85 protein-coding genes (2 of these 85 cut by a window edge) are annotated in these 115,343 nt (G+C 59.8%); 27 read left to right on the top strand and 58 right to left on the bottom strand.

The window, feature by feature from the left end; genetic code table 11:
* The 3 genes from FJD34_RS01995 to FJD34_RS01985 all read left to right on the top strand — a co-directional run.
* Positions 1 to 502, top strand: the end of a protein-coding gene (locus FJD34_RS01995; RefSeq protein WP_032860430.1) for a hypothetical protein. It extends 746 nt beyond the left edge of the window; the window shows 502 of its 1,248 coding nt (coding positions 747-1,248); its start codon lies beyond the left edge, outside the window; it ends in the stop codon at positions 500 to 502.
* Between the two features lie 225 nt (positions 503 to 727).
* Positions 728 to 2,731: a hypothetical protein gene (locus FJD34_RS01990; protein ID WP_090291106.1), complete on the top strand. Its 2,004-nt coding sequence runs from the start codon at positions 728 to 730 to the stop codon at positions 2,729 to 2,731.
* 253 nt (positions 2,732 to 2,984) lie between these two features.
* Complete coding sequence (locus tag FJD34_RS01985) at positions 2,985 to 5,249, top strand: autotransporter outer membrane beta-barrel domain-containing protein (RefSeq protein WP_090291107.1); 2,265 nt, start codon at positions 2,985 to 2,987, stop codon at positions 5,247 to 5,249.
* Between the two features lie 65 nt (positions 5,250 to 5,314).
* Here FJD34_RS01985 and FJD34_RS01980 read toward each other — a convergent pair whose 3' ends face one another.
* The 4 genes from FJD34_RS01980 to FJD34_RS01965 form a co-directional block, all read right to left on the bottom strand.
* Positions 5,315 to 5,776, bottom strand: a complete 462-nt coding sequence (locus tag FJD34_RS01980) for a hypothetical protein (RefSeq protein ID WP_090291108.1) — start codon at positions 5,774 to 5,776, stop codon at positions 5,315 to 5,317.
* Between the two features lie 248 nt (positions 5,777 to 6,024).
* Positions 6,025 to 6,666: a DUF1345 domain-containing protein gene (locus FJD34_RS01975; protein WP_032860709.1), complete on the bottom strand. Its 642-nt coding sequence runs from the start codon at positions 6,664 to 6,666 to the stop codon at positions 6,025 to 6,027.
* A gap of 155 nt (positions 6,667 to 6,821) precedes the next feature.
* Positions 6,822 to 9,914, bottom strand: a complete 3,093-nt coding sequence (locus tag FJD34_RS01970; RefSeq protein ID WP_032860423.1) for an efflux RND transporter permease subunit — start codon at positions 9,912 to 9,914, stop codon at positions 6,822 to 6,824.
* A gap of 18 nt (positions 9,915 to 9,932) precedes the next feature.
* Positions 9,933 to 11,090 carry an efflux RND transporter periplasmic adaptor subunit gene (locus FJD34_RS01965; RefSeq protein WP_090291109.1) on the bottom strand — a complete coding sequence of 386 codons (1,158 nt, stop codon included), beginning with the start codon at positions 11,088 to 11,090 and terminating at the stop codon, positions 9,933 to 9,935.
* 238 nt (positions 11,091 to 11,328) lie between these two features.
* Here FJD34_RS01965 and FJD34_RS01960 point away from each other — a divergent pair, with 238 nt between their 5' ends.
* The 4 genes from FJD34_RS01960 to nudC all read left to right on the top strand — a co-directional run bounded on the left by FJD34_RS01960 (position 11,329) and on the right by nudC (position 15,249).
* A complete protein-coding gene (locus FJD34_RS01960) occupies positions 11,329 to 12,030 on the top strand; it encodes a response regulator (protein ID WP_032860419.1) in 702 nt (233 codons plus the stop codon).
* A 4-nt stretch (positions 12,031 to 12,034) separates the two neighbouring features.
* Positions 12,035 to 13,330 carry an ATP-binding protein gene (locus FJD34_RS01955; RefSeq protein WP_032860417.1) on the top strand — a complete coding sequence of 432 codons (1,296 nt, stop codon included), beginning with the start codon at positions 12,035 to 12,037 and terminating at the stop codon, positions 13,328 to 13,330.
* 266 nt (positions 13,331 to 13,596) lie between these two features.
* Entirely contained in the window at positions 13,597 to 14,409 is an 813-nt protein-coding gene (locus tag FJD34_RS01950; RefSeq protein WP_032860416.1) for a crotonase/enoyl-CoA hydratase family protein, read from the top strand.
* Between the two features lie 6 nt (positions 14,410 to 14,415).
* A complete protein-coding gene (gene nudC, locus FJD34_RS01945) occupies positions 14,416 to 15,249 on the top strand; it encodes an NAD(+) diphosphatase (RefSeq protein WP_090291110.1) in 834 nt (277 codons plus the stop codon).
* Here the strand turns inward: nudC and FJD34_RS01940 are convergent.
* Positions 15,217 to 15,996, bottom strand: coding sequence for a TSUP family transporter (locus FJD34_RS01940; RefSeq protein WP_032860412.1), 780 nt, complete (start codon positions 15,994 to 15,996; stop codon positions 15,217 to 15,219). The genes nudC and FJD34_RS01940 overlap by 33 nt on opposite strands.
* A gap of 242 nt (positions 15,997 to 16,238) precedes the next feature.
* Here FJD34_RS01940 and sfnG point away from each other — a divergent pair, with 242 nt between their 5' ends.
* Positions 16,239 to 17,351 (top strand): dimethylsulfone monooxygenase SfnG, encoded by a 1,113-nt coding sequence (sfnG, locus tag FJD34_RS01935; protein ID WP_032860410.1) that lies wholly within the window; start codon positions 16,239 to 16,241, stop codon positions 17,349 to 17,351.
* Here the strand turns inward: sfnG and FJD34_RS01930 are convergent.
* Positions 17,340 to 18,431: a GNAT family N-acetyltransferase/peptidase C39 family protein gene (locus tag FJD34_RS01930; RefSeq protein WP_032860408.1), complete on the bottom strand. Its 1,092-nt coding sequence runs from the start codon at positions 18,429 to 18,431 to the stop codon at positions 17,340 to 17,342. The two genes, sfnG and FJD34_RS01930, sit on opposite strands and share 12 nt — an antisense overlap.
* A 92-nt stretch (positions 18,432 to 18,523) precedes the next feature.
* Between FJD34_RS01930 and FJD34_RS01925 the strand changes: the two genes are divergently transcribed.
* Together FJD34_RS01925 and FJD34_RS01920 are read left to right on the top strand one after the other, a co-directional pair.
* A complete protein-coding gene (locus FJD34_RS01925) occupies positions 18,524 to 20,110 on the top strand; it encodes a RimK family protein (protein WP_090291111.1) in 1,587 nt (528 codons plus the stop codon).
* Positions 20,107 to 21,045 (top strand): magnesium transporter CorA family protein, encoded by a 939-nt coding sequence (locus FJD34_RS01920; protein WP_373290008.1) that lies wholly within the window; start codon positions 20,107 to 20,109, stop codon positions 21,043 to 21,045. Before FJD34_RS01925 ends, FJD34_RS01920 begins: the two co-directional genes overlap by 4 nt.
* 26 nt (positions 21,046 to 21,071) lie before the next feature.
* Here FJD34_RS01920 and map read toward each other — a convergent pair whose 3' ends face one another.
* Together map and FJD34_RS01910 are read right to left on the bottom strand one after the other, a co-directional pair.
* Positions 21,072 to 21,827 (bottom strand): type I methionyl aminopeptidase, encoded by a 756-nt coding sequence (map, locus tag FJD34_RS01915; RefSeq protein WP_065942994.1) that lies wholly within the window; start codon positions 21,825 to 21,827, stop codon positions 21,072 to 21,074.
* A complete protein-coding gene (locus tag FJD34_RS01910) occupies positions 21,827 to 22,027 on the bottom strand; it encodes a ParD-like family protein (protein WP_032860404.1) in 201 nt (66 codons plus the stop codon). The genes map and FJD34_RS01910 overlap by 1 nt, the downstream gene beginning before the upstream one ends.
* Positions 22,028 to 22,278: 251 nt before the next feature.
* On the opposite strand from FJD34_RS01910, the gene ilvA reads away from it, so the two are divergent.
* Complete coding sequence (gene ilvA, locus FJD34_RS01905) at positions 22,279 to 23,292, top strand: threonine ammonia-lyase, biosynthetic (RefSeq protein ID WP_082445590.1); 1,014 nt, start codon at positions 22,279 to 22,281, stop codon at positions 23,290 to 23,292.
* Positions 23,293 to 23,443: 151 nt separating this feature from the next.
* Here ilvA and eco read toward each other — a convergent pair whose 3' ends face one another.
* On the bottom strand, positions 23,444 to 23,926 hold the full coding sequence (gene eco / locus FJD34_RS01900) for a serine protease inhibitor ecotin (RefSeq protein ID WP_032860402.1): 483 nt from the start codon (positions 23,924 to 23,926) through the stop codon (positions 23,444 to 23,446).
* Between the two features lie 198 nt (positions 23,927 to 24,124).
* Between eco and FJD34_RS01895 the strand changes: the two genes are divergently transcribed.
* Positions 24,125 to 24,382, top strand: a complete 258-nt coding sequence (locus FJD34_RS01895; RefSeq protein ID WP_032860400.1) for a DUF1652 domain-containing protein — start codon at positions 24,125 to 24,127, stop codon at positions 24,380 to 24,382.
* Between the two features lie 165 nt (positions 24,383 to 24,547).
* Entirely contained in the window at positions 24,548 to 25,234 is a 687-nt protein-coding gene (gene aqpZ, locus FJD34_RS01890) for an aquaporin Z (RefSeq protein ID WP_090291112.1), read from the top strand.
* Positions 25,235 to 25,240: 6 nt separating this feature from the next.
* Here the strand turns inward: aqpZ and FJD34_RS01885 are convergent, their stop codons facing one another.
* From FJD34_RS01885 to FJD34_RS01850, 8 genes are all read right to left on the bottom strand, one after another.
* Positions 25,241 to 27,895, bottom strand: a complete 2,655-nt coding sequence (locus FJD34_RS01885) for an autotransporter family protein (protein ID WP_090291113.1) — start codon at positions 27,893 to 27,895, stop codon at positions 25,241 to 25,243.
* Positions 27,896 to 28,033: 138 nt separating this feature from the next.
* Complete coding sequence (locus FJD34_RS01880; RefSeq protein ID WP_032860396.1) at positions 28,034 to 28,975, bottom strand: carbohydrate kinase family protein; 942 nt, start codon at positions 28,973 to 28,975, stop codon at positions 28,034 to 28,036.
* A 12-nt stretch (positions 28,976 to 28,987) separates the two neighbouring features.
* Positions 28,988 to 30,469 (bottom strand): xylulokinase, encoded by a 1,482-nt coding sequence (xylB, locus tag FJD34_RS01875; RefSeq protein WP_032860395.1) that lies wholly within the window; start codon positions 30,467 to 30,469, stop codon positions 28,988 to 28,990.
* An 18-nt stretch (positions 30,470 to 30,487) separates the two neighbouring features.
* Positions 30,488 to 31,969, bottom strand: coding sequence for a mannitol dehydrogenase family protein (locus tag FJD34_RS01870; protein WP_090291114.1), 1,482 nt, complete (start codon positions 31,967 to 31,969; stop codon positions 30,488 to 30,490).
* A 17-nt stretch (positions 31,970 to 31,986) separates the two neighbouring features.
* Complete coding sequence (locus FJD34_RS01865; RefSeq protein ID WP_065942998.1) at positions 31,987 to 33,090, bottom strand: ABC transporter ATP-binding protein; 1,104 nt, start codon at positions 33,088 to 33,090, stop codon at positions 31,987 to 31,989.
* Positions 33,091 to 33,118: 28 nt separating this feature from the next.
* Complete coding sequence (locus FJD34_RS01860; RefSeq protein ID WP_032860392.1) at positions 33,119 to 33,949, bottom strand: carbohydrate ABC transporter permease; 831 nt, start codon at positions 33,947 to 33,949, stop codon at positions 33,119 to 33,121.
* Between the two features lie 10 nt (positions 33,950 to 33,959).
* Positions 33,960 to 34,871 (bottom strand): carbohydrate ABC transporter permease, encoded by a 912-nt coding sequence (locus FJD34_RS01855; protein WP_032860390.1) that lies wholly within the window; start codon positions 34,869 to 34,871, stop codon positions 33,960 to 33,962.
* Positions 34,872 to 34,959: 88 nt separating this feature from the next.
* Positions 34,960 to 36,270 (bottom strand): ABC transporter substrate-binding protein, encoded by a 1,311-nt coding sequence (locus FJD34_RS01850; RefSeq protein ID WP_032860389.1) that lies wholly within the window; start codon positions 36,268 to 36,270, stop codon positions 34,960 to 34,962.
* A 262-nt stretch (positions 36,271 to 36,532) separates the two neighbouring features.
* Between FJD34_RS01850 and FJD34_RS28765 the strand changes: the two genes are divergently transcribed.
* Complete coding sequence (locus FJD34_RS28765) at positions 36,533 to 36,814, top strand: chitin binding peritrophin-A domain-containing protein (RefSeq protein WP_373290014.1); 282 nt, start codon at positions 36,533 to 36,535, stop codon at positions 36,812 to 36,814.
* 88 nt (positions 36,815 to 36,902) lie between these two features.
* On the opposite strand, the gene FJD34_RS01840 is transcribed toward FJD34_RS28765, so the two are convergent.
* From FJD34_RS01840 to FJD34_RS01830, 3 genes are all read right to left on the bottom strand, one after another.
* The gene (locus FJD34_RS01840; protein WP_146552172.1) at positions 36,903 to 40,643 is read right to left on the bottom strand and encodes a hypothetical protein; all 3,741 of its coding nucleotides are present in this window, start codon (positions 40,641 to 40,643) and stop codon (positions 36,903 to 36,905) included.
* 124 nt (positions 40,644 to 40,767) lie between these two features.
* Positions 40,768 to 41,673, bottom strand: a complete 906-nt coding sequence (locus FJD34_RS01835) for an AraC family transcriptional regulator (RefSeq protein WP_032860388.1) — start codon at positions 41,671 to 41,673, stop codon at positions 40,768 to 40,770.
* A gap of 72 nt (positions 41,674 to 41,745) precedes the next feature.
* Positions 41,746 to 43,038 (bottom strand): glycosyltransferase, encoded by a 1,293-nt coding sequence (locus tag FJD34_RS01830; RefSeq protein ID WP_065943000.1) that lies wholly within the window; start codon positions 43,036 to 43,038, stop codon positions 41,746 to 41,748.
* Positions 43,039 to 43,206: 168 nt separating this feature from the next.
* Between FJD34_RS01830 and tpx the strand changes: the two genes are divergently transcribed.
* From tpx to FJD34_RS01795, 7 genes are all read left to right on the top strand, one after another.
* Positions 43,207 to 43,707, top strand: coding sequence for a thiol peroxidase (gene tpx / locus FJD34_RS01825; RefSeq protein WP_032860386.1), 501 nt, complete (start codon positions 43,207 to 43,209; stop codon positions 43,705 to 43,707).
* 233 nt (positions 43,708 to 43,940) lie between these two features.
* Entirely contained in the window at positions 43,941 to 45,245 is a 1,305-nt protein-coding gene (locus FJD34_RS01820) for an MdtA/MuxA family multidrug efflux RND transporter periplasmic adaptor subunit (protein ID WP_090291116.1), read from the top strand.
* Positions 45,242 to 48,343, top strand: a complete 3,102-nt coding sequence (locus FJD34_RS01815; RefSeq protein WP_032860383.1) for an MdtB/MuxB family multidrug efflux RND transporter permease subunit — start codon at positions 45,242 to 45,244, stop codon at positions 48,341 to 48,343. Before FJD34_RS01820 ends, FJD34_RS01815 begins: the two co-directional genes overlap by 4 nt.
* Positions 48,340 to 51,447, top strand: a complete 3,108-nt coding sequence (locus FJD34_RS01810; RefSeq protein ID WP_065943004.1) for an efflux RND transporter permease subunit — start codon at positions 48,340 to 48,342, stop codon at positions 51,445 to 51,447. The genes FJD34_RS01815 and FJD34_RS01810 overlap by 4 nt, the downstream gene beginning before the upstream one ends.
* Positions 51,444 to 52,991, top strand: coding sequence for an efflux transporter outer membrane subunit (locus tag FJD34_RS01805; protein ID WP_082445589.1), 1,548 nt, complete (start codon positions 51,444 to 51,446; stop codon positions 52,989 to 52,991). The genes FJD34_RS01810 and FJD34_RS01805 overlap by 4 nt, the downstream gene beginning before the upstream one ends.
* Positions 52,992 to 53,271: 280 nt before the next feature.
* Positions 53,272 to 55,362, top strand: coding sequence for a putative bifunctional diguanylate cyclase/phosphodiesterase (locus FJD34_RS01800; protein WP_090291117.1), 2,091 nt, complete (start codon positions 53,272 to 53,274; stop codon positions 55,360 to 55,362).
* A gap of 77 nt (positions 55,363 to 55,439) precedes the next feature.
* Positions 55,440 to 56,186, top strand: a complete 747-nt coding sequence (locus FJD34_RS01795) for an SDR family oxidoreductase (RefSeq protein WP_090291118.1) — start codon at positions 55,440 to 55,442, stop codon at positions 56,184 to 56,186.
* Positions 56,187 to 56,219: 33 nt separating this feature from the next.
* Here the strand turns inward: FJD34_RS01795 and FJD34_RS01790 are convergent, their stop codons facing one another.
* The 3 genes from FJD34_RS01790 to FJD34_RS01780 form a co-directional block, all read right to left on the bottom strand.
* Positions 56,220 to 57,473 carry an OprD family porin gene (locus FJD34_RS01790; protein WP_090291119.1) on the bottom strand — a complete coding sequence of 418 codons (1,254 nt, stop codon included), beginning with the start codon at positions 57,471 to 57,473 and terminating at the stop codon, positions 56,220 to 56,222.
* 91 nt (positions 57,474 to 57,564) lie between these two features.
* On the bottom strand, positions 57,565 to 58,869 hold the full coding sequence (locus tag FJD34_RS01785) for a CitMHS family transporter (RefSeq protein WP_032860377.1): 1,305 nt from the start codon (positions 58,867 to 58,869) through the stop codon (positions 57,565 to 57,567).
* A 154-nt stretch (positions 58,870 to 59,023) separates the two neighbouring features.
* A complete protein-coding gene (locus tag FJD34_RS01780) occupies positions 59,024 to 60,106 on the bottom strand; it encodes a 4-oxalomesaconate tautomerase (RefSeq protein ID WP_032860376.1) in 1,083 nt (360 codons plus the stop codon).
* A 166-nt stretch (positions 60,107 to 60,272) separates the two neighbouring features.
* On the opposite strand from FJD34_RS01780, the gene FJD34_RS01775 reads away from it, so the two are divergent.
* On the top strand, positions 60,273 to 61,163 hold the full coding sequence (locus FJD34_RS01775) for a LysR family transcriptional regulator (RefSeq protein ID WP_032860375.1): 891 nt from the start codon (positions 60,273 to 60,275) through the stop codon (positions 61,161 to 61,163).
* Positions 61,164 to 61,400: 237 nt separating this feature from the next.
* Here the strand turns inward: FJD34_RS01775 and mapR are convergent, their stop codons facing one another.
* The 4 genes from mapR to FJD34_RS28020 form a co-directional block, all read right to left on the bottom strand.
* Positions 61,401 to 62,810 (bottom strand): GntR family transcriptional regulator MpaR, encoded by a 1,410-nt coding sequence (mapR, locus tag FJD34_RS01770; protein ID WP_032860373.1) that lies wholly within the window; start codon positions 62,808 to 62,810, stop codon positions 61,401 to 61,403.
* An 85-nt stretch (positions 62,811 to 62,895) separates the two neighbouring features.
* Positions 62,896 to 64,311 (bottom strand): cytochrome c oxidase accessory protein CcoG, encoded by a 1,416-nt coding sequence (gene ccoG, locus FJD34_RS01765; RefSeq protein ID WP_090291120.1) that lies wholly within the window; start codon positions 64,309 to 64,311, stop codon positions 62,896 to 62,898.
* Between the two features lie 275 nt (positions 64,312 to 64,586).
* On the bottom strand, positions 64,587 to 65,144 hold the full coding sequence (locus FJD34_RS01760) for a hypothetical protein (protein ID WP_090291121.1): 558 nt from the start codon (positions 65,142 to 65,144) through the stop codon (positions 64,587 to 64,589).
* A 142-nt stretch (positions 65,145 to 65,286) separates the two neighbouring features.
* On the bottom strand, positions 65,287 to 65,445 hold the full coding sequence (locus tag FJD34_RS28020; RefSeq protein WP_167360821.1) for a hypothetical protein: 159 nt from the start codon (positions 65,443 to 65,445) through the stop codon (positions 65,287 to 65,289).
* A gap of 200 nt (positions 65,446 to 65,645) precedes the next feature.
* Between FJD34_RS28020 and FJD34_RS01755 the strand changes: the two genes are divergently transcribed.
* From FJD34_RS01755 to FJD34_RS01740, 4 genes are all read left to right on the top strand, one after another.
* Positions 65,646 to 67,619, top strand: a complete 1,974-nt coding sequence (locus tag FJD34_RS01755; protein ID WP_090291122.1) for an alpha-1,4-glucan--maltose-1-phosphate maltosyltransferase — start codon at positions 65,646 to 65,648, stop codon at positions 67,617 to 67,619.
* 170 nt (positions 67,620 to 67,789) lie between these two features.
* Complete coding sequence (gene treS / locus FJD34_RS01750) at positions 67,790 to 71,095, top strand: maltose alpha-D-glucosyltransferase (protein ID WP_032860366.1); 3,306 nt, start codon at positions 67,790 to 67,792, stop codon at positions 71,093 to 71,095.
* A gap of 142 nt (positions 71,096 to 71,237) precedes the next feature.
* Positions 71,238 to 73,466 carry a 1,4-alpha-glucan branching protein GlgB gene (gene glgB, locus FJD34_RS01745; RefSeq protein ID WP_090291123.1) on the top strand — a complete coding sequence of 743 codons (2,229 nt, stop codon included), beginning with the start codon at positions 71,238 to 71,240 and terminating at the stop codon, positions 73,464 to 73,466.
* A 164-nt stretch (positions 73,467 to 73,630) separates the two neighbouring features.
* Complete coding sequence (locus FJD34_RS01740; protein WP_090291124.1) at positions 73,631 to 77,803, top strand: hypothetical protein; 4,173 nt, start codon at positions 73,631 to 73,633, stop codon at positions 77,801 to 77,803.
* Positions 77,804 to 77,923: 120 nt separating this feature from the next.
* On the opposite strand, the gene FJD34_RS01735 is transcribed toward FJD34_RS01740, so the two are convergent.
* The 24 genes from FJD34_RS01735 to arnC form a co-directional block, all read right to left on the bottom strand.
* Entirely contained in the window at positions 77,924 to 78,685 is a 762-nt protein-coding gene (locus FJD34_RS01735) for a PIG-L deacetylase family protein (RefSeq protein ID WP_032860704.1), read from the bottom strand.
* A gap of 184 nt (positions 78,686 to 78,869) precedes the next feature.
* Entirely contained in the window at positions 78,870 to 81,005 is a 2,136-nt protein-coding gene (gene glgX / locus FJD34_RS01730; protein ID WP_065943011.1) for a glycogen debranching protein GlgX, read from the bottom strand.
* Positions 81,006 to 81,118: 113 nt separating this feature from the next.
* Positions 81,119 to 81,349: a DUF2934 domain-containing protein gene (locus tag FJD34_RS01725; protein ID WP_090291125.1), complete on the bottom strand. Its 231-nt coding sequence runs from the start codon at positions 81,347 to 81,349 to the stop codon at positions 81,119 to 81,121.
* A gap of 23 nt (positions 81,350 to 81,372) precedes the next feature.
* Entirely contained in the window at positions 81,373 to 84,120 is a 2,748-nt protein-coding gene (locus FJD34_RS01720) for a malto-oligosyltrehalose synthase (RefSeq protein WP_090291126.1), read from the bottom strand.
* Entirely contained in the window at positions 84,117 to 86,201 is a 2,085-nt protein-coding gene (gene malQ / locus FJD34_RS01715; RefSeq protein ID WP_090291127.1) for a 4-alpha-glucanotransferase, read from the bottom strand. Before malQ ends, FJD34_RS01720 begins: the two co-directional genes overlap by 4 nt.
* Positions 86,198 to 87,955 carry a malto-oligosyltrehalose trehalohydrolase gene (treZ, locus tag FJD34_RS01710; protein WP_090291128.1) on the bottom strand — a complete coding sequence of 586 codons (1,758 nt, stop codon included), beginning with the start codon at positions 87,953 to 87,955 and terminating at the stop codon, positions 86,198 to 86,200. Before treZ ends, malQ begins: the two co-directional genes overlap by 4 nt.
* Positions 87,956 to 87,970: 15 nt before the next feature.
* Positions 87,971 to 89,530, bottom strand: a complete 1,560-nt coding sequence (gene glgA, locus FJD34_RS01705; protein WP_032860353.1) for a glycogen synthase GlgA — start codon at positions 89,528 to 89,530, stop codon at positions 87,971 to 87,973.
* 550 nt (positions 89,531 to 90,080) lie between these two features.
* On the bottom strand, positions 90,081 to 91,034 hold the full coding sequence (locus FJD34_RS01700; RefSeq protein ID WP_090291129.1) for a D-2-hydroxyacid dehydrogenase family protein: 954 nt from the start codon (positions 91,032 to 91,034) through the stop codon (positions 90,081 to 90,083).
* Positions 91,035 to 91,060: 26 nt separating this feature from the next.
* On the bottom strand, positions 91,061 to 92,074 hold the full coding sequence (locus FJD34_RS01695; protein ID WP_090291130.1) for an alpha/beta fold hydrolase: 1,014 nt from the start codon (positions 92,072 to 92,074) through the stop codon (positions 91,061 to 91,063).
* Between the two features lie 64 nt (positions 92,075 to 92,138).
* Positions 92,139 to 92,570, bottom strand: a complete 432-nt coding sequence (locus tag FJD34_RS01690) for a YqaA family protein (RefSeq protein WP_032860348.1) — start codon at positions 92,568 to 92,570, stop codon at positions 92,139 to 92,141.
* Between the two features lie 3 nt (positions 92,571 to 92,573).
* On the bottom strand, positions 92,574 to 93,020 hold the full coding sequence (locus tag FJD34_RS01685) for a DUF411 domain-containing protein (protein ID WP_032860347.1): 447 nt from the start codon (positions 93,018 to 93,020) through the stop codon (positions 92,574 to 92,576).
* Between the two features lie 166 nt (positions 93,021 to 93,186).
* On the bottom strand, positions 93,187 to 93,636 hold the full coding sequence (locus FJD34_RS01680; protein ID WP_032860346.1) for an SRPBCC family protein: 450 nt from the start codon (positions 93,634 to 93,636) through the stop codon (positions 93,187 to 93,189).
* A 98-nt stretch (positions 93,637 to 93,734) separates the two neighbouring features.
* Positions 93,735 to 94,886, bottom strand: a complete 1,152-nt coding sequence (locus tag FJD34_RS01675; RefSeq protein ID WP_032860344.1) for an acyl-CoA dehydrogenase family protein — start codon at positions 94,884 to 94,886, stop codon at positions 93,735 to 93,737.
* Positions 94,887 to 94,889: 3 nt separating this feature from the next.
* Positions 94,890 to 95,993: an enoyl-CoA hydratase/isomerase family protein gene (locus FJD34_RS01670; protein ID WP_090291131.1), complete on the bottom strand. Its 1,104-nt coding sequence runs from the start codon at positions 95,991 to 95,993 to the stop codon at positions 94,890 to 94,892.
* 158 nt (positions 95,994 to 96,151) lie between these two features.
* Entirely contained in the window at positions 96,152 to 96,856 is a 705-nt protein-coding gene (locus FJD34_RS01665) for an HPP family protein (protein ID WP_090291132.1), read from the bottom strand.
* 170 nt (positions 96,857 to 97,026) lie between these two features.
* The gene (locus tag FJD34_RS28015; RefSeq protein ID WP_223232684.1) at positions 97,027 to 97,194 is read right to left on the bottom strand and encodes a type VI secretion system contractile sheath small subunit; all 168 of its coding nucleotides are present in this window, start codon (positions 97,192 to 97,194) and stop codon (positions 97,027 to 97,029) included.
* 202 nt (positions 97,195 to 97,396) lie between these two features.
* The gene (locus tag FJD34_RS01655; RefSeq protein WP_090291133.1) at positions 97,397 to 98,995 is read right to left on the bottom strand and encodes an ArnT family glycosyltransferase; all 1,599 of its coding nucleotides are present in this window, start codon (positions 98,993 to 98,995) and stop codon (positions 97,397 to 97,399) included.
* 3 nt (positions 98,996 to 98,998) lie between these two features.
* Positions 98,999 to 100,372: a UDP-glucose dehydrogenase family protein gene (locus FJD34_RS01650; protein WP_032860339.1), complete on the bottom strand. Its 1,374-nt coding sequence runs from the start codon at positions 100,370 to 100,372 to the stop codon at positions 98,999 to 99,001.
* Positions 100,369 to 100,782, bottom strand: coding sequence for a 4-amino-4-deoxy-L-arabinose-phosphoundecaprenol flippase subunit ArnF (gene arnF / locus FJD34_RS01645; RefSeq protein WP_032860338.1), 414 nt, complete (start codon positions 100,780 to 100,782; stop codon positions 100,369 to 100,371). Before arnF ends, FJD34_RS01650 begins: the two co-directional genes overlap by 4 nt.
* Positions 100,779 to 101,126 (bottom strand): 4-amino-4-deoxy-L-arabinose-phosphoundecaprenol flippase subunit ArnE, encoded by a 348-nt coding sequence (gene arnE, locus FJD34_RS01640; RefSeq protein ID WP_032860337.1) that lies wholly within the window; start codon positions 101,124 to 101,126, stop codon positions 100,779 to 100,781. Before arnE ends, arnF begins: the two co-directional genes overlap by 4 nt.
* Positions 101,123 to 102,778, bottom strand: a complete 1,656-nt coding sequence (gene arnT, locus FJD34_RS01635; RefSeq protein ID WP_090291134.1) for a lipid IV(A) 4-amino-4-deoxy-L-arabinosyltransferase — start codon at positions 102,776 to 102,778, stop codon at positions 101,123 to 101,125. Before arnT ends, arnE begins: the two co-directional genes overlap by 4 nt.
* Positions 102,775 to 103,659 (bottom strand): 4-deoxy-4-formamido-L-arabinose-phosphoundecaprenol deformylase, encoded by an 885-nt coding sequence (gene arnD / locus FJD34_RS01630; RefSeq protein WP_090291135.1) that lies wholly within the window; start codon positions 103,657 to 103,659, stop codon positions 102,775 to 102,777. Before arnD ends, arnT begins: the two co-directional genes overlap by 4 nt.
* A complete protein-coding gene (gene arnA / locus FJD34_RS01625; protein ID WP_065943025.1) occupies positions 103,659 to 105,662 on the bottom strand; it encodes a bifunctional UDP-4-amino-4-deoxy-L-arabinose formyltransferase/UDP-glucuronic acid oxidase ArnA in 2,004 nt (667 codons plus the stop codon). Before arnA ends, arnD begins: the two co-directional genes overlap by 1 nt.
* Entirely contained in the window at positions 105,659 to 106,693 is a 1,035-nt protein-coding gene (arnC, locus tag FJD34_RS01620) for an undecaprenyl-phosphate 4-deoxy-4-formamido-L-arabinose transferase (RefSeq protein ID WP_065943026.1), read from the bottom strand. The genes arnA and arnC overlap by 4 nt, the downstream gene beginning before the upstream one ends.
* A 536-nt stretch (positions 106,694 to 107,229) precedes the next feature.
* On the opposite strand from arnC, the gene FJD34_RS01615 reads away from it, so the two are divergent.
* Entirely contained in the window at positions 107,230 to 108,144 is a 915-nt protein-coding gene (locus FJD34_RS01615) for a site-specific integrase (protein WP_032860329.1), read from the top strand.
* A gap of 9 nt (positions 108,145 to 108,153) precedes the next feature.
* On the opposite strand, the gene FJD34_RS01610 is transcribed toward FJD34_RS01615, so the two are convergent.
* The 7 genes from FJD34_RS01610 to FJD34_RS01580 form a co-directional block, all read right to left on the bottom strand.
* A complete protein-coding gene (locus FJD34_RS01610; RefSeq protein ID WP_090291136.1) occupies positions 108,154 to 108,408 on the bottom strand; it encodes a DUF2790 domain-containing protein in 255 nt (84 codons plus the stop codon).
* 214 nt (positions 108,409 to 108,622) lie between these two features.
* Entirely contained in the window at positions 108,623 to 109,111 is a 489-nt protein-coding gene (locus tag FJD34_RS01605; RefSeq protein ID WP_090291137.1) for a DUF4019 domain-containing protein, read from the bottom strand.
* A gap of 307 nt (positions 109,112 to 109,418) precedes the next feature.
* Positions 109,419 to 110,423: a fimbrial protein gene (locus FJD34_RS01600; protein ID WP_157695980.1), complete on the bottom strand. Its 1,005-nt coding sequence runs from the start codon at positions 110,421 to 110,423 to the stop codon at positions 109,419 to 109,421.
* A 56-nt stretch (positions 110,424 to 110,479) separates the two neighbouring features.
* Positions 110,480 to 113,023, bottom strand: a complete 2,544-nt coding sequence (locus FJD34_RS01595) for a fimbria/pilus outer membrane usher protein (RefSeq protein ID WP_090291139.1) — start codon at positions 113,021 to 113,023, stop codon at positions 110,480 to 110,482.
* 30 nt (positions 113,024 to 113,053) lie between these two features.
* Positions 113,054 to 113,797 carry a fimbrial biogenesis chaperone gene (locus FJD34_RS01590; RefSeq protein ID WP_223232674.1) on the bottom strand — a complete coding sequence of 248 codons (744 nt, stop codon included), beginning with the start codon at positions 113,795 to 113,797 and terminating at the stop codon, positions 113,054 to 113,056.
* A gap of 65 nt (positions 113,798 to 113,862) precedes the next feature.
* Complete coding sequence (locus tag FJD34_RS01585) at positions 113,863 to 114,417, bottom strand: fimbrial protein (protein WP_032860325.1); 555 nt, start codon at positions 114,415 to 114,417, stop codon at positions 113,863 to 113,865.
* A 147-nt stretch (positions 114,418 to 114,564) separates the two neighbouring features.
* Positions 114,565 to 115,343: the 3' portion of an ATP-binding protein gene (locus FJD34_RS01580; RefSeq protein ID WP_090291141.1), read on the bottom strand. Its footprint extends 595 nt past the window's final position; 779 of the gene's 1,374 nt are visible here — the last part of the coding sequence; its start codon lies off the right edge, out of view; its stop codon occupies positions 114,565 to 114,567.

Below are 115,343 nucleotides of genomic sequence, written 5' to 3'. Positions count from 1 at the left end.
GTTTTCACAGGTGGCGCGAGCGCGGTTGCAAGCCGACCTGCCACCGGCCCGCTACCCTCGGCCTACGTTCCCGCAGTCGGAGTCGCACCCCAACCGGTACATGACGTGCAGCACCCAGCCACCGATCTGGTTCGGGGTCGAGGTGTTCATCGCCCCTCACGCGGACATACATGATGGAGACCTGATTACCCTGCGGTTCCAGGGCTATGGCCTGTACCCGGATGTCAATCCAGATCCCAATATCGTGGAAACCCTCACTCATTATTGGAATGGTGTCGCCGATGCGACGGGCTACGCTTTTTGGATCCTTGATGTCGAGCGCTTGATCCGGCCCTTGAAAAACAACGCAGGAGGGGAGGCGAGCTACACGGTGTCCAGGGGCGGCGTGATCATCGGTCGATCTTCTTCCCGGTATGTGCCGTTCGATCGCGTGGTACCGACCTCGCCACCACCGCCCAACCCCATTTATTGCTGGACTGATGGTAATGGCCCTGAGCCCTGATTCAGAGGGCTTCGTGTCATGAGTGTTGGAACACCCCGTACGTTTCATTGAACGTCTGACGAGTAATACCACCGTTGTTTTGTTTGGCCGCACGTCATACGGCTGGAGAGAGTGTTGCTGCGATTTCAGTCATCCGGCAATCACTCAAGCAATTGGGCGATGGCGGCTTGGCCACTTTATGAGTGTTTGTGCGACGCCTACATTAAGTACTAAGGAGAGACTGAAATGAGTAGCAACCCAAACGTCACGACTACGCCAACACCTCTGATTATCGATGCTCCCACGATTGCAGAGGCGCTGGATGATGCAACAGGCCTGATCCCGGCGGTCGTTGCACCTGTAGGCATCACGCTCGAATGCAGATCAGGGGGGATCTCCCGACCAACCGACTGGATGAGTATCGAGATTCGCGATACCTCCGTGAGCCCACCGACCTGGACCCGCTTGGTAGAGCCCTTTCAAATCAACCAGACCCCGGTACCGGCCATCATCAACCGGTTTATACCTGCGCCACCGCCCGAGTTCCAACATGGCTTCTATGAACTCATGAATACGCAGTATCGAAATGCTGCCGGTAACGTGCCAGGCGCTGCCTTTGACAGCTCCAACCCTTGCGCATTCCGGGTCGATACCATTGCGCCCTATGCCGTAGCGTCGTCACGCGAGCAGCCATCCGTTGCAAGTTTCATCAATGCGCCACCGGGCACAATTATCAACAATGCGTTTCTGGTGAATCAGGGCGGCCTGGAGTTCGGCTTTCCTGCCAACACCTTTGGCCCGCAGACAGGGCGTTTTGAAGCCGGGGACAGGATTAACGTTTACTTCAGCCCGGTAATGGACCCGCGCCCAGAGTATCTGGTGAGTGGTTCAGGGGGGCCGATGCTGCCACCACCCGCGATAAGTACGTTCTTCCTGCCTGCTACGCAGATAATCTTGAGCGGGTTGTATTACCTTTTCTACACCATTACGGACCGAGCGGGTAATGTCAGCCGCCCATCGTTCAATGAATTTCGCACGGTTGCGTTACTGGAAGATCCCATGCCATTGCCGATCTTCCTGCCATTGGCCCCGGCTCCAGGTGGCGGTAGCACGGATGACTTGCTCGACATCAAGGATTTTGTTCAAGGAATCGACGGCCACATTGAAACCTATCCAGAGCATGCCATCGGGCTGGACAAGTTCGAAGTGCGGTGGGAGGCCGAGCCTTATGGTCCGCAAACCACAGAACTTACTGGTTTCCCGGTGGTTTTCAACAATATGAGGGCTGCAATCAAGGCGGCCTATACGGCGTTGCTGGGGCCGCAGACGGTAACCGTGGACTACCGGATCGATCGCAACGGAATACTCTTCAATTCTCCCGTTAAAACGGTGCGGCTTGACTTGTCGGTCGAAGGGCCTGTTCTGCCGGGCACCCTTGAGCCAGGTGATGTGAACCCTGCGTTGAATCTGGCACAGGTGTTTGGTGAAGATTCAATGGAATTGAACACTCTGCGCATTGGCGACGCGAACAGGCCTGTCACTATCGTGATTCCCCTCTGGACCATCGCTGCGCTGCCCCATATTGGGAATGAGTTTTTCCTGTTCTGGGGGGCTTCCAAAGAGCGCGTCGGGCCTTTTCCCCTCAGTACGATAGTGCCTGGAGCCAATGCAACGTTCACCATCCCTTGGGAGGTCGTTGCCCGACATGGCAACGGCCTGCAGCCCGTCGAGTATTCGGTCATTGGTCCCGGTACCACCAACGAAAACCCCTCGGGCGTGACCATGGTCAACGTGATCGATGCGGTAACGGTGATGCTGGATCCAGCAGTGTATTTGCGCCTTGACGGCTTGGGCGAGTGGTCTTGCGAATCGTTGCTTACGCGCATGCCGGGATCTCCACCGGTTCTGTTTGGGCAGCTTCGCATTCCGGGCGACCCAAGGTTGCTGGTGGGCAATACCGTGACGGTAACGGTTACGATCAGCAACGATTTCCCCGGTCTTCCACCTGGACCATTTGTGCTGACGATTACAACCCCGCCGTTGACGCTTGATGATGTGCAAAATGGCTTCACCGTTGATGTCACTTACCGTCCATTCCTGGCCCAGGTGCCGTTTGGGCCTTGCGAGGTCAGCTACACAACGACCTTGGTGGGCGGGGTGACGGGACGCGGTGCATTGGCCGCGGTGTACACCGGATTCTCGAACCCAGACTCCTTCTGCGATCGAGTGCCGTTTGTACCAACACCTTGAGATCAATCAAAACCTGAAATGACAAAAGGGAAGCATGGCTTCCCTTTTGTATGTCTGGTAATTACCGCCTTTTTCTTGTTTGCAACGTGCAGTTTTCGTCACGTCTTAACTGATTATTACCAATTTGCGTTCAGATTTATCCTACAGCCGCCGGTATCTTCACTCCGTACTCTCTGCGCCGTACAGGTAAGGCTTCATTCCGAGGAACGAGCCAAGCCGTTTTCAGAGGCTCTATCCCAGAGAGTGAACCACCATGTCAGCACCTACTAACTTCGAGCTCAAGCCTTTGAGCAAGATGATGAAATTTCCGGCTATTACGTTTCTTATGTTTGCAGCTGTGCAAACCCATGCCCAGGCGGCTCACCTGATTGGCGAGTCTAAAGTCATTGACGCCAGAGAGCTGAAAAATGACTGGCAGCTCGATCACAAGTCCGACCTGACCGTCAACGGCGCGCGGACAGGAAATATCCTGGTCAACGATTCGACACTGAGTGTCAATACAGGCAGCCTGGTCGATGACATTCGCGCGACCCAGGGCTCCAACGTCAGCCTTGACGGTGCCACGGTTGAATCGAACAACACGACGTTCGGCGCAGTGCGTCTGGATGACAGCACGGCCGTTATCAAAGGCAGCAGCATCAGCAGCAATACCACCGTAGGTCTGCAAGCGTTTCAGAATTTCGATTCGCCAAAGGGCGGGCTTGCTCAGGTGTACAACAGCACTATTCGCGGCGTGATGGGCGGTGCGATGGCCTATGGCAACAGCGAACTGCAGTTCCACCAGAACACCTTGGTTGAAGGTACCGGTGCCGGCAGCTATGGCGTATTGCTCGATGGTGCAACCGCGACAGCCAGCCAAAGTCGGATTATCGGCGACAAAAATGGCGTGCTGTTCACCAATGACCTGGGCAGTGAGAGCCCTGGCAAATTGGTGCTGGACAACTCCAGCGTCGAAGGTCGCAGCGGTTCGGCCATTGTCGTCGAAGGTTACCCAGGCGAAGAAATGGAAGTTGAAGTCGACGTGCGCAACGGCTCGACCCTGACCGGTGGCAATGGCACCTTGCTGGAAGTCAATGGGGGGGCCAAGGCGAGCATGAATGTCGACAATAGCCGCTTGAAAGGCGACGTGATTGTAGAAAACGGCAGCACCGCACATTTGAACCTGGAAAACAGCGCTGGGCTGACGGGGCAACTGCAGAATGTCACCAGCCTGAACGTTGGTGACGCCTCATACTGGGAACTGACCGGTGATAGCCAGGTGGGCGCCTTGAACCTGACGGACGGTACGGTGATATTCGGTCATGCCGACGCGTTCTATCAACTGGACCTGGACAGCCTTGACGGCAACGGGACCTTCGTCATGGGCACCGACTTTGCCAATGGCATCACGGACTTCCTGAATATCACGGGCGAAGCCAATGGTAATCACAGCCTGTTGCTCGCTGCCAGCGGCGCGGAGCCGGTCAACCCCGAAGAGATTCGCGTCGTACATACTGGCGGAGGGGACGCGCAGTTCTCCCTGAAGGGTGATGTGGTCGATGTAGGTGCCTACTCCTACGGCCTGAAAAAGGACGGCACCGATTGGTTCCTCGACCCGAACAACCGTGTAATCAGCCCAGCCACCCGCTCGGTGATGGCGCTGTTCAATACGGCACCCACTGTGTGGTACGGCGAGGCGACTTCATTGCGTACGCGCATGGGCGAGTTGCGTTTCGAGCCTGGCCAGGCGGGTGTGTGGATGCGCGGTTATGGCAACAAGTACAAGGTGGCCGAGAGCACCGGCGTGGGCTACAACCAGAACCAGCAGGGCTTCACCCTGGGTGTCGACACGCCGTTGGCCGACAGCCAGTGGCTGGTGGGTGTGATGGCCGGTCACAGTACCTCTGACCTCAATCTCAAACGCGGTACTTCAGGCACGGTAAAGAGCTACTACGTAGGTGCTTATGCAACGTGGCTGGATGAGGAAAGTGGCCTGTATTTCGATGCAGTGGCCAAGCTCAACCGCTTCCAGAACGAGTCCAAAGTCGGCTTGAGTGACGGTACCAAGGCCAAGGGCAAGTACACCAATACCGGTGGCGGCCTGTCGGCAGAGTTCGGTCGCAACATCAAGCTGGACGACGGCTACTTTGTCGAGCCATATGCACAGCTGTCCACCGTGGTGATCCAGGGCGCCAATTACAACCTGGACAATGACCTGCACGCCGATGGCGAGCGTACCCGTTCAATCCTGGCCAAGGCTGGTGCGACCGTTGGGCGCGATATCCAGCTCGACAGTGGCAGCGTAGTCCAGCCCTACTTGCGGGCGGCGATGGTGCATGAGTTTGCCAACAACAATAAGGTCAAGGTGAACAACAATGTGTTCAATAACGACCTGTCTGGCTCGCGCGCTGAGTTCGGTGCGGGTATGGCGCTGAAACTGTCGCAAAACCTGCAACTGCATGCGGACCTTGAACACAGCAGCGGCGGTAGGGTCGAGCAGCCTTGGGGTGCGAACCTAGGGATTCGCTACTCCTGGTAAATACCTGAAGCCCATTAGCGCCCGTATCGAAAGATACGGGCGTTTTTTTGCTCCTGCATAAGCAATCAACTGGTCAGGTCGAATTCGACTTTCAGGGTGTGAGTGTTCCCGTTGATATCTTTATCGGTGGTGCCATCCAGCGTGCCGCTGATTTTGATGACGCCAGCTTGCAAGCTACCAAGGATCAGAGTCCCTGTGGAACACCTTACTATGTAATGAGTTGTCGGGGACTTCACTGCATACCAGGCGTTGACTTCGTTAGACATCCACTGGTCCAGCTGTATTACCTGTCCCGGGCGAAGGTTGTTGGGTAGTTCAATCGTGATTTTCGTGACGGTGACTGAGTTGTCAGCGTGTCGAGCTATAAGGCGATAGATAGCCTGCTCGCGGTCATGCACCAGGGTCAAGGTCTGAAAGTCGACCTGTACCGTATCGATAAGTGCGTTGAATGTGCCTGTTGCATTGAGTGCTTTGGGGCGCAGTAATTTTTGTTGCTCGGGGGATAACTGTTGTGCGTTTGCGGTCATGATCGCTTCTCCATCGCTGATGATTGTGCGAGTAGCAGAGTTGTCGACGGCTCTGTCCGAGTCATGAAATAGCAGTGTGTCCAGACTGTATACTGTCAAAAATGACAGTATACGAAGGCATCGGCTTCTGAGTGATTCGGAACCTGACTTGAAGGCTATTAGACGCCTTTCCAAACTTTTTTCTACTGTGAGGAATGACAGTCTAATAATCGATTTTTAATACTGTCTGGAACTAAGGACGTCAAACCTCATCCGAAAAGCCCCGCCGCAATATTGATCGAGAATCCCAGGATCGCCGTATTGAACAAAAAGCCGATCAACGACTGCCCCAGCACCACTTTGCGCATGGCTCGGGTAGCCACACCCACATCCGAGGTCTGCACGGCGACGCCGATGGTGAAAGAGAAATACAGGAAGTCCCAGTAGTTGGGCGTCAGCAGCCCCTCGGCAAAGCGCAGCGCCGGCTCCTTGCCGTCCCAGGTGTAATAAAGCCTGGCGTAGTGCACGCTGAATATCACCCCGATCAACAACCACGACCCCATCACCGTCACCCCGGTAAAGCCGTAATGCAACAGGCGCTCGGCGGTGCCCAGGTCCTTGCTGCCGGCAAGGCCAAAAGCGATGGTTGCCAGGCTGGCAATTGCGGCAATAGACACCATGAACAACACCAGGGCGGCGTTTTCATCTTCGACTTCGGCGATGCGTTTGACGTCCTCGGCCTTGGCGCGGATGGTCAGGCGTACCATCAGTATCAGGTAGGTCCAGACCCCGGCGTTCCAGCCGATCAGGACTTTGGTGAGGATTGAGTCGAAGGGCGCCAGAATGCCGATTGCCAGTCCCAGGACGGCGGCAGCGGATAGGCGAGGGTGGGTACGGGCGAGGTAGGACATGGTGCTCACAAATGCAGGTTTGGTGAGCAACCATAGCCTATTCCTGTAGGAGCCGGCTTGCCGGCGAAAATCGTCAACGCTAACGCGGGAATCCTGATGCCCCGCAGCGTTCTCAGGTTTTTCGCCGGCAAGCCGGCTCCTACAGGGTAGAGCTATCAATCGTGGCGTTTGCGCACCAGTTTCATGACGACCACGAAGAACACCGGCACAAACACCACCGCCAATGTCGCGGTGATCATCCCGCCAATCACACCCGTACCAATCGCCTGCTGGCTCGCCGAACTGGCACCGGTGGCAATCGCCAATGGCACCACGCCGAGGATAAACGCCAGGGACGTCATGATGATCGGTCGCAGGCGCAGGCGTGCGGCTTTCAGCGTGGCCTCGACCAGGTCTTCGCCCTGGTCATACAGGTCTTTGGCAAACTCAATGATCAGGATCGCGTTTTTTGCCGATAGCCCGATAATCGTGATCAAGCCGACCTTGAAGAACACGTCATTGGGCATGCCGCGCAGCGACACTGCCATGACCGCGCCCAACACCCCCAGCGGCACGACTAGCAACACTGAGGTGGGGATCGACCAGCTTTCATACAGCGCGGCCAGGCACAGGAACACCACCAGCAGCGACAGCATCAATAGCAGTGGCGCCTGGGCGCCCGACAAACGCTCCTGCAACGATAACCCGGTCCATTCCTGGCCCAGGCCCGCCGGCAGTTGCGACACCAGCCGCTGGATCTCCTCCATCGCCTCGCCGGTGCTATGCCCAGGTGTCGCTTCACCGGAAATGGCGATGGCCGGGTAGCCGTTGTAACGGGTCAACTGCGTCGGGCCCTGGACCCAACGTGCCTCGACAAAGGCCGACAACGGCACCATCTTCCCGGCGTTGTTGCGCACATGGATCTTCATCAGGTCTTCGACCTGGCTGCGTTGGTCGCCTTCGGCTTGCACCACCACGCGCTGCATGCGGCCCTGGTTGGGGAAGTCGTTGATATACGCCGAACCAATGGCCGAGGAGAGGATATTGCCGACATCGGCAAACGACACGCCCAGGGCGTTGGCACGCTTGCGGTCTACCTCAAGCTGCACCTGCGGTGCTTCAGCCAGGGCGCTTTCACGCACGTTGGCCAGGATCGGGCTTTTTTCCGCCGCCGCCAGCAACTCGGTGCGGGCCGCCATCAACGCGGCATGGCCCACGCCACCCCGGTCCTGCAAGCGGAACTCAAAGCCACTGGAGGTGCCCAGGCCATCCACCGGCGGCGGCAGCACGGCATAGGCCATCGCATCCTTGAGCTCGGTAAACGCCATGTTGGCACGATCGGCAATCGAGGCGGCGGAGTCGTCGCTGCTGCGCTGCGACCAATCCTTGAGCGTGGTAAACGCCAGCGCCGCATTCTGCCCGGAGCCGGAGAAACTGAAGCCCATGATCATCGTCGTATCACCGACGCCCGGCTCGGTCGCGTTATGCGCCTCGATCTGCTCGGCCACCAGTACCGTCCGGTTCTTGCTCGCACCCGGTGGCAGTTGGATATCGGTGATGGTGTAACCCTGGTCTTCCACCGGCAGGAACGAGGCGGGCAGGCGGCTGAACAAAAAGCCCAGGCCCACCAGCAATACCAGGTAGATCAGCAGGTAGCGGCCGCTGCGCTTGAGGGCATAGGCGACCCAGCCTTCGTAGCGATCGGTCAGTTGTTCAAAGCGGCGGTTGAACCAGCCGAAGAACCCGCCCTTGGCATGGTGCTCACCTTTGGCAATCGGTTTGAGCAACGTAGCGCACAGGGCCGGGGTCAAGGACAGGGCGAGAAACGCCGAGAACAGGATAGAGGTGGCCATCGACAGCGAGAACTGCTGGTAGATCACCCCCACCGAGCCCGCCATAAAGGCCATCGGCAGGAACACCGCCACCAGCACCAGGGTAATGCCGATGATCGCCCCGGTAATCTGGCCCATGGCCTTGCGCGTGGCTTCCTTGGGCGACAGGCCCTCGGTGACCATGATCCGCTCGACGTTCTCCACCACCACAATCGCATCGTCCACCAGGATGCCGATGGCCAGCACCATGCCGAACATGGTCAGCACGTTGATCGAGAAGCCCAGCAACAGCATGGTGGCAAAGGTCCCCATCAATGCAATCGGCACCACCAGCGTGGGAATCAAGGTGTAGCGCACGTTCTGTAGGAACAGGAACATCACCGCAAACACCAGCGCCATGGCCTCCAGCAAGGTGTAGACCACCTTGGTGATCGAGATCTTGACGAACGGCGAGGTGTCGTAAGGAATTTTGTATTCCACATTGGCCGGGAAGTAGCGTGACAGCTCATCCATTTTCGCCCGAACCAGGGTCGCGGTGTTCAGGGCGTTGGCGCCTGGCGAAAGTTGCACGCCGATAGCGGTGGACGGTTTGCCGTTCAGGCGTGTGGAGAACTGGTATTCCTGGCTGCCGATCTCGACGCGCGCCACATCACCAATGCGCACAGTGGAGCCGTCCGGGTTGGCCTTGAGCACAATGTCGGCAAATTCGGCCGGGGTTGAGAGCTGGCCCTTGACCAGGATCGACGCGGTGATTTCCTGGGTGTTGGTGCCCGGCAAGTCACCAATGCTGCCGGCCGAGACCTGGGCGTTCTGCGCGCTGATCGCGGCATTTACGTCGGCCGGGGTCAGGTTGAAACCGATCAGCTTCTGCGGGTCGATCCAGATCCGCATCGCCCGCTCGGCGCCATACAGCTGGGCTTTACCCACACCGTCCAGGCGCTTGAGCTCGTTCATCACGTTGCGCGCCAGGTAATCGCTGAGCGCCACGTCATCGAGCTTGCCGTCGTTGGATGTCAGCGTGACCAGCAGCAGGAAGCCGGCGGAGACTTTTTCCACCTGCAAGCCCTGCTGGGTCACCGCTTGCGGTAGGCGCGGCTCGACGACCTTGAGTCGGTTCTGCACATCCACCTGGGCCATTTCCGGGTTGGTGCCCGGCTGGAATGTCGCGGTAATGGTCGCCGAGCCCAGGCTGCTCTGGGATTCGAAATACAGCAGGTGGTCGACACCATTGAGCTCCTGCTCGATCAGGCTGACCACGCTTTCATCCAGGGTCTGGGCCGAGGCACCGGGGTACACCGCATAGATTTCCACTTGCGGCGGCGCGACGTTGGGGTACTGGGCCACCGGCAACTGCGGGATGGCGAGGGCACCGGCCAGCAGGATAAACAAGGCAACCACCCAGGCGAAGATCGGGCGGTCAATAAAGAACTGCGGCATTGTCTCTGATCCCTTTGATTACTGGCCGGCTGCCTGGGCGACAGGTTCGGAGCTGGCATCGACGTCGACTTTTTCACCGGGGCGTGCATGCTGCAGGCCTTCGACGATAATCCGGTCACCGGCCTTCAGGCCGCTGTTGACCACCCAGCGATCATTGATCGCCGCGCCCAATTCCACGGGTTGCTGGCTGACGTTCTGCTCGGCGTCCACCAGCAACACCATCGGGATACCGGCGCTGTCGCGGGTGATGGCGCGTTGCGGCACACTCAGGCCTTGCTGGTCGACTGCCTGTTCCAGGCGCACACGGATAAAACTGCCGGGCAACAGGTCGAGGTCCGGGTTGGGGAACTCGCTGCGCAGGATGATTTGCCCGGTGCCGGGGTCGACGGAAATTTCCGCAAACAGCAGCTTGCCCGGCAATGGGTAAAGGCTGCCATCATCCTGGATCAGCGTGGCCTTGGCCTGGTCCTGGCCTACTTGCTTCAAGTGCCCGGCGCGAAAAGCACGGCGCAGGTCACTGAGTTCGCGGGTGGACTGGGTGAGGTCGGCGTGAATCGGGTCCAGTTGCTGGATCACGGCCATGGGCGTGGCTTCGTTCTGGCCCACCAGGGCGCCTTCGGTCACCAGCGCACGGCCGATGCGCCCGGAGATCGGCGCGGTCACCGTGGCATAGCCGAGGTTGAGCTTGGCGCGTTGTACCGCCGCCTGATTGGCCGCAACATCGGCGGCAGTTTGCCGGGCAGCGGCGCGGGCGTTGTCGTAGTCCTGGGCGCTGATGGCATTGCCTTCCACCAACTGGCTGTAGCGCTGCTCCTGCAGGCGCGCCTGGAAGGCATTGGCTTCGGCCTTGCGCAGGCTCGCCTGGGCGCTGTCGAGGTCAGCCTTGAACGGCGCCGGGTCGATACGGAACAGCACGTCGCCCTGTTTGACGTCGTGGCCTTCCTTGAATACCCGCTGCAACACCACGCCTGCGACCCGTGCGCGCACTTCGGCAATACGCGGCGCGGCGATGCGTCCGCTCAACTCGCTGCTGATTGACAGCGGCTTGGCTGCGAGGGTTTCGACGCGCACCTTGGCCAGGGGCATTTCGGGGGCGTCGCCTGCGGAGTTGCCACACGCGCTCAGGGCCAATGTCAGTGCGAGAAGGCAAAACGGCGCAAACAGATTCTTTGACATGCTTTTATCCCAATATTGACTGGCGCATCCTACGGGCGCCCCCGTCACTGTGCTGTGAAGCTCTGTAGGTGGTGTGTGAAGAAATGTAAGGTACGGCGCACGCCGAGGCACGTGCGTATATCCTTCACCGCCGTGGATCCTAACAAGCTCTTGTGAGCAATGACGATTTAATGTGGGAGCAAGCCCGTTCCCACATTGGATTTGTGTACGACAAAAAACCGTATTAATTGGAAGCACCATGCCCAACATCCTCCTGGTCGAAGACGACGCCGCGCTGTCCGAGCTGATTGCCAGTTACCTTGAGCGCAATGGCTATCACGTCAATGTGCTCAGCCGTGGCGACCATGTGCGCGAGCGGGCCAGGCTCAATCCGCCGGACCTGGTGATCCTCGACCTGATGCTGCCCGGCCTCGACGGCCTGCAAGTCTGCCGCCTGTTACGCGCCGATTCGGCCGGCCTGCCGATCCTGATGCTCACCGCCCGCGATGACAGCCACGACCAGGTACTGGGCCTGGAAATGGGCGCCGATGACTACGTGACCAAGCCCTGCGAGCCACGGGTGCTGCTGGCGCGGGTGCGTACCTTGTTGCGCCGCAGCAGCCTCAGCGAACCCCAGGCGGCTAACGACCAGATATTGATGGGCAACCTGTGCATCGACCTGTCGGAACGTTCGGTGACCTGGCGCGACCAGGCGGTGGAGTTGTCCAGCGGCGAATACAACCTGCTGGTGGTGCTGGCCCGGCATGCCGGTGAAGTGCTCAGCCGCGACCAGATCCTGCAGCGTCTGCGCGGCATCGAGTTCAACGGCACCGACCGCTCGGTGGATGTGGCCATTTCCAAGCTGCGCCGCAAGTTCGACGACCATGCCGGCGAAGCGCGCAAGATCAAGACGGTGTGGGGCAAGGGTTACCTGTTCAGCCGTTCCGAGTGGGAATGCTGAGACCATGTTTCGCGTCCTGATCCGTCTTTACCTGCTGACCATCGTGACTTACAGCGCGGCGATCTACCTGATCCCCATGGGCATCATCGAGGTCTTTCACACTCGCTACATGAACTACAGCATCGAGCAGTCCCGGGGTTTGCAGAGCCTGATCGTGCGCCAGTACCACAGCCGGCCGGTGGAGCGCTGGTCCGAGGTCACCGACCAGTTGGCCCGGGACTTTGCCCCCTTGAAAGTGCAATTGATGCATCGCCAGGACGCCCGCTATACACCGGCCGAAGAGCAATTGCTGGAGCAGGGCAAGCCGGTGATTCGCCTGGGGGAGTGGGGCTGGATGGAAGAAATCAGCTCGCCGCTCAATGGGCAATTGGCGGTCAAGCTGACCATCCCGCCCGACCCGCTGGACATGAACCTGCTGTACTGGACCATGAACGTGCTGATCGGTGCGGCGTTGCTGGGCGGGCTGTTGATATGGCTGCGACCGCACTGGCGTGATCTGGAGCGCCTCAAGGCGACAGCGGCGCAACTGGGCCGGGGGCATCTGGAAGAACGCACGCACATTCCCCCCAGCTCCAACATCGGCAGCCTGGCAGCGGTGTTCGACACCATGGCCAACGACATCGAGCACCTGCTCAACCAGCAGCGCGACTTGCTCAACGCGGTTTCCCACGAACTGCGCACCCCGCTGACGCGCCTGGACTTCGGCCTGGCCCTGGCGCTGTCCGAAGACCAGCCGGCGGCCAGCCGCGAACGCCTGCAAGGCCTGGTGGCGCACATCCGCGAGCTGGATGAGCTGGTGCTGGAGCTGTTGTCCTACAGCCGCCTGCAAAACCCGGCGCAACTGCCCGAGCGGGTGGACGTGGTGCTGGATGAATTCATCGACAGTATCCTGGGCAGCATCGACGACGAACTGGAAAACCCCGAGATCGTGATTGATGTGGTGCTCGACTGCGCCGTCGAGCGTTTTGCCCTCGACCCGCGCCTTACCGCCCGCGCCCTGCAAAACCTGCTGCGCAATGCCATGCGCTACTGCGAAAGGCGGATCCAGATTGGCGTCAAGGTGTGCGCCAAGGGCTGCGAGATCTGGGTTGATGACGATGGCATTGGCATCCCCGAGGAACAGCGCGCACGGATTTTCGAACCGTTCTACCGCCTGGACCGCAGCCGTGACCGCGCCACCGGCGGCTTCGGCCTGGGCCTGGCGATCAGCCGCCGGGCGGTAGAAGCACAAGGCGGCACACTCACCGCCCAGGCCTCGCCCTTGGGCGGTGCACGCATGCGCCTGTGGCTGCCCACCTGACCCTGCGGTGGGGCGGGGCTTGTGTTATTAAGGCTTTTTTGTAGGAGCGAGCTTGCTCGCGAAGGACGTCAACGATAACGCGTGTTTGCTAGGTAAACGCGGCGCTCTCAAGTTCTTCGCGAGCAAGCTCGCTCCTACAGAAAGCAGAATCCGCTTAACTGACTGGCATTAAGAGTCCTGTTTTTGGCACATGCACAGCCTTACCGCCCCTGACGCTCCCTTGCTATAGTTCGGCCTTTATCAGTCGCCAGCCAAGGATCACTGCCATGTCCGAATACCAAGCCTTTGTCGTCGAACTCCACGACAACGTCGCCCATGTGCAGATCAATCGCCCAGAAAAGATCAACGCCATGAACGCGGCGTTCTGGAGCGAGATCATCGAGATTTTCCAATGGGTCGAAGACACCGATGCGGTACGCGCCGTGGTCCTGAGTGGCGCCGGCAAGCATTTTTCCTCGGGCATCGACCTGATGATGCTGGCCTCGGTAGCCAATGAGTTTGGCAAGGACGTGGGCCGTAATGCGCGCTTGCTGCGGCGCAAGATCCTGCAACTGCAAGCCTCCTTCAATGCCGTGGACAACTGCCGCAAGCCGGTCCTCGCGGCGATCCAGGGCTATTGCATTGGCGGCGCGATCGACCTGATCAGCGCCTGTGACATGCGTTATGCCGCTGACGACGCGCAATTCTCGATCAAGGAAATCGACATCGGCATGGCCGCCGACGTTGGCACCTTGCAGCGTCTGCCACGCATCATTGGCGACGGCATGCTGCGCGAGCTGGCCTACACCGGCCGTACCTTTGGGGCAGAAGAAGCGCGCAGCATCGGCCTGGTCAACCGCACCTTTGCCGATCATGAAAGCCTGCTGGCCGGGGTGATGGAGCTTGCAACGCAAATTGCCGCCAAATCGCCGATCGCCGTGACCGGTACCAAGGCCATGATCAGCTACATGCGTGACCACACCATCAACGATGGCCTGGAATACGTTGCCACCTGGAACGCTGCTATGTTGCAATCCAACGACCTGCGCGTGGCCATCGCGGCCCATATGAGCAAGCAGAAACCCGAATTCGTGGATTGACTGAACATGACCCCAGGCTGGATGACCACAACGCTGCTGGACAATGACGCCCCCGGCGGCTGGGCCGTGGCCCGCAGTCGTGAAGGCTTTTTGCTGGACGACAACGGGCCGCTGTTTCCCAGGGAATGGCTCAAGCGCCAGGACTTGTCGGTATTGGCCGAGCATGGCATCGGCCACCTGGATGGCGAGCCGGTGTACCTGCTGGAGCTGAACAGCCCTGGCGATGTGCAAGGTTGCCGCTGGCAGGGCCTGCGGGCCTTTATGCTGCAAGGCGACCACCGCCTGTACAAAGTCCTGGGCTATGCCGCGCAAATCGGCACCTGGGCCCGCGAGCACCGTTTTTGTGGCAGCTGCGGCCAGGCGATGGTGCAGGTACCCCGGGAGCGCGCACTGTTCTGCCAGGCGTGCGACCTGCGCAGCTACCCGCGTATTTCCCCCAGCATGATTGTGTTGATCACCCGTGGTGATGAGATTCTGCTCGCACGCTCACCGCGTTTCGTCACTGGGGTCTACAGCACCCTGGCCGGGTTTGCCGAGCCAGGGGAGTCTGCCGAAGACTGCCTGATCCGCGAAGTGCGCGAGGAAGTGCAGGTCGAGGTGCAGAACATCCAGTACGTGGGCAGCCAGTGCTGGCCGTTTCCGCACTCAATGATGCTGGGCTTTCATGCCGAGTATGCCGGTGGCGAGATCGTGCCCCAGGCCGACGAGATCGAGGATGCGCAGTGGTTCAACATCCACCAGTTGCCACCATTGCCGGCGTCGCGCTCGATTGCCCGCTACCTGATCGACCTGTATGTGGCGCGCCGCTTAGGCCACGCTGAACCAGTGCTGCCAGGCTAGGCGCACAGTCAGGCCGAGGACCACGGTGATAAACACCGGGCGAATGAATTTGGCGCCGCCGCTGATGGCACTGCGTGCGCCAAAGAACGCACCCACCATCACCGACAGGCCCATGCTCAGGCCGACAATCCAGTCCACCGAACCATTGAAGATAAACACCGACAGCGCCGCCGCGTTGCTGACGAAGTTCATGCTGCGCGCCACGCCGCTGGCCTTGACCAGGTCGACGGGGTACATCAGCAAGGTGCTGACGGTCCAGAACGCGCCGGTGCCGGGACCTGCCACGCCATCATAGAAGCCCAGGCCAAAACCCTGGGTCGACTGCCATTTCTTCTTGATCGGCGCATCCGCGTCCAGCGGCGCCTTGGGCGTGCCACCAAATAGCAGGTAGATACCACAGGCGAAGACAATCACCGGCAGCATCTTGTTCAACCATTCGGCGGGCAGGTAATGGGCGACGATGGCACCGAGCAGCGCGCCGACCAGCGTACCGACGATGGCATGCACCCACTGGCGCGGGTGGAACAGCTTGCGCCGGTAGAAGGTGAAACTGGCGGTGGCCGAGCCGAAGGTCGAACTCAGTTTGTTGGTACCCAATACCAGATGGGGCGGCATGCCGGCAGTGAGCAAGGCGGGTGTGGTGAGCAAACCGCCACCGCCGGCAATGGCATCGATAAAACCGGCAACAAAGGCAACCACAGCCAGAATGGCCAGGGTGGTGAGGTCAACGCTGAGTTCAAAAGGCATGGAGGCGACTTATTTTCGGCGAGGCGCAGAACGGGGCTGCGCGAAAGTCCGATAGCTTACCTATAACCGATTGTTACGGCGACTGTTGCAGCAGCAACAGTGATTCAACAATTCACCCACCTGGGCAACATTGCCCTGCCCAGGTCCGCAACAGCCGAGCGCCCCTAGCATGGGGCTTTGCGCACACTGGCACGCTTGCTGCTCCACAACCTGCACATCCCCTGTGTGCGAGGTACCGAACAATGACTCAGCAAGCCGTGAAATTTGCCTATTGGGTGCCCAATGTCAGTGGTGGCCTGGTGGTCAGCAAGGTCGAACAACGCACCGACTGGGGCATCGACTACAACCGCAAGCTGGCCCAGTTGGCCGAGGCGGCGGGGTTTGAATACGCCTTGACGCAAATCCGCTTCACCGCTGGTTACGGCGCCGAGTACCAGCATGAATCCGTGGCCTTCAGCCACGCGTTACTGGCGGCTACCACCAAGCTCAAGGTGATCGCGGCGATCCTGCCAGGTCCCTGGCAGCCGGCGCTGGCGGCCAAGCAACTGGCGACCATTGATCAACTGACCAATGGCCGGGTGGCGGTGAATATCGTCAGCGGCTGGTTCAAGGGCGAGTTCCAGGCCATTGGCGAGCACTGGCTGGAGCATGACGAGCGTTATCGGCGCTCCGAAGAATTCATCCGCGCGTTGAAAGGTATCTGGACCCAGGACGAGTTCACCTTCAAGGGCGATTTCTATCGTTTCAACAATTACAGCCTCAAGCCCAAGCCCCTGGGACAGCCGCACCCGGAGATTTTCCAGGGCGGCAGCTCCCGTGCGGCGCGGGATATGGCGGCGCGGGTGTCGGATTGGTATTTCACTAACGGTAATACGCCAGAAGGTATCAAGGCTCAGGTGGATGACATCCGTGCCAAGGCCACCGCCAATAATCATTCGGTAAAAGTCGGGGTCAACGCCTTCGTGATCGCCCGCGACACCGAGGAAGAGGCCCAGGCGGTACTGGCCGAGATCATCGACAAGGCCGACCCGCAAGCGGTGAATGCCTTTGGTGATGCGGCCAAGCAGGCGGGCAGGGCTTCGCCGGAAGGAGAGGGCAATTGGGCCAAGTCCAGCTTTGCCGACCTGGTGCAGTACAACGACGGTTTCAAGACTAACCTGATCGGCACGCCCCGGCAGATCGCCGAGCGCATCGTCGCGCTCAAGGCGGTGGGGGTGGACCTGGTACTGGCGGGCTTCCTGCATTTCCAGGAGGAGGTGGAATATTTTGGTCAGCGCGTGTTGCCCCTGGTGCGCGAACTGGAAGCCAAGGCCGCTGCGACCGGCAGCGCCAGGGCGGTCGCGTTACCGGTATAGCACCACCGCCGCGCGTAGCTGGTTGTTGCCAAAGCGGCACATCCGTTCGAATTCCCCGTGGCTGACCGGCAAATGCTGGCAGTCCATGGGCTGGCGGTGCTGGCTATGGTCCACGTCAGGATCATGCAGGTAGACAAACTCCTGATCACAGTCAGTCACAATCACCCAGTGCGGTGACTTGGAACGTGTCAGTCGGTAGCTGCTGATCAGCACCAGCGGCTGGCCGCCGTCGTCCAAGACCTGTGTCAGGTCCAATGCACCGCCGTGTATTTGCTGCACATCACTGCCCGCCAATTCTTCCTCGAATCCCTCATGCACCAGGCGTATGACCTCCTTTTTATGCGGGTCACGCACCCCGTCGAGAAACAGCGGCCCATACACGTTGACCTGCATGCGCACGCGAAACCCTCGGCGCCAGGCGGCCAGGGCCAGGCCCTGTGGGCTGCAACCACCGTGGCCGGCAGTCATGAAGACGGTGGTCGCCTCGCGCCAGATCTGCAGCTCTTCACGGCGCTGGGCCTCACGCCCTGGCGTCAGGGCACCCATGGCCATCAGCAGGCAGGCAGCGCCGCAGGTGAAGTCGGTGGTCTGCTGGTAATAGGGGACACTCAAGGCCCGGCCGTCAGTATGCTGGAGGATACGTTTTTCCAGGCGCAGGGCGTCGGTATGGTCGGCGTAATAGTCGTTGATCAGGGCAAAGCGCCGGTACCCACTGCGCTCATACAGGGCGATGGCGCCAGGGTTATCGGTGCGCACCTCAAGGCGTAGGTAAGCACAGTCGTGCGCCACGGCGCAGGCTTCGATGCGTGCCAGCAGTTGCTTGCCCAAGCCCAGGCCCCGGGCAGGCGTAGCGATGGCCAGGGAATACAGGCGCGCCAACGAGGTGCCGCGATGGAACAGCACCAGGGCATAACCGAGCAAATGCCCGCTTTTCTCGGCCACCAGCAGTTGTGCGTGAGCACGGCTGATCATCCACTGGAAACTGCGAGGGGACAGTCGATCTGTGGTGAAGCAGTGCTGTTCCAATGCCACCAATTCTGGCAAATCATCGAGCGTTGCAACGCGAAAGGAAAGAGTCATGTAACCGCCGTAAAAGTTGCGTAACTAAACGAGACTTCTCTGAAAGATCGTGCTTAATAGAAAAGGTCAAGTTCTCTAGCGGATCAATCAATATGTCAGCGGTACAAAGTCATTGGCGAGAAGTATCCGAGCAAACTGTCGCGACTACAATAACTTCCAGCGGATATTTTTCTACACCGCCCAAGAGTACAAGTCAGGTCGTGATTATTGTTGAACGCAGGGAAGACTGGGCTTCCTATTTTCCCAGCGAAGATATTGTCACCGCCCAGGAATACCTCGAACACCCCAGGGAAAACGAGGCTGGCAAGCGGGTGCAGGTGATCAACCTGTGCCGCAGCTACAAGTACCTGGGCCATGGCTACTACTGCTCGCTGCTTGCGGAGGCGCGGGGGCACAAGGTAATTCCGTCAGTGCGTACCATCAGCGAGCTGACGAAGAAATCCCTGTATGGCCTGGCCCTGGATGACCTGGATAAAACCCTCGACAAAGCATTGAGTCATCACCTCTACAGCAATACTGAAGGTTTTACCCTGACTCTTTATTTTGGCCGAACCAATATTGAGCCTTTGCAGGATTTGGCCCGTCAGTTGTTTGAAGTCTTTCCAAGTCCGATCCTGTTAGTTGAGTTTCGCAAGAGTAATGGCTGGCATATCGAAGGCATTAAATTCGGGGCATTACATAAGTTGCGTGATGATCAAGAAGACCAATTTGCCCACGCGCTAGACAACTTCAGCCGCAGGATCTGGCGCCAGCCGCGTTCGCGGCGTCTGGCCCGTTATGACCTGGCGATCCTGCATGATCCCCAGGAACAGTTGCCACCGTCCAATGCCAAGGCCCTGGATAATTTCGTACGGGTGGGCAAGGGGCTGGGGATCGATGTCGAGTTGATCGAACGCAAGGACTACGCACGGCTGGCCGAGTACGACGCCTTGTTGATCCGCGAAACCACCAGCGTCGATAACCACACTTATCGTTTCGCCAAGAAAGCCGAGAGTGAAGGGTTGGTGGTGATGGATGATCCTGCTTCGATCCTGCGCTGTACGAATAAGGTCTACCTCACGGACCTGCTCAAGAGCCATCAATTGGGCATGCCCGCCACCGAAATCCTCTACAAGGAACGACCGGAAGATTTCGAGCGGGTTGGCGAGCGCCTGGGCTTTCCCCTGGTGCTGAAAATCCCCGACGGTTGTTTTTCCCGTGGGGTGATCAAGGTCGAAAGCCAGGAGGCGCTGCTGGCCGCCACGGCGGAGCTGTTCGAACATTCGGTGTTGCTGCTGGCCCAGGAGTTTTTCTATACCGAGTACGACTGGCGCATTGGTGTGCTCAACCGCAAGCCGATCTTTGCCTGTCAATACTTCATGTCCAAGGGCCATTGGCAGATCTACAACCACAAGGCCATCGGCCAGGATATCAACGGTGAGTGTCGCACCCTGGCGGTTCACGAGGCACCGAAGGCGGTGGTGGAACTGGCGGTCAAGACCGCAAACCTGATCGGCGACGGGTTGTACGGCGTGGATTTAAAGCAGTCTGGTGACAAGGTGGTGGTGATTGAGGTCAACGACAACCCGAATATGGACGCGGGGATCGAAGACGCCTATTTGCAGGACGACCTGTATTCCCTGGTGCTGGAGGAGTTCGTGCGACGCCTGGAGCTCAAACGCCAGGGTCAGGTCTGGTGATCTGCCTTGAACTCAGCGAGGGCGCATTGCGCCGCACCGAGCGCGAAAGTGCCGAGATCCTGCTGTTCAGCAACCCCGATAGCGATGAACGTGAATTGCTGCGCGAGCGCTATAAAGTCGATGAGCACGCGCTGGCGTCGGCGCTGGACCCGGACGAGGTGTCGCGTATTGAATTCCATCCCGACAACCTGTTCCTGATCTGGAAGCGCCCGCAAAACTATTCCGGGGGCAGTAACCTAGTGTTTGAAGTGTCATCCTGTGGCTTGCTGTTTTCACCGGACCGCCTGCTGGTGATTGCCACCGATGACAGCCAACTATCCGGCCTGGGTGCGCGCCGGCCACTGCATACACCGCTGGATGTGCTGCTGGATCTGCTGCTCAACAACATCCATCACTATCTGGGCCATCTCAAGGTGATCAAGCTAGTCGCCCGGGAATTGCAGCAGCAGTTCAACGCCTCGATGAGTAATCGCCACCTGATGCAGATGTTCAGCCTCAGCGAGAGCCTGATCTATTACATCAATGCGCTGCACAGCAACGGCGCCGTCTTGACGCGCTTGCGCAACCACGGCGAGAAGGAACATTTCAGTTCGCAGACTCTGGGTTTGATCGACGACCTGATCATCGAGAATAACCAGTGCTACAAGCAGGCGGAGATCTACTCCAATGTGTTCTCCGGGCTGATCGATGCCCGGGGCAACCTGATGAACAACAGCATGAATAACCTGCTGCGCAAGCTGACGCTGATCAACGTAGTGTTCCTGCCGTTGAACCTGATCGCCAGTATTGGAGGGATGTCCGAGTTCAGCATGATGACGGCAGGGACGCCGTGGTGGGTGGCGTATCCATTGTTTCTGCTGGCGATGGCGCTGGGTGCAGTGGGGATGGTGCTGGGGCTCAGGCGGATTGCCAGGGGCGGTGGGAAAGCGGGGTGATTGAAGCCCGCTTCCCACTTGGGTGCCTAGGCACCCTCCTGCAGTGTCAGCACTTCAAAGCCATCAGCGGTGACAGCCACCGTGTGCTCCCATTGCGCCGACAGGCTGTTATCGCGGGTGACCACGGTCCAGCCATCCTTGAGGCTGCGTACCTTGGCGCTGCCCTGGTTCAGCATCGGCTCGATGGTGAACACCATGCCTTCGCGCAGGGTCAAGCCGGTACCCGGCCGGCCGAAGTGGAGGATCTGCGGTTCTTCGTGCATTTCGCGGCCAATTCCGTGGCCGCAGTACTCGCGTACTACGCTGTAGCCGTTGGCTTGCGCGTGGCTCTGGATTGCATGGCCAATATCGCCCAACCGTGCGCCGGGCTTGACCTGGCGGATACCGGCCCACATGGCCTCGAACGTCATCTCGACCAGGCGCCGGGCCTTGGGGGCGACCGCGCCGATCATGTACATCTTGCTGGAGTCGGCGATAAACCCGCCTTTCTCCAGGGTGATGTCGATATTGACGATATCGCCGTCCTTCAACACGGCCTTGGCATCCGGCATGCCGTGGCACACCACTTCGTTGATGGACGTGTTGATGCAGAAGGGGTAGTCATATTGCCCAAGGCTGGCGGGGCGCGCCTGCAGGTCGTGGCGGATAAACGCTTCGACGGCGGCGTCCAGTTCCAGGGTTGACTGGCCGGCGCAGACCCGGCTGTCGAGCATGCTGAATACTTGGCCCAGCAGGCGGCCCGCTTCGCGCATCACGGCGAGCTGTGGGGCAGTCTTGATCATCAGGTGCGCCCCCGGATCAGATCGGGCTTGTCGAGCAATAGTTTGTTGATCAGATCGTTGTAGGCCAGGTGCGGATTTAGCTCGGCCAGCAGGCCGATCTTGATCCAGAACTCGGCCTGGGCGTTGATGGAACGGTCCATGGCGGCGCTGGCGAGACGGATTTGTTCATGCAGTTGGTCGGTAATCTTGACGATGCCCATGAGCTTCACTGTGCGGGATTGATGTACAAAGCGTATACGTTTCGTATATCGCTCGTAAACCCCGGCAGTTGACTTGCCACAGGCCGCCAGTTAGTTTTGCTTCATGACCTTTCAAACCTATCGTTCCCAGCCAAGCATTATTACCGCCATTCCTCATTTGGCGGGATAGCGCTCGGCTGTACCCAAACCCGCCTTAGAGGCGGGTTTTGTTTTTCCGTCTCCTGGGCTCTGCTAAACGTCAGGAGACCCCCATGAGTAGCCCACTGCCGCAGTCCAACGCCGACGATGGATTGCTTGAGCATTACGTAAAGAAAATCCTCGCCGCACCGGTCTACGACCTGGCCGTGCGCACTCCCTTGCAGCCCGCGCCTGCGCTATCGGCGTTGCTCGGCAATCAGATCCTGCTTAAGCGCGAAGACTTGCAGCCGACGTTTTCCTTCAAGATCCGCGGCGCCTACAACAAGCTGGTGCAACTCACCGACGCGCAAAAAGCCTGCGGGGTGATCACGGCGTCGGCGGGCAACCATGCCCAGGGTGTGGCACTGGCGGCGCGTGAACTGGGGATCAAGGCGACCATCGTGATGCCTTGCACCACGCCCGAATTGAAAGTGCTGGGCGTGCGCTCGCGAGGCGCCGACGCGGTGCTGCATGGGGCCAGTTTCCCGTTTGCCTTGGCCCATGCGTTGCAGTTGGCCGAACAGTCGGGCGCTACCTTTGTTTCGCCGTTCGACGATCCGGATGTGATCGCCGGCCAAGGCACGGTCGCGATGGAAATCCTGCGCCAGCAACAAGGTGCGCTGGACGTGATCTTTGTGCCAGTGGGGGGTGGCGGGTTGATCGCCGGGATCGCTGCCTACATCAAGTATTTGCGCCCAGAGGTGCGCATCATTGGCGTGGAGCCTGAAGGCTCCAGTTGCCTGCTGGCAGCCCTGCGCGCGGGCGAGCGGGTGGTATTGCCCAGCGTGGACAGCTTCGCCGATGGCACCGCTGTCGCACAGATCGGCGCCTACGGTTTTGAAATCTGCCGCCACTATGTTGATGAAGTCATCACCGTCAGCAACGATGAACTGTGCAGTGCGATCAAGCTGATCTACGACGATACCCGTTCCATCACCGAGCCATCAGGCGCGCTGGCAGTTGCCGGGATCCGCCGCTACGTGGCACGTACTGGGGCCCTGGGGCAGACGCTGGTGGCGATCAACTCCGGGGCCAATATCAACTTTGACAGTTTGCGTCACGTTGCCGAACGGGTGGCGGCGCAATAGCACAGATTGAATGTGAGAGTTGTCGAGCTTTAGCGAGGCTACGATGGCGCCAGCAAAAACACCTCGGGGTGTCAGATGGCCAACGTCATCGTTAACGACCATCGCTGGCAAGCCAGCTCCCACATTTGATCTGCGGCGTTAACTGGCTGCGTTATTGCACGCTGGCCTTCTCGACGGTGGCCGATGCCGACCAGATGCGGTAACGCACTTCGACATCTTTTGGAACATATACAACGATGGGCAGCTTGCTGTTGTAACGCAGCACAAAGCCGTCACCGACCACCGGCACAAAGTCCTCGCGGGTCTTGCCATCGGGGCAGGCCATCAGCGTGCTCATGGGGCCGCTGACCTTCTCCAGCCGGTAGAACGGATAGCCCCAGCCTTCGAGGTTCTTTTCTTCCAGCACACCGCCCAGGCGTTGTTGGTTGCAATCGACGGTCAAGGTCTTGCCGGCCAGGATCTCGACCTTGAAGTCCTGCTCCTGCGGCTGTGCGGCCAGGTGGATGACTTGGCGCACATAACCGGCATCAGCCTTGGGGTAAGGTGCAATGTCTTCAAGTTTTGCCGCATTGGCCTGGGCACAACAGGCTGCGAGGCCAAGGAGGGAGAGGGTATTGAGCAGAGGGAAGTTCATGGGGCGTCCTTGTCTGGAAGGATGAAAAACCCGAACACGATGCCAGCCTACGGCCCAGGCTGCAAATTGCCCTACAACTTATATAGGCATCGTCGCTGCTTATGAGAAAAGGATCCAACGCGCTCCGGCCCGGGGAGTAGGCTAGTGGGTTGAAGGCGTTTGCCAGCAGGTGAATATTGATAAGAAGGAGAGGTCGCCATGCTTTCGGAACTGGAACTGCGCAGCATTATTGAAGGAAGTTTTCTGCCTAAACGTTGTGAATGCATCAAGGCCGAGGATGCGTCGCTTACGGTCAAAGTCTACGACGATGACGGTACAGACCTGACCGTCACCGGCATCCAGGCCGACAAGCTCGACAGTAGTCGGGCCATCTGCAACCTGATCACTGAGTTACGTGAAGATCTCAAGCACGCCCACGCACCCGCCCCACGCAGGGCCGGCGCGAGATTCTACTGATCATCACGCTCTAGGCGACGGTGTCATGGCAGTTTGCGGGCCCGGATAACCCAGGCCCAGCATTATCTCCGTGCCCACTGCCAGCCTCAGATAATTCCGATACGGTTCTTTCACTCCTCCTTGCTACTGTTTCCCCACATCTGTCGCCAGTGGGTGAGGTAGTGCGTGCAACAGAAAATCGCAGCAGAGTTTCTCGGTACCTTCTGGTTGACCTTCGGTGGTTGTGGCAGCGCCATCCTGTCGGCGGCGTTTCCCGGTCTGGGGATCGGTTTTGCCGGTGTGGCATTGGCGTTTGGCTTGAGTGTGCTGACCATGTCTTACGCGGTGGGCAGCATCAGCGGTGCACATTTCAACCCGGCGGTGACCGTCGGCCTGTGGGTGGGCGGGCGACTGCCAGGGCTGGATGTGCTGCCCTACATCATCGCCCAGGTAGCCGGTGCGACAGTCGCAGCGGCGATACTGGCGCTGGTTGCCAGCGGCCGGCCGGGGTTTGAAATAGGCGAGTTCGCCGCCAATGGCTATGGTCACTTGAGCCCGGGGCAGTACAGCCTGTTGGCTGCGGTGGTGGTGGAAACGGTGTCGACGTTCTTCCTGGTGTTCATCGTCATGCGGACCACGGCGCCTGGAGTGACGCCGGGGTTTGCACCGATTGCCATCGGTCTGACGCTGACCCTGATTCACCTGGTGTCGATACCCGTGACCAACACCTCGGTCAACCCGGCGCGTAGCACCGGGGCGGCTTTGTTTGCCGGCAGTGATTACCTGATGCAGCTCTGGCTGTTCTGGCTGGCGCCCCTGGCGGGTGGCATTCTCGGCGCCGTGGTAGCCAGGGCCATACGGGAACGGCCGTGACCCGGGCTACCAACTCATCCGGATGCCAGCATTGCCGCTGATACCTTCCTGTGTGTTGGTGTCCAGTTGGGTGCTGTAGTCGGCGGCCACGTACACGCTGACGCTGGAGGACAGTTTGGCGACCACGCCGACGCCAAGATCAGCATAGGCCGATTTGTGGTCACTTTTGATCCGGTCAACGTCATCGTAAGTCACCGTGTCGCTGCCGCCGAAGGTGCGCCAGGCGTTGACCCGCAGATAAGGTTCGACAGGGGTGTCTTGCAGCAAGTAGCGGCCTTTCAAGCGGGCACCCACGCGTCCTGTCCAGTAATCCTGGGAGTCGAAGGACACACTGGAGATCCCGTCGTTCTGGCGGTCCAAGTCAATCTGTTGGTGGATCACCTGGGCCTGCGGCTCCACCACCCAGTTCGCGGAAACGGCAAACGGGTAACCCGCTTCGGCAGACAAGGCCAGCGCATGGCCTTTGGTATCCATTTTTATCCCGCGCTCGGATTTATTATCACCGTCCAGGCGCGTGCCCATGGCTACCAGGTCCACGTACCAGCCCTTTGGATCCGTCAGTGTCCAGTAAGCACCATAGTTGTCGCCGGTGAGTTTGACCTGCCCGGAACGCTGGCCCTCAAAACCCAAGGCAAAGCCTTTGACATCGCCTTGCAAACGGCTTTGACCGATAAACAGCCCCAGGCGCTGGAGTTGCCCGCCATCGGTTACCGAGGCGTACAGGTCATGGCCCACCTGATAGCCCTTGAGGCTGCCGTCGAAACTCGGCGACACCGTGCCCGACCAACTCTGCCGGAAGTCACTGCCATAGGCCCGGCCCCAGCCAGCAGGAACCGTACCGGTTTCGCCCAACAGGCTTTGCTCGCCCTGGCGATCATGGAAGGTGCCAAGTGCTTGCAAGGTCATGCGTTGGGCCGCCGGCACCACCACTGAGTACACCGGTACCTCGACGCGATACAGCGGGATCGGCTCGGCGCCGGCCACGGCGGTGGGCAAGGGTGGCGTGGTGTCGGCAGGCGTGGGCGAGACCTCAGCCGGGATCTGGGTCGGTGGCGGAGCCGGAGGCTCGACCGGTGCCACAGGCTGGTCGGTGGGTGGCTCAACCGGTGGCTCGTCAGGATCGACCACCGGCGGCACGGCCGGGATCGGTGGTTCCGGAACGATCACCGGTGGTACCACCGGCGGCGTTGGCACGGCGGGCGGCTGGACGGCGACCACGGAGGAGCGCAGGTACCAGTTGTTCTCTGAACCGGCCGTTACGCCACCTTTGAACAGGAAATATTCATAGGCCCCGGCAGACACCGCGCTTTTGAGGGCAAACGCATCGGTAGTGCTGGTTGCGCCGTTAAGCGCCTGCACCACTTCAATCCCGTTGTTGCGGGTCAGCCCACCCAGGCCACCAAGGTTGCTCACCGCCAGTTGGGTGTTGCCGCTGATCGCACCTTGGGACACCACCAGCTTGTCACTGGCCGAGGTCTCATCACCCAGCACTGTTTGCAGCCACAGTTGGCCATTGTTGCCGACATAATTACCGTACACCGTCAGCGAGTCCGTGGCGCTGTTGCTGGCGCTGGTCATATCGATGGTCCCGGCGTTATTGACTGTCGCCAGTTGGCCGGCGGTATAGGGCCGGATACTGCCTTGGGTCACCGCCAGCACGCTGCTGTTGTCGATGGAGAACACCCCGGTGCCGCTGGCGCTATCGCCCAGGAACAGATCCCCCGCCAGGTCCAGGCGCGAGCCATTGTTGAGGTCGAAGGTTTCCCAGCCGATATAGCGGCCGGCGTTACTCGAAGTGGTGTTGTCGAAGGTCAATCGATCATTGCCCAGGCCGCCATCTATCGAAGGCGTGGCCGCCAGTTGGCTGGCACCCAGGCCAGCCAGCAGCGCAGTGTCATCACCGTCGCCCATCAAGATGGCAGATTTGATCTGGCCACCCGTGCGCCATTCCAAGGTGTCGTTGCCCACGCTGGCGCGTATCTCGCCATTGATTACGCCGCCGCTGACGAGAATGGTGTCATTGCCGCCGCTGACGCTGACGTTGCCGCCAATACTGCCACCGGTCACGCGGATCCAGTCAGTACCAAAGCCGGTCACCAGGTTGCCAAGGATGGCACCACCGGACATGTCATAGATATTGTTGTCCAGTTTCATATCTACCCGGCCGATAGTCCCGGCGGTTTGACTGGCGACATCGCCGTCTTCAAACGCGCCGACGATGGTGCCACCCGTCATGCTGAACGTATCCCGACCATCGCCCTGGGCCAGGGCCTGGATCTGCCCGCCACTCATCACGAAGTCGTCGATGCCGTTGCCTTGGGAGACCGTCCCGGTGACAGTGCCGCCACTGATCTGGAAGCGATCGGCACCGTCACCCTGAGTCACCGAACCGACGATACGCCCGGAATTGATCGCGACCCCATCGTCGCCCGCGCCAAACACCACGCTGCCATTGACGGTGCCCGAACCGCCTACAGGCAAGTTCAAGGTGTTTTTACCGAACAAGTCGGTCAGGCCACCGGCAGAGGTGCCGCTGTCGCAGGTATAGCTGTCGTCACCAGGGCCCGGGGTGAAGACGCAAGCGGCCTGAGCCGGGGTTTGCAGTGAAAGGATGCCAGCCACGAAAACGGCGGGTTTGATACAGGAGCGGTCATTGCCCATTGGTCGTCCCTGTCTTTGTAGGAAAATTCTACGTTGTAAGGGTCTAGTACAGTTTGCGGCGACTGGCAATATTTAGAAGCAGCTAAAAGCCACGCAATCCGTGGCCTGCAGTGATGGCATAGTGAAACTGCCTGGGGGTTATCCGTTTAATTGCTGGCGATAGGGCAGGTCCGGGCCGGTCTTGCCACACGTCAACGCCGCCGCACGAATGGCGAACTTGAGCATTGCATCGATTTGATCCCTGGCAAGGCTGCGCAAACCCTCGATCGAATCCAGTTGCTGCTCGGTCAACCAGGCAATCAAGGCCGCCTGGAAGGTATCGCCGGCGCCCACTGTGTCGGCCATCACCACCTTGACGGCGGGAGCCGACCAACTGCCATGTTGGCGACTGAACACGCTGGCACCATCGCCGCCACGGGTAAGGAAAATCAACTGGCAACGGTGCTGTAACCAGCCTTGCAGCACGCTTTCCGGCGCCTGGCCGGGGTAGAGCAGGTGCAGGTCTTCGTCGCTGACCTTGATCAGGTCGGCATGTTGCACCAACTCTGCAACCCGCTGGCGCCACAACTCGATGTTGGGTTCGGGATTGAGGCGTACATTCGGATCGAGGCTGATCAGGCGTTTGCCGCTTTCCCGCTGGACGAGGGTCAGCAGGCTGTCGGCCACCGGCTGCACCACCAGGGAAAACGAGCCGAAATGCAGGCCTCGTACCTGCGCATCGAGAACAGGTAGATGCTCGATCTGCAATTGCCGATCCGCACAGCCTTCGCCACGGAAGCTGTATTGCGGTGATCCATTGGCCCCCAGGGCAACCATCGCCAGGGTGGTCGGTGCGGCAAACTCGACCAGGTAATCGTCGCGCACACCTTCGGCCCTGAGGACCTGGCGCAGGCGCTGGCCCAGGTAGTCGCTGGACAAACCGGCGAACAGGCCCGCGTCGATCCCCAGGCGACGCAAGCCGACGGCGACGTTAAACGGCGAGCCGCCGGCAATGGCCTTGAAATTGACTTTGGAGGCCTGTCCGCTGGCATCCTCTTCGCTGAAAAAATCAAACAGCGCTTCGCCACACACCAGATACATAGTTATTCACTCTTAAAGGGTTGCCACGTGCTGTTGATAGCGCTCATAGGCCTGCTGATAAGCCGCGACGCTGGCGGCGACGGGTTGGGTGCGGCTTGCCGGGTCGACGCTGACGCAACGTGCGCACAAGGCCTCAAGGCTTTCGCCGGACTGGCACCACGCCGCCTGTATCGCCGCGCCCAGGGCCGCTGCTTCGCTTTGTTCGGTACAGACCACTTCGGTGTCCATGATATCGGCGACCATTTGCCGCCACACCGGGCTTTTTGAACCACCGCCGATCAGGCGGATACTCTGGCTGTGCAGGCCGGTCTCGCGCAACAGGTCCAGGCCTTGGCGCAAGCCAAAAGTGGTGCCCTCGACCACCGCACGGCACAGGTTGCCACGGGTCAGGTTGGTCATGGTCAGGCCGTGCAGGCTGCCGGTGGCGTGGGGCAGGGCAGGCACGCGCTCGCCATTGAGGAACGGCAGCATGCTGACGCCCTCGGCGCCGATCGGAGCCTGGGCCACCAGGGCGTTGAACGCCACCAAGTCCAATTCGAACAGCTCGCGGATAACGCCGGTGGCGTTGGTCAGGTTCATGGTGCAGATCAGTGGCAGCCAACCGCCACTGGATGAACAGAACGTCGCTACCGAGGCCTGGACGCTGACATTCGGCTGCTCGGCGAAGGCATAGACAGTGCCCGATGAGCCCAGGCTCATGGTAATTACCCCCGGCGCGATATTGCCGGTGCCAATGGCTCCCATCATATTGTCGCCGCCGCCACTGGACACGATGGCATTGGGGTTGATACCGAGGCGCTCGGCAACGGCCGGCAGAATGCTGCCCAGCGCCTGATTGGCTTCGATCAGCGGTGGTAACGCGGCCTCCAGGCGCCCGCTGGCATCGATATGCCGCAGCAAGGGCAAGTCCCATTGCCGGGTGCGCACGTTGAAATAACCGGTGCCCGAGGCATCGCCATACTCGGCACAGGCCCGGCCGGTGAGCCAATAGTTGAGGTAGTCGTGGGGCAGCAGGATGTGCGCAATACGCGCGAAAACATCCGGGTGCTGCTCCAGGGTCCACAACAGCTTGGACACGGTGTAACCCGGTGCAATCGCTACACCGAGACGCTCCAGGGAACCGCTTTCACCGCCCAGGTACTGCAGCAATCGCTGGTTTTCGGCGCTGGTTTCGGTGTCGCACCACAGTTTGGCCGGACGCAGTACCTGACCATTGTCGTCCAGCAGCACGAGGCCATGTTGCTGGCCGGAAACGCCTATCCCGAGGATATCCTGGCCGTCTACACCGGCCTGTTGCAAGGCGCGGTGGGTGGCTTCGGTAAAGGCATCGAGCCATTCCTGGGGGTGCTGCTCGCGACGGCCATTGGCACCGCTGATCAGGGTGTGCGCAGCGGCCCCCAGGCCCAGGACCTTGCCGCTGGCAGCGTCGAGGACAATGGCCTTGGTGCCTTGGGTACCGCAGTCGATGCCGAGGAACAGAGATTGTCGGATCATTATTTTGCCCAAGTTGTGTCAGTGAAGGTTGGCGAGCAGCTGCTTCAGGGTCTCTGCGACACCCTTGTCACGCAAACTGGCAAAACACCGTTCAAACGCTGCCACAAACGCGGGTGAATTGGGAATCGCCGTACCAAAAATCTCTTCAACACTCAGCAACCGCTGGCTGATCAACGCATCGTCCGCCACCAGCGCCCGGCAGAAGTCCGCGCGAGGGTCGGGGATCCGGTAGCGTACGCCGTTCTCATCCACACCTTGCAAATACAAGGCCCAGGCCGCCACCACCAGTGCTGCCCGTTCAGTTTCGCGGCCATCGGCGATCAAGCGGTTGATGGTCGGTACGGTGAACTTGGGAAACTTCGATGAGCCATCGGAACATACGCGCTCCAACTGATCGGCAATCGCCTGGTTGGAGAAGCGGTCTACCAGGGTCTGTTTGTAGTCGCCCAGGTCGATACCCGGCACGGGCGCGAGGTTGGGCGTCACGTCCAGGTCCATATAAGCACGTATATACGCGACAAACAGCGGGTCGTTCATGGTCTCGTGGACAAACCGATAGCCCTTGAGAAAGCCCAGGTAGGTCAGGGCCAGGTGGCTGCCGTTGAGCAGGCCAATCTTCATTTCTTCATAAGGCGTGACGTCGTCGGTGAACTGCACCCCCACCTGTTCCCACGCCGGGCGGCCGTTGACGAACTTGTCTTCCAGCACCCATTGCACAAAGGGCTCGCACACCACCGGCCAGGCATCGTCGATGCCGTGTTCATCATGCAGTTGCAGACGATGCGCAGTGCTGGTCATCGGCGTAATGCGGTCGACCATGGCGTTGGGGAAACTCACATTTTCCTTGATCCAGTCATGCAGGTCGGCATTGTGCAGCGCCGCGAAGGCCAGCAGTGCCTTGCGAGTCACGGCGCCGTTATGGGGCAGGTTATCGCAGGACATCACGGTAAAGGCTGGAATACCTGCAGCCCGGCGTTGGGTCAGGGCCGCGCAGATAAAACCGAACACGGTTTGGGGCGCGTCGGGGTGGGCCAGGTCATGCTGGATTTGCGGCAGGTGGGCCATGAACTCGCCATTGCTGTCGTCGATGCAGTAGCCGCCCTCGGTGATGGTCAGCGATACGATACGAATCTCTGGGCTGGCCAGTTTGTCGATCAGGGCCTGGGCACCGTCCTGGGCCAGCAGCATATCGCTGATGGCGCCGATCACGCGTACTTCGGTATCGTCGGTGTCGCCCAGCTCAAACAGGGTAAACAGATAGTCCTGGCCAGCCAGGTCATCCCGCGCCTTGCGGTCCTCAGCGCGCAGGCCAATGCCGCAGATGCTCCAGTCCAGGCCCTCGCCGGTATTCATCAAGGCATCGGTGTAATACGCCTGGTGTGCGCGATGAAAACCACCAACGCCGATGTGGGCGATGCCCTGGCGTGTATCAGCAATGGCGTAGGCCGGCAGGCGGACTTGCGGCGCGAGCTGCGTGAGGTTTTGCTTGTTCAGTTTCATCAAAAGTTCTCGCGAGATCAGGCGGCAGCGCGCAGTGGACGAGCCACGGCAACACCAGCGGTGTCGAACAGATGGCAGTGCGCCGGGTCCAGGTGCAGTTGCAGCGTCTCGCCATATTGGCTGGCCATGTCGCCACGAATGCGCAGGGTCAGCGGCTCGCCGCTGCTGGTGAGCACATGGCAGAACGTGTCGCTGCCCAGGCGCTCGCCCACATCGGCGGTGACGGTCAGGGTGGTATCGCCCGGCGCGGCGAGCTCCAGGTGCTCGGGGCGGATGCCCAGGGTTACCGCACTGCCCACGCTCAAGCTGGCGCCGCTCAACGGCAGGCTGATCAGGGTGCCGGCATCAAGCTGTACGTCGCAGCCCTGGCCATCGACACGTGTGACCTGACCTTTGAGAAAGCCCATTTTCGGTGTGCCCAGGAAGCCCGCGACAAACAGGTTGGCCGGCTGGTGGTACAACTCCAGGGGGGAGCCGACCTGTTCGATGCGGCCGCTGTTGAGCACTACTACTTTGTCGGCCAGGGTCATGGCTTCGACTTGGTCGTGGGTTACGTAAATCATCGTCGCTTGCAGTTCTTTATGCAGGCGCGCCAGTTCCAGGCGCATTTGCACGCGCAGCGCCGCGTCGAGGTTGGACAGCGGTTCATCGAACAGGAAGATTTTCGGGTTGCGCACAATCGCCCGGCCAATGGCCACGCGTTGGCGCTGGCCGCCAGACAACTGCTTGGGCTTGCGTTCCAGCAGCGGGCCCAGCTCAAGGATGCGGGCGGCTTCACTGACTTTGCTGTCGACAATCTGTTTGTCGACGCCGGCCAGGTCCAGGGCAAACGACATGTTTTTGCGCACGCTCATATGCGGGTACAGGGCGTAGGTCTGGAACACCATGGCCAGGTCGCGCTTGGCCGGGGTCACTTCGGTGATGTCACGGCCATCCAGTTCGATGGTGCCCTCAGTGACTTCCTCAAGGCCGGCAATCAGGCGTAGCAGGGTGGACTTGCCACACCCGGACGGCCCGACGAAGACCACGAACTCCTTGTCGTTCACTTCCAGGTCGATGCCCTTGATGATGGAAAAACCTTCGAAGCCTTTTTGCAAATTCTTGATTTTCAGGTTGGCCATGATGGGCCTCCATTTTTTATAGGGGTCGTTATTTCACAGCGCCAAAGGACAGGCCGCGCACCAGTTGCTTCTGGCTGATCCAGCCGAAGATCAGGATCGGCGCGCAGGCCAGGGTCGAGACGGCGGACAATTTGGCCCAGAACAAGCCTTCGGGGCTGGAGTAGGAGGCAATCAGCGCGGTCAATGGCGCGGCGTTGGACGAGGTCAGGTTCAGTGACCAGAACGCCTCGTTCCAGCACAGGATCAGTGACAGCAGCACGGTGGAGGCCAGGCCACCCTTGGCGATGGGCAGCAATACCCGGACCATTTCCTGCCACAGCGTGGCGCCATCCAGGCGTGCGGCTTCGAGGATGTCCTTGGGAATGTCCTTGAAGTAGGTGTAAACCATCCACACCACAATCGGCAGGTTGATCAGGGTGTAGATGATGATCAGCGCAAGGCGCGTGTCCAGCAGGCCCATGCTCTTGGCCAGCAGGTAGATCGGCATCAGCACCCCCACCGGTGGCAGCATTTTGGTCGACAGCATCCACAGCAGCGTGCCCTTGGTGCGCTGGGTTTCGTAGAACGCCATGGAGTAGGCCGCAGGCACCGCAATCAGCAGGCACAAGGCGGTCGCGCTGAAGGAAATCAGCACCGAGTTCCAGGCATAGCTGAAATAGTTGCTGCGCTCGTTGATGTGCAGATAGTTCTCAAGGGTTGGCGTGAAAATGAACTGCGGCGGCGTGGCAAACGCATCGATTTCGGTCTTGAAACTGGTGAGCACCATCCAGAAGATCGGGAAGAAAATCACGATCGCGATGGCCCAGGCCAGAGTGCCGAGCAACAAGCTTTGCAGGCGGCGGGATTGTTGAAGTGTCATGGCGCGGCCCTCAAGGCTTGTCAGTCAGGTTTTTGCCGAGCATCCGCACCAGGATGATCGCCGCGATATTGGCAATGACCACGGCAATCAAGCCGCCTGCCGAAGCCATGCCCACATCGAACTGCACCAGCGCCTGGTTGTAGATCAGGTAGGCAAGGTTGGTCGAGGCGTAGCCGGGGCCGCCGTTGGTGGTGGTAAAGATTTCGGCGAACACCGAGAGCAGGAAGATGGTCTCGATCATCACCACGACGGCAATGGGCCGTGCCAGGTGCGGCAGGGTCAAGTGCCAGAAGATCGCAATCGGGCCGGCACCGTCCAGGCGCGCCGCTTCTTTCTGCTCTTGGTCCAGGGACTGCATGGCGGTCATCAGGATCAGGATCGCGAAGGGCAGCCATTGCCAGGACACAATGATGATGATCGACAGCAGCGGGTAGTGCGCCAGCCAGTCCACCGGCTGCGCGCCAAACAGCTTCCACAGGGCGGCCAGCACACCGGACACCGGGTGGAAAATCAGGTTCTTCCAGATCAGCGCACCGACGGTGGGCATGATGAAGAACGGCGAGATCAGCAGCACCCGCACCAGCCCACGGCCGAAAAACTCGCTGGCCTCCAACAAGGCACTGATCAACACCCCCAGCACCACGCTGATCAGCAGCACGCTGCCCACCAGCAACAAGGTATTGGTGGCACCAGGCAGGAAGCCCGAATCGGTGATGAAGTAAGTGAAGTTCTCCAGGCCCACAAATTGGTTTTCGCCAGGGTAGAGCAGGTTGTAGCGGATCAGTGAAAAGTACAGGGTCATGCCCAGGGGCACGATCATCCACAGTAGCAATAGGCCTACCGAGGGGCTGACGAGGAACCAGCCTGGGTTGAGCAGGCGGTTTTTGCGCGGTTTATCCGCAGCAGCGGTTTGCACATTCATAGGATCAGAACCAGTTTGCAGAACGAGAGTCGGAGCGCGGTCAGTGTGGGAGTGGACTTGCTCCCACATTGACAGGGGTGAACCTGGGTTATTTGGGGTAGCCGGCCCGCTTCATTTCCCGCTCGGTGGTGGTTTGTGCGGCAGCCAGGGCCTGGTCGACTGTCTGCTGGCCGGTCAGGGCGCCGGAGAAGAATTTGCCCACCTGGGTGCCAATGGCCTGGAATTCAGGAATGGTCACCAACTGGATGCCGATATAAGGCACCGGCTTGAGGGTCGGTTTGGTTGGGTCCGCAACTTTCAGTGACTCCAACGTCACCTTGGCAAATGGCGCGGCCTGCATGTACGCCTCGCTATAGGTCGAGGCGCGGGTGCCTGGCGGGACATTGGCAATGCCATCGGTCTTGGCCACCAGCGCACCGTACTCCTTGGATGTCGCCCAGGCACTGAAGACCTTGGCAGCCTCCTTAGCCTTGGAGCTGGTGGGGATCGCCAGCGACCAGGAGTACAGCCATGAGGTGCCCTTGTCGGTGACCTGTTGCGGGGCAAAGGTGAAGCCGACGTGATCGGCGACCTTGCTCTGGGTTTTGTCGGTAACGAACGAACCGGCGACGCTGGCATCGACCCAGATCGCGCACTTGCCACTGTTGAACAGCGCCAGGTTTTCATTGAAGCCGTTGCTGGACGCGCCCGGCGGGCCGGACTTCTTCATGTTGTCCACGTAGAAGTTCAGCGCGTCTTTCCACTCGGGGCCGTTGAATTCGGGTTGCCACTTCTCATCGAACCAGCGGGCGCCATAGCCATTGGCCAGGGTGCCGATCAGCGCCATGTTCTCGCCCCAACCGGCCTTGCCGCGCAGGCACAACCCGTATTGCTCCTTGTTCTTGTCGGTGAGCTTTTGCGCAAACTCGCCAATCTGCACCCAGGTCGGATGTTCAGGCATGGTCAGTCCGGCAGCCTTGAACAGGTCGGTGCGATAGTAGGTGATGGAGCTTTCGGCATAGAACGGCAGGGCGTACAGCGAGCCCTTGACGGAAAGGCCGTCGCGTACCGAAGGGAAAACATCGTCAAGGTCGTAGGAAGCCGGCAGATCCTTCATCGGCTCCAGCCAGCCCTTGGCACCCCACAGTGCAGCTTCGTACATGCCAATGGTCAATACATCGAACTGCCCGCCCTGGGTCGCGATATCCGTGGTCAGGCGTTGACGCAGGACATTTTCTTCCAGCACTACCCAGTTCAACTTGATGTCCGGGTGCTCGGCCTCGAAGGTTTTCGAGAGCTTTTGCATGCGAATCATGTCGCTGTTATTGACGGTGGCAATGGTCAGGGTTTGTGCGCCAAGGCTGACGGCGCTGAGGGTCATGCAGGTACAGGCAAGCAGTGCTTTTGCTGTGAGATTCATCGCGCACTCCAGTTCTGCGCCCGGGGGCTGCAGAAGGACAGTTATTGTTGTTGTGTCTTCCATGGCAGCAGGAAGAGTGTGCGTTGATTACAGCCTGCTGCAGGCGTGGTGACAAATCCTTGTGAACACTTTAACTAATACTTTTTTGCACTGAGCCTGCTGGGCAGTCAAAACCTCACACGAGAGCAGCAACCTGTTATTTCTGACAGTAGACGCAAGGGAGCAGCAGAGGGTTAATAGTTTGGCAAAACCTAATCAGGAGATGTTTATGAACTGTTCCCGCGTAAACCCCAAAGGTCACACCCTCTATAAAATCGCACTGGGCTTACTCATGGCGATTTCTATCGGTGCTTGTACAACAACACCTCCGGAATCACGAGAACCTCCTTGTACTAGGGCGGGGTATTTCAAAAGCACTGACAGAGTGGGGGGGTTCTACCGATGTGTGTTTAACTCAGCGACCCAACGGTGGACTCAGTATCCTTATACATGCCCAACCGGGCTGGAGTTTGACGAAAAACTGGTGGCATGTGTAAGGCCCTAGCATTTTCGGAGAGCGCTGGCTGCAGGGTGAATCAACACAAAAAAACAGGGGATAAGTGCATTGCACCTATCCCCTTGTTTGCTGCAACTCAACCCGGAAAGTGTCGCTGTTGAATCCAGACATCATCTATATCGTAGATCCCACCAGTCGTCGGGTTCATAACAGCTATTGAGGCTTGAAAATTCCCGCCTTTCCAATAACCCAGGTATTCATCGACATAGTTCCATGTGTTGAGGTTGGGGACGATAATGTTGCGCGTCAAATTAGCCAGGTGAATGAACATACTGGTTGGCCCACCAATACTGGCAAACTTGTTGATCCTGTATTTAAACCTGACTCGATAATACCCATAGTCGACCGGGGTATATATTTTGTAGATTCTGACACCATCCCCCGTCAGAGGGCCGTGCCGCAGGTAATAGTTGCCATCCGCCTCGCGCTGGATGCTTTTCTCTTTGGGGTACTGGCTGATCCAACCATTCATGAACCCACCGGTGAAGGGCGTTTTGTCTGAGATCAGCAGGCTCAATATGGAGTACGTAACCACTGGAAACTCAAGTGCTTTCCACTCATCGGTACTGTGATTGAGGGCCACTTTGAACTGCATCGACAGTCGAGTACCGTTTCCAAGGTCTCTCAGGTAAGTATTGAGTACCGTCAGCAACTGATACCCTTGGTTCAACCACCCGTCACTCACCCGATCACCCTGGGCTCCGTTCAGCAGAGTTAAGTTGTGTGCCGTACCGTCGGGTTTGTTTCCGAGCAAACGCAGCCATACGGGCTGGTCCCTGGCAATGAACGGCCAGGTCCCCAACCTTGCTGTTGCATCACCGATCAACTCGTCCACATTGAGTACACCGTTAGCCGCTTCATCGATACGGATTACGGTTTTGCTCAATTCGGCCAATGGGATGGCCTTCAGCGTAACGGTCAACACGACTGACGAACGGAGTTGGCCAGTGCGCAGGACCGTATATTTCACGGTAAAGGTGGTGTCACGGTTGCCAATATTGGCGGCAATCAGTGCCGCTGACAGATCGAAGTTGACCGTTCCATCGATTTCGCCAGTTTTTGGCCCCAGTTCTGCCGAGCCTGGTCCATCGGTGCCTCTCACTTCCAGGGTGATGATGTCGCTGGTGTACATTGGGCTGTAGGGCACTTCTACCGTCGCACCGTATTGCGCACTCAGCGCTGTTAACGTCACAGCAGTGCCGGAACCCGTTGCCTGCACCAGCCTGGGCACCGGAAACTCCGCTGGAATAGCCTGGACTGTATACCTGCGCTCCGGGAACCACAGGGCATTGGTGTCATAGACCGTCTGGTCAAATGTCACGCCAAAGCGCATGAGCAATTGCGAGCCATCCTTGAGTTGGCGCAGTTCGCTCACCGGCGCCTGTGGCCGGATACCGATCTGTTCACCGTTGTACGTCACCAGGTCGCCGTTGTAGAGCGCAAAAAAGAATGGGGCGTCATTGGCATAGGTGCCATGCAGTTCAAACCACATCCGTTGATTGCGATTGATAAAGCTCCAGCGATCGACCATGGCGCGTTCAGTACCGATCAATGTGCTGACGTCCAGTACGCTGCTGGTATGGCCTTCGAGGTAGGGCAGGGGGAGTACCGGTGGTAACACATACAGGCTCAGTACCGGCGACGGCGTCTGATGTGTACCCAGCACTACAAAGTACTGCACATCGATATAGCGCCCATATTCATTGAGATTGGCACCAATGACCTCTGGCGGAACCTCGAAGTGCACGGTTCTGGAGGTGTTGCCATCCTTCGTGTCGCAATAGGTACCAATCTCGGGAATACCGGTCCAGCAAGCGCGGATACGATGGCTGGGGAGCATTTGTGGGTAGGTGACAGCGATGGTTGCGCCGCGCAGTACAGCCTCGGGTGGCACTTGGTCGGGGTAACGCTGGGCTTGCAGCACCTCTGGTCGCAGCAGATCCAGGGCTTGCCCCACGGTGACGACCAACACCTCTGAGTATTGCGGATTGCCACCGGTTACTGGCACCCGCGAATAGCTGAGGCGAATTTCCCTATTCAAATTGGCATCGAACAACGCCCGGTCGAGCGTGAACACCACTGGTTTGCCTGCCGTCCCGCTATTGAGGAGTATCTCGCCACTGTCGCTACCGTTGCTGTTCGCTCCGAGCAATGTCCACTTGAAAATATCGCCAGGGAACGTACGTGTGAACGACAGTGTTATCTGGACCAGGCCTCCCTTTATGCGATCCGGATCCAGATTGTTGAACGCATCGACATATTGCATCTGCGGCGCTGGCAGCTCGGCATAGCGTGGGCCAAAGGTCACTACCAATTCATCGGATTTGCGGATCGCCTGAATGCCGGGAACCATGATCCGCATCATGCCGTTGTCGACGAGGTAGAGCACTCTGACCGGCCCCAGGCCGACGAAACGATCGAAATCTTCCTTGTGTACAATGCGATAGCGCTCCGGTGGCGGCTCGGCACCTGCCAATAGTGTTTCTTCATAGAACACCAGGCCGCCCCCGGGCCGTATGGCCTCCATGCGCAGCGTCACATTGTAGTTGCGGTCGTAGGGGGTGTACCGCGGGAAAATGACTTTGATAAAGGGGTGTTCAGGGTCGATGTTGCCGCCTTCGTCTTGCTCGATGTGCATCGGGGGCATTGAGTTTTTCGTACCGAACACCGTGATGTTCAGGCGTCGGGAGGCAGCGAGGAACACACCCGTGGACGTTGTCAGGGTGTATTCGATCTGCATGTGGCCGTTGATCACGGCCTCAAGGTCTTTACGATCCACCCAGGTCGAGGCCGACAGGCCAATGCGCGCAGGGAACGCCGGCAGCGTCTTGTAGAAGGGCAAATCCTGTGCGTCTGCTCCTGTCAATGTCACCACAATCAAGGCGCCGGCAGGTGTCAGGCTCCCATTTGGCAGCCTTCTGGGGATCACGACCTCTACTTCGAAGTCTGTATCGCCATGGATGTCGAGATTCAGTTCCCTGACGGAGTTTCCGTTCACCACGAAGTGCGGTGCCTCAAGCAGGCCATGCGTCAGGTCGGTATCCAGCGTGACAGCTTGTGACCATTGCTGGATTTCCCCGGAAAAGTTGAACACCTTGTCATAGAGCCGAAAGCGAATAGTGACCTCGCCACTGCCTCCCAGCGTGATGATTGACTCAGGGATCAGCACGACAATGGGCTTGAGACCGGCGACATGCTCGTCGTCAATTGTCAGTTGCACCGGACGGCCGTTCCAATACACCTGGACGGTGTCGCCTGCTGTGATGTTGGGGTAAGGGCTGATCGTCATCTCCACCCCTTCCTTTGCACGCTCGGGGTCGAGCACGCCTCCTACCAGGTCTGGCGGCAGATGTAGCACCAGTTCAGTGTGATATGGCAGCCCAGGATCTTTACTGACACCCCCTGGACGTGTGCGTTTGACGAACCAGGTTTGACGCGGGGAAGTATTGGGGGTGCCTGAGCCGGACCGAATCACTTCGCAAAAACACGGGTAGGTCAACCCCTCTGGTATCAACTCGGGAGGGATTACCAACTGCACTTTCGCCTTGTCCAAATCCTCGTACCTGACCTCATCCGAGGCAATGGCAAAGCGATCACTGCCCATGTAGAACTTGTATATATCGCCTAGCCCGAACAAGATCCATCGTGGAATATTCACAGTCATCCAGGGCCGGGTTTGTCGGATACCCAGCCCGAGCGTAGCGCCTGGAAACGGGCGCACTTCATCGCTGACGAAGGGCGGTTCGAGTTCGTCAACGGCTGGTAGTACAGGCTCGTAGCAATAAGGTGTGCTGGGGGATGATGTGAGCTTCTTCATCGAGGGGGGTTCCTTGTGCAGGAAAACTGGACAAGGACATCACACACCCAAGGCGGGGGCGGGCATAACTGTCAACATTGACAGTGGCGACGAGTGGTCGTGAATTAGCCGTCCCTGGGGACGCTCAGGCCAGGTTCTGCTCCGTCAAGCGCTGCACCGCCAGGCGTCGGTAGTGGGACGGCGTCATGCCCTTGAGCTGCTGGAACCGGCGGTTGAAATTGGAAATGTTGTTGAAGCCTGACTCAAAGCACACATCGGTCACGGCCTTATCGCCATCGGCCAGCAACTCGCAGGACTTGCTGATGCGCAGCCGATTGACGAACTCGACGAAGGTGCGCCCGGTGGCTTGCTTGAACACCCGAGAGAAGTAGGTCGGCTTCATCCCCAGATAGTGCGCGACTTCCTCCAAGGACAAGTCGCGGGCGTAGTGGGCAAAAATATAGTCCACCGCACGGTTGGTACGGTCGATGCTGTGCTCATCGGCCAGTTGCGCCGTGGTCACACCTGATAACAACTGGTAGTCCTCACAGGTACTGAGTGCCTCCAGCAAGATAAAAAAGTGCCCCAGCCGCGTCATGCCCTGGGCGTCCTCGATACGCTGCATCAGGGTCATGGCCTGGGCGATGGTTTTTTTACAGCGAAACTCGATGCCGTACTGTGCTCGCTCCAGCAGCGGTGCCAGGCTCTTGAGTTCAGTGAAGATCTGGCTGCCGCCCTCCAGCAATTCATCGGTGAAATTCACCAACATGTCGCGCTTTGGCACCACTTCGTCTTCCTCCACCTGGCTGATCCAGTTGTGGGGCAGGTTGGGGCCGGTGAGGAACAGGCTTTGCGGGTAGAAGTTGCCGATATAGTCGCCGATAAACACCTTGCCGGAACTGGCAACAATCAGGTGCAGCTCGTACTCCTTGTGAAAGTGCCAGCGCACCAGAGGGCAGGGGAAGCCGTGCTGGCGATAGATGATGGACAGGCCGTTGTGGTCGTCCATCAACTCGTAGGAAGGGTCAGTGATTCGCGCGGCTCGGGTCATGCTGACGTCGCTTTTATTGTGGTTGCACAGCCGATAATGCCCCGTTGCGTGCCACCTCGCCAGCATGGGTGTTTAAAGCACGCGGTTTTTCGCCTCGATCCATTGCGCCATGTATTGGGTACTTTTGTGCAAATGGTGGCGCAACATGCTGCCGGTAAAGTTGTTGCGCCGGTGCTGTGCCAATTCGTCACGACAGTGTTGCAAACGCTCGACCAGTGCAGGCCCATGGATATGTGTGGTGTAGCGCTGGGCAAGCAGCTCCCGGCCACGTTGCTGGGCCATGGTCCAGGCTTGCGGGTCTTCGTACAATGCGACGGCGGCTGCGGCCAGGGCCGTCGCGCTGTGGGCGATTGCCCCAGGCCAGGGCTGCTCGTCGCCCATGCCTTCGGCGCCGATGGGCGTGGTGACACTGGGCGTGCCACAGAGCATGCCATCCGCTAGCTTGCCCTTGATTCCTGCGCCAAAGCGCAGGGGCGCCAGGCAGATGCGCGCTGCCGACATCACCTGCAGGGCATCCTCGGCCCAGTTCATCACATGAAAGCCTTGCGCCGGATTGTGCAGCGCCGTGGCCTTGGGTGGTGTGTAAGCGCCATAGACATGCAGTTGAGCACCGGGCAGGCGCTGGCGAATCAACGGCCAGACACTGTTTTTCATCCACAGCACGGCATCCCAGTTGGGCGCGTGACGGAAGTTGCCGATGCTCAGGAAATGCGCACGGTCGTCGTAGGGTGTAAACGCTTCGGCAGGCGGGTCGACCATCAGCGGGCACCAATGGAGCAGGGCGGCAGGCACCTTGAAGTGTTCGGTGAGCAGTTGGATTTCGACGTCGGAAATCATCAGGCTGATATCACAGCGGTAGATCGCCGCAATCTCGCGCTTGGCCAGGTCAGTGTCGGCCATCAACTGGAATTCTTCTTCCAGGGCCGGAGCGAACAAGGGGCTGAAGTCATCTGCCTGTGGCGAGTGTTTCAGGAAATCCTTCAGGCGTTGGTGGCGGGCATCGCGCAGGCTCTGCAAATCGGAGGTTTCCAGCACACGCAAGGCATCGGGGCAGTGTTTTTCTACTCGCCAGCCGAATTGCTCTTCCATCATGAATCGGTCGAACAGCACGATATCCGGGGCCAGTTCGTGGATAAATTCATCGAAACTGCTGTTATTGAGCTCGATAGTGCATTCGCGAATGCCGAGTGCCGCGAGGTCGGCCTTATGTTCGCCAATGGCCGCCGGGCTGCTGAAGGTAATTTCCCAACCTTGCGTAAGAAAACTCTCCAGGATCTGCATCATATGCCCGCCCGCAGCCGAGGAGCGCGGCTCCGGCCAGACATAACCAATGACCAGAACGTGGGTGGCAGGCTGATTCTTCAACGGTGGATTCCTTCAAGGGCAGGGCAAAAGCGCGGTAATTAAACCACAGCACCTCGGTCCTGATGCCGACATGAGTTTTTCTCGCGGCCCATAGGTGTCAATCGCACTTTGTGGTTAACTTCGGCCTCTCGAATTTGTTTCATCTAACCCAGCATAAGGATTCCGTTCATGGCTCAAGTCACTCTCAAAGGCAACCCGGTCCAGGTTGAAGGCGAGTTGCCGAAAATTGGTACCCAGGCTCTCGACTTTTCCCTGACCGCAGGCGATCTGTCGGACGTCACCCTGGCGACTTTCGCTGGCAAGCGCAAAGTACTGAACATCTTCCCAAGCGTTGACACCCCGACCTGCGCGACTTCGGTACGCAAGTTCAACGCCCAGGCCAACGACCTGAACAACACCGTTGTACTGTGCATCTCCACCGACCTGCCATTCGCCCAGGCTCGCTTCTGCGGTACCGAAGGCCTGGAAAACGTGAAGAACCTGTCGGACTTCCGCAGCGCCGATTTTGCCGTTGACTACGGTGTCTCCATTGCCGACGGCGCCCTCAAGGGCTTGACCGCCCGCGCCGTGGTGGTACTGGACGAAAACGATAAAGTGCTGCACAGCGAACTGGTTGGCGAGATCGCTGAAGAACCAAACTACGAAGCGGCCCTGGCCGTACTGAAGTAATTGTTCCTGCGCGTTACTGTCGCTTTGCAGTAACCCGTATGATGCATGCTTGCGGCCTGGCCTAGTCCAGGCCGTTTTTATTTGTGCTTCAGCGGTTTAGCCCAAATTGCTGATGTTTTAAGTCGAAAAGTAAATGTTTGTAAGCCTGAAGGTAAATAGCCGGTAAAGGCGCTTCTCTAAACGCGCTCCAGTGCTTATCTTTCAGCCTCCCAAAGAAGAAGCCCTCGCATCCAATGGTTGATCAATCCATGCAATCGTCTCCCCGCAATTCCCGCCGCTGGCTGTTTGGCTTGCTTGTCCTGTTGGTGGTCGCCGGCCTGTGCTGGAAGTTCTGGCCTGCTGGCACCGTCCAGAAAGACGCCCCGGCAGCCAGGACCAGCAAGACGGGGATGATGCGTCCCGGCTTCGGTGGTTCGGGCGCTGCGGTGCCGGTACGTGTCGCGCCAGCAGTGACGGGGGATTTCCCGCTGTACTACAAGGCGCTGGGTACCGTGACCGCATTGAACACCATCAACGTGCGCAGCCGGGTCGGGGGAGAACTGGTCAAGATAGCCTTTGAAGAGGGCCAAATGGTCAAGGCTGGCGACCTGTTGGCGCAAATCGACCCGCGCAGCTATCAGAACGCATTGCTTCAGGCCCAGGGCACGCTGCTGCAAAACCAGGCTCAATTGAAAAACGCCCAGGTCGACCTTGAGCGTTATCGCGGCCTGTATGAGCAGGACAGTATCGCCAAACAGACCCTGGACACCGCCGCTGCGCTGGTCCTGCAATACCAGGGCACGGTCAAGACCAACCAGGGCGCGGTGGATGACGCCAAGCTCAACCTTGAGTTCACCCAGATCCGCGCGCCGATCTCCGGCCGTGTCGGCCTGCGCCAACTGGACGTCGGCAACCTGGTAGCGGCCAACGACACCACCGCCCTGGCAATCATCACCCAGACCCAGCCGATCAGCGTGGCGTTCACCCTGCCGGAAAATACCCTGCAAACCGTATTGGCCCGCTATCGCACAGGTAACAAGCTGCCGGTGCAGGCCTGGGATCGTGGCGATGTGCAACTACAAGCCACCGGCGTGTTGCAGAGCCTGGACAACCAGATCGACGTCGCCACCGGCACCTTGAAATTCAAGGCGCGCTTCGATAACCAGGACCAGGTGTTGTTCCCCAATCAATTCGTCAACGTGCGCCTGCTGGCAGACACCCTGAAAAACGTGGTGCTGGTCCCCTCGGCCGCGATCCAGTTCGGCACCAATGGCACCTTTGTCTATGCCCTGGACGGTGACAAGAAGGTCAAGATCCGCACGCTGGTCATTGGTGATACCGATGGCCAGAACACCGTGGTCAAGGACGGCCTGGCCGCTGGCGACCGCGTGGTGTTGGAAGGCACCGACCGCCTGAAGGACGGCACCGACGTAGAGGTGGTCAACGACAGCAACCAGGTGCCAACCACACCAACCGAACATTTGCAGGGCAAACCCGCAGCACAAGGCGAAAGCAGCCCGGCGGCGGATGCTGGCAAGGCGCAAAAGGCCGGCGCATGAACCTGTCACGGCTGTTCATCCTCAGGCCCGTCGCCACCACCCTGAGCATGCTGGCCATTGTCCTGGCCGGCCTGATTGCCTATCGCCTGATGCCGGTGTCGGCCTTGCCCCAGGTGGATTACCCGACCATCCGTGTCATGACCCTGTACCCCGGCGCGAGCCCGGACGTGATGACCAGCGCGGTGACCGCACCCCTGGAACGCCAGTTCGGGCAAATGCCCGGTCTCACGCAGATGGCCTCCACCAGTTCCGGTGGCGCCTCCGTGCTGACCCTGCGCTTCAACCTCGACGTCAATATGGACGTCGCCGAGCAGCAGGTGCAGGCAGCGATCAACGCGGCCAGCAACCTGTTGCCGTCGGACTTGCCCGCACCGCCGGTGTACAACAAGGTCAACCCGGCCGACACGCCGGTGCTGACCCTGGCCATCACGTCTAAAACGATGCTGCTGCCCAAGCTCAATGACCTGGTCGATACGCGCATGGCGCAGAAAATCGCGCAGATCAGCGGCGTTGGCATGGTCAGCATTGCCGGTGGCCAACGCCAGGCGGTGCGGATCAAGGTCAACCCCGAGGCCTTGGCGGCCAATGGCTTGAACCTGGCGGACGTGCGCAGCCTGATCGCCGCCTCCAACGTCAACCAGCCCAAGGGTAACTTTGACGGCCCGACCCGAGTCTCGATGCTCGACGCCAACGACCAGTTGGTGTCACCTGAGCAGTACGCCGAACTGATCCTGGCTTATAGCAACGGTGCACCGCTGCGCTTGAAAGACGTCGCACAAATCGTCGATGGCGCCGAGAACGAGCGCCTTGCCGCCTGGGCCAATGAAAACCAGGCCGTGTTGCTCAATATCCAGCGCCAGCCTGGAGCCAACGTGATCGAGGTGGTGGATCGCATCAAGGCGCTGCTGCCGAGCATCACCGACAACCTGCCGGCGGGCCTGGACGTGACAGTCCTTACCGACCGCACCCAGACCATCCGCGCCTCGGTCACCGATGTGCAGCATGAATTGCTGATTGCCATTGCCCTGGTGGTGATGGTGACGTTCCTGTTCCTGCGCCGCTTCAGCGCCACCATCATCCCGTCGATTGCCGTGCCGCTGTCCTTGATCGGCACCTTTGGCGTGATGTACCTGGCCGGGTTCTCCATCAACAACCTGACCCTTATGGCCCTGACCATCGCCACCGGTTTTGTGGTGGACGATGCGATCGTGATGCTGGAGAACATCTCCCGCTATATCGAGGAAGGGGAGACCCCAATGGCCGCCGCGCTCAAGGGCGCCAAGCAGATTGGCTTTACCCTGATTTCCCTGACCTTGTCGCTGATCGCGGTCTTGATCCCGTTGCTGTTTATGGCTGATGTGGTCGGTCGGCTGTTCCGCGAATTTGCCATCACCCTGGCGGTAGCCATCCTCATCTCCTTGGTGGTGTCCCTGACCCTGACGCCGATGATGTGCGCACGCCTGCTCAAGCGCGAACCGAAGGAAGAGGAACAGGGCCGCTTCTACAAAGCCAGCGGCGCCTGGATCGACTGGCTGGTGGCCGCCTACGGGCGCAAGTTGCAGTGGGTGCTCAAGCACCAGCCGCTGACCCTGCTGGTGGCCGTCGCCACCCTGGGCCTGACCGTGGTGTTGTATATGGTGGTACCCAAGGGCTTCTTCCCGGTGCAGGACACCGGGGTGATCCAGGGTATTTCCGAAGCCCCGCAGTCGATTTCCTTTGCTGCCATGAGCCAGCGCCAGCAAGAACTGGCGAAGATCATCCTTGAAGATCCAGCGGTAGACAGCCTGTCGTCCTACATTGGTGTGGATGGTGATAACGCCACGCTCAACAGTGGTCGCCTGCTGATCAACCTCAAGCCCCACAAGGAGCGGGACCTGAGTGCCGTCGAGGTGATCGCCCGCCTGCAACCGGCATTGGACAAATTGGTGGGGATCCGCCTGTTCATGCAGCCGGTGCAGGACTTGACCATCGAAGACCGCGTCAGTCGCACCCAATATCAATTCAGTATGTCGTCCCCGGATGCCGATCTATTGGCGCTGTGGAGCGGCAAACTGGTCCAGGCCCTGAGTCAGTTGCCTGAACTCACCGACGTGGCCAGCGACCTGCAGGACAAGGGTTTGCAGGTCTACATGGTGATCGACCGCGACGCGGCCTCGCGCCTGGGCGTCTCGGTTGCCAATATCACCGACGCCTTGTACGACGCCTTCGGCCAGCGGCAGATTTCCACGATCTACACCCAGGCCAGCCAGTATCGCGTGGTGTTGCAGGCCCAGTCCGGCGAAAGCCTGGGGCCTGATGCGCTGAACCAGATCCATGTGAAAACCACCGATGGCGGCCAGGTTCGCCTGTCGAGCCTGGCCCGTGTCGAGCAGCGCCAGGCCCAACTGGCGATTACCCATATCGGCCAGTTCCCGGCGGTGATGATGTCGTTCAACCTGGCGCCCGGCGTGGCCCTGGGCAAAGGTGTGGAACTGATCAACCAGGTGCAGAAGGACATCGGCATGCCGGTCGGCGTGCAGACTCAGTTCCAGGGGGCAGCCCAGGCGTTCGAAGCCTCGCTATCGAGCACCTTGTTGCTGATCCTGGCGGCGGTGGTGACCATGTACATCGTGCTCGGCGTGCTGTACGAGAGCTATATCCACCCGATCACCATCCTCTCGACCCTGCCATCGGCTGCGGTGGGGGCCTTGCTGGCGTTGCTGCTCAGTGGCAATGACCTGGGAATGATCGCGATCATCGGCATCATTCTGCTGATCGGCATCGTCAAGAAGAACGCGATCATGATGATCGACTTCGCCCTCGACGCCGAACGCAACCAGGGCCTGGACCCGCAGACCGCGATCTACCAGGCGGCGCTGCTGCGCTTCCGGCCGATCCTGATGACCACCCTGGCAGCCTTGTTCGGTGCGGTACCGTTGATGCTCGCTACTGGTTCCGGTGCCGAGTTGCGCCAACCCCTGGGCCTGGTGATGGTCGGTGGCCTGCTGTTGAGCCAGATCCTCACGCTGTTCACCACCCCGGTGATCTACCTGTACTTTGATCGCCTTGGCCGTCGCTGGCGCAAGCCCCCCGAAGCGCTGGAGCCGGTTGAGCCATGAACCTGTCCGGACCTTTTATTCGCCGGCCGGTAGCCACCATGCTGCTGAGCCTGGCGATCATGTTGCTGGGTGGCGTCAGTTTCAATTTGCTGCCGGTCTCGCCGTTGCCGCAGATCGACTTCCCGGTGATCGTGGTGTCTGCCAGCTTGCCCGGTGCCAGCCCGGAAGTGATGGCCTCCACCGTGGCCACGCCGCTTGAGCGTTCCTTCGGCGCGATTGCCGGGGTTACCACCCTGAGCAGTTCCTCCAGCCAGGGCTCGACCCGGGTGATCCTGGCGTTCGACTCCGACCGCGATATCAACGGCGCGGCGCGGGAGGTGCAGGCGGCGATCAACGCCTCGCGCAACCTGTTGCCCAGCGGTATGCGCAGCATGCCCACCTACAAGAAGATCAACCCGTCCCAGGCGCCGATCATGGTGCTGTCGCTGACCTCGGATGTGTTGCCCAAGGGCCAGCTCTACGACCTGGCCTCGACCATCCTCTCGCAAAGCCTGTCCCAGGTGCCGGGCGTGGGCGAAGTGCAGATCGGCGGCAGTTCCCTGCCGGCGGTGCGCATCGAACTGGAACCCAAGGCCCTGGACCAGTACGGCGTATCCCTGGACGAAGTGCGCGACACCATTGCCAATGCCAACGTGCGCCGGCCCAAGGGCTCGGTGGAAGATGGTCTGCGCAATTGGCAGATCCAGGCCAATGACCAGTTGGAAAAGGCCAAGGACTACGAACCGTTGCTGATCCGCTACCAGGACGGCGCTGCCTTGCGCTTGAGTGACGTGGCCAAGATCAGCGACGGTGTCGAGGACCGCTACAACAGCGGGTTCTTCAACAACGACTCAGCCGTGTTGCTGGTGATCAACCGCCAGTCCGGTGCCAACATCATCGAGACCGTCAAGCAGATCAAGGCCCAGTTGCCGGCGCTGCAGGCGGTGCTGCCGTCCAGCGTCAAGCTCAACCTCGCCATGGACCGCTCGCCGGTGATCACCGCCACCTTGCACGAAGCAGAAATGACCCTGCTGATTGCCGTGGCCCTGGTGATCCTGGTGGTGTACCTGTTCCTCGGCAACTTCCGCGCCTCGCTGATCCCGACCCTGGCGGTGCCGGTGTCACTGGTGGGCACCTTTGCGATCATGTACCTCTATGGCTTTTCCCTGAACAACCTGTCGCTGATGGCCCTGATCCTCGCCACCGGCCTGGTGGTGGACGACGCCATCGTGGTGCTGGAGAACATTTCCCGGCACATCGACGACGGTATCGCGCCGATGAAGGCCGCGTACCTGGGGGCCAAGGAGGTCGGCTTCACGCTGCTGTCGATGAACGTGTCGCTGGTGGCGGTGTTCCTGTCGATCCTGTTCATGGGCGGGATTGTCACCAGTCTGTTCCGTGAGTTTTCCATCACCCTGGCGGCGGCGATCATCGTTTCGCTGGTGGTTTCGCTGACTCTGACCCCGATGCTCTGCGCCCGCTGGCTCAAGCCCCATGTCAAAGGGCAGGAGACCGGTTTGCAGCGCTGGAGCCAGAAGGTCAACGATAAGATGGTGGCCGGTTACGCCCGCAGCCTGGACTGGGTCCTGCGGCACAAGCGCCTGACGCTGCTCAGTCTGTTCGTGACCATTGGTGTGAATATCGCACTGTATGTGGTGGTGCCAAAAACCTTTATGCCGCAGCAGGACACCGGGCAACTGATCGGTTTTGTACGCGGGGATGACGGCCTGTCATTCAGTGTCATGCAGCCAAAGATGGAAATCTTCCGCAAGGCCGTGCTGCAAGACCCAGCAGTGGAAAGCGTGGCCGGCTTTATCGGTGGCAGCAACGGCACCAACAACGCAGTGATGCTGGTGCGCCTCAAGCCGATCAAGGAGCGCAAGCTGTCGGCCCAGGCGGTGATCGAGCGCCTGCGCAAAAACGTGCCGCCGGTGCCGGGTGGCCGCTTGATGCTGATGGCCGACCAGGACCTGCAGTTTGGCGGTGGCCGCGACCAGACGTCGTCGCAATACTCCTACATCCTGCAAAGTGGCGACCTGGCCGCCTTGCGCCTGTGGTACCCGAAAGTGGTCGCCGCCTTGCGTGAACTGCCGGAACTGACCGCCATCGACGCTCGCGAAGGCCGTGGCGCACAACAGGTGACGCTGATTGTCGACCGTGATCAGGCCAAGCGCCTGGGCGTGGATATGAACATGGTCACCTCGGTGCTGAACAACGCCTACAGCCAGCGGCAGATTTCCACGATCTACGACAGCCTCAACCAGTACCGGGTGGTGATGGAGGTCAATCCGAAGTACGCCCAGGACCCGATCACCCTCAATCAGGTACAGGTGATTACCGCCGATGGCGCGCGGATCCCGCTGTCGACCATCGCCCACTACGAAAACAGCCTGGCCGACGACCGCGTCAGCCACGAAGGGCAATTCGCCTCAGAAGACATTGCCTTCGACATGGCACCCGGGGTCACGGTGGAGCAGGGCACAGCCGCCATCGAGCGGGCGATTGCCAAGGTCGGCTTGCCGGAGGATGTGATTGCGAAGATGGCCGGTACCGCCGATGCCTTCGCCGCCACCCAGAAAAGCCAGCCGTTCATGATCCTCGGCGCGCTGGTGGCGGTGTACCTGGTGCTGGGAATTCTCTATGAGAGCTATATCCACCCACTGACCATTCTCTCGACCTTGCCGTCGGCCGGGGTTGGCGCGCTGTTGTCGATCTACGTGCTGGGCGCCGAATTCAGCCTGATCTCGCTGCTGGGCCTGTTCCTGTTGATCGGCGTGGTGAAGAAAAACGCGATCCTGATGATCGACCTGGCGCTGCAACTGGAACGCAAGGATGGCATGGACCCCCTGGAGTCTATCCGCAGCGCGTGCCTGCTGCGCTTGCGGCCGATTCTGATGACCACCCTGGCAGCGATCCTCGGCGCCTTGCCCCTGCTGCTGAGCACCGCAGAAGGCGCGGAAATGCGCCAGCCCCTGGGCCTGACGATTATCGGCGGCCTGGTGTTCAGCCAGATCCTGACCCTTTACACCACCCCGGTGGTTTACCTCTATCTCGACCGCCTGCGCCACCGTTTCAACGGCTGGCGCGGGGTGCGTACCGACGCCGCCCTGGATACTCCGCTATGACCGCAACGCACCTCCCTGTAGGCGCTGGCTTGCCAGCGAAAAACGCCAACCATAACGCACTCTGTCTGAATGTACGCGGTGCCCTTGAGACCATCGCGAGCAAGCTTGCTCCTACAGGACGGCTGTCAATATTGGTGTTTTGCGGCGTGCTACTCAGCGCCTGCGCCATAGGCCCCGATTATCAGCGCCCGCAAGTGGCTGAGCCGGCGCAGTACAAAGAGGCCCAGGGCTGGCGCCAGGCGGCGCCCAGCGATGCCCTGGCCCGTGGCGCCTGGTGGGAGCTGTATGGCGACCGGCAACTCAACAGCCTGGTGGACAAGCTCAACAACGCCAACCAGACCGTGGCCCAGGCCGAGGCCCGCTACCGCCAGGCCCAGGCCACCGCGCGTAGCTCCCGGGGCGCATTCTTCCCGACGATCGACCTGAGCGCCGGGAAAACCCGCGCCAGCCAGGGCACCGGCAGCAGCAATGCGAGCTTGAGCAGCTCCAGCAGCGGTATCCGCGATACCCTCAATACGCAGTTGGGTGTGAGCTGGGAGGCGGATATCTGGGGCAAGTTGCGTCGTGGCCTGGAGGCCAGCAACGCCAGTGAGCAAGCCAGCGCCGCCGACCTTGCCGCCATGCGCCTGAGCCAGCAGTCGGAGTTGGTGCAGAACTACCTGCAACTGCGGGTCATGGACGAACAGACGCGCTTGTTGCAAGCCACCGTGGAGACCTACCAGCGCTCGCTGCAAATGACTGAAAACCAGTACCGCGCGGGGGTCTCCGGCAAAGACGCAGTGGCCCAGGCCCAAACCCAGCTTAAAAGCACCCAAGCCAGCATGATCGACCTGGTCTGGCAGCGGGCACAGCTGGAAAACGCCATCGCGGTGCTGATCGGGGAGGCTCCGGCCACGTTCAACCTGGCGGTGAGCCAGGACATTCCCGCACTGCCGCAGATTCCCGCCAACCTGCCATCGCAACTGCTGGAGCGCCGCCCGGACATCGCCTCGGCAGAACGTGCAGTGATCGCCGCCAACGCCAATATCGGCGTGGCGAAAACCGCCTACTACCCGGACCTGACCCTGAGCCTGGCCGGTGGTTACTCCAGCAGCACTTACGCCGACTGGATCAGCCTGCCGAACCGTTTCTGGTCGGTGGGGCCCAAACTGGCGATGACCTTGTTCGACGGCGGGCAGCGTTCGGCACAAGTCGATCGCGCCGAAGCGTCTTACGATGAAACCGTGGCCAAGTACCGCCAGACCGTACTCGACGGTTTCCGCGAGGTGGAAAACTACATGGTCCAGCTCAAAGTCCTGGAGGATGAGGCAGGCGTGAGCAACGAAGCGCTGCAATCAGCCCGTGAATCCTTGCGCCTGACCCAGAACCAGTACAAGGCGGGTCTGATCGCCTACCTGGATGTGGTCAATGTCCAGGCCACGGCCCTGAGCAACGAGCGCACCGTACTGACCCTGCTACAAACCCGACTGGTCGCCAGCGTGCAACTGATCGCCGCGCTGGGCGGCGGATGGGACGGCCAGATGCAGGCAGACGCAAAACCCTGATTGTGAATCTCCCGCATCTCCCCTGTAGGAGCGAGCTTGCTCGCGAAGAACGCAACAACAACGCGCTTACTCTGGTAGCACGCGTTATCGTTGATGTTTCTTGCGAGCAAGCTCGCTCCTACAGGGCGCAGCTCCGCGCTTTGATGTGGATAGGGAAGGGCGAATAGCCAGTAATGGCCTTGTGATAATATTTCAACTACTCAAGAATTATTCTCGCTACAATCCCGAACTTTTCCCCTGCGGCACGGACGCCGTTCGCACCGCCATCCATGAGAAACCCATGCTTACCGGCACCTATTCCCCCGCACTGGTCCTCATTTCCCTGTTTGTGGCAATCCTTGCGTCCTATACCGCCCTGGACCTGACCGGCCGCATCGCCACGGCCAAGGGCCGGGCGGTGTACCTGTGGATGGCCGGCGGGGCGTTGGCCATGGGGATTGGTGTGTGGTCGATGCACTTTATCGGGATGTTGGCCTTCCGCCTGCCGATCGCGCTGGGCTACGACATCGGCATTACGGCGTTGTCGCTGGTGATCGCGATTTTTTCCTGCGGGTTCGCCCTGTGGTTGGTCAACCAATCGCGCCTGCCTATCTGGCAACTGGGTTTTGGTGCCCTGATCATGGGCGCAGGCATCAGTAGCATGCACTACACCGGCATGGCCGCCATGCGCATGACGCCGGGCATCGACTACGACCCTACGCTGTTTGGCGCCTCATTGCTGATTGCGGTAGGGGCTTCGGCCGCCGCGTTATGGATCGCCTTCAATCTACGGCGCAATACCCCTTACGTACGCCTGGCACGGGGCGGCGCAGCGGTAGTGATGGGTATCGCTATCGTCGGCATGCATTACACCGGCATGGCTGCCGCGCGTTTTGCCGATGGCAGTTTTTGCGGGGCATCGGTGGATGGCCTGAGCGGCAGCGGCCTGGCCAACCTGGTGCTGGTGACCACCCTGGCGGTACTGGCCATCGCTCTGTTGACTTCATTGCTCGACGCCCGGCTGGAAGCGCGCACCGCCGTGCTGGCCGACTCCCTGACCCTGGCCAACCAGGAACTCACCCACCTGGCCTTGCACGACACGCTCACCGGCCTGCCAAACCGTACCTTGCTGGCGGACCGGATCCAGCAGGCCACCCAATTGGTCGAAGAGCAGGGCGGCTGTTTTGCTCTGATGTTTATTGATCTGGACGGCTTCAAGCCGGTCAACGATGCCTTTGGCCATCATCTGGGCGACCAGTTGTTGCGTGAGGTGGGTCTGCGCCTGCGTGAAGACCTGCGCAGCCAGGACACCCTGGCCCGGATCGGCGGCGATGAGTTCGTACTGCTGGTGCAATTGTCCCAGCCCGACGATGCCCTGCGCCTGGCCGAGCGTCAGGTCGGGCTGATCAACAAGTCATTCCGAGTAGCGGAGCATGACCTGAACATTTCCGCGAGCGTCGGCATCGCGATGTTCCCCGGTAACGGCGAAACGCCCCAGGAACTGCTGATGAATGCCGATGCTGCGATGTATCACGCCAAGGGCATGGGCAAGAACGGCTACAGTTTTTTCGATGTGTCGATGAACACCAACGCGCGCAAGCAACTGCAACTGTTGCAAGACCTGCGCAATGCGGTGGAGCAACAGCAATTTCGCCTGTATTACCAGCCTAAGTTCGACGCGATCAGCGGCCGCGCCATCGGCGCTGAGGCCCTGTTGCGCTGGGAGCATCCACAACATGGCCTGTTGCTGCCGGACAAGTTTATCGAGTTGGCAGAAAAGACCGGGCTGATCATCGCCATTGGCGATTGGGTGCTCAACGAAGCATGCCGCCAAATGCAAGTGTGGTTTGCCCAGGGTTATCGTGACTGGCGCATTGCGGTCAACCTGTCAGCCCTGCAGTTCTGCCATGCCGGGTTGGTCGCCAGCGTCGCCAACGCCCTGCAACGCCACCAGTTGCCCGCTAATAGCCTGACCTTGGAAATCACCGAAACCACGGCCATGAGCGACGCCGATGCCAGCATGACGGTGTTGCAAAAACTCTCGGAAATGGGCGTTGACCTGTCCATCGACGACTTTGGCACGGGCTATTCCAGCCTGATGTACCTCAAGCGCTTGCCGGCCAACGAGCTGAAAATCGACCGCGGCTTTGTCCGTGATCTTGAACATGACAGCGACGATGCCGCCATCGTCTCGGCCATTGTCGCCCTGGGCCAGGCCCTCGGCCTGCGTATCGTGGCCGAAGGGGTCGAGACCGATGTGCAGCAGAACTTCCTCACGCGCCTGGGCTGCGACTCGCTGCAAGGCTACCACCTGGGCCATCCGTTGCCACCGGATACATTCATGAGTGCCATCGTGGCCAAGGAACATCCTCCTGCCCCTGAGATCAATTGACCCCGGCCCATGCAAAACCTGGCAGGCACAGGTATTCTTGGATCCAACAGCTCAGGTTGAATCGGGAGTCAGTACACATGGACAAAGTCGTCATCATCACCGGTGGCAGTCGTGGCATCGGGGCCGCCACGGCCTTGTTGGCGGCCCGTCAGGGCTATCGCATCTGTATCAACTTCCAATCCGACGAAGAAGCCGCGTTGCGTGTGCTGGAGCAGGTCCGCGCACTGGGCGCCCAGGCCATTGCGGTGCGCGCCGATGTGAGCATCGAAGATGAAGTGATCAGCCTGTTCCACCGGGTCGATACCGAATTGGGCCGCGTCACCGCACTGGTCAACAATGCCGGGACCGTCGGGCATAAGTCGCGGGTCGATGAGATGTCCGAGTTCCGCATCCTCAAAATCCTCAAGACCAATGTGCTGGGCCCGATCCTGTGCGCCAAGCATGCGCTTCTGCGCATGTCGCCCAGGCATGGCGGGCAGGGCGGCAGTATCGTCAATGTCTCGTCGGTGGCCTCACGCCTGGGTTCGCCGGGCGAGTACGTGGACTATGCGGCGTCCAAGGGCGCACTGGACAGTTTCACCATCGGGTTGTCCAAAGAAGTGGCGGGCGAGGGGATTCGGGTCAATGCAGTGCGCCCTGGTTACATCTTCACCGACTTTCACGTCCTGAGCGGCGACCCGGACCGGGTCAGCAAGCTTGAATCGGGCATTCCCATGGCCCGTGGCGGGCGCCCGGATGAAGTGGCGGAAGCGATTGTCTGGCTGCTCTCGGACAAGGCGTCCTATGCCACCGGGACATTTGTTGACCTGGGCGGTGGCCGATAACCTACAGCTGTTGCTCAGACTGCGGGGGGCGACTCACCAGAGCGCAATGTCGTAGGTCAAGTAGAGGCGGTTGCTATCGCGACCCCGGGCGTAATCAGCGCGGTAAACGTAGTTGCGCAACCGCACGCCCAGGCCTTTAAAGGTGCCTTGTGGTACGACATAAGCCAGTTCGGCATCACGCTCCCACTCTTTAACCGTGGTGTTGGACTTGCCGTCGTTGCCGCTCAGATAGCGCATGGAGAGCGTGAGGCCAGGCACGCCGAGGGCAGAAAAATTGTAGCCGTAGTTGAGCATCCAGGTTTTTTCATCCTCTTCGATAAACTTACCGATACCCGCGTTGCTAAACGAGTAGACCGTTGCACCGCTGATGTAGGGCAACCCGGCATCGCCACTCAAGGCCTGGTATCCACCACCAAACGTATGGCCAGAGATGGTGTAGGAGAGTTGCCCGCTCAGCATGTTGTTGTCGATCTTACCGCCGTAGGCAGACCCACTATCGATGCTGTTGAAATAACGTAAATCGCTGGTCAATACGCCGTTACCTAACGTTAAGTCGTGCTGGATACCCGCGAAGTTTTGCTGGTAAAAATTTCCCAGCTCACCGTAGTAGTAACTCAAGCGAACGTTTTTCCCCAGTTTGTACTCCGCACCGGCATAACTGAAGTCTGCGGATTTATCACCGGTATAACCGTCAGGCACGATCGGCACGCTGTCAGTAGAATCGCGCAGTTTGAATCGATCTAAATAACCCCCTGTCAGCGTAAGGCTTTCGATATCGATACTGCTGAATTGAGCACCTTGATAGGTTTGCGGCAACAGGCGAGCATCGTTATAGATCAGCACTGCAGTCTTGGGTAGCAAGGTGCCATATTTGACCGTGGTCTTGGCCAGTCGAGCCTTTGCAGTCACACCCAGACTTGCGAATGCCTCAGTTGCACGGCCGTCATCATGGACGGGCAGCAAGCCAGTGCCGCTGCGACCACGTCCGGAGTCAAGTCTGAACCCGAGCAACCCCAGTGCATCAACACCAAACCCGAGGGTGCCTTGGGTAAACCCCGACTGATAATCCAGCAAAAATCCCTGGGCCCATTCGGTTCGCTCGCTCTTCGCCGTCCTCGCGGACTTGGCACTTAAACCATGTTTATCGCGAAAGTTCTCATTGAAGTAAACGTTACGTAATTGCAACTTCAGTTTACTGTCATTGATAAAACCATCTGCGTTGACGCTGGCCAACGGTAATAGGCCCAGAAGAGAAAGTATCGCTCGGCGGGTATAAAAAGTGCTCATGGCAAACGACTCATTGTTGTTATTTGAGGTGCAGGGTATTGCGCTCCCCGCTGGCGAGGGGCGTTAGAAAAAAAGAAGCAGCCTGGGTGAGTTAGGTGAAGAGACTTATCGCCCCGGTCAGCAGCGCGAGTGCGGTAACGACCAGGGATGTGAGCAGCGCCCATTTGAACGTGGCTTTCTGGAAGTCGCCGATATCTCGATCGACCATACCGACCAATAACAGGGTTGAGGCTACCAGCGGACTCATCAGGTGTACCGGTTGACCGAGAATCGAAGCACGGGCGATCTCTAGCGGATCAATGCCATAGGCGGCCGCGGCATTCGCCAGGATAGGTACTACGCCGAAGTAATAGGCATCGTTTGAAAGGACAAACGTCAGGGGCATGCTGGTAATCGCCACCACGAGAGGGAACAGGTGCCCCCAAGACGGCGGAATCCAGTCAACCAGGGTTTGCGCGAGAGAGTCGACCATCTTCGTGCCGGAAAAAATCCCGGCAAAAATACCCGCTGCAAAGACCAGAAGTACCACGGTCATGGCGTTGCCCGAGTGAGCCAGAATACGTTCCTTCTGAATATCCAGCTGCGGATAGTTGATCATTAGCGCCAATACAAACCCGATGAGGAACAGGATCGCGGAGTGCATAAGCCCCATCACAAGCGCGACCATCACCACGATGACCAGCAGCAGGTTGACATAGGCCAGCTTTGGGCGTTTGTGCGGGGTGTCTTCGAGTATCGCTTTTATGTAGCAGTTGCCACCGCCACTCTCCAGCTGGATATTACCGATCCGCTTGCGTTCGCCTCGACCCAGCAGAAACGCGGTGAAGACTACCCATGTTGCCCCCCCAATCATGGTAGGTAGCAGGGGAACAAAGTATTCACCGGCATCCAGGCCTAGCGCGGCGATAGCACGAGTCGCCGGGCCACCCCAGGGAGTCATTCCACTCATGATGCTCAATGACAGCATGGCGATGGTCGCCAGGATCATGGGATTCATGCCGATGCGTTTGTAAAGGGGGAGCATCGCCGCACAGGTAATCATGTAAGTAGTCGTGCCATCACCGTCCAGGGCTACCACCAATGAGAGCAACGCGGTACCGACAGCGATCTTTATCGGGTCTCCATTGACTCGCTTGAGGATCTTGCGAATCAGCGGGTCGAACAGCCCGGCGTCGATCATCAGGCCGAAAAATAGAATGGCGAACAGCAAAAGTGCTGCTGAAGGCGCGACCATTTTCAAGCCATCTAGCATCATTTTGCCAGTGGTACCACTAAAGCCGCCAATGACAGCAAAGATGATTGGCACCACTGTCAACGCGACAATTGGCGAAAGCCGTTTAGTCATTATCAGGAAGGTGAACACCACCACCATGGCCAAGCCAAGCAATGCGAGCATAGGTTGATTCTCTTGTTATTGTGAGTTGCGTGGCCGACGCGCAGGCGTACAACCGCGAACCCGCCAGGCGGCACGATAGACATTGCCCAGCGGGAACATTCAGTGAATATTGAAGCGGTTTCAGGTCAGCCTTGACCGGCATGACCAAGGGGCGTTATCCGGCAAGTCGCTGGGAGCCCGTGGCGTAGACATAACCGGAAAACAACCTACGTGATGTTCGCACTACTGAAGCGCGAATGGTCTCAGCATGCGCACCTGTGTAGGACAACACAACGTCTATTGCGCCACTTGGATGTTCAATTCGCACTTGGTTCAACCGTGGCTCGCTCGCTTCGCCGAGCAACTGTGCGACCACACTACCTTGGGTGACGCACGCTGTGGCCAAGCCAATTGAACCTGTGATAGCCAAGGCGCGATGGCAGCTGTGCGGCATGAAATAGCGCACCGAAATCGTGCCACCAACCCTCGCCGGCGACACCAATACAGGCTTGGGAATCACTTTGTCACTGACGTCACCCAGGCCCATTGCTCGGCCCGCTTGCAGTCTCAGGGACTCTAAACGGTGCAGAAACGCTTTATCGGCATCCAGTTCTGCTGGGGTCTCATCACCGCGTTTACCCAATTGGCCAGCCTCAACGATCATCATGGGCATCGCCATATCGATGCAAGTCAACGCAATGCCGTCGATCAGATCCTGCGTTTGCCCCGTTGGGAAAAGTTTACCGGTCTTGCAACCTGCGGCATCGAGGAAGGTGAGTTGCACGGCAGCGGCAGTACCAGGCACTCCATCTATAGCCGTGTCGCCTTCATAGCTGACCTTCCCGCCTGGGGTCTGTACCTCTGCATTTACAAACGTTCCCGTATTGATGTTGCGAATACGCACGCGAGTTTGGTCCTGGGAGGCTTTAACCAAGCCCTGCTCGATGGCAAATGGGCCAACGGCGCATAGCATATTGCCGCAATTGGGCGCTGTGTCTACGCGGCGCTGGGAGACCATGACCTGTACGAACAGATAGTCGACATCCGCGTCGGGGTGCAGTGACGGGCTGACGATCGCAACCTTGCTGGTTTGTGGGCTGCCACCACCGATACCGTCAATTTCCAACTCATGGCCAGAGCCCATGAGATTGAGCAGCAGTTCATCGCGCTCTTCGATCGCAACGGGTAGATCCCATGCGAGAAAAACTGGGCCCTTGGAAGTACCACCGCGCATAAGCACACAGGGAATTCGTTGCATAGACACTGACTCTTTTTAATCAATCGGGGTAATTGATGTCTTGTGAGCAAGAGTCTCAAGGTTTTAAAATTGTATCCAATGCAAATATCAGCCTGATTATTGCGTATGGCAAATGAGTTATCTAGGATGACTACGCTTCATCGTGTCCTTCTGGAGAGATAAAAAAATGCATTATGAGCTGAATGACATTCGATCTTTCGTGAAAATCGCTGAACTTGGAAGCTTTCACGAAGCTGCTGATGCATTGAACCTATCCCAGCCAGCACTAAGCCGCAGGATGAAAAAACTTGAGGAGGGGCTGGGAACGTCACTGCTTGATCGCACGACAAGGAGAGTCAGCCTGACTAGCGTCGGGCGAGACTTCCTGCCCAAGGCACGGCGCTTACTGGATGACTTCGACGATTCAATACTTAACATCCGGGAGCTGGCAGAGCGCCAGAGCGGCCGGGTTACCCTTGCGTGCATTCCAACTGCCGCCTTCTACTTTCTCCCTTCGGTGATCCGCCTCTATAACGAGCGCTATCCACAAATCCGCATCCGCTTGCTGGACCTTAGCGCTAACGAAGGACTGGAGGCTGTACTTCGCGGCGAAGCCGATTTTGGCATCAATATGATGAGTGGCCAGCACCCCGACATAGAGTTCGTGCCACTGGTCAACGAGCCTTTTGTGTTGGCTTGTCGACGTGATCATGAACTGGCCGAGCGCAGCTCGGTAACCTGGTCAGAACTCAGCAATTATCGTCTTATCGGCGTCGGTCGCCTAAGCGGCAACCGGATGTTGCTCGACCATGCCTTGTCAGGCTTGAGCTGGCGTCCGCAGTGGTTCTATGAGGTCCAACACCTGTCGACGTCGTTGGGTTTGGTAGAAGCCGGGCTAGGCGTGTCTGCAATGCCCAGCCTGGCAATGCCTGCCGTGGATCATCCGACATTGGTGAGCGTTCCTTTGATAGAGCCCATTGTGAATCGATCCTTGGGGCTGGTTTACCGACGAGGCGCCTCTCTGTCCCCCGCAGCAGAAAAGTTTGTCTCAATACTGCTCGAACAGTGGGAAAAGTGACCTCCCGCCGCTCAGAACCGCCGTCTCGTCAAGCCGGGACCCAGAACGCAACGCGGACACCATCAGAGCATCAGAAACTGTGCAGCACCGAGTAGCCTTCTCGGGCGAACGGGTCCAGGCGGTCAGCCTCCGAGTTGTGCAGGATGACGACTCCCAATTCGGAAAAACCGTCTCCAATCTGTGAAATGGCATTCAACAAAGTGGACTAACCGCGAGATTCGGTTCCAATTCCTCCTGTTAAAACGAACGCACAATCCGCCCCAGCGTCTCCATCGCCTTTTCCGCCGCCTCATCCCAGGGGCTACCGTAGTTCAGGCGGATGCAGTTGCGAAAGCGCTGGGTTGGCGAAAAGATTGGCCCCGGCGCAATGCTGATGCCCTGGGCCAGTGCCATCTGGAACAATTTCAGCGAGTCGGTCTGTTCCGGCAACTCCAGCCACAGGAAGTAGCCACCGGCCGGTTGGCTGACCCGGGTTTGCGCCGGAAAGTAGCGGGCGATGGCGGCAAGCATGGCACTTTGCTGTTCTTCCAGGGCATAGCGCAGCTTACGCAGGTGCCGGTCGTAGCCGCCGTGTTGCAAATAGTCGGCAATGGCTGCCTGGGCCGGCATCGAGGCACAGAGCGAGGTCATTAACTTCAAGCGTTCGATCTTTTGCGCATAACGGCCTGCCGCCACCCAGCCGACGCGGTAGCCAGGGGCCAGGCTCTTGGCGAAGGAGCCGCAGTGCATCACCAGGCCTTCGGTGTCGAAGGCCTTGGCTGGCTTGGGCGCCTGTTGGCCGTAATACAACTCGGCATACACGTCGTCTTCGATCAGCGGCACTTGATGCCCGCGCAACAGTTCGACCAACTCCTGCTTCTTGGCCTCGGGCATGGTTGCACCCATGGGGTTCTGGAAACTGGTCATGCACCAGCAGGCCTTGATCGGGTAGCGCTCCAGGGTCTGGGCCAGGACCTTCAGGTCAATGCCATCGCGCGGGTGTACGGGAATTTCCACGGCCTTGAGCTTCAAGCGCTCCAGCACCTGCAGGCAGGCATAGAACGCCGGGGCTTCGATGGCTACCAGGTCGCCCGGCTCTGTCACCGCTTGCAGGCACAGGTTCAGTGCTTCGAGGGCGCCGTTGGTGATCAGCAATTCCTCCATGGGCAACATCAACCCGCCGACCATGTAGCGCAGGGCAATTTGCCGACGCAGTTGTGGGTTGCCCGGCGACATGTCGGTGACCACCATGCGCGGGTCCATCTCGCGGCTGGCGCTGGCCAGGGAACGGGCCAGGCGTTGCAGCGGAAACAGCATCGGGCTGGGAAAGGCCGAGCCAAAGGGCACGGTCTGCGGGTCCTTGATCGAATCGAGTACCGAAAACACCAGCTCACTGACGTCCACTTCGGTGGATTCGTGTACATGGGCGCTGACCGCCGGCTCCGAGAACGGGCTGGGGGCATGGGTATTGACGAAATACCCCGAGCGCGGCCGCGCACGGATCAGGCCTCGGCGCTCCAGCAGGTAATAGGCCTGGAACACCGTGGATGGACTGACGCCGTAGGTCTGGCTGGCATAACGCACCGACGGTACCCGCTGGCCCGGTCCGAGGACACCGGAGCGGATCAGTTCAGCGATGTCGTCGGCAAATTTCTCGTAGCGTTTCATCGTGATCCTAATGGTCTACATGTTTCCAAATGTGGGAGCAAGCCTGCTCCCACAGGGGGATTTATTGATTCCCAGACCGTGGATATCAACGGTTCAGCGGCGCCACAAAACGGCTGTCGGCGACACTATAAACACTTGGCTCATCTATATCCGTCACCTTGAAACGGATGGTTTGCGAGCTGCTGGTTGGTTTGTCACGGGTCAGCGCCACCGAAACCGGCACATCGGTGATTTCCCCAGGTGCCAGGCTGATTTCGGTCTTGCCCTGCAGCTCAAAGCCATCGCCCTCTACCAGTTCCACGCGGTAATCCTGGCGTTGCTGGGTCTTGTTGATGATCTTCAAACTGTAGATGTTCTCGATCAGCCCCTGGCTGTTTTCACGGAACATGCCCCGGTCCTTGGTCACGTCCAGCGACACCATGGGGCGCTGCACCAATGCCATCACCAGGGCCGCGATCATCACCAGAAGCACCGCACTGTAGCCGATCAACCGTGGTCGCAGCAGATGTGTCTTGCCACCTTGCAACTGGTGCTCGGAGGTGTAACCCACCAAACCTCGCGCGTAGCCCATCTTGTCCATGATCGAATCACAGGCATCGATACACGCTGCGCAGCCGATGCATTCCATTTGCAGGCCGTCGCGGATATCGATGCCGGTAGGGCAGACCTGCACGCACAGGTGGCAGTCGATACAGTCGCCCAGGCCGACATCGGCGGGATTCACATCACGCTTGCGCGGGCCACGACTTTCGCCACGGGCGGCATCGTAGGAAATGGTCAGGGTGTCCTTGTCGAACATCACGCTCTGGAACCGTGCATACGGGCACATGTGCATGCACACCGCTTCGCGCAACCAACCGGCATTGATGTAGGTGGCGCCGGTAAAGAACAGCACCCAGAACAGGCTGACGCCGCCCATCTGCCAGGTCAGCAGTTCTTCGGCCAAGGGGCGGATCGGGGTGAAATAGCCGACAAACGTCAGGCCGGTCAGCACACTGATCGCCAGCCACAACGTGTGTTTGGCGGCACGACGCGCCAGTTTGTTCACACCCCAGGGCGCGGCCTGCAGCTTGATTCGTTGGTTGCGCTCACCTTCGGTGACTTTCTCGCACCACATGAACAGCCAGGTAAACGAGCTTTGCGGGCAGGTATAGCCACACCACACACGGCCGGCAAATACCGTAATGGCAAACAGCCCAAAGGCACAGATGATCAACAGCGCCGACAACAGGATGAAGTCCTGGGGCCAGAAGGTTGCGCCAAAGATATGGAACTTGCTTTCAGCCAGATCCCACAGCACCGCCTGGCGTGAGTCCCAGTTCAGCCACACGGTGCCAAAAAAGGCCAGGAACAAACAGCCCGCACCGCTTATGCGCAAGGTACGGAACAGGCCGGTGAAACTGCGGGTGTGAATCTGGTTGTCGCTGGATTTGGCCTTCATCTTCTTTGGATGTGCAGGCTCGAAATGCTCTACTAATCGGACGGGGATTCTATCGCTCATGGTCTTTCGCTCATCAGCCTCCATCAGGCGGATGAACTATGCGGCGCAATCTGTTTGCATAACAGACTCAGGTAAATCGATAAAAAGCGGATCAGATGGTTTTTTCAGGTGCCGCTGCGACAATGTGCAGCACCCCGCATGCTTGGGGCGGGTGCCTGGATCAAGCGTACTCAGGGCATGCTGATCCAGATCAATCAAATCACCGAATCACTGGTGCTGGCCTTGGGGGCTTGCGACTGTCGACAGTGTGATGCTGTGGATCGGCAGAGGGCTGATTACTTGTCTTTGTCGATGTTGAACAGCTCACCGTAACCCCTGAGCGTGCTGGCGTTACTTTTGATTTGACCTGCGTGTGCCTGTGAAGCAAGGATCGAGGCCTGCAACTCGCTCCATATCCCCTGGGCCGTGTCCCACCCCGCCTCAGGATCGGCCAGGCTCAGCCGCAGGAGGTTATCGAAACGCGTTGCCTCGTACTTCCTGGCTTCGCTCTTGACATAGGCGCCCAGGGATTCGTTCGTACGTTTGTGGATGGCACTCTCGCTCAACAACGTGGCGATAGCGCTGAGGGCCTTGCTGGTATCCCCCGAAGGGTCACGGCGCATTAGGCTGAGGGTATCCTTGTTGATCAATCTGCTCAGTTGAGCGAGTACTTCAGCTACGGCGGGAGATTCGGGATTACGTAACATGGCGTCGATATTCTGCTCACTCAACAGACTGCGAATATCATTCAGGCGTTGCATGCTCGCTTGCTCGGCGGGCGTGTTGGCGCGTGGCGTGGGGTCGTTCGGGGGCAACGGACGGTAGGCGTTCAATCCTGTATTAATGGATGACATGTGTTTTTTCACCTTGCGAGTTGAAGTGTCGTGACGCCCTCCCTGGTTTCGGGGCGCCAGACAAGTATCAACTCGGGGGGTGAGAACTGCCTGAGGACATACCTTTTACATCCGTCGGAAATTTCGTCGTCGCATCCTCTGCTCAGACGATCACGGGCGACATGGGTTTCACTGGTTCCTCCACCGCCGGGGGCTGGCTGCCAGGTGGCTCCTGTTCGGGAACCGGTTGCGGCTCGGTCGGCGGCAGGGTGGGTTTATCGATATTCGGGTCTGGGGTTTCAGCGGGAATCGGGATGTTCATCGCGGTGGCCTCGTTTGTGCTTTGCTCAATCGATGGACAATCGCCTTGGCCAATTGATTCCCGCCCGGTGGCGGTACATCCACCTGAACTTTTCAAAGGTGGCCGGGCTCGGACTTTATACGGCCGGCTCAGGGAGAGGCTGCCCGCAGCACTGACTATCAAGCACTAGAGCGCCCATTGGGCGTAAGGGGAGATGCTCGATGACTGCTGAAATACCCGCATTGCCGCTGTCCCAGGCGCTGTTGCTGCCCAGGATCGCCATAGAAGACACGATGCCAGTGATCGATGCTGGCGCATTCGCGGTCAAGGCCGTGCAAGGCCAGCAGATCCATGTCACCAGCAAGGTATTCGCCGACGGTCATGACTCGTTGGCGGTGTTGATCCGCTGGCGGCCATTGAGCAAAGATACCTGGCACGAGGTGCCCATGGGCGACCAGGGCAACAATGCCTGGCGGGGCGCGTTCAGCGTGACCGAGCAAGGCCCACACCAGTTTTGTATCGAAGCCTGGATCGATCAATTCGCCAGTTTCTGCTACGAACTGGGCAAAAAACACACGGCTGGCGTCCCCGTCAGCCTGGAACTGCAGGAAGGTCGCCAGCAGGTCCTGCAAGCGGCTGAACGCAGCGACGGCCTGTTGCAACAACGCTTGCGGCTGTTGCATGAGCAGTTGTCCGGGCTGCTGGAAACCGAGCAGGTCGCGTTGTTCCTGCACGAAGACAGTGCACAGCTGATGGCCCAGGCTGACCTGCGGCCCTACCTGAGTATCAGCTCGGTCTATGCACTGGATGTGGAGCGTCCACAAGCGTTGTTTGCCAGTTGGTACGAGCTGTTCCCGCGCTCGATCACTGACGATCCGACCCGCCACGGCACCTTCAATGACGTGCATTCACGCCTGGCGATGATCCACGACATGGGCTTTGACGTGCTGTACTTCCCGCCGATCCACCCCATCGGCCGCAGCCATCGCAAGGGCCGGAATAACTCACTGAGCGCCAGCCCCGATGACCCTGGCAGTCCTTATGCCATCGGCAGCGAGGAGGGCGGTCACGACGCAATCCATTCACAGTTGGGCACCCGCGAAGACTTCCGCCGCCTGGTGGCCGTCGCCGCCGAGTACGGCCTGGAGATTGCCCTGGACTTTGCCATCCAGTGCTCCCAGGACCACCCGTGGCTCAAGCAACACCCCGGCTGGTTCAACTGGCGCCCGGACGGCACGATCAAATATGCGGAAAATCCGCCGAAGAAATACCAGGATATCGTCAACGTCGACTTCTATGCCGCCGATGCGATCCCCAGCCTGTGGCTGGAGTTGCGCGACATTGTGCTGGGTTGGGTCGAGGAGGGCGTGAAGACGTTTCGCGTCGACAACCCGCACACCAAGCCGCTGCCGTTCTGGCAATGGTTGATCAGCGATGTACGCGCACAACACCCGGACGTGATCTTCCTCGCCGAGGCCTTCACCACGCCGGCCATGATGGCGCGCCTGGGCAAGGTCGGTTACTCCCAGAGCTATACCTATTTCACCTGGCGCAACACCAAGGCCGAGTTGAGCGAGTACTTCACCCAGTTGAACCAGTCGCCCTGGCGTGAATGCTACCGGCCGAACTTTTTCGTCAATACACCGGACATCAACCCCGGTTTCCTGCATGAGTCCGGCCGCGCCGGCTTTCTCATACGCGCTGCGCTGGCCACCATGGGCTCGGGCCTGTGGGGCATGTATTCGGGCTTTGAACTGTGCGAGAGCGCGCCAGTACCGGGCAAGGAAGAGTACCTGGACTCGGAAAAGTACGAGATCCGCCCCCGAGACTTCAGCGCCCCCGGCAACATCATTGCCGAGATCGCCCAACTCAACCGCATCCGGCGGCAGAACCCGGCGCTGCAGACGCACCTGGGCTTGAGGCTCTACAACGCCTTTAACGACAACATTCTGTATTTCGGCAAGCGCAGCGAGGACGCCAGCAACTTCATCCTGATTGCCGTCAGTCTCGATCCGTTCAACGCCCAGGAGGCCCATTTCGAGTTGCCGCTGTGGGAAATGGGCTTGGCGGACGATGCCCAGGCCCAGGGCGAAGACCTGATGAGTGGCCATCGCTGGACCTGGTACGGCAAGACCCAATGGATGCGCATCGAGCCCCAGATGCCGTTTGGCATCTGGCGCATCACCCAGTCTTGAATGGGATGCAGATCAAATGTGGGAGCGGGCTTGCTCGCGAAAGCGGTGGATCAGTTGGTTGATAGTTGACTGATACACCACCTTCGCGAGCAAGCCCGCTCCCACACAAGAGCCGATCTCACATAGACCGAGTCCCGTCGTAAGTTTTTTGCATTCTCCAGGAGTTTCCAATGGCGAAGAAACCCAAGGCTGCCACCTTCATCAAAGACCCGCTCTGGTACAAGGACGCGGTGATTTATCAGGTTCACGTCAAATCCTATTTCGACGCCAACAACGATGGCATCGGTGACTTCCCCGGGCTGATCGCCAAACTCGACTACATCGCCGACCTGGGCGTGAACACTATCTGGCTGCTGCCGTTCTATCCCTCACCGCGCCGTGACGACGGCTATGACATCGCTGAATACCGTGGCGTACACAGCGACTACGGGACCATGGCCGACGCCAAGCGCTTTATCGCCGAGGCGCACAAGCGTGGCCTGCGGGTCATCACCGAGCTTGTGATCAACCACACCTCCGACCAGCATCCGTGGTTCCAGCGCGCACGCAAGGCCAAGCCTGGCTCCAGCGCCCGGGATTTCTACGTGTGGTCCGACGACGAGCAGAAATACGACGGCACGCGCATCATTTTTCTCGACACCGAAAAGTCCAACTGGACCTGGGACCCGGTGGCCGGCCAATACTTCTGGCACCGCTTCTATTCCCACCAGCCGGACCTCAACTTCGACAACCCGCAAGTCATGAAGGCGGTGCTGTCAGTGATGCGCTACTGGCTGGACATGGGCATCGACGGCCTGCGCCTGGATGCCATCCCTTACCTGATCGAGCGCGACGGCACCAACAACGAAAACCTCCCCGAAACCCATGAGGTGCTCAAGCAGATCCGCGCCGAGATCGACGCCCATTACCCGGACCGCATGCTGCTGGCCGAAGCCAACCAGTGGCCGGAAGACACCCAACTGTACTTTGGCGACCAAAAGGGCGACGACGCTGACGAATGCCATATGGCCTTCCACTTCCCACTGATGCCGCGCATGTATATGGCCCTGGCCCAGGAAGATCGCTTCCCGATCACCGATATCCTGCGCCAGACCCCGGAAATCCCGGCTAATTGCCAATGGGCAATCTTCCTGCGCAATCACGATGAGCTGACCCTGGAAATGGTCACCGACAAAGAGCGCGACTACCTGTGGAACTACTACGCCGCGGACCGCCGTGCGCGTATCAACCTGGGGATTCGCCGGCGCCTGGCGCCGCTGATGGAACGCGACCGCCGACGCATCGAGCTGCTCAACAGCCTGTTGCTGTCCATGCCTGGCACACCGACCCTGTATTACGGTGATGAAATCGGGATGGGCGACAATATCTACCTGGGTGACCGTGACGGCGTGCGTACGCCGATGCAATGGTCCATCGACCGCAACGGCGGTTTTTCCCGCGCCGACCCGGCCAGCCTGGTGTTGCCGCCGATCATGGACCCGCTCTACGGTTATCAGTCGGTCAACGTCGAAACCCAGGCCCAGGACCCACATTCATTGCTGAACTGGACCCGGCGCATGCTGGCAATCCGCAAGCAGTCCAAGGCGTTCGGGCGCGGCAGCCTGAAAATGCTTTCACCGAGCAATCGCCGGATTCTCGCCTACACCCGCGAATACACTGGCGCCGACGGCAAGCACGAAATCATCCTGTGCGTGGCCAACGTCTCGCGCACGGCCCAGGCGGCGGAGTTGGACCTGTCGGCCTTCGCGGGGATGGTTCCTGTGGAGATGCTCGGCGGCAACGCATTCCCGCCCATTGGCCAGCTGAATTTCCTGCTGACCCTGGCCCCATACGGCTTCTACTGGTTCGTTCTTGCGCCAGAGAACCAAATGCCCAGTTGGCACGTGGAACCGGCCCAGAGCTTGCCGGACTTCACCACCCTGGTCCTGAAGAAACGCCTCGAAGAATTGCTCGAAGTGCCATGCCGCACCATCCTGGAGCAAACCTCGTTGCCCACCTGGCTGCCCAAGCGGCGCTGGTTCGCCAATAAGGAGTCAACCATCGAGCACGTGCATATCGCCTATGGCGTGCGCTTTGGCGACGCCCAGCATCCGGTGCTGCTCAGTGAGATAGAAGTGACCAGCGCTGGGCAGACCAGTCGTTATCAATTGCCATTCGGCCTGTTGGGTGAAGACCAGTTCACCAGTGCCTTGCCGCAACAATTGGCCCTGGCGCGGGTACGCCGAGTACGCCAGGTGGGCTTGATCACCGATGCCTTCAGTCTCGATAGCTATATCCGCGCCGTCATCGAGGGCCTGCGCGCGCAGACCGTGCTCAGCAGCAGCGACGGCGAGATTCGTTTCGAGTCGACCCCACACTTGGCCAACTTACCGGCGGGCGACGAGTTGCAAGTGCGCTACCTGGCTGCCGAGCAATCCAACAGTTCAGTGGTGGTCGGCGAAAGCCTGGTGCTGAAGTTGATCCGCAAAGTCAGCGCCGGGGTTCACCCGGAACTGGAAATGGGCGCCTACCTGACCGCCGCTGGCTACGCTCATATCTCGCCGCTGCTGGGCTCGGTGATCCGCCGCGATAACGAGGGCCAGGATAGCCTGTTGATGATCGCCCAGGGTTACCTGAGTAACCAGGGCGATGCCTGGGGCTGGACCCAGAACAACCTGGAACGGGCCATTCGTGATGAACTGGCCGAAGCCATTTCCGAGCAGGAGCAGCACTATAACGCCCTTGGCGAACTGGCGGATTTCGCCGGCTTGCTCGGGCAGCGGCTGGGGGAAATGCACAACGTCCTGGCCGCGCCAACGAGCAACCCGGACTTCAAGCCGCAAGTGACGTCGATCAAGGACAGCCAGGGCTGGGCCAAACAGGTGGGCGCGCAGATCGAGCGCGCCTTGCAGTTGCTCAAACAACACCAAAGCCAATTGAACCCCGCCGACCAGGCATTGGTCACTCAACTGCTGGCGCAGAAAAAGGCGATTGCCAGCCATGTGCAGGATCTGGCGAAAGCCACGGTGGGCGGCTTGCGCATCCGGGTCCATGGTGATTTACACCTGGGCCAGGTGCTGGTGGTCAAGGGCGATGCCTATCTGATCGACTTCGAAGGCGAGCCCGCGCGGCCCCTGCACGAACGGCGAGGCAAGCACAGCCCGTACAAGGACGTCAGCGGTGTACTGCGTTCATTCGACTATGCCGCCGCCATGGCCCTGAATGTGCAAGGGCAAGGCCTGGACCACTCGGCCGATGCCGAGGCTGCCCGCCAGCGCGTGGCTGATCGCTACCTGAGCGAAGCACGGCAGGCATTTATCCAGGCGTATCAACAGGCTACGTCTACACTGGCGCATGACTGGCAGGATGCCAACGGCGCGCAGGCGGCACTGGCCTTGTTCAGCCTGGAGAAGGCTGCGTACGAAGTGGCCTACGAGGCGCAGAACCGCCCCGCGTGGCTGGCGGTGCCATTACGCGGATTGCACGGATTATTGTAGGCGCCGGCTTGCCGGCGAAGAGCCAGAGAGCAACGCGGGGTGCCAGTTGGCCCGGATTATCGTTGACGATTTTCGCTGGCAGGCCAGCTCCTACAGGGGCCTTGGCCAGCTATTCCAAAATGGGCAAGCAGTGGGAGAAATCATGAGCTTTACACACAAAGAACCGCTGCAATCGAAGTTTGCTGTCATGCCTGCGCCCAAGGATATCGAAGCCCTGGTGCGGGCCGAACACCCGGATCCCTTTGCGATCCTCGGGCCCCATGAGGACGAGGCGGGCGGCCAGGTGATCCGCGCGTTTTTGCCCGAGGCCTTGAGCGTGCAAGTGCTGGTCCGTGACAGCGGTGATGTGCTTGGTTGCCTGGACTCCACGCCCATCCCGGGGTTGTTTGTCGGGCATTTCGCCACGCGCCAGGGCTACCTGCTGAAGATCCAGTGGGCCGGCGGCGAACAGATCACCGAAGACCCCTATAGCTTCGGCCAGTTGCTCGGGGAAATGGACCTGTACCTGTTCGCCGAAGGCAATCACCGTGACCTGAGCAACTGCCTGGGCGCCCAGGTGATGAGCGTCGACGGCATCCCGGGCGTGCGCTTTGCGGTATGGGCGCCGAATGCGCGACGGGTCTCGGTGGTGGGCGACTTCAATATCTGGGACGGGCGCCGCCACCCCATGCGCCTGCGCCACCCGGCTGGGGTCTGGGAAATTTTTATCCCGCGCCTGCAACCGGGGGCCGCCTACAAATACGAAATCCTCGGCGCTGCCGGCATCCTGCCACTCAAGGCCGACCCCATGGCCCTGGCCACACAGCTGCCGCCCGACACCGCCTCAAAAGTCGCCGCGCCGCTGCAAGTGGATTGGTCGGATGAGGCTTGGATGCAAGCCCGTAGCGAACGGCAGGCGGCCAGTGCGCCGCTGTCGATCTATGAGCTGCACGTCGGCTCCTGGCAATGCGAGCTCGACGAGTTGGGCGAAGTGTCGCGCCAATACGGCTGGCGCGAACTGGGCGAACGGCTGATTCCTTATGTGCAGCAACTGGGGTTTACCCATATCGAACTGATGCCGATCATGGAGCATCCCTTCGGTGGATCCTGGGGCTACCAGCCGCTGTCGCAATTTGCGCCCAGTGCGCGCTTCGGTTCACCGGATGAGTTTGGCGCCTTCGTCAATGCCTGCCACCAGGCGGATATCGGCATCATTCTCGACTGGGTCCCAGCACATTTCCCCACTGACACCCATGGCTTGGCGCAGTTCGATGGCACCGCGCTGTACGAATACGGCAACCCGCTGGAAGGTTTTCACCAGGATTGGGACACGCTGATCTACAACCTGGGGCGCACTGAGGTCCATGGTTTCATGCTGGCGTCGGCGTTGCACTGGCTCAAGCATTTCCATATTGATGGCCTGCGCGTGGATGCAGTGGCCTCGATGCTGTACCGCGACTATTCACGCAAGGCCGGTGAGTGGGTACCCAACCGCCACGGCGGGCGCGAGAACCTTGAAGCCATTGAGTTCTTGCGTCACCTCAATGATGTGGTTGCCCTGGAAGCTCCCGGCGCCCTGGTGATCGCCGAGGAATCCACGGCCTGGCCGGGCGTCAGCCAGCCGACCCAGCAAGGTGGCCTGGGCTTCAACTACAAGTGGAACATGGGCTGGATGCACGATTCGCTGCATTACATCCAGCAAGACCCGGTGTACCGCGCTCATCATCACAATGAACTGAGTTTCGGCCTGGTGTATGCCTGGTCCGAACGTTTTGTGCTGCCGATCTCCCATGATGAAGTGGTGCATGGCAAACACTCGTTGATCGACAAAATGCCCGGCGATCGCTGGCAAAAATTCGCCAACCTGCGGGCCTACCTGAGCTTCATGTGGATGCATCCGGGCAAAAAGCTGCTGTTCATGGGCTGCGAGTTTGGCCAATGGCGCGAATGGAACCACGACCAGCAACTGGACTGGTACCTGCTGCAATACCCAGAACACCGGGGCGTGCAGAAACTGGTGGGCGACCTCAACCGCCTGTACCGCGAAGAACCAGCACTGCATGAACAGGACGCTGCGCCCCAAGGCTTTCAGTGGTTGATTGGCGACGATGCAATCAACAGCGTCTATGCCTGGCTGCGCTGGAGCAAGGACGGCAAGGCGGTACTGGTAGTGGCCAATTTCACTCCGGTGCCCCGTGAGGCGTACAAGGTGGGCGTGCCCTTTGCCGGCAGTTGGAAAGAGGTGATCAACAGCGATGCCGATACCTACACAGGTTCCAACTACGGCAATGGCGGTGCAGCCTTTACCCTGGACGAGCCGCAGCATGGGCAACCGGTGTCGCTGGCACTGAATCTGCCGCCGCTCGCTGTGCTGATTCTGCGCCAGGAGTAAACACTGTAGGAGCCCGCGCCGTTGGCCTGACGAACACTGTTACCAATCCCTCTGGAACATTTTCTTACGTGTGATCCACACAAGACTGTCAGCGATCAGGCGGAGCTTCCCAGTCCCGCGCGTTTCGTTGCTGTACGTGTGTATCACTGCCAGAGACGAAAACCATGATGCCTGTCCATCTGAATACCCGACACACACCTCTTTCCTCTCCCGTCGCGCCCCCGGTTGATGCGCCGCCCGTAGCCCAGGGCAAATCCAGCCTGGCCCTGGTGCAGCAAACACCAGGGCTACCCATCGGTTCGCAACGGGCCGAGGTGCGGGGAAAGCTGGGGGATCTGGACGAAATACTCAGGGTCCTGCGCGAGCTTAACGCCTCGAATACCGCCGCGAACAAAAGCTTGTTCCTCAATAAAGACTCACCACTCATACCGCTGAACGGCTCAACCCAGCCGGGCACTAATCGTCTCGATAACATGCTCAGGTTCTACGGCATTGTGCCATCCGACCCCAAGACCCCAGTGCAACTGCAAGCGGCGATCAATGCCGTGGAAGAGACCCGCAGCGAAATCTCTCTGGGCCTGGATGATGCTTCAAGTGACCTCGATGGGTTGTTGCAGGCTAGCAATGACCAGGCCATCGGCGACTGGGTTGGCGAGCTAGAGGCAAAGTACAAAAAACCTTTGTTGAGCCATTTGACCGAGGGACTCTCCACCCAGGCGCTTGAGAAAGCGCAGGGCACGCCGGCTGGGGTATTGGAACTGATACTCGCGTCACCCAAGGCAGATGAACTTGTGCAACTGTTGCTGAAGAAACTGGGCGGTGCAGAGTTTCCGCTGGACGGGGTCATTGCTCCAGGGGTAAAGGTCAAGTTGTTGATCAAGGCGCTGGGCTTGAGCCTGGACCCGGTACAGACCCGCAAGCCCGGGCAGATTGCCGGTTTCCCGCTGGCGTCGGGTGAACAATGGAATATGAATTACCCGGCCATCGGCAAGGCGTTCAGGCAACATCTTGTCGACTCACAGAAGCTGTCCGCCGCCGAGGCGAATGTGGCGGCCTATATTCTGCGGCCACAATTCCCGGCGGACTTTGCTGTACGTGATATCCCCGCAGAACTGCCTTACCAGGGAACGGCTGTGTGGGTGAACTTCAAGCATGGTGTCAGCCTGGCTGAAGCGATCGAGCCGGGCTCTTCGCGGCGCATGAGTTTCCAGGAACTGGTTGATCTGCCGGGCAAGCTCAGCGAGCAAGCGACCACAGACGAACAGTGGGCGCTCATTGCATCGACCCGCATTCCCGCGACGTTGAATTGGGCCGTGACACAAGGAGTGCTCCCGCAAAAACAAGATTACTCCCAGGAGGAGATCAATAAAGCGGTCGCCGCACTTGATGCGCATGTCGATACGGTGGTGTCGGCAACCCAGCAATTGGCCGCGAATGTGCCAGTGCGCAAGGATTTTTTCGAGCGTATGGAGAGGGGCACTTCACGCACCGAAGTGCTGAGCCTGTTCAGCCCGCTTTTTCTTCTGTATAGGCATCTCAATGGCGAGAAAATCACACCTGCCGAAATCAGCTACCAATACCCTGTCTATGATGACGCCACGTTCAAAACCACGTTCGACAAGTACCTGGGGGATACAAAGTCAGCTTATGGAAAGCTGGTCACCAGCCACTTGTCCCAACTCCCGCTAAAAGACCGCAGGGCCATCGACCAGGGTGACGTCACGGTATATGCACTTAGGACAAGACCCAACTCCGCCAATGAGACAGATGACGAGAGAAGGGCAGCAATCACACGCCCGGCGTTCATTCTCAAGACGGTGCATGAGGGCGAGACAAACTACTACGAAATGAATCCGGTAAAGGGTATTGCCCGGCGTCGTGACGACTTGAAACCGATTCTGGAGACCTATAATCCGGCCGATAAAAGCTACGACAAAGACTTCATTTCGATCGAGCACTCCGATGACGGTGTACCTTCCGAAGAGTTGGTTGTCCGCAACACCCGCGCAGGTAGCAGGGCTGAATTCAAGAAAAAGTGGACGGCTTACAAGTCAGGCAAGGGCCCCAGACCTCCCAATTTTTCTATCGTTGTCCCGCAACAGCTCGCTCACTTTTCATCATCTTCCACTGCGTCTAAAACGACCGTGCCGCAAACCATCACGTCTGAACGGTCTACGGCCATCGCAAAGACCGTTACTGATGATCTGTTCTATGTCGATGAAGACCAATTGAAGGAGTGGGCCGAGTCCGATCCTGAGCGAGAAAGTGCGGCACAGAAAAAAGATGAGACTTTCTGGACGCGCGTCAAAGGTACAGCTCAGATGGTGATTCCGTTTTGGAGCGGCATTGAAAGTCTCGTCAAGGGTGACACCAAGCAGGGTATTTTGGATCTCGTTGCCGATGGGCTGCTAACGTTTGCCGGCCCTGCGGGCAAATTCGCTTCGGGCTCGGTGCGTTTGATTTCTAGCGCAGGCAAGATCGGTGTGCGTGCGCTGTTGCCTAAATTTGGCTCACTGGTCAAAAAATTTGCGGTTTCTTCGCTGCGTAATATCAACCCCCTTGATCCTGTGATGCCTGCACTGAGTAGCGGTGGGAGCAGGCTGTTGAAGTTCGGGGGGACGCATCTGCAGAATGTTCAGGCCGGCATTGCGCAGTTCAAACAGTCCAGCGTGCTGAAATTGCTCGGCCGAGGTCGTTACGATGTCTCCCCGAAAATCGCCCTGACTCCCAGGCCCGTTGCCCAAGGGCAGATATTACGGGTGCCCGAAGGTATTTCCAGTGACCAGGCCCGGGTATTGAACAGGCACAAGTACAGCGATGTGGTGGTCGGCGATGATGTCTATCGCTATAACCCGGCCAAACCCGAAAGCCTGGTCAAACTGGGCGGGCCCGAAGATACAGGGCCATTTGAAGGCTTTGTGATGACCTGTGGCGGCGGGGGGCGGCGGCTTAAGCGTGACCTGAGCGACCTGTGCTACACCAAACAGATCGAGCCTGGTGGAACGTCGGTCTTCCAGGATGCACAGGCACTGGAACATCGACGACTGATTCCGGGGGCCGGGCCAGGGAAAGGGCCACGTACGGTGATTCATGAACATCGACGTTACCGCGTCAATGAAGCGGGGAATCAGGAACTGTTGCCGATGGCAAGCGTGGAACCTGTGACTTACAAGAGTCGTACCACTGGCTCTCAGGTCAACGAGCCGGATTTTGGTTATGACGATTTTGGTGTACCTCGGCCAATCAACCAGGAAACGGTCGTGATCAAAATGGATGCGATCAGCGATTTGAGCAATGACCAGCGTGTTGTCAGAGGTTTTAAGATCAACCACGACAATCGGCAATACGTGGTGGTCGAGGCCGATACCGGTGTTTATTACTACGCCGAACTGAACGGCAACGGCCAGCTCGACTTTCATCGTATGACCCGTAATGACCCGCTGGACGTTCAATTCATCAAGCAGTACGACCAATACAAGGATGTCTACGGCTTTGTGGCGCAAGGTCTTCCAGACAATCCGTTGGTGGTACTGCCCAGTCTTGACAGACTGGTCAAGAAAATCGTCGCTGATGAGCCCATGTCGCCTGCGGAAGTGGACCATCTTGTTAAAGTACTGCAGGGGCTTTCCCCCGAGAAACAGCGCGAAGTCCTGATGGGGGTGTATGCGGCGGGGAGTAATCCTGGACATGTGGTGGTCGCGGCAAAACCGGTGCGGCTCGCGCCGATCAAGAAACAGGCTGACTTTGCCCAACTGCCGACTGAACAGCAGAACCGTTTATATGCAGAGGGGGGCAGGACAGCGGTTGACGAGCAGTTCAAGGCCACAGGCATCAGATCTGCCAATCAGCAGGTCCCTGGTCTTGCGGGGGAGGTCACGCGCAACCAGACTGCGTCGGAAATGGTGGGTTGGCTTTACACACGCACAGGCGCCCCCAACTATTCCGAAATGGTCCTGAAGACTGGGGCCGGCAACTGTGACCAGATGGCCAAGGTGGCCGTTGATACGATCAATGCCAGTGGCGGCAATGCACGGATCGCACAGGTCAAGGGCCATACGTTCGCCGTCGTCGGCGGGCCTCCTGGCCAGCCTCGGAGCAAAGGTTTCGTCGGGCCGGAGTGGGATGAGGCGTGGGTCGTCGACCCTTGGGCCGGCATCACCTGCCGAGCGGCGGATTATCCGGCCCAGTTCAAGGCGCGTATGCAGGAGTGGAGCCTGTCGGGCCGGCGCATCCTGATCAGCGATGGGGCGACGCCACCCAGTTCAGTCTGGAGTGACCCCATGGAACCACGCTGGATAACGGCGACCGTCGGTGGCGAGGCTCAGGTGTTCCAATAGTGCCGGACGCATCGAGTTGGCATGGCTTTCTCGACTGCACTTGAACCTGTGCAGTGCTTGTTCCACGTTAGCAATAGCCGCAAAGGGCTGCCACTGTCAGAACTAACAGGTATGAACCCGTTACAGGAACACAATCTCGTACGGCTCCCGCATCCGCTCCAGCAGTACCGCAGGCATCATCGGCGCCAGGCCGATCAGCGGATCGCCGAGCAACTGGGTGGCGTAGGCATGGGCCGCGTGGCGTTTGCGCGCCACGCTCCAGGTGTCGAGGCGTACCTTGCGCGCGCATTGCCAGGGCATGCGGCCGGCGTCGCGGGCGGGCCAGTGCCAGGCCCAGATCGGTAATTCCAGCAGGCGCGCCCCGGTTAGCGCACAGGCGATGGCAGTGGCGCGGCCAACGGCATCGTGGTCGTCATTGCCATCATTGCGCCAGGTGGTAAACACGGCATCGCCGGGTTGCAGGTAGCGCGCGATAAATTGGCTCAAGAGCTGTTCGCGGCCCGCCAGGGCATTGTCACAAAAGCCACCGCGAATCCACTTCAGGCTGTGCAAGGGCAAGCCGAGGCGGCGCAGGGCCTCGACACTTTCCTGGGGGCGAAACACGCTCAGACGCTGGGCTGACCACTGGTTGGAACCTGGATGGCTGGCACTGCCGTCGGTAACGGAGATCAACTTCAAGGGATAATCCAGGGTGCTGAGCAGTTGCAGCAAGCCGCCGCAGGCCAACACTTCGTCACCTGGATGAGGGGCGACTACCACCACCCGCGAGCCGGGAGGTACCAGTAGGGAAGGGCTGATGGTGGGGATTTGCGCCAATTGTGGCGCACTGTTCCAAATTTGCGCCAACTTGCGGCGACCGTCGTTTAAAGTGGCGGGTTTGATCAATGTCACGTCCTTGTCCTGATGATGCAGGTCGTATCCCGTTGACGGGTCGACTCTCCTTTTTTGTCGCACTGGCGCAAGGCTCGTGCGGCACGCTGGCGTTCCGAATCCTGGATTGCCAAGCTTGAGTATTGTTCATAGCTCGGGATTCGTCGCGCCGTCTGCGGGCAAAATCGTATTTTTTTCAGGGGGCCTGCTGCAACTCGAACAGCAGCAGCGAGCGCCCGGTCACTGCATATTCGTGGTCAAACTCGAAGCGCTCCTGGCCATGCACAGCCGGCTGGTTAGTGTCGACCATGCAGGTCCAGAAACCACCATCCGGCACCTGGGGCAAGCGAAAATTCACCAAGTCATGGTGCGCATTGACTACCAGCAACAGGGTGGCATCGGCTCCTGGCCGGCGAATTCCGGTTTCCTGGGCGCGGCCATCCATCAGCATCCCCAGGCAACGGCCCTGGCTGTCTTGCCACTGTTCAATGCTCATTTCTTTGCCATCGGGGGCCAGCCACGTCACGTCCTTGACCCCGATGTCTTCGTTGTAGTCGCCCACCAGGAAGCGCCCGCGACGCAGGATCGGGTAGGCCAGGCGCAACTTGATCAGGCGCTTGACGAAGGTGAGCAGGGACTTGCCATCTTCATCCAGGTCCCAATTGACCCAGCCGATTTCGCTGTCCTGGCAGTAGGCATTGTTGTTGCCGTGCTGGGTGCGGGCGAACTCGTCACCGGCCACCAGCATTGGCGTGCCCTGGGCCAGCAGCAGGGTGGCGAAGAAATTGCGCATCTGGCGCAGGCGCAACGCGTTGATCGCGGGATCGTCGGTGGGGCCTTCGACGCCATGGTTCCATGACAGGTTGTTGTTGCTGCCGTCCTGGTTGTTTTCGTCGTTGGCTTCGTTGTGCTTGTCGTTGTAGGACACCAGGTCGTGCAGCGTGAAGCCATCGTGGGCAGTGATGAAGTTCACCGAGCTGTAGGGGCGACGCCCGCGCTGGTTGAACATCTCGCCAGAGGCGGTCATACGCCCGGCGAAATCGGCCAGTTGGCCGTCATCGCCTTTCCAGAAGGCGCGCACGGTGTCGCGAAAACGGTCATTCCATTCCACCCAGCCGGGCGGGAAGTTACCCACTTGATAACCGCCGGGGCCCACATCCCAGGGCTCGGCGATCATTTTCACCTGACGCAGCACCGGGTCCTGGCGGCAGGCCACAAGGAAACTGTGACGCTCGTCGAAACCATCGTGATAACGCCCCAGAATCGTCGCCAGGTCAAAGCGAAAACCGTCGACATGCATCTCCGTGGCCCAGTAACGCAGGGAGTCCGTGACCATTTGCAGCACACAAGGATGGCTCAGGTCCAGGGTGTTGCCGGTGCCGGAGTCGTTGATATAGAAGCGCTTGTCGTCGGGCATCAAGCGGTAGTACGAGGCATTGTCGATGCCACGCATGGACAGGGTCGGGCCTTGCTCGTTGCCTTCGGCGGTGTGGTTGTAGACCACATCGAGGATCACCTCCAGCCCGGCTTCGTGCAGGTGCGCGACCATTTCCTTGAACTCGGCGATCTTGCCGCTGGCCAGGTAGCGTGGGTCGGGGGCAAAGAAGGCAATGCTGTTGTAGCCCCAGTAATTGGTCATGCCTTTGTGCAACAGATGCTGGTCATTGACGAAGGCATGGACCGGCAGCAACTCCACCGATGACACGCCCAGGTGGCGAATGTGCTTGAGCACATCGTCGACCATCAAGCCGGCGCAGGTACCGCGTACGGCCTCTGGCACCTGGGGGTGACGCATGCTGATGCCGCGCAGATGGGTCTCGTAGATGATGGTGCGATCCCAGGGCGTACGCACCGGCTGGTCGTTGCCCCAGGTATGGGCCGGGTCGATGACCTTGCATTTGGGCACGAAGGGCGCGCTGTCGCGCTCATCAAAACTCAGGTCGGCATCCGGGTGGCCGATGGTGTAGCCAAACAGCGCTTCGGACCACTTGAGTTCGCCGACCAACTGCTTGGCATAGGGGTCGATCAGCAATTTATGGGGGTTGAAACGATGGCCGTTGGCAGGGTCGTACGCACCGTATACGCGGTAGCCATAGATCAGCCCCGGGTGGGCATCGGGCAAGTAGCCGTGGAAGGTCTCGTCGGTGTATTCCGGCAGTTCGATTCGCTCCAGCTCGACTTCGCCGGTATCGTCGAACAGGCACAGCTCGACCTTGGTGGCATTGGCCGAGAACAGCGCGAAGTTGACCCCCAGACCGTCCCAGGTCGCGCCGAGGGGGAAGGGCAGACCTTCACGAATCCGCGACGGCTCGGTATTGGGTGTCGTGCTCATGGCGTTGCTCCTGCAAGGTTTTTTCAGGCCGAATGAGGCCGTGCTGACATCGGCTCAGGTAAACAGTTGAGCTTTTTGTAGGCGCCGGCTGGCCGGCGTCTACAGGAGAGTGGTCAGCCGGCTGGCTTGCGCGGGGCTCGTGGCTTTTTGGCGACGGCGGTTTTTTCTGCGACCGGTTTTGGCTTGGCCTTGGTCGCTGTCTTGGGCTTGCTGGGGGTCAACGCCTCGGCTTCGGCCAATTTGCGGGCCATTTCCCAATGGCGCGCTTCCTGGCCTTCGGGCTTACCTTCGGACTCCCAGATCTGATACGCAAATTCACGAACGCGCTTGTCTTCGGTGCTCATCGCAATGCTCCTCACAGAAAATTTCAGCTTTCTTGATCGTCAGAATGGATAAAGACATTCACCGGGACATCCCCCAGGGCAGCGCTGACCATTAGCTCCTTGTTGGGTGTGACTGCGCCTGTCTGCAAAAGTCCCTTCCAGTTTTGCAGCGTGGCGTCGAACGGTAATGTGACCCGGGTATCGCCCCAAACCTGCGCATCCACCCGGGGTTGGGCGCTGTTTTCAAGCAGCGCGTGGGCGCAGCGTGGCACCACCACCAACAGCCATTGGCCCTGATACTCACGGCTGAAGGCAACAACCCGTTGGGCATGTCGGCCCAACACCTCCAGCGGTTCATAGCGGCCCCTGGCAAACAGCAGTGGGTGGGCCTTGCGCAGGTTCAACACCTGGGCAATCAGGGCCTGCTTCAAGTGCCCATCACGCCAGCGCTCAAGCAAGGCCTGTGGTTCTGCCGCAAGTGCCCGTTGGCGGGCGCTGAAATCCACTGCTCGCCGGTTGTCCGGGTCCACCAGGCTCAAGTCCCAGAACTCATCGCCCTGGTACAGGTCCGGCACGCCTGGCACGGTGATGCGCAGCAAGGATTGCGCCAGCCCGTTCAAGGCGCCGGCGGGGGCGATGGCCTCGGCTGCGGCGTGGATCGCCGTACGCAAGGCTAAACCGGACGGTTCGAGCAGCAACCGGGAGAGGAAGGCTTCGACACCCTGCTCATAGATCTCGTTGGGTGCGCTCCAACTGCTGTGCAGTTTGGCTTCACGCAGGGCTTTTTGCTGCCACTGCCAGAGGCGCTGTTGATAGTCGCGGGTGTCCTGGAGGTCCAGGGGCCAACTGCCCAGCAGCACCTGATAGAGGATCAGTTCATCGCCTGCCGAAGGCGTGGCCGGGTCATCGCGCAAGGGCACCGCCAGCCTACGCCACTGTTGCACCTGCTCGGCATACCACGGCGCGCACTCACTAAGCACCGCCAAGCGCGCTCGGCTGTCTTCGCCGCGTTTGTGGTCGTGGGTGGCGGTGGCCAGCAAGTTGTCGGGAAAGGTTGCCAGGCGCTGGCGGTTGGCGGCATGGAAGTCGGCCAGGGGCGCGCTGAACTGTTCGGTATTGAAGCCCACATCGTTGCGCGAGAGCAGTACCGCCGAGCGATAGAGGGCGGTGTCTTCCACGGCCTTGGCGGCCGCCGGCGAGGTCAGTTGCTGGAAGCGCACACAGGCATGCTTGAGGATCTTGCGCGGCTGCCCCACTGGGCGATCGCGCCAGGGTTGGCCGCCGAGCCACTGTTGCAGGTAGTCGAGTACCGGCCAGTCGGCTTCGCTCAAGGTCACACGGGCGCCGGCCAGGGCCTGCTGGAACACGGCCTCGTCTGTGGCGCTACGGCCGCAGGCGCTGATATAGGTGCGGTACACCGGGAAGTGCACGACCAGTGCCTGCAAGGCGCGACGGATCGCGCCCAGGGTCAGGTCACGGCTCATCACGTCCGCACGGGCCACTTGTAGCAGGGCCTGGGCCACGCTTTCAAAATCCCCGGCCAGGGAGCCGTTGAGGATTTGCTGGCGGGCCAGCCAGGCTTCTTCGATAAAGGCCGAGGGCCGTTCGCTGGCCTCGCTCCAGAGTTGGGTCAACGCCTCGAAGCCCTGGGGATCATGCTGTAGCAGCGACACCTGGTTCATGAATTCATAGCCGGTAGTGCCATCTACTCGCCAGTCTGTGGGTAGGGTTTCGCCGGCACCGAGGATCTTTTCGACAAAGATCGGCAAGTGCCGGTCTGGCGACAACGCATTCACACGCCGGCGCAACTTGCGGCAGTAGCCACGCGGGTCGGCCAGGCCATCGATATGGTCGATGCGCAGGCCATCCACCAGACCTTCGCGGATCAGCTGGAAAATCTTGCTGTGGGTGGCCTCGAACACCGTGCTTCGCTCCACCCGCAGGCCACCCAGCTCGTTGACGTCGAAAAAACGCCGCCAATTGATGTCATCTGCCGCCGTGCGCCAACTGGCCAGGCGATAGGCTTGCTGTTCCAGTAATTGGTGCAGGCGCGAAAAACCTTCGGGCTCGCGCGTATCAAACCCGCCCAGGGCGTGTTCGATGGCTGCCAGGATCAGTGGGTCGCGAGCCTGCTGCATCAGTTCCTGTTTCAGGCTGGCCGCCAGGGGCCAGGCATCGGCTTGGTAGGCCAGGGCACTGAAGCGATCGGCCAGGTTTTTGAGGGGAGGATGGGCGCGCAGGATATCGCCGTAGTCGCTGGGGCAGATCGGGAAGCGGTGTTCGTAGTGCTCGACAAAAAAACGGCCTTGGGTCGGGTCAAAACGCAGGGGCAGGGTGCCGCTTTGCAAGGCCTCGCCGTAGTCGCTGCCGAGGAAGGGCATCAACAATTGGCCCTTGAGCAGCGGGTCCGGGGAGTGCCACTGGATATCAAAGAATTCGCTGTAGGGGCTCAGGCGCCCCCATTCCAGCAGGTCCAGCCACCAGGGGTTGTCGCTGCCGCCGACGGCCATATGGTTGGACACGATGTCGAGAATCAGGCCCATATCGTGGGCACGCAGGGTTGCCACCAGACGGCGCAGCGCCGGTTCGCCACCCAGTTGCGGGTTGACGGTGGTCGGGTCGACCACGTCGTAGCCATGCATGGAGCCGGCGCGGGCCTTGAGCAGGGGCGAGGCATACAGGTGGCTGATGCCCAGGCTGGCGAAATACGGTACCAGTGGCACCGCATCATCCAGAGTAAAGCCCTGGTGAAATTGCAGGCGCTGGGTGGCCCGTAACGCGATGCTGTTCACCGGTCACGTTCCAGGGCTTGATTGCGCGCCACTGCCAGCAGCTCCAGGCGCCGGGCTGCGTTGTCGTCATCGAGCAGGCAGGCGGCATCCCCCGGCAGGCGCCGCCGCCAATTGGGATGGGTATCGAGGGTGCCGGGCAGGTTGGCTTGCTCCAGGATGCCCAGGGCATCCTCCAGGGGCAGCAACACCAGCGGCGCACGGGTGTGGCCGAGGTAGCGCACGCTGGCATCGAGCACCTGGTCGGTTTCGTTGCGCAGCTCATCGCGAAAGTTCTGCGGGTCCTGGGCCAGGGCCTGGCGCAGTGCCTGGCGTTCACGCTGGCGGTGTTCACTCCAGTGCTCTAGCGTCGGTGTGTCGATCAGCCCCAGTTGCACATTCCAATCGATATCGCGGCTGTGCCACCAACCGTTGAGCGTCGGCAGGTCGTGAGTGCTGGTGGTGGCCAGGGCGTTATCCGGCCAGTCGAGGATCGGTGTGAACCGCCCGCCATGGTCCTGTTCGAACAACAGTACACGCATGCCGAGCATCGCGCGGGCGCTGAGTTTTTCCCGCAGGCCCTCGGGGACTGTGCCCAAGTCTTCGCCCAGTACAATCGCCTGGTGCCGGCTGGATTCCAGGGCCAATAGCCGCAGCAGGTCATCCACCGGGTAATACAGGTACGCACCGTCTTTGGGCGAAGCGTCACGGGGAATCACCCATAGCCGTTGCAGCCCCATCACATGATCGATGCGCAGGCCGCCGGCATGGGCGAAATTGGCCCGCAGCATTTCGATAAACGCCCGAAAGCCATTGCGCTTGAGACCCTCGGGGGAGAACGCGGAGATGCCCCAGCCCTGGCCGGCACGGTTGAGGATATCCGGCGGTGCGCCAACGGTGAGATCGGCCAACAATTCATCCTGGCGACTCCAGGCCTGGCTACCGGCGCCATCGGCGCCCACCGCCAGGTCAGCAATCAGGCCGATGCCCATGCCACTGCCACGCGCAGCGTGTTGCGCGCGCGCAAGGCACCGGGCAATCAGCCATTGGCTGAAGACGTAGAAGCCAATGGCATCGCCTTGCTCGACGGCAAATTGCGCCAGCGCGGCACTGCCAGGATCACGCCAGTCCTCGGGCCACTGGCGCCAGTCGAGGCTTTCACCGTGAGCGGCGCGCTCGGCCTGCACGGCTTCGAAGCGGCAATGGTTTTCCAAGGCCTCGCCACCGGCCTGACGGAAACTCAGGAAGTCAGCCTGCTGCGGGTGTTCGCCCTGCCGAAAATCTTCATACAGGGCACGCAGTAGGCGCTGCTTGGCCTTGGCGGCGGCCGGCCAGTCGATCAGGCTTTGTTGCTCAAGCGCTTGTAGCTCATCAGCCAGTCCGCTGGATTCGATGGCACTGCGCAACGCCCGCTCACCGAGGATGCAACCGGGGGAGGCATACAGGCTATTGAGGAACAGGCGACTGGACGGTGAATAGGGGCTATAGCGCTCGGTATCGGCACTGAACATCGCGTGCAACGGGCTGATTGCCAGGGCATCGACACCTCGTTCTGCGGCAGCGCGGGCCAACTGCTCCAGGGCCTGGGTGTCGCCAAACCCGCCATCGCCGCTGCGGCGCAAGGCATACAACTGGACACTCAGGCCCCAGGCGCGGGCGGGTTGGCTGTCCACCGCCTCGGCGACGCTGAAACACTGATGGGGGGCAACGGCCAGGGTGAAGGACTGGTCGGCGATCTGCACCCGGTGGTAGCCCACGGGCAGGGCGCCGGGCAGGACGGCCTCGGTATCCAGCTCAAGATTGAGGCTACTGCCGTCCTCCAGATGAGCCTGGCACGGCGTGCCGGGGGCGAAGTAAGCGGCCAGGTCCAGGCCGGCGCCCACGTCCACGGTCAACAGCGGCGCCAGATGCCTGTCTTGCTGCTCGCGCTCCAGCTCTTGCAGGCTGGAGGCGATGGCGGCGTCGGTGTCGGCGGGGTGGCCGAGGCCTTGGAGCACGGCGCGCAACGCGTCGGCACTGACATGCTGCGGGCGGCCGTTGGCGTCGATCCAGTCCACCGCCAGGCCCGCACGGCTGGCGAGTATTTCCAGTTGCGCTTCGCTCAAGAGTGCTCTCCAACAGAGGATGGGGTTTTACCCGGCGCCAGGCTGACGCGGGCAGAGAAGGGTGTGAGTAACGCGGGGTCGCTACTGGTGCTGAACAACTCGCTGATGCCTGCCGGGTGCAGCACGGCGGTCGGGCCCAGGTTGAGGTCGATCTGTAATACGCTGCCATTGCCCAGGCGCCAGCGTGCAGACACTGCGCCCTGGCCCAGGACTTGCGCGCCGAGGGCGGTGCTGCCGGGCAAGTGGGGCACGATGTGCTGCTGGCGCAGGCTCAGCAATTGGCGATACAGCGCAGCAGGCGCCTGGCTAAACAGTGGTATGGAGCGGCGAAAGGTCTGCACTGCGTTGGGGTCGGGAATCCGCGCGCGGCACTCGGGATCGCTGAAGGCGGTGAAGTCGGCAAATTCATTGCGTCGGCCTTCGCGCACGGCCTCGGCCAATTCGCCGTGATGGTCGGTAAAAAACAGGAAGGGCTGTTCGGCATTGACTTCATCGCCCATGAACAGCAGCGGGATCATCGGCGACATCAATAACAAAGTGGTCGCCGCCTGCAACGCCTGGGGCGAACACAGTTGGTGCAGGCGCTCGCCGAGGGCGCGGTTGCCGATCTGGTCGTGATTCTGCAAAAACAGCACAAAGGCGCTGGGCGGCAGATGCCCGCTGGGCTCGCCACGCTGGATGCCGTGGCGGGTAGTGTCGCCTTGGTAGACAAACCCTTCGCCCAGGCAGCGGGCCAATTTGGCCGTGGGATCGTCGGCAAAATCGGCGTAGTAGGCGTCGGTCTCGCCGGTCAACAGCACGTGCAGGGCGTTATGCCCGTCATCGTTCCATTGCGCATCGAAGCCCTGCTGCAACAGGCGGGCCTGGTTGAATTCGTTTTCCAGCACCAACCATACGTGGCGGCCTGGATCTACTTGCTCACGTACCCGCTGGGCTAGCTCCTTCAGGAACGCCGGGTCGTTGATGGCATGCACCGCATCCAGGCGCAGGCCGTCGAAACGGTATTCGACAAGCCACATCAGGGCGTTGTCGATAAAGAAGTCACGCACTTGGCGGCGGCGAAAATCGATCCCGGCGCCCCAGGGGGTGTGACTGTCTTCGCGAAAAAAGCCTTTGGCATACTGGCCCAGGTAATTGCCGTCGGGGCCGAAGTGGTTGTAGACCACATCAAGGATCACTGCCAGGCCATGCCCATGGGCACTGTCGATCAGGTGCTTCAACTGATCGGGAGTCCCCAGGGATGCTTGCGGCGCATAGGGCAAGACTGCGTCGTAGCCCCAGTTGCGCTCGCCGGGGCATTGAGCCAGGGGCATCAGCTCAATGGCGGTGACGCCCAGCTCTGCCAGGCGCGGCAGGTGCTGCTCCACAGCGGCATAACCACCGAGTATTCCCACATGCAGCTCGTAGATCACCGCCTCATGCCAAGGCCGGCCTTGCCAGGCGCCGTGACGCCAGGGGTAGGCCAGGGGATCGACCACCACACTGTCGCCATGCACGTCCCCGTGCTGCAGGCGTGACGCCGGGTCCGGCACCTCCTGCTCGCCATCAATGGTGTAGTGATAGCGGGTGCCGGCCGCGCAGCGCACCTGTGCGACAAACCAGCCCTCTGCCTGGGGCTGCATGGGCACTGACTGAGCATTGTGCAGCTCAACGCTGACATAAGACGCATCAGGCGCCCACAGGGCGAAGCGGGTGTGTTGCGCATCCTGCAGGATCGCGCCGTGGGGCCATGTTGCCAGAGTCCGTAACGGCATCTATCCCGACCTCTTTTAGGCTTTCCCCGACTTGCCCAACGCTTTCGCTACCAGTTGTTCATACAGCTCGGCATAGGGTTCTACCGCCTGGCACCAGTTGAATGGCGCAGCCATAGCCCTGCAGCGCATCGCATTGAGCAGGCCGGGGAAGGCAAACACCTTGAAGGCGCGGGCGAGGGCGGCTTCGTAGCTTTGCACGGTGGATTCATCGAACAGGAAACCGGTCACGCCATCTTCAATGGTGTCAGCCAAGCCACCGGTATTACGCGCCACCGGCAGCGAACCGAAGCGCTGGGCGTACATCTGGCTCAGGCCACACGGCTCATAGCGCGAGGGCATCAATAAAAAGTCGCTGCCGGCAAACATGCGGCGGGCGTCGGTTTCGTTAAAGCCGATGCGCACGCCGATGCGACCCGGGAAACGCAGGGCCAGGGCGCGCATGGCCTGTTCTTCTTCCGGTTCGCCACGGCCGATGATCGCAATCTGCCCGCCGTTTTCCACGATAAACGCAGCGACGGCTTCGGTCAGGTCCAGGCCTTTTTGGTACACCAGGCGTGACACCACGGCAAACAGCGGGCCAGTGGACGCATCCAGGCCGAACAACGTGCGGACGTGGCCGGCATTGATGGCCTTGCCTTGCCAGTCGCCGATATTGAAGGGGTGATCCAGGTGCGGGTCAGTGGAGGACTCCCAGCTTTCATCGATGCCATTGGGGATGCCACTGAGCAGGCCTTGCTGGGTCTTGCTGGCGAGGAACCCATCCAGGCCACAGCCGAACTCAGGCGTGGTGATTTCCCGGGCGTAGGTGGCGCTGACTGTAGTGATATGGCTGGAATAGGCCATACCGGCCTTGAGAAACGACATCTTGCCGTAGAACTCCATGCCTTCCTGTTGCAAGGCGTGCTCGGGAATCCCCAGTTCCGGGCACGAGGCCAGGCTGACTACACCCTGGTAGGCCAGGTTATGGATGGTAAACAGCGTGGGTGTGCGTGAACCACGCCAGTGCATGTATGCCGGGGCCAGGCCAGCAGGCCAGTCATGGGCGTGCACCAGGTCCGGGCACCAGTGGATTTGCGCGAGGTTGGCGGCAATATCGGCGGCCGCCAGGCCCAGGCGGGCAAACCGGATATGGTTGTCGGGCCAGTCGCGACCATTGTTGGCGCCATAGGGTGTGCCTTCGCGCTCGTACAGCTCGGGGCAGATCAACACATAGATGACCAGGCCGTCCTTGAGGTCCATGCGCCCGATCTTGCAGGGCGGCAGCGCCGCATGACCACCCAGTTCGCCAATGATATGGATCGGGTTGTCGCTGTCCAGCACCTGTCGGTAGCCCGGAATCAGCACCCGTACATCGTGCAGATGCGCCATGGCGCGGGGCAGGGCCGCGGACACGTCCCCCAGGCCACCGGTTTTCACCAGATCGGCCAGTTCCGAGGTCACAAACAGGACTTTCTTGCGATTGGGGTTTTGAGACGAGACCGGCCGCACCGTGCCGGGAAGGTCAACCAAGCTGGTTGGCCCATCGACCGACTGACTAAAACGCTGTCCCTGAACTCCCGAGGCGGCACTGATCATAATTCTCTCCCATATGTTGGTCAGCTGAGAGCCTGGCGCCCTCAGCGAAAGTCAACCGCGTCCTGCGGTCACGCGCACTAGCACTGCACAGACTGGCAAGGCTTATGCCAATTGCACCGAACTGATAAATAGATTGGATGGGCGGACGTCCGGCGCAAGCCGGTAGCGTGCGTCCTACCTTAAACCTGACCTGCGGCAGAGTTGGAAAGTTTCGATTTATTGCGGGGGCTTTTGTTCTGATCGTGACCCATCGGTCATCAGTCTAGGACAGACCCCAGAGCCTGCAAGGGTTGTCGGAAAGTTTTGTAGGACAATGTTTTTTGTAACGTCACCACCCTGCGGCCGGCTTATCGGCGATGAGGGCCTTGGCATCGGCACATGACTCAAGGTCGCTATCGCCGGCAAGCCGACTCCTACAGGGGGATTGCCTCTTGATGGGGCATTGGGGCTGGGTTGCTCGATAGTAGTGCGAGCTGCTACTTAAAGTGATTTATCAGGATGATATATCCATACAAATCAATTAATTAAGAGATATTTATTAGAATTGACATTAAGTAAGGCTGCGCAAACTCTGCCCCGCCGCCCACGCCTGAATATCCTCAATCATCTGCCCATAGAACTGCCCATAGTTCTGCTCGCTGACATAGCCCACATGGGGCGTAGCCAGTACATTGGGCAAATGGCGAAATGGATGATCTACAGGTAATGGCTCCTGCCCAAACACATCCAGCGCGGCGCCCGCCAAGCGCCCATGGCTGAGCGCGTCGATCAACGCCGCCTCATCGACGATCGGCCCGCGTGCGGTATTGACCAGCCGCGCAGTGGGTTTCATCCAGCCCAGGGCCTGGGCATCCACCAGGCCACGGCTGCGTTCACTGAGCACCAGGTGAATCGACAGCACATCGGCCTGTTCGAACAATTCACGCTTGCTGACCCAGGTCACGCCGGAAGCTGCGGCACGCTCGGCAGTGAGGTTCTCGCTCCAGGCAATCACCCGCATGCCGAACACCTGGCCAAACTGCGCCACCCGCTGACCAATGCTGCCCAGCCCGAGGATGCCCAGGGTCTTGCCATGCAGATCGCCGCCCAACCCTTGCTGCCACTGGCCGGCACGCAAGGAGGCCGCCTCGGCCAGTAGGTTGCGGGTGGACGCCATGACCAAGGCCCAGGTCAGTTCCGGCGCCGCGTGTTTGTAGCTGTCGGTGCCACAGACCTGAATGCCCAGGGCCCTGGCAGCAGCAAGGTCGATAGCAGCATTGCGCATCCCACCGGTGACCAGCAGTTTGAGCCTCGGCAGCCCTTGTAGCAGCGCCTGGTCGAAGACCGTGCGTTCGCGCATCACGCAAACCACCTCAAAACCCTGCAAGCGTTCGATCATCGTGGCGGTGTCGGCAGGGTATTCGTGCAGGAAATGCACCTGGCCGATAGCCTCCAGGGCGGACCAATCCACCGCGCCCCGTGCTACGTCTTGCCAATCATCAATGACTGCGATCTGTACCGACATACACCAATGCCTCGCGTTTAGTGGGATTAGAACGTCTTCAACCCTTGCAACAGCGCCTGGTGAAAGCGCGCGGGCTCTTCCATTTGCGGCGCATGGCCCAGGCCCGGGAACTCCACAAGAGTCGAGCGGGGGATGAGCTTGGCTACCTGTTTGCCCAGTTCGTGGTAGTGGCCGATCCTGGCCTTGACCTCAGGTGGTGCGCTATCGCTGCCAATGGCGGTGATATCAGACGTGCCAATCAGCAGCAAGGTCGGCACCTGCAAATCCTTGAACTCGTAGTACACCGGCTGGGTGAAGATCATGTCGTAAATCAACGCCGAGTTCCACGCCACCTGTTTATGGCCGGGCCCTTTGTTCAGGCCGACGAGCATGTCCACCCAGCGTTCGTACTCGGGCTTCCAGCGCCCGACGTAGTAGGTCTTGCGCTCGTACTCGCGTACGCCTTCGGCGCTCAGTTGCAACTCGCGCGCATACCATTGATCGACCGTGCGATAGGGCACACCCAGGGCTTTCCAGTCTTCCAGGCCGATAGGATTGACCAGTGCCAGTTGTTCGGTTTGTGTGGGGTAGAGCAGGGCATAGCGGGTAGCCAGCATGCCACCAGTGGAATGGCCGAGAAGGGTGGTCTTCTGGATGCCGAGCTTTTGCAGGAGCTGATGGGTGTTGATTGCCAACTGCTGAAAGCTGTACTGATAGTGCTCAGGCTTGGTGGAGGTGCAAAAACCGATCTGGTCCGGGGCGATCACTCGGTAACCGGCCTCGCTCAAGGCCTTGATCGACGCCTCCCAGGTCGCGCCGCAGAAGTTCTTGCCATGCATCAGCACTACGCTGCGACCATTGGCGGGAGCTTTGGCCGGCACGTCCATATAGCCCATTTGCACTGATTGGCCCTGGGACTGGAAATTGAAATGTTCGACCGGATAGGGGTATTGGAAACCTTGCAACTGCGGGCCATAGCTTGGGTCTTGCGTGGCTGCCATGGCAGGAAGAGCGCAAGTGGCCAGCAGACCGGTAAGAAGAAACGAGCGTGTCAGCGGCATGGGAGAGCTCCAGAGAAGAGGCTACCGGATGCTGTGTCGGGCGGATTAAGCGGGAATTAACCTGTTACATCCAATGCAGCGTGAGCATCGCCACCACAGCATAACGGGCCGCCTTGGCGATGCTGACGATCAACACAAAACGCCACAGCGGCTCTTTCATCACTCCGGCCACCAGGGTCAGCGGGTCGCCGATGATCGGCACCCAACTGAGCAGCAGTGACCAATGCCCCCAGCGTCGATAGTGGCCGCGGGACTTTTCCAGCTGCGTTGCACTGACCGGGAACCAGCGCCGGTCCTTGAACAGTTCGACCGAACGTCCCAGCAGCCAGTTGACCAACGAACCCAACACGTTGCCCAGTGTCGCAATGCCGAGCAGCAGCCACAGTGAGTAGCTGCCATTGAGCAGCAGCGCGACCAGCACCGCTTCCGATTGCAGCGGCAACAGCGTGGCCGCGCCAAAGGCGCTGAAAAACAGCCCTGCATACCCTGCAAGCATTGATCAGTGGGCCGGGTAGTCGGCTACCACCACATCTTTGCCTTCGCGGGTCAGGCCAATGACTTGATACGCGTCGCTCATGCCGTCCATCTCCATGCCCGGAGAGCCCATGGGCATGCCCGGTGCCGCGATACCCAACAGGTCGCTGCGCTTGCGCAGGGCCAACACCTGCTCAGCGGGCACGTGGCCTTCGACGAATTTGCCGTCGATCACGGCGGTATGGCAGGACGCCAGGCGAGGAGCCACGCCCAGGCGTTGCTTGACCGCGCTCATATCGGTTTCAACATGGTCGTTGACCTTGAAGCCGTTGGTTTCCAGATGGCTGATCCATTTCTTGCAGCAGCCGCAATTGGCATCGCGGTGTACGTCAATCGGGATCAGTTCGGCCGCCTGGGCCAGGGTGGTCATGAACAGGGCGGACAGCAAAGTCAGGCGCAGGGTGGTTTTCATAGACAGGTCCCATCGGTTACGGAGTGCGCAAAGAGGGCGCATTCTCCGCGCTTTTACGCACTAGGTGAGGTGGTTATGTTTCGAAATTATACGAGCACGCGACAGCCACGGAGCTTAGTGCCTGCAACTGTCAGCAAACTGAGAGAAAGATGACAAATTTGTCAGCTCAGGACGACTCCAGGCGCTGCTTGAGTTGGTCCATGGCCTGGTTCGACAGCTCTACCATGCGCGCTTGCAGCGTGGTGAGCTGTAATTCGGTTTCATAGCTAAGCACACGTTTGAACAGGGTGCCGCTGCCATGGGGCTGGAGCAGGTAGTGAATGCAGCCATCGACGGCCAGGGAGGTGAAAACCGTCTTGAACTCCCGGGGCGGCAAGGCAATCTGCACGCGGTAGCTCATGGGTACGCGCACCCCAAGCAGGTCGATCGTCTCGGTGAAGCGCTGGCCGGCCGGCAGTGAACCGCTGGTGCCGGTGTCCGCGCTCAAGGATGTGGGGTGCCATTCGTGCCAGCGATCCGGCTGGGTCACGTAGTCGTAGACGGTTTCGATGGGGGCTTGGATATAGCGTTCCTGGCTGATTCGTTCGACACGAACCGGGTGTTCAACTGCATTCATGACACACCTCCTGTGTGGCTAGGAACTGTCAGAATAGTCGCACTCCCGCACAACGCACGGGAGTCACCAGGCTTTTTTCGACGCTTTTTCAGCAGCCGCTATAGCTGATAGTTCTTCAGCTCCCGGGCAATCACCATGCGCTGGATCTCGCTGGTCCCCTCATAGATCTGGGTGATCCGTGCATCACGGTAGTAACGCTCCACCGGGTAGTCCTCCAGGTAACCGTAGCCGCCATGGATCTGCATCGCCGATGAACAGACCTTCTCGGCCATTTCCGACGCAAACAGCTTGGCCTGGGAGGCTTCGGACAGACACGGTTTGCCAGCACTGCGCAAACGCGCGGCATGCAGGATCAGCAGGCGCGCGGCATTGAGCCGGGTCTGCATGTCTGCCAGCAGGTTGGCCACGCTCTGGTGTTCGATGATGGCCTTGTCAAACTGCACCCGATCACGGGCGTAGGCCAATGCCGCTTCAAAGGCCGCCCGAGCGATCCCCAGGGCCTGGGCGGCGATGCCGATGCGCCCACCTTCCAGGTTGGACAGGGCGATGGCCAGGCCCTTGCCGCGTTCGCCCAGCAGATTGGCTTCGGGCACGGTGCATTGGCTGAGGGTCACGGCGCAGGTGTCCGAGGCGCGGATGCCCATCTTGTGTTCGGTACGGTCCACGGTAAAGCCTGGGGTGTCGGTGGGCACCAGGAACGCAGAGATTCCTTTCTTGCCCAAGTCCGGGTCGGTCACGGCAAACACTATCGCCAGTTTGGCGCGCTTGCCGTTGCTGACAAACTGTTTGGCGCCGTTGATCACCCACTGGCCATCGCGCAGTTCGGCGCGGGTGCGCAGGTTGTGGGCTTCGGAGCCGGCCTGGGGTTCAGTCAGGCAGAAGCAGCCGATGGCCTGGCCACTGGCGAGTTCGGCCAGCCAGGTCTCTTTCTGCGCGGGTGTGCCGTAGTTGAGGATCGGGCCGCAACCCACTGAATTATGGATACTCATCAGTGCGCCGACCGCACCGTCACCTGCAGAGATTTCCTCGACGGCCAGGGCATAGGCCACGTAGTCCACATAGGTGCCGCCCCATTCTTCCGGCACCACCATGCCCAGCAGGCCCAATTCGCCCATCTTGGCCACGAGGCCATCATCGATCCAGCCGGCTTTTTCCCAGGCCTGGGCGTGGGGAGCGATTTCGCCACGGGCAAAGTCGCGCGCCATGTCGCGAATCATTACTTGTTCTTCTGTAAATTCAATATCTTGCATGGCTTAGTTCCCGTACTTCGCGAAGTCTTGAAAGAAGCTGTCGACGTGGTCCTGATCCAATGTCGCTAACGTTGGCGGGTTCCAGCGCGGGGATTTGTCCTTGTCGATCAGCAGCGCACGCACCCCTTCGATCAGGTCGCCACGGGCGAACCACTGGCGGTCCAGGTGCAACTCCAGGGCAAAGCAGTTTTCCAGTGCCAGGTGCCGCCCGCGTCGCAGCATCTGCAGGGTGACGGCCATGGCCAATGGGGAACGGGTCTGCATCAGTTGCGCTGTACTCACAGCCCATTCATGGCTGTCGGCGACGGTCACTTGCTGCAGTTGCTCAACAATGCTTGGCACGTCCGGCAGGGCAAAGAAGTGGTCGATGGCCGGGCGTAGGGCCGCCAACGGTGCATCCGGCAATTGTTGTACCGCGAGCTTGGCCAGCAGGCCTTGCAGGTCCTTGAGTGGCGAGTCGTGCCATTGCAGGTGGTCGAGCTTCTGGTCCAGCTCCGCCAGCCTGGCGCTGTCCAGGTACCAGTCGGCGAGCCCGCAATACAGGGCGTCGGCGGCGCGGATCTGCACCCCGGTCACGCCCAGGTAAATCCCCAGCTCGCCGGGAATGCGCGGCAGGAAGTAGCTGCCGCCCACATCGGGGAAGTAACCGATGGCCACTTCCGGCATGGCCAGGCGACTGCGTTCGGTCACCACCCGCAGGTCGGCCCCCTGGACCAGGCCCATGCCACCGCCCAGGACAAAGCCGTCCATCAGCGCGAGGACCGGCTTGCGGTAGTGATGAATGGCCAGGTCGAGGGCGTACTCTTCAACGAAGAAGTCTTCATGCAGCGTGTCGCCGCTCTTGAAGCTGTCGTACAGCGAGCGGATATCGCCCCCGGCGCAGAAGGCCTTTTCACCGGCGCCGCGCAAGACCACGGCGTGCACTTGGGCATCATCGGCCCAGGCGCGCAAATGCGTAGAGAGGCTGCGGACCATGTCCAGGGTGATGGCATTGAGGCCGGCGGGGCGGTTGAGGGTCAGGTGGCCGATGTGGTTGCGTACTTCGGCCAGGACACTGTTCTGGGGGGACTCGGTGCTTGTCGCCTGGGACTGAGCCTGAGCAGTCATCTGTAACTCCCTGCTTTTATTGTTCTTTATCAAAATGTTCGCGGGCGAACCATCTCCGGATCGTACCAGTGCAAATTTGCCCAGTACAAGCCGGAATCGTGCAGGTCATCTTTGCATTTATGCAGGGGGTATTCGATAAAAAACCAGGGCAGGCGCGTCTAGACCCGGCTGGCCAGGACCTGGCCAATGCTGCGGCGGCGGGCATGGTCTTCGGCAATATGGATCAGTTCCTCCAATTCGCTGGGGGTAACGTCGAAAAACTGCTCCATTTGTGCCAATGCCTGTTCCAGGTCTGCAGCGGTGATTTTTGCGTCCACCTGCGGCGACAGTAATGGCACCACGACTGGGGTTTCAGTGGGGCCCTTGGGGTAGCGGGTACGGGTCAGGTTGTTGTAGGCCAAGGCCGAGAGCAGCAAGGTGCCGGCTCCCAGCATCACCGGGCCGACTTCCTGCCAGCCCAGGGCGATGGTGGCCGGGTCCGCCAGGACCAGGGTCATGGCCAGGCCTCCCGAAGGCGGGTGCAGGCAACGCAGCCAGCACATCAGGATCAAGGCCATACCCGCCGCGAGACAGGCGCTGCCCAGGGTCCGGCCCAAGACACGGGCCACCAGCAAAGCCACCACACAGGCGCACAGGTAGCTGCCGATGATCGACCACGGCTGGGCGAGGGCACCCGATGACACCGCAAACAACAACACGGCGGAGGCCCCCAACGGGCCCAGCAGGTGCATGGCCACTTCCAGGCCATACACCTGGGCACACAGCCATACGGTAAACAGGGTGCCCAGGGCCATGCCGATGGCGGCACGGCTCCATTCGGCGGGGCGGGTATTGATGGCAGCGGGGAACCAGCGAGCAAGCATTGCGGGGCAGTCCAATCGGAAAAAAGGGAGAGGGCAAAAAAAGGGCTTTGCGGTTACCCGCAAAGCCCTTCGAAAGTTCCAACATTTGGGGGAGGAACCGGCGCAGTGTGCCGATCAAAAACTATCGCCGCCAATGCATATTAATGCAGGTTAAGTGCAGTAATTTTGCATCAATACTGTTCATGCCTTGAGCTGGCCTTGCCCAACACCCGTTCGTGGTTCTCTGAATTGATCAGCGACTTCTGCACGCTTTCGCGCAGCTGTGGATCGCTGGCCAATGGCCCTTTGAGCGCGACAAGGGCATCGCGCAATTCCATCAGCCGATCGAGAGGGAACACCGGGATATAGCCGACGTGTACAGGCTCGATAGCAGGGACAACAGGCAATTGCTCATCAGGCACGGCAGCGATCCTCGGAGGCGGGCGGTAACTATGTAATGCAAATGTGAGGCGAGTTTACCGTTGGGGTCATAGGGCCGGTAAGGGAGCCGGTACCGGCATTTACGGATACAAACGTAGGAGCTTTCTTGATAGTTCGTGCTCAGGGTCCAGCCCCGTTCAGGTGCAGGAGCACATAGGTGTTTTTATCGAACTGCCCGGTCAATACCGGTGCCAATGCGCGCCAGCGTGGCTCGTCGAGACGGGTGAAATCTGCCTTGTCCATCACCAGCCACGCCGGTCCATGGATCAAGGCCAGGTCGGCAGGTGCCTGGGTGAACAGCGGAACCCGGTCACACTCAACGTTGACCATGAACTTGATAGCCTTGGCGTCTTTACCCAGGCCATGCAACACCAACGGCGCTGGCTGTTGCCGGATCAGCGCATGAGCCTCACGGCTAAATGTACGAGTGTCATACAGGCTGCGCTCCAGGGGCTCGACCACCAGGATATAGCTGCTCCACACCGCCAGCACCGCGCCAAACGCTGGGCCTACGGGGTGCAAGCGCCACTTGGCAAGCATTCCGATGATAAAGACCTGCAAGCCGATCAACAGGCCCAGCAGGCCCTGGAAATGCTCCAACTGCGCCCCGAAGCGATGGCGCGCCACCAGCAACGCGCCGATCAACAAGCCCGGGGTTACCGTCCATAATCCCAGCATCAGGCCCCGCAGCCCCTTGAACAGATGCCCATCGGGCCTATGGAACGGGTACGCGGCGATGATCGCCACCATGGGCATCATCGGCAACACATAGCGGGCTTTCTTTGCCTCGGGGATCGACAGCCCCAGCATCACGATCAAACCTGCGGCGATGCACGCCAGCAACAACGGCCACCCGCCATCGCCAGTGTGTCGTCCATTGAGCAGCACCGCCAGCAGCGCGAGCAATGCCAACGGGTACGCCAGGGCGTAGTTGCCCACGGAACTGGTGAAGTAATACCACACGCTGCTGGAGCCTTCGCGACCGTCCATACGCCCGAGGAACTGCATGCGGATCACGTCTTGCAGGAAGGTTTCGCCACCACTGAGCTTGGCCAGCAACAGCAGCAGGCCGACGCACGCTGCCAGCAATGCCAGGGCCAGCAGGCCGACACTGAACAACGGGCGCCACTGGCGGTTGAGCAGGTAATAGCTGCACAACACACCAGTAGGGATCACCAGGCCGATGGGCCCGCGAATCGCAAAGCCGAGCAATAACAGGAGCAATACCCAGGGCAGGCGCCGGGGGCTGGAGAAATGATCGTGGGCATAGCCCAGATAGAACACCGCCAGAGTCACCGCCGCCAGCATCTGGTCCAGGGATACCGAGCGGGTTTCGCTGATAAACGTGCTGCTGAGCAACAACAGCGCGATGCTCAGCAGCGCCCAGCGCCGGGAGTAGGGCGCGGTCAGGCGATAGACCAGGGCGACGATGGCCGCCGAAGCGATGGCTGTGGGCAGCCAGGCACTGAAGCTGGTGACGCGCCCCAGAGGCAGCGACAACAGCCAGGTCAACAGGGTCGAGGTGGACAGATAATCGGCATACGGCTGACCATAGGTGGTGGGGAAAAATCCCGGCCCGTGGCGCAGCATTTCCTGGGCGAACAGCACAAAGCGCGAATCGAAGCCGATAATTGCCTGATCCCAATTACCAGCGATAAACAGCAGCAGCGCCAGCAAACCGATGCCCCAGGACTGGCGGCGCAGGAGCCTCTTGTCCACGCCTCAGGCCTCCAGCAACCGTGGTAGCCACTGTTGCTGGGGGATCGGCAAGTCACAGGACTGCCCACGACCCATCGGGAAGTAATGGAAGCCCTTGCGCGCCAGGCGCTCGGCGTCATACAGGTTACGTCCGTCAAAGATCACCGGCGCCTTGAGGCGTGCGTGCAGCAGGTCGAAATCCGGCGCCTTGAATTGCTGCCACTCGGTGCAAACAATCAAGGCATCGGCGCCGCCCAGGGTCGACTCAGGGGTACCCATCAGCATCAAGCGCGGATCATCGCCATACAGCTTCTGGGTTTCCTGCATGGCTTCGGGATCGAAGGCCCGCACATTGGCCCCGGCGGCCCACAGCGATTCCATCAGCACGCGGCTGGGCGCATCGCGCATGTCGTCGGTATTGGGCTTGAACGCCAGGCCCCACAAGGCGAAGGTCTTGCCGCGCAGTTCGCCTTTGTAGAACGCGCGGATCCGTTCGAACAGTTTGCTTTTCTGCCGCTGGTTGATGGCTTCCACCGCCTCGAGCAGGTCACTGGAGCAGTTGGCTTGCCGAGCGCTATGGATCAAGGCGCGCATGTCCTTGGGAAAGCACGAGCCACCGTAGCCGCAGCCAGGGTAGATAAAGTGGTAGCCAATCCGCGAGTCAGCACCGATGCCCAGGCGCACCGACTCGATATCGGCGCCCAGGTGTTCGGCCAGTTCGGCGATTTGGTTGATAAAGCTGATCTTGGTCGCCAGCATGCAGTTGGCCGCGTACTTGGTCAGTTCGGCACTGCGCACATCCATAAAAATGATGCGGTCGTGGTTGCGATTGAACGGCGCGTACAGGTCACGCATCACCTCGCGCACCTCTTCGCGCTCACAGCCGATGATGATCCGGTCGGGGCGCCGGCAGTCGGCCACGGCAGAGCCTTCCTTGAGGAATTCGGGGTTGGAGACAATATCGAACACCAGCTTGCGCCCGGCCAGGGCCTTGTCGATATGGGCGCGCAGGGTGTCGCCGGTGCCGACCGGTACGGTGGACTTTTCCACCAGGATCACCGGCTCGACACGATGGCGGGCCACCGCATCGCCCACCGACAGCACGTATTTCAAGTCTGCCGAGCCGTCCTCGTCCGAGGGCGTACCGACCGCGATAAACAGCACTTCACCGTGCTCGACCGCGAGCTTTTCCTGGGTGGTAAAGGTCAGCCGGCCGTTTTCCAGGTTTTCCCGGACCAGGCTGGTAAGCCCCGGTTCGAAAATGCTCACATGGCCCTGTTGCAACAGTTGCACCTTGCTTTCATCAACGTCCATGCAGATCACATCGTGACCGATCTCGGCCAATACGGTGGCCTGTACCAGGCCAACGTAACCACTACCAAATACGCTGATTTTCATGGGACATTCCTGGGGCTTGTATTACCGATACGACGAGAGTTGATGGTCAGGACGCCGAGGATGACCAGGGCCACCCCCAAGGTCCGTGACAGTGAAAAGGGTTCGTGGAAACCAGGCAGGCTGGCCGCCAGTAGGTACACCAGGACGTAGCTGATACTCAGCAACGAATAGGCGCGGCCCAGTGGCAAATGCTGCAGCGCGCCGAGCCAGCAGAGCATCGACAGCGCGTAGGCGAGAATCGCCAGGGCCACCACGCCCAGCGCCAGCGGATCCACCGCGGCACTGGCCAGGGCAGTGAGCCAGTCGGCAGGTAATGGCAGGCGCGTCATGCTCCAGCGCATACCCAACTGGGCCGCGCTGACCAGCGCTACGCTGGATAACGCCAGGGTGAAACCACGCAATCGGCTCATATCTGGCCACCCAGCAGCAGCACACCGGCTATCACCAGGGCCACACCGATCCAGTGGCGACGGTCCACCGGTTCATGGAATACGAAGCGCGCTACCAGGGTGATCAGCACAAAGTTAAGACTGAGCATCGGGTAGGCAATCCCCACCTCCAGGCGCTGCAGTACCAGCAGCCACACCAGCAGGCCAAGCCCCAGGCATAACAGGGCCAGCCACAGCCAGGGCGAGCGCAGTTTAAAGGCCCAGCCCGCAGGTTGGTCACGCCAGCCTTCAACGGCATACTTTTGCGCGATCTGGCCCATGCAGGTCAGCAGGCACGCGGCCAGGAGCAGCAGCAGGGTGATCAAGGCGCCACCTGTGGGAACACCAGGATCACCATGTTGCCTTGCTCATAGCGCTTGCCATCTTTTGGCAACAACTCGACTTCGCGCACTTCACTCTCGCCCTTTACCCGCATCACCACGCCCACCGAGCCCTGCTTGCGGGCCTCGTTCATCCACTGCTGGACTTGCGTGGTGTCGACCCGGCGATTGACGCTGTCGGGGTAGGCAAGACCATATTTGACTTCGCCCAGGGCGTCGTACAGCGTCACGTCCGGGCGTTTGAGCCGCCACGCCAGGGCCGAGGCGGCGCCCAGGTCATTACTCAGTAAACGGGTGGTGCCTGCCAGCTCTTCGGCGTGGTCGATAATGAACCGGTCCGGGGTCTTGTTATAAACCACCGAGAGCGGCAACGCCGCCGGCACCAGGGCCACCAGCAACCAACTGCCCAGGGCAGGCGCTGCCCACAAACGCAACGGGCGTGCTACCTGCAGCAGGTTGGCGATGATCCAGCCCAGCAGCACGATAAACACCAGCACCAGGCTCAACAGTTCCTGCTGGTGGGCAAAAATCGGCTTCTTCAACTGGAAATACACGATTGCCAGCAGCCCCAGCGCCCCGAGAATCAGGTTGAGCCCGCCATTGACTTGCAACACCCGGCCACGGGCCTGGGCCAATGTGTCCGCCAGGGTATGGCCCATCAGCAATGCCAAAGGCAACAGGCACGGCAGGATATAAGCCGGCAGCTTGCCCTTGCTCAGGCTGAAAAACGCCAGGGGCATCAGCAGCCACAACAACAGGAAGCCGGTCTTGTGCGTGCGCTTTTCCTGCCACGCCTGTTTCAGGGTAGAGGGCAACAGCGCCAGCCACGGCAGACTGAACGCGGCCAGCAACGGCAAGTAGTACCACCAGGCTTCTTCGTGCTGGGCATCTTCACCGGCAAACCGCTGGATGTGTTCGTGCCAGAAAAAGAAGTTCCAGTAGTCGGGCTCCTGGGCATGCACCATCAGCGCCCAGGGCAGGCTGACCACAATCGCCACCACCACCGCGACCACGCCATAGGTCAGCAACTCACGAAAGCGTTTTTGCCAGACCATGTAGGGCAGGGCGATCAACACCGGCAGCAGCCACGCCAGGAATCCCTTGGTCATGAAGCCCATGGCGCAGGCCAGGCCCAGCAATGCCCAGGCGCCCAGGCGGGCGCGCCGGCTGCGGCTGTCGATACACAGCCATAACGCTACGCCGCTGAGGTTGACCCAGAAGCTGAACTGCGGGTCGAGGTTGGCGTAGCCACCCGACATCGCCACACTGACAAAACTCATGTACAGCACAGCGCTCACCAGGCTCTTGCGTGGATCGTTCCACAGGCGCCGGGCCATGAAGTACACCAACAGGATGCTCAAGCCCGTGGCCAGCGCCGAGGCCACGCGCACACCGAACAGGTTCTGGCCGAACACGGCCTGGCCCAGGGCGATCATCCAATAACCGGCCGCCGGTTTTTCGAAATAACGCAGGCCCATAAAGTGCGGTGACGCCCATTTGCCGGTCAGCAGCATTTCCTGGCTGATCTGCGCGTAGCGGCTTTCATCCGGGATCCACAGGCCATGGGTGGCCATCGGCAGCAGGTAACACAGGCCGAAAACCAGCAGGAGCAGGGGTAGCGCCCAACGTCGGATCATGCCTTTTGTACTCCCAGCCAGCCTTCGCGGCCACTGAGTACGCCACGTGTCAGATACGCCTGGGGCAGGCTCGCCGGGTCGGCCGGCAACAAATTGCCCAGGGGCTGGAATTGGATGCCGCGCTGCCCGGCCTGGGCCAGCAACTGGCGAAATTCATTGGCCATCAGAATCCCTTCTACTTCTGCGTGGATCGTATAGACGTTGAGTGTCGATTCGGTGAACTGATCAAGAATGAATGCGTTGAAGTCCTTGGCCGTCACCTGTGGCCCAACCACTTCGTCGAAGGTCGGCAAGTCCACCGGGACCTGTGGCGTACCGGCACTGCCATCGGCGAGGATCGGACGGAACAGGCCGGTGCCGCGACAATCGCTGTTGTAGCGCAAGCCAAAGCCTTGCTTGGCCTGCACCACACGCTCGTCGGCACGCCAGCCGGCGGCAGCGGAACAGTCCACGGGTTCGCCAAGGATTTCGCTCAGGGTGTCGAGCCCACGGCGCACCTGCGCCACCAGTTGTGCATCGCTCCAGCGGCCGGCATTGGCCTGCCAGCCATGGTGATCCCAGGCGTGCAGGCCCACTTCGTGCCCGGCAGCCTTGGCCTGGCGCATCAGGTGCCCCAGGTCGCGGCCAATGGGTTTGCCCGGCCAGGCGGTGCCGGCCAGCAGGATGTCCCAGCCATACAGGCCGGCCGCGTTGGAGCGCAGCATTTTCCACAGGAACTGCGGACGGATCAGGCGCCATAAGTGGCGGCCCATATTGTCCGGCCCGACACTGAAGAAAAACGTCGCCTTGATCCCCGCTTCATCCAACAATTCCAGCAACCGTGGCACTCCATCGCGGGTGCCCCGGTAGGTGTCGACGTCGATGCGCAGACCTGCCTTCATTATTTGCCTGCTTCGCTGGACGGGGCGATTTCAAGCATCGCTTCACGCAGGAAGAAGTCCAGGGTGTTGCCGATGGTCTCGCTCATTTCCACGCTCGGCTCCCAGTTCAGCAGGCGCTTGGCGTTGGCAATGCTCGGTTTGCGGTGCGCCACGTCCTGGTAGCCCGCGCCGTAGAACGCTTTGCTTTCCACTTCGCGAAAGCCTGCAAACGGCGGGAAGTTACCGCGCAACGGGTGAGCCTCGAACTGGCGCAGCAGCTCTTCGCCCAACTGACGGATGCTGGCTTCGTTGTCCGGGTTGCCGATGTTGATGATCTGGCCGTTACACGCGTCGTTATCGTTGTCGATAATCCGCGCCAGGGCTTCGATACCGTCGGCAATGTCGGTGAAGCAGCGTTTCTGCTCGCCGCCGTCAAACAGGCGGATCGGCGTGCCTTCCACCAGGTTGAGGATCAACTGAGTAATCGCACGGGAGCTGCCGATACGCGCCGAGTCCAGGCGGTCCAGGCGCGGGCCCATCCAGTTGAACGGGCGGAACAGGGTGAAATTCAGGCCCTTGGCACCGTAGGCCCAGATCACCCGATCCAGCAGTTGCTTGGACACCGAATAGATCCAGCGCTGCTTGTTGATCGGGCCGACCACCAGGTTGGAAGTGTCTTCGTCGAAGTTCTGGTCCTGGCACATGCCGTAGACTTCGGAAGTCGAAGGGAAAATCACGCGCTTGTTGTACTTGACGCAGTAGCGCACCAACTTGAGGTTTTCTTCGAAGTCCAGCTCGAATACGCGCAACGGGTTACGGGTGTATTCAATTGGCGTGGCGATGGCCACCAGCGGCAGGACCACGTCGCATTTCTTGATGTGGTACTCGATCCACTCGGAGTGAATGCTGATGTCACCTTCCACATAATGGAAGTTGGGATGGCTGCGCAGGCGGTCGATGGCGTCGGAGCCAATATCCAGGCCATAGACTTCGTAGCGATCATCACGCAGCAGGCGCTCGGACAAGTGGTTACCGATAAAGCCGTTGACGCCCAGGATCAGCACCCGGGTGCGGCGCGGTTTACCGCCCGACTCGGCGCCGCGCAGGATCGAACCGTCCACCAGGCCCAACTCGTCGGCCAGGGCCGGCCCGGTCAGGTACAGGCCATTGTCATTGCGCTGGCCGAAGTTGATGACCAGGGAGTCTTCACCACAGGCAATGCGCAGCGGGTTGACGCTGATCACTCGGCCTGGCGCCTGGCCTTCGTTGCCCTTGACCACTTCGGCTTGCCACACGATCAGCTTGTGCTCGCCCACCGCACAGAAAGCGCCGGGGTACGGCTGGGTAACCGCGCGTACCAGGTTGAACAGTTGCTCTGCGGGCTTTTGCCAGACGAGCTTGCCGTCAGCCGGTGTGCGGCGGCCAAAGCAGGTGGCCTGGCTTTCGTCCTGGGCGGTTTCGCTCAATTTGCCCTGGGCCAGTTGCGGCAACGCATCGCGCAACAGCTGAGTCGCCGCTTCACGCAGTTTGGCGTGGAGCGTCAGGCCGGTGTCGCTGCGCTCAATCATGACTGTTTGCTGGGCGAGGATCGCGCCGGCATCGGCACGCTTGACCATACGGTGCAGGGTCACGCCGGTTTCGGTTTCACCGTTGACCAACACCCAGTTGGCTGGGGCACGACCACGGTATTTAGGCAGCAGCGAACCGTGCAGGTTGAAGGCGCCCTGGCGCGCGGTAGCCAGCAGCGCCTCGCCCAGCAGATTGCGGTAGTAGAAGGAGAAGATGAAGTCCGGGTTCAGCTTGGCGACACGCTCGACCCACAGCGGGTGGTTGGCGTCTTCTGGCGCGTGTACCGGGATGCCGTGGCGGGCGCACAGTTGAGCGACCGAGCCGTAGAAGGTGTTCTCCTTCGGATCATCAGCATGGGTAAACACGGCAGCAATTTCGTAACCCGCATTGAGCAGGGCTTCAATGCCCGCACAGCCAATGTCGTGGTAAGCGAAGACAACAGCTTTTGAACTCATGACGAAACCTGACTGGAAGAGGAAGTGGAAGACGGGGAGGAGGGCAGACCATCGACGATGACCACCGGTGCAGGTGCTGCCGGCTCGTTGCGCAGCACCTTTTCAATAAAGAAACGTGGGCGGGCACGTACATCGCTGTACATGCGCCCCAGGTATTCACCCAACAGGCCCATGCCGATGAACTGGCCGCCGGTAAACACAAACAACACGGCAAACAGTACGAACAGGCCGTCACCGGCCCAATCGGCACCGAAGACCAGGCGCATGACGATCAGGGCAAACGCAAACAGCATGCCCAAAGCCGCCAGGCTGAAACCGACGATGGACAGCAGGCGCAAGGGCGTGGTGGTCATGCAGGTCAGCAGGTCGAACATCAGGCTGATCAGGCGCATGGCGCTGTATTTGGATTCGCCATGTTCGCGCTCGGCGTGGTGTACCAGGATCTCCGTGGTATGACGCGCAAAGCCGTTGGCCAGGATCGGGATAAAGGTGCTGCGTTCACGGCAGGCGAGCATGGCGTCGACGATGGTGCGCCGGTAAGCACGCAGCATGCAGCCATAGTCAGTCATGGCCACGCCGGTGGAGCGCTGCACCGCCAGGTTGATCAGGCGCGAAGGCCAGCGGCGAAAGGCCGAGTCCTGGCGATTGTTACGCACCGTGGCAACCACGTCGTAGCCCAGGGCCGCTTGCTCGACCAGGCGCGGAATTTCTTCGGGCGGGTTTTGCAGATCGGCGTCGAGGGTAATCACCACCTCGCCCCGGCATTGCTCAAAGCCCGCCATGATTGCCGCGTGCTGACCGTAGTTGCGGTTAAGGATCACCGCAACCACGTGGCTGCCGGGCTCGCTTGCCGCGTCTTCCAGCAGTTGCGCGGAACTGTCGCGGCTGCCGTCGTCCACCAGGATGATTTCGTACTCATAGGCCAACTGCTCGCACGCAGCACGGGTGCGCCGCAGCAACTCGGGCAGGCTCTGTTCTTCGTTGTAGACCGGGATAACGATCGACACGCAATGAATAGGGTAGGGTTTCAAAGATTCATGACCTCGGGTTAGAGCAACTTGGCGCGTAGAGATGACAACAAACAGCAGATGAAAGTGCGGGCACTGCAATAAAAAACAGCCGATGGCAAAGCTATCCTCAGTAAAGCCCATGACCGCCAAAGGTAAAGCATTATCAACGGGTTAGTCAGCAAAACGCGGCATACCCTCAAGTATTAGGGCCAAGGTTAAGCGCAAATTTGTCCAGCGAATATGAAAGGCGGATGAAAAACTCGTTTATTTGTTGGGCAGACAGCTAGTGTTCAGCTAGACAATTAAGAAGACAGACAAACGATAACTGTTTGCGCTGTAATCCTTATCTGTAAGTGTTTTAGTGCGCGATCACCGCGAATTAATCGGGTTTTCAATCCGCATTTTGCAATGTTGCAGGGCCGCAGGCGCCTGCGCAGGATGAGCCCTGGTTTGGTATGCAGCGCCGACCTGCGTTAGACTCGACACTCGCCAAACCACTAAATATCGATACTAAACATAGGCTTAGTATCACTATTTAATCTCAAGGCCGATCTGTTTTGACTGAGATTTCCCGCAACCCGCTGACCCTTTATCTCTCACGCCTGGCGCCTTCCAGCCAATTGACCATGCGCTACGTGCTGCAGGATGCCGCCGACCGCCTGGGTTTCGAAGAGATCAATCTGGAAGATATCGACTGGCATCTGTTGCAGCCCGAACACGTGATGGCGCTGGTCGCCGTATTGCGCGAAGACGGGTACGCGCCCAACACCTCATCGCTGTACGTCAACGCCGTGCGCGGGGTGATGAACGAAGCCTGGCGCATCAGCCTGATCAGCCAGGAACACTTGCTGAAAATGCGTTCGGTCAAGGCCAGCGCCGGCACGCGCTTGAGCCAGGGACGCAACCTGCGTCGCACCTTGATCCGCGAACTGATGGACGTCTGCGCCGCCGATCCCCGGCCGCAGGGCCTGCGGGATGCGGCAGTGATCGGGATCCTCTACGGCTCGGGAATGCGCAAGTCGGAGTCAGTCAACCTCGACCTGGCCCAGGTGAATTTTCAAGAGCGCAGCCTGCGGGTGATCGGCAAGGGCAATAAAGAGTTGGTCAAGTACGCACCGGCCTGGGCGTTTGCCAAGTTGCAGGCGTGGCTGGAGTTTCGCCGTGAGCACTTAAAGGAAGGAGAGCAGGACGATAGCTTCCTGTTCAACCGCATCCGCCGGGGCAGCCATATCACCCGCGAACGTATTACCAAACATGCGATTTACTACATCGCCCGCCAGCGCGGCGAACAGGTGGGAGTGAAGATCATGCCCCACGATTTCCGGCGCTCGTTTATCACCCGGGTAATCGAGGAACATGATCTGTCGATCGCCCAGAAACTGGCACACCACACTAATATCCAGACCACCGCCAGCTACGATGTGCGTGATGACAACGAGCGGCGGCGGGCGATTGATCGGTTTGACCTGTGACTTTTCAAATCAGCCTTGCAGGCATGCATCACTCAGGCGCACGTAGTCCAACCCATGGCTCACGCCCTGGCTGTCGAGGTAGACCATATGGCTTTTGACCGGGCCACACTCGGTAGAAGGGTCGGTGCTGATCTGCACAACCTTGGCGATATCCAGGTTCTGGGAGTAGTCGTAGGCCTGGACAGCCGGACTTGAGGCACTTTCTCCCTGAGCCAAGGCCAAAGTGCTGAACACGCTTAATAAGGCAACAATCAGGTAACGCATGACAACCTCCAACGCCACGACAGTGGCGACTGACTATGGTTGTTATGTTACGAGGCCTGTGGCCTGAGGCTGAAAGCATGCGTGACGATAGCGTGAATCAGCTAAATCGATAGGGGCAGGGTGGCTGCGATTTACTGGCGGCTCGGCAATACTTAATATAACTAAACTAAACAATCATTTAGTTTAGTTATATTCAATGGTAATAAATGAAGGGTTAGGGTGCCTTCTTGTCATCACCACCAAAAGTAATGCTTTTATGCACGAAATATCCGACGACTCCCCAGCGTTCGTCATCGTCACGCAAAATCACTTTTTCCTTGACGGCGGTCGTGGCAAACGTCGAGGCAAACTCGATGACTGCATAGTGTCCTGCAGGTGCGTCAGGCATCTGATCGGTAAAACCAAAGCCCAGGGGTTCTCGCTTGTTGAATGAACCCAATCCAATACGCAAGGCCTTGAGCCCATTGACCCAGACAGGCTCGGGGATTTTCGCCTGGAACGTCGGGCTGACCACGGACCAGGTCATGTCAGCTTTACCAGCATCAAGCAAAACCAGAAACGCCAATGCCGCATCGAATATCTGTTGCTGCTGTAGCTGCGTACCAGGATCGGACGCCGTGACCTTGGGCGTGCTCTTGTTGAAACTGACATCGCAACCGCTGAGCAACGCGGCGCTGAGCAACACGACGGCAAATAGCTTCATGCAAAACCTCCTGGGGCCCGACATCCGTTGGGACGAGTAAAGATGAGCATTGGAAGAGTTGCCATTGGCCTGGGGAAAAATACGAGGGGGATGGTCCGTGATTTTCCAGGGGTACGCCTGGTGTGGGGATATATGATACTACGCATAATGTATATTATGTTAAATCAAAGATTAGACTGCCGAAAACCTGAATCGCCCATCTGTTAAATAGCGTATCTATAAGACAGCAGTTCCATAACCCCGTCACCGATATCCTCTCTCCTCAAACGACAACCCTACTGCCACAGAAGAGATTTCCCGCCAAGGTTTATTGGTAGTCAATGGTAAAGGTCATGGCCGCATTGGCCGGCCCCCCCCTGACGGTCGCTGCGGTTTGCAGGTAGCGCGCCTTCAACGCAATGCTGTAGCTGGCGCCCTCGACTGCCGTGGGTACGATACCGCTGGGCAACAGCGTTTGCAGAGCCAGCGGCGTGCCCAGGTTGTCTGCAATCTGGATACCCACGCCCGTGGCCTCAGGCGTGCCACGGTTGAGTTTCAAGACATTTGGCTGGGTGGCATCAACCCCCACAGTCGGGTCGAGACGGTACTTGATGCTGTTCGCCGTCCCGCTGCCGTCACTGCTGCTGTAGACGCCGTTGAACGCCGGGCAGTTGTTGAGTGCCAGGGTAAAATTGGTCCAGGCCGTGCCAGTGCCGACGCCATTGAACTCAGCCACCGTATGTGTGCCCATGGGCACGTTGACATTTGGGGTCTGGCAAGTTCGGGCAACGATCGACAACGCGCCGGTGATGCTCACATTGGCAATAGGAAACGTGGCGGCAGTCATACCGCCGCCAACACTGGCAACATATTGCGCTATCGGCAAAGACGCACCCTGGACTGTGCCTGCAGCAACGGTTGGAGCGGTCTTGATGAGCTGCAGTTCAAGCGTATTTGCCGCGTTCAGGCCACCGGAACCCTCGCGCACACCGTAGATTGCGGAATTGCTATAAGGCGCGATTCCGTGATCGCCTTTGATTAACACGCCCAAACCGCTTACGCCTGTTTGGTAGACCTTACCTGCCATCTCCCCAGTGCCCCACAAACTCAATGCAGGTGTGTTGCTATAGCTGATGCTCCGGTCGTACTTGACGTAGCTGGGACCACCTGTCGCGTAGCACTGGACGAAATTATTGATAGCCATTTTCTGTCGATACACCACCGCACCTACTGGCACATCACGGCCGATGGTGATGCTCTGTGCCCTCAATGCCATGACCGGTGTGACCAATGCATTTTGGACATAGCACGTGCCGGCCGCGTGTACGGTCATTGTGCTGCCCCCTAAAGCGATTCCAACAGCGATAACATGCAGGGCTCTGTTTGTGTTCATGGGGCTACCTTCGCGATTTTGACGGACGGCGTGCACAGCACCGCCGTGGGATGCAATTCAGGATCATCAGCCACCTTTGCTGGCAACGTGACGACACACTGTTGACCGGCCTCGGCCCCCCAATTGATCAACAGCTGTGATGTGCCCTCCTTGACCCGTGCATACAGCTGGCCACCTTGCCCGACCGTACCCACGGAACCGCCGGCAGCGTCACTCACCGTGGCGCCAAAGGGCAACAGCGAGCCATCCTCCAGACGCACCGTGAGCAACCACGCCTGGCCATGTTGTGTGCCGTACTTGACCATCACGACGGCGCCGGCCCGTGGAGCGATTTGCTGGCTGGTTTCACTCAGCTCAATGTTTTGCGAAATTCCCAGTGGGTCGATGGCTAGCTCATTGAGCTCATACGGCCGTAAGTAGGTGACCACGGCGTTACCACGATCATCGAGCTTGATCCCCGGATAGCCGACCACCTTGGCGCCTTCCGCGCCGGGTGCGCTGAGAATCGCCATGGTCTCACCGGCATTCGGGGTAAACGTGATGCCGCCCGGGTGCGCCACAACCGAGCCATTGGCACTTAATGACAGGCTGTTATAGCCACCGCCCTGGCTGTAGGAAGCCCCCACCACTGCATCGCTGCCGGTGTACTGGCCATTCACCGAACCTGTCGAGGTGGCGCTGGCACCGTCATGGCCGGCAGTCACGCCGTAGGTGTACTGGCGGTCTGCGCCGGCACTGCCGCTGAGGCTCGCTTGTTCGCTGTAGCGGCCATCGGTGTTACGACCAAACATCGTGGACAGTTGCGGCGAATTGCCCGGTGAGCCGAAATCCAGCGGCATGCTGATGGTAAGCAACAGGTTGTTCTGCAAGGCGCCTCCGTCAACCCGGCTGCGATTGGCGCTGAGGTTATAGCTGACCTTGCCCAACTGTTTGTTGTAGCTGAATTGGTATTGCACATCGCTGCCGCTCTGGGTCCAGTAATCCTGGGTAAAGCCACTGATGGCCAGTTGGCCCCAGTCGCCAAGGTCCTGGTTGGCCGTCAATGACAGGCGGCTGCGCGGGTGTGCGATACCTACGGCACTGTATTGGCCCTCCTGGGCAGCCAGCGTCTGGACGGCGGTATTGAGGTCCATGAAGCCGCTGGTTGAAAAACGGTAAGTGGCCACGGTGAAGTGGGTGCCGGTGCGGGTGATGTCTTTGCTGTAGGACAGGCGCACGCTTTGCCCATTGACCGAGCCGGTTGCCAGCCGCGTCTGCGCCTGGGTCACGTCAAGCGCCATCGAACCAAACGAAGTGCCCACTGCCAGCCCGGCCAGCGCAGCCCCATAGTCGGTGCTGGCTTGCATGCCGCCATAACCGGTGAACAGGTTGCTCAGGCCATATTGAACGGTGCCTTGCATCAACCGAACCTGGCGGCTCGCAAAAGTGTTGCGGGTCTCCCCTGCCGTCATGCTGTAACGCAGGGTGCCTGGGCGCAGCAATTGGCTGACCGGGGCGTAAGGCACGGTAAAGCTTTGGGTACTGCCATCCGCTTCGGTGACCGTGACACTCAAGTCGCCGCCGTAACCCGTCGAATACAAGTCGTTGATCGCAAACGCCCCCGGCGCCACCATGGTTTCGTACAACAGGTTGCCGTTCTGGCGGATGGACACGCGCGCAGACGTGCGGGCAATGCCACGAATCACCGGCGCATAGCCGCGCTGGGATTCGGGGAACATGCGGTCGTCGGTATTCAGCTGCAGGCCACTAAAGCCCACCGTATCGAAAATCTCGCCGCTGGTGTTGGATTCGCCCAGCGTCAGTTGGCTTTTGAGCGCGGTGACATCGTGCTGAGCATAGGTGTTCAGGCTTTGATAGTCCTGACCGGTCTGGCCCTGCCATGTCAGAGAACCGTTGTGACGCAAGCGCCAATCACCCAGGTTAAGGCCTGCGTTCAAGCCGAGGTAGGCAGAATCATAATTGCCGCCACGCGTCTGGTTATGGTTGGCGTTGAAGTTGTAGCCCAGGGTCCCAGCCGTAACCCCGCGGTCCCACAATTCCGGGCCGACGTAACCGCGTGGGTTCAGGCGCAACGCGACTTGTGGAACGCTCAGGTCGAGCACCTGGGTCGCCGGAATGAAACTGGCCGTGGCATTCTCGATCAAATCGGCCATTGCGGGGCATGTGTCGACATTGTCGAGCGCCAACGTGGCATCCGCTGACAAGCGATTCATATCGACCCCGGCTAACTCGAGTAATTTGCGATTGATGCACACGACCGGGTTGCCGCCGTTCTTGTCGGCATTGATGCGGATTTCCTGACGGCTGACCAATTGGCCATTGAGCGTCACATCTGCACGGTAAATGCCCGCCAGCACCGGATTGTTTTTCTGATACAGCGACAGGTCCAGGCCACGCGATCCTGCCGGCAAAAAGGCTTCGTTGAACTGCACTTCTTCGGCGTGAGCCAGTGTGCATAAGCTGAGCAGGACTCCCGCTAAACCCTGCGCGCAAAGGGATCCAAGCCCTGCGTAGGACACAGGGCGAATGAGGTCTTTCATGATCAGCCTGTATTAAAAGAAAGAAGGAACTCAAGAACCCAACGCATGCTTGATCAGGATCTGTGCGCCGTAATCGTTTATCGCCGTAAACTGCACCTGGCTGCCGGGAGGCGGCATCGAGCGCAGGTCAGGCAGGGCAAACTGACGGGTTTCTCCAGGGCCAATCATCCCGTCCTCGGCCCGCCCTTGGCCGTTGTCGGGCAGCAGCGTCAAACCGATCAGTGACACGTAAAATGCACTGGGGTTGTGGGCCTGCAGCACAAAACCTTTACCCAAGGCGCTTGGCAGCACTTGCCATTGCACCTGGTCCGGTGCCTGACTTGCCGTTTGCGGTTCAAGCATCGGCCGGTAAAAGATCTTGATCCGCGAGCGAAAGGCCATTTGCAGTTGGTTCTGCCCCTCCACCACTGGCGATTTCGGTGGGATTTCCAACACGTTGAGCCAGAACACCGACTCCTTGTCTTGGCGCAGTGGTGCCCCCACGAACATCACACGCAGCGACTGCCCCTTGCCCGGGTCAATCCGCGCCACCGGCGGCGACAGTACAAAAGGTGCGGTGGCGTTGGTCGGGCTCGACTGCGGATCCCCGCTGTCAATCCACGACTGCACCAACGCCGGTTGCGTGCCAGTGTTGTTCAATTGCACCGTGATTTCTTTTTGTTCGGCCGGGTACACCTGGCGAGTGCCGGTGATGACCACCTCGGCCTTGACGTAAACGCAGCCCAGCGCAGCAACTACCCCGAGGCAGGCGCGTAGAAATGTTGTGTTGAGCACAGCGAGCCCCTGCGGCTTGTACACCTGCGTCGGAGCAACCGACGCACGTGACAAGCGCATGATTGTTATTGGTAGTTGATGGCGTAAGTCACAGAACCGACGACCGTACCGGCACTGCCTGCACCCTGTGTCGCGATGTACTGGACCGCATAAGGAATATCGGCAGCTTTGGTGGTGGGGTCGATGGCCGCGCGGCTGTTACCGGCAACCTGGCTGTAGTCACCGGCCTTGATCGCTTTGTTGTTGGCTGCATCCACCAATTGCAGGGCGACGTTGGTTGCCGTGCCGGTGTTCTTTACATAGCCGGTGGCGGGGTCTACCCCCGGGCCTGCCTCAAAGTAAGCCGCAGAAGTGCTGGCCAGGGTTTTCGCAGAGCTGCAATTGCTCAGGCGCAAGGTAAAAGGCGCAAGGCCTGCTGTCTGGCCGGCAGTTGCCAGGGCCGTGGCGGAAACGGTCTGCAAGGTCACGGTAGTGACTTTGGTCGCCGCACCGGTGACCGACACGGTACAGGTGGTATCCGTGACAGTACCGCTAAAGTTGACCGTTCCGTCCGATGCGTTGGCAAAGGGCGCTGCCAGGGCGGTTGCCAACATGGCAAGAACTAGGGTTTTACGTTGCATAGCTGAACCTCAGAGGATTGTGGACACCCATCGTTTGAATTGACCAGTGCACCGCACCAGCCCTCAAGCGAGGTGCATATGCTCAATCTTTTTGAGGTTTTCTCAGCCATGAACTTTCTCTGTGATGCGAAGAAATTTCTAGCCTTGCTAGATGCGCGCAATCAACGCCTCACTCAGGTGCAGCATCGCCTGTTCGAGCGCATCGATAGCGCCCTGCACCGCGGTGTCGTCTTGCATTTCACACGCCGACTCCATGCGTTCGCAAGCCGTGATCAGGTCCTGGTACCGGACCATCTTCGCACCGCCCATGACACGGTGGGCCAACGTAGCCAGGCCCTTCAGGTCACGGGCTTGTGCGTGCCTGGCCAAGCCATGGCGGTCGTCGCGATTGCTGGTGGCCAATTTAACCAGCAGGCGACTGATTGCCGCCTGGTCACCCCTGGCCATGTGTTCGATGCCAGAGAAGTCGATCTTCGGCAACGGTGCTGGCGCAGGTGGCGCTGGCGCTATGTCAGGCTCATACGCGGCGGCAGTCCCCAGGCGGCTGCTGAGGTCCATCAGGCTCAGGGGTTTGAACAGGCAATCGTCCATCCCGTTTTCAATGCAATTGAGCCTGGCTTCAGGCTGGGCATTCGCCGTAAAACCGTAGATTCGGCACGCGGCGGTCCCGGAGGTACGCTCTTCGTGGCGAATGATACGTGCCAGGTCGCCGCCCGCCATTACTGGCATGCTGATATCCGTGATGACGACGTCAAAGTGCCCACGGCGCCAAGCCGACAAGCCTTCTGCCCCGTCTTCGGCGTCCACCACCCGGTGCCCCAGGTACTCCAGTTGCTGGCGCAGCAGTTCACGGTTCGCGGCATAGTCATCGACCACCAGAATGCTCAGTGCCCGGGACAACGTGTGGTCTTCGACGACGGGTAACC

The sequence above is a fragment of the Pseudomonas brenneri genome (genome assembly GCF_007858285.1).
Taxonomy (GTDB): Bacteria; Pseudomonadota; Gammaproteobacteria; order Pseudomonadales; family Pseudomonadaceae; genus Aquipseudomonas; species Aquipseudomonas brenneri.
Note: the sequence above shows the minus strand (reverse complement) of the source record. Positions and strands in the feature narration are given on the sequence as shown.

Excerpts from the sequence above, each read along its gene's own strand:
- FJD34_RS01990 (WP_090291106.1), top strand. The coding sequence starts at position 728 with ATGAGTAGCAACCCAAACGTCACGACTACGCCAACACCTCTGATTATC.
- FJD34_RS01985 (WP_090291107.1), top strand. The coding sequence starts at position 2,985 with ATGTCAGCACCTACTAACTTCGAGCTCAAGCCTTTGAGCAAGATGATG.
- FJD34_RS01980 (WP_090291108.1), bottom strand. The coding sequence starts at position 5,776 with ATGACCGCAAACGCACAACAGTTATCCCCCGAGCAACAAAAATTACTG.
- FJD34_RS01975 (WP_032860709.1), bottom strand. The coding sequence starts at position 6,666 with ATGTCCTACCTCGCCCGTACCCACCCTCGCCTATCCGCTGCCGCCGTC.
- FJD34_RS01970 (WP_032860423.1), bottom strand. The coding sequence starts at position 9,914 with ATGCCGCAGTTCTTTATTGACCGCCCGATCTTCGCCTGGGTGGTTGCC.
- FJD34_RS01965 (WP_090291109.1), bottom strand. The coding sequence starts at position 11,090 with ATGTCAAAGAATCTGTTTGCGCCGTTTTGCCTTCTCGCACTGACATTG.
- FJD34_RS01960 (WP_032860419.1), top strand. The coding sequence starts at position 11,329 with ATGCCCAACATCCTCCTGGTCGAAGACGACGCCGCGCTGTCCGAGCTG.
- FJD34_RS01955 (WP_032860417.1), top strand. The coding sequence starts at position 12,035 with ATGTTTCGCGTCCTGATCCGTCTTTACCTGCTGACCATCGTGACTTAC.
- FJD34_RS01950 (WP_032860416.1), top strand. The coding sequence starts at position 13,597 with ATGTCCGAATACCAAGCCTTTGTCGTCGAACTCCACGACAACGTCGCC.
- nudC (WP_090291110.1), top strand. The coding sequence starts at position 14,416 with ATGACCCCAGGCTGGATGACCACAACGCTGCTGGACAATGACGCCCCC.
- FJD34_RS01940 (WP_032860412.1), bottom strand. The coding sequence starts at position 15,996 with ATGCCTTTTGAACTCAGCGTTGACCTCACCACCCTGGCCATTCTGGCT.
- sfnG (WP_032860410.1), top strand. The coding sequence starts at position 16,239 with ATGACTCAGCAAGCCGTGAAATTTGCCTATTGGGTGCCCAATGTCAGT.
- FJD34_RS01930 (WP_032860408.1), bottom strand. The coding sequence starts at position 18,431 with ATGACTCTTTCCTTTCGCGTTGCAACGCTCGATGATTTGCCAGAATTG.
- FJD34_RS01925 (WP_090291111.1), top strand. The coding sequence starts at position 18,524 with ATGTCAGCGGTACAAAGTCATTGGCGAGAAGTATCCGAGCAAACTGTC.
- map (WP_065942994.1), bottom strand. The coding sequence starts at position 21,827 with ATGATCAAGACTGCCCCACAGCTCGCCGTGATGCGCGAAGCGGGCCGC.
- FJD34_RS01910 (WP_032860404.1), bottom strand. The coding sequence starts at position 22,027 with ATGGGCATCGTCAAGATTACCGACCAACTGCATGAACAAATCCGTCTC.
- ilvA (WP_082445590.1), top strand. The coding sequence starts at position 22,279 with ATGAGTAGCCCACTGCCGCAGTCCAACGCCGACGATGGATTGCTTGAG.
- eco (WP_032860402.1), bottom strand. The coding sequence starts at position 23,926 with ATGAACTTCCCTCTGCTCAATACCCTCTCCCTCCTTGGCCTCGCAGCC.
- FJD34_RS01895 (WP_032860400.1), top strand. The coding sequence starts at position 24,125 with ATGCTTTCGGAACTGGAACTGCGCAGCATTATTGAAGGAAGTTTTCTG.
- FJD34_RS01885 (WP_090291113.1), bottom strand. The coding sequence starts at position 27,895 with ATGGGCAATGACCGCTCCTGTATCAAACCCGCCGTTTTCGTGGCTGGC.
- FJD34_RS01880 (WP_032860396.1), bottom strand. The coding sequence starts at position 28,975 with ATGTATCTGGTGTGTGGCGAAGCGCTGTTTGATTTTTTCAGCGAAGAG.
- xylB (WP_032860395.1), bottom strand. The coding sequence starts at position 30,469 with ATGATCCGACAATCTCTGTTCCTCGGCATCGACTGCGGTACCCAAGGC.
- FJD34_RS01870 (WP_090291114.1), bottom strand. The coding sequence starts at position 31,969 with ATGAAACTGAACAAGCAAAACCTCACGCAGCTCGCGCCGCAAGTCCGC.
- FJD34_RS01865 (WP_065942998.1), bottom strand. The coding sequence starts at position 33,090 with ATGGCCAACCTGAAAATCAAGAATTTGCAAAAAGGCTTCGAAGGTTTT.
- FJD34_RS01860 (WP_032860392.1), bottom strand. The coding sequence starts at position 33,949 with ATGACACTTCAACAATCCCGCCGCCTGCAAAGCTTGTTGCTCGGCACT.
- FJD34_RS01855 (WP_032860390.1), bottom strand. The coding sequence starts at position 34,871 with ATGAATGTGCAAACCGCTGCTGCGGATAAACCGCGCAAAAACCGCCTG.
- FJD34_RS01850 (WP_032860389.1), bottom strand. The coding sequence starts at position 36,270 with ATGAATCTCACAGCAAAAGCACTGCTTGCCTGTACCTGCATGACCCTC.
- FJD34_RS28765 (WP_373290014.1), top strand. The coding sequence starts at position 36,533 with ATGTTTATGAACTGTTCCCGCGTAAACCCCAAAGGTCACACCCTCTAT.
- FJD34_RS01840 (WP_146552172.1), bottom strand. The coding sequence starts at position 40,643 with ATGAAGAAGCTCACATCATCCCCCAGCACACCTTATTGCTACGAGCCT.
- FJD34_RS01835 (WP_032860388.1), bottom strand. The coding sequence starts at position 41,673 with ATGACCCGAGCCGCGCGAATCACTGACCCTTCCTACGAGTTGATGGAC.
- tpx (WP_032860386.1), top strand. The coding sequence starts at position 43,207 with ATGGCTCAAGTCACTCTCAAAGGCAACCCGGTCCAGGTTGAAGGCGAG.
- FJD34_RS01820 (WP_090291116.1), top strand. The coding sequence starts at position 43,941 with ATGGTTGATCAATCCATGCAATCGTCTCCCCGCAATTCCCGCCGCTGG.
- FJD34_RS01815 (WP_032860383.1), top strand. The coding sequence starts at position 45,242 with ATGAACCTGTCACGGCTGTTCATCCTCAGGCCCGTCGCCACCACCCTG.
- FJD34_RS01810 (WP_065943004.1), top strand. The coding sequence starts at position 48,340 with ATGAACCTGTCCGGACCTTTTATTCGCCGGCCGGTAGCCACCATGCTG.
- FJD34_RS01805 (WP_082445589.1), top strand. The coding sequence starts at position 51,444 with ATGACCGCAACGCACCTCCCTGTAGGCGCTGGCTTGCCAGCGAAAAAC.
- FJD34_RS01800 (WP_090291117.1), top strand. The coding sequence starts at position 53,272 with ATGCTTACCGGCACCTATTCCCCCGCACTGGTCCTCATTTCCCTGTTT.
- FJD34_RS01795 (WP_090291118.1), top strand. The coding sequence starts at position 55,440 with ATGGACAAAGTCGTCATCATCACCGGTGGCAGTCGTGGCATCGGGGCC.
- FJD34_RS01790 (WP_090291119.1), bottom strand. The coding sequence starts at position 57,473 with ATGAGCACTTTTTATACCCGCCGAGCGATACTTTCTCTTCTGGGCCTA.
- FJD34_RS01785 (WP_032860377.1), bottom strand. The coding sequence starts at position 58,869 with ATGCTCGCATTGCTTGGCTTGGCCATGGTGGTGGTGTTCACCTTCCTG.
- FJD34_RS01780 (WP_032860376.1), bottom strand. The coding sequence starts at position 60,106 with ATGCAACGAATTCCCTGTGTGCTTATGCGCGGTGGTACTTCCAAGGGC.
- FJD34_RS01775 (WP_032860375.1), top strand. The coding sequence starts at position 60,273 with ATGCATTATGAGCTGAATGACATTCGATCTTTCGTGAAAATCGCTGAA.
- mapR (WP_032860373.1), bottom strand. The coding sequence starts at position 62,810 with ATGAAACGCTACGAGAAATTTGCCGACGACATCGCTGAACTGATCCGC.
- ccoG (WP_090291120.1), bottom strand. The coding sequence starts at position 64,311 with ATGAGCGATAGAATCCCCGTCCGATTAGTAGAGCATTTCGAGCCTGCA.
- FJD34_RS01760 (WP_090291121.1), bottom strand. The coding sequence starts at position 65,144 with ATGTCATCCATTAATACAGGATTGAACGCCTACCGTCCGTTGCCCCCG.
- FJD34_RS28020 (WP_167360821.1), bottom strand. The coding sequence starts at position 65,445 with ATGAACATCCCGATTCCCGCTGAAACCCCAGACCCGAATATCGATAAA.
- FJD34_RS01755 (WP_090291122.1), top strand. The coding sequence starts at position 65,646 with ATGACTGCTGAAATACCCGCATTGCCGCTGTCCCAGGCGCTGTTGCTG.
- treS (WP_032860366.1), top strand. The coding sequence starts at position 67,790 with ATGGCGAAGAAACCCAAGGCTGCCACCTTCATCAAAGACCCGCTCTGG.
- glgB (WP_090291123.1), top strand. The coding sequence starts at position 71,238 with ATGAGCTTTACACACAAAGAACCGCTGCAATCGAAGTTTGCTGTCATG.
- FJD34_RS01740 (WP_090291124.1), top strand. The coding sequence starts at position 73,631 with ATGATGCCTGTCCATCTGAATACCCGACACACACCTCTTTCCTCTCCC.
- glgX (WP_065943011.1), bottom strand. The coding sequence starts at position 81,005 with ATGAGCACGACACCCAATACCGAGCCGTCGCGGATTCGTGAAGGTCTG.
- FJD34_RS01725 (WP_090291125.1), bottom strand. The coding sequence starts at position 81,349 with ATGAGCACCGAAGACAAGCGCGTTCGTGAATTTGCGTATCAGATCTGG.
- treZ (WP_090291128.1), bottom strand. The coding sequence starts at position 87,955 with ATGCCGTTACGGACTCTGGCAACATGGCCCCACGGCGCGATCCTGCAG.
- glgA (WP_032860353.1), bottom strand. The coding sequence starts at position 89,530 with ATGATCAGTGCCGCCTCGGGAGTTCAGGGACAGCGTTTTAGTCAGTCG.
- FJD34_RS01700 (WP_090291129.1), bottom strand. The coding sequence starts at position 91,034 with ATGTCGGTACAGATCGCAGTCATTGATGATTGGCAAGACGTAGCACGG.
- FJD34_RS01695 (WP_090291130.1), bottom strand. The coding sequence starts at position 92,074 with ATGCCGCTGACACGCTCGTTTCTTCTTACCGGTCTGCTGGCCACTTGC.
- FJD34_RS01690 (WP_032860348.1), bottom strand. The coding sequence starts at position 92,570 with ATGCTTGCAGGGTATGCAGGGCTGTTTTTCAGCGCCTTTGGCGCGGCC.
- FJD34_RS01685 (WP_032860347.1), bottom strand. The coding sequence starts at position 93,020 with ATGAAAACCACCCTGCGCCTGACTTTGCTGTCCGCCCTGTTCATGACC.
- FJD34_RS01680 (WP_032860346.1), bottom strand. The coding sequence starts at position 93,636 with ATGAATGCAGTTGAACACCCGGTTCGTGTCGAACGAATCAGCCAGGAA.
- FJD34_RS01675 (WP_032860344.1), bottom strand. The coding sequence starts at position 94,886 with ATGCAAGATATTGAATTTACAGAAGAACAAGTAATGATTCGCGACATG.
- FJD34_RS01670 (WP_090291131.1), bottom strand. The coding sequence starts at position 95,993 with ATGACTGCTCAGGCTCAGTCCCAGGCGACAAGCACCGAGTCCCCCCAG.
- FJD34_RS01665 (WP_090291132.1), bottom strand. The coding sequence starts at position 96,856 with ATGCTTGCTCGCTGGTTCCCCGCTGCCATCAATACCCGCCCCGCCGAA.
- FJD34_RS01650 (WP_032860339.1), bottom strand. The coding sequence starts at position 100,372 with ATGAAAATCAGCGTATTTGGTAGTGGTTACGTTGGCCTGGTACAGGCC.
- arnF (WP_032860338.1), bottom strand. The coding sequence starts at position 100,782 with ATGAGCCGATTGCGTGGTTTCACCCTGGCGTTATCCAGCGTAGCGCTG.
- arnT (WP_090291134.1), bottom strand. The coding sequence starts at position 102,778 with ATGATCCGACGTTGGGCGCTACCCCTGCTCCTGCTGGTTTTCGGCCTG.
- arnD (WP_090291135.1), bottom strand. The coding sequence starts at position 103,659 with ATGAAGGCAGGTCTGCGCATCGACGTCGACACCTACCGGGGCACCCGC.
- arnA (WP_065943025.1), bottom strand. The coding sequence starts at position 105,662 with ATGAGTTCAAAAGCTGTTGTCTTCGCTTACCACGACATTGGCTGTGCG.
- FJD34_RS01610 (WP_090291136.1), bottom strand. The coding sequence starts at position 108,408 with ATGCGTTACCTGATTGTTGCCTTATTAAGCGTGTTCAGCACTTTGGCC.
- FJD34_RS01605 (WP_090291137.1), bottom strand. The coding sequence starts at position 109,111 with ATGAAGCTATTTGCCGTCGTGTTGCTCAGCGCCGCGTTGCTCAGCGGT.
- FJD34_RS01600 (WP_157695980.1), bottom strand. The coding sequence starts at position 110,423 with ATGACCGTACACGCGGCCGGCACGTGCTATGTCCAAAATGCATTGGTC.
- FJD34_RS01595 (WP_090291139.1), bottom strand. The coding sequence starts at position 113,023 with ATGAAAGACCTCATTCGCCCTGTGTCCTACGCAGGGCTTGGATCCCTT.
- FJD34_RS01585 (WP_032860325.1), bottom strand. The coding sequence starts at position 114,417 with ATGCAACGTAAAACCCTAGTTCTTGCCATGTTGGCAACCGCCCTGGCA.